The 114,566-nt window shown below is 68.6% G+C and carries 103 protein-coding genes, 2 tRNA genes and 3 pseudogenes (2 of these 108 running past the window's edge); 69 read left to right on the forward strand and 39 right to left on the reverse strand.

All coding sequences use genetic code 11. The features are described 5' to 3' along the window. The 5 genes from ACSNOA_RS04350 to ACSNOA_RS04370 form a co-directional block, all read left to right on the forward strand. Positions 1 to 2,060 carry the 3' portion of a GH92 family glycosyl hydrolase gene (locus ACSNOA_RS04350; protein WP_436656510.1) on the forward strand. Its footprint begins 1,291 nt before the window's first position, so 2,060 of the gene's 3,351 nt are visible here — the last part of the coding sequence; its start codon lies beyond the left edge, outside the window; it ends in the stop codon at positions 2,058 to 2,060. 204 nt (positions 2,061 to 2,264) lie between these two features. Next, a complete protein-coding gene (locus tag ACSNOA_RS04355) occupies positions 2,265 to 2,696 on the forward strand; it encodes a YbaB/EbfC family nucleoid-associated protein (RefSeq protein WP_436656512.1) in 432 nt (143 codons plus the stop codon). After that, entirely contained in the window at positions 2,686 to 3,009 is a 324-nt protein-coding gene (locus ACSNOA_RS04360) for a type VII secretion target (RefSeq protein ID WP_436656514.1), read from the forward strand. The genes ACSNOA_RS04355 and ACSNOA_RS04360 overlap by 11 nt, the downstream gene beginning before the upstream one ends. Continuing rightward, positions 3,006 to 4,736, forward strand: a complete 1,731-nt coding sequence (locus tag ACSNOA_RS04365; protein WP_436656516.1) for a hypothetical protein — start codon at positions 3,006 to 3,008, stop codon at positions 4,734 to 4,736. Before ACSNOA_RS04360 ends, ACSNOA_RS04365 begins: the two co-directional genes overlap by 4 nt. A 32-nt stretch (positions 4,737 to 4,768) precedes the next feature. Beyond that, positions 4,769 to 5,038 carry a hypothetical protein gene (locus ACSNOA_RS04370; protein WP_436656518.1) on the forward strand — a complete coding sequence of 90 codons (270 nt, stop codon included), beginning with the start codon at positions 4,769 to 4,771 and terminating at the stop codon, positions 5,036 to 5,038. Positions 5,039 to 5,338: 300 nt separating this feature from the next. Here ACSNOA_RS04370 and ACSNOA_RS04375 read toward each other — a convergent pair whose 3' ends face one another. Then, a complete protein-coding gene (locus ACSNOA_RS04375; protein ID WP_436656520.1) occupies positions 5,339 to 6,520 on the reverse strand; it encodes a low temperature requirement protein A in 1,182 nt (393 codons plus the stop codon). A 389-nt stretch (positions 6,521 to 6,909) separates the two neighbouring features. Here ACSNOA_RS04375 and ACSNOA_RS04380 point away from each other — a divergent pair, with 389 nt between their 5' ends. From ACSNOA_RS04380 to ACSNOA_RS04415, 8 genes are all read left to right on the forward strand, one after another. Continuing rightward, positions 6,910 to 7,083 (forward strand): hypothetical protein, encoded by a 174-nt coding sequence (locus ACSNOA_RS04380; RefSeq protein WP_436656522.1) that lies wholly within the window; start codon positions 6,910 to 6,912, stop codon positions 7,081 to 7,083. A gap of 362 nt (positions 7,084 to 7,445) precedes the next feature. After that, positions 7,446 to 8,513: a fatty acid desaturase family protein gene (locus ACSNOA_RS04385; RefSeq protein ID WP_436658309.1), complete on the forward strand. Its 1,068-nt coding sequence runs from the start codon at positions 7,446 to 7,448 to the stop codon at positions 8,511 to 8,513. An 84-nt stretch (positions 8,514 to 8,597) separates the two neighbouring features. Next, a complete protein-coding gene (locus ACSNOA_RS04390) occupies positions 8,598 to 9,338 on the forward strand; it encodes an ANTAR domain-containing protein (RefSeq protein WP_436656524.1) in 741 nt (246 codons plus the stop codon). Positions 9,339 to 9,549: 211 nt separating this feature from the next. Next, complete coding sequence (locus ACSNOA_RS04395) at positions 9,550 to 9,672, forward strand: sigma factor-like helix-turn-helix DNA-binding protein (protein ID WP_436656526.1); 123 nt, start codon at positions 9,550 to 9,552, stop codon at positions 9,670 to 9,672. A gap of 181 nt (positions 9,673 to 9,853) precedes the next feature. After that, positions 9,854 to 10,249 carry a LapA family protein gene (locus ACSNOA_RS04400; protein WP_436656528.1) on the forward strand — a complete coding sequence of 132 codons (396 nt, stop codon included), beginning with the start codon at positions 9,854 to 9,856 and terminating at the stop codon, positions 10,247 to 10,249. A 20-nt stretch (positions 10,250 to 10,269) separates the two neighbouring features. Beyond that, positions 10,270 to 10,803: a DUF5994 family protein gene (locus ACSNOA_RS04405; protein ID WP_436658310.1), complete on the forward strand. Its 534-nt coding sequence runs from the start codon at positions 10,270 to 10,272 to the stop codon at positions 10,801 to 10,803. Positions 10,804 to 11,879: 1,076 nt separating this feature from the next. Then, positions 11,880 to 13,256: an SWIM zinc finger family protein gene (locus tag ACSNOA_RS04410; protein WP_436656530.1), complete on the forward strand. Its 1,377-nt coding sequence runs from the start codon at positions 11,880 to 11,882 to the stop codon at positions 13,254 to 13,256. Continuing rightward, positions 13,253 to 15,910 carry a DUF7824 domain-containing protein gene (locus ACSNOA_RS04415; RefSeq protein WP_436656532.1) on the forward strand — a complete coding sequence of 886 codons (2,658 nt, stop codon included), beginning with the start codon at positions 13,253 to 13,255 and terminating at the stop codon, positions 15,908 to 15,910. The genes ACSNOA_RS04410 and ACSNOA_RS04415 overlap by 4 nt, the downstream gene beginning before the upstream one ends. A 58-nt stretch (positions 15,911 to 15,968) precedes the next feature. On the opposite strand, the gene ACSNOA_RS04420 is transcribed toward ACSNOA_RS04415, so the two are convergent. After that, on the reverse strand, positions 15,969 to 16,886 hold the full coding sequence (locus ACSNOA_RS04420) for a helix-turn-helix transcriptional regulator (RefSeq protein WP_350787987.1): 918 nt from the start codon (positions 16,884 to 16,886) through the stop codon (positions 15,969 to 15,971). Between the two features lie 125 nt (positions 16,887 to 17,011). On the opposite strand from ACSNOA_RS04420, the gene ACSNOA_RS04425 reads away from it, so the two are divergent. Next, positions 17,012 to 17,965 carry an aldo/keto reductase gene (locus ACSNOA_RS04425; protein WP_436656534.1) on the forward strand — a complete coding sequence of 318 codons (954 nt, stop codon included), beginning with the start codon at positions 17,012 to 17,014 and terminating at the stop codon, positions 17,963 to 17,965. A gap of 62 nt (positions 17,966 to 18,027) precedes the next feature. Here the strand turns inward: ACSNOA_RS04425 and ACSNOA_RS04430 are convergent, their stop codons facing one another. Next, complete coding sequence (locus ACSNOA_RS04430) at positions 18,028 to 18,756, reverse strand: hypothetical protein (RefSeq protein WP_436656536.1); 729 nt, start codon at positions 18,754 to 18,756, stop codon at positions 18,028 to 18,030. A 1,358-nt stretch (positions 18,757 to 20,114) separates the two neighbouring features. Here ACSNOA_RS04430 and ACSNOA_RS04435 point away from each other — a divergent pair. Both ACSNOA_RS04435 and ACSNOA_RS04440 read left to right on the forward strand, forming a co-directional pair. Further along, entirely contained in the window at positions 20,115 to 20,768 is a 654-nt protein-coding gene (locus ACSNOA_RS04435; RefSeq protein ID WP_436656538.1) for a hypothetical protein, read from the forward strand. After that, positions 20,702 to 21,232 (forward strand): annotated as a pseudogene (locus ACSNOA_RS04440) (transposase); the annotation flags it as partial. The gene ACSNOA_RS04435 and the pseudogene ACSNOA_RS04440, both read left to right, overlap by 67 nt. A gap of 232 nt (positions 21,233 to 21,464) precedes the next feature. On the opposite strand, the gene ACSNOA_RS04445 reads toward ACSNOA_RS04440, so the two are convergent. From ACSNOA_RS04445 to ACSNOA_RS04470, 6 genes are all read right to left on the reverse strand, one after another. Further along, positions 21,465 to 21,587: a hypothetical protein gene (locus tag ACSNOA_RS04445; protein ID WP_436656540.1), complete on the reverse strand. Its 123-nt coding sequence runs from the start codon at positions 21,585 to 21,587 to the stop codon at positions 21,465 to 21,467. 213 nt (positions 21,588 to 21,800) lie between these two features. Next, a complete protein-coding gene (locus tag ACSNOA_RS04450; RefSeq protein WP_436656542.1) occupies positions 21,801 to 23,129 on the reverse strand; it encodes an ATP-grasp domain-containing protein in 1,329 nt (442 codons plus the stop codon). Beyond that, positions 23,119 to 24,399 carry an MFS transporter gene (locus ACSNOA_RS04455; RefSeq protein WP_436656544.1) on the reverse strand — a complete coding sequence of 427 codons (1,281 nt, stop codon included), beginning with the start codon at positions 24,397 to 24,399 and terminating at the stop codon, positions 23,119 to 23,121. The genes ACSNOA_RS04450 and ACSNOA_RS04455 overlap by 11 nt, the downstream gene beginning before the upstream one ends. Positions 24,400 to 24,458: 59 nt before the next feature. After that, entirely contained in the window at positions 24,459 to 24,701 is a 243-nt protein-coding gene (locus ACSNOA_RS04460) for a hypothetical protein (protein WP_436656546.1), read from the reverse strand. A gap of 477 nt (positions 24,702 to 25,178) precedes the next feature. Beyond that, a complete protein-coding gene (locus ACSNOA_RS04465) occupies positions 25,179 to 26,150 on the reverse strand; it encodes a helix-turn-helix transcriptional regulator (RefSeq protein WP_436656548.1) in 972 nt (323 codons plus the stop codon). A gap of 322 nt (positions 26,151 to 26,472) precedes the next feature. Then, complete coding sequence (locus tag ACSNOA_RS04470; RefSeq protein WP_436656550.1) at positions 26,473 to 26,790, reverse strand: hypothetical protein; 318 nt, start codon at positions 26,788 to 26,790, stop codon at positions 26,473 to 26,475. Between the two features lie 946 nt (positions 26,791 to 27,736). Here ACSNOA_RS04470 and ACSNOA_RS04475 point away from each other — a divergent pair. The 8 genes from ACSNOA_RS04475 (at position 27,737) to ACSNOA_RS04510 (ending at position 38,769) form a co-directional block, all read left to right on the forward strand. Then, positions 27,737 to 28,816: a methyltransferase gene (locus ACSNOA_RS04475; RefSeq protein ID WP_436656552.1), complete on the forward strand. Its 1,080-nt coding sequence runs from the start codon at positions 27,737 to 27,739 to the stop codon at positions 28,814 to 28,816. A 72-nt stretch (positions 28,817 to 28,888) separates the two neighbouring features. Continuing rightward, on the forward strand, positions 28,889 to 29,974 hold the full coding sequence (hppD, locus tag ACSNOA_RS04480; RefSeq protein WP_436656554.1) for a 4-hydroxyphenylpyruvate dioxygenase: 1,086 nt from the start codon (positions 28,889 to 28,891) through the stop codon (positions 29,972 to 29,974). Next, entirely contained in the window at positions 29,968 to 31,095 is a 1,128-nt protein-coding gene (locus tag ACSNOA_RS04485) for an alpha-hydroxy acid oxidase (protein ID WP_436656556.1), read from the forward strand. The genes hppD and ACSNOA_RS04485 overlap by 7 nt, the downstream gene beginning before the upstream one ends. A gap of 32 nt (positions 31,096 to 31,127) precedes the next feature. Next, on the forward strand, positions 31,128 to 32,426 hold the full coding sequence (locus ACSNOA_RS04490; RefSeq protein WP_436658311.1) for a PLP-dependent aminotransferase family protein: 1,299 nt from the start codon (positions 31,128 to 31,130) through the stop codon (positions 32,424 to 32,426). 187 nt (positions 32,427 to 32,613) lie between these two features. Further along, the gene (locus ACSNOA_RS04495; RefSeq protein WP_436656558.1) at positions 32,614 to 33,810 is read left to right on the forward strand and encodes a cytochrome P450; all 1,197 of its coding nucleotides are present in this window, start codon (positions 32,614 to 32,616) and stop codon (positions 33,808 to 33,810) included. Positions 33,811 to 33,844: 34 nt separating this feature from the next. After that, positions 33,845 to 34,882: a S66 peptidase family protein gene (locus ACSNOA_RS04500; RefSeq protein ID WP_436656560.1), complete on the forward strand. Its 1,038-nt coding sequence runs from the start codon at positions 33,845 to 33,847 to the stop codon at positions 34,880 to 34,882. Positions 34,883 to 34,935: 53 nt separating this feature from the next. Further along, positions 34,936 to 36,723, forward strand: a complete 1,788-nt coding sequence (locus ACSNOA_RS04505; RefSeq protein WP_436656562.1) for a carbamoyltransferase family protein — start codon at positions 34,936 to 34,938, stop codon at positions 36,721 to 36,723. A 390-nt stretch (positions 36,724 to 37,113) separates the two neighbouring features. Next, entirely contained in the window at positions 37,114 to 38,769 is a 1,656-nt protein-coding gene (locus ACSNOA_RS04510) for a glutamate--tRNA ligase (RefSeq protein WP_436656564.1), read from the forward strand. Between the two features lie 45 nt (positions 38,770 to 38,814). Here ACSNOA_RS04510 and gltX read toward each other — a convergent pair whose 3' ends face one another. Continuing rightward, a complete protein-coding gene (gltX, locus tag ACSNOA_RS04515) occupies positions 38,815 to 40,233 on the reverse strand; it encodes a glutamate--tRNA ligase (protein WP_436656566.1) in 1,419 nt (472 codons plus the stop codon). Between the two features lie 149 nt (positions 40,234 to 40,382). Here gltX and ACSNOA_RS04520 point away from each other — a divergent pair, with 149 nt between their 5' ends. The 9 genes from ACSNOA_RS04520 (at position 40,383) to ACSNOA_RS04560 (ending at position 50,994) form a co-directional block, all read left to right on the forward strand. Continuing rightward, positions 40,383 to 41,663, forward strand: coding sequence for a cytochrome P450 (locus tag ACSNOA_RS04520; protein WP_436656568.1), 1,281 nt, complete (start codon positions 40,383 to 40,385; stop codon positions 41,661 to 41,663). A gap of 255 nt (positions 41,664 to 41,918) precedes the next feature. Next, a complete protein-coding gene (locus ACSNOA_RS04525; RefSeq protein WP_436656570.1) occupies positions 41,919 to 43,052 on the forward strand; it encodes a hypothetical protein in 1,134 nt (377 codons plus the stop codon). Next, positions 43,042 to 43,920, forward strand: a complete 879-nt coding sequence (locus tag ACSNOA_RS04530; RefSeq protein ID WP_436656572.1) for a class I SAM-dependent methyltransferase — start codon at positions 43,042 to 43,044, stop codon at positions 43,918 to 43,920. Before ACSNOA_RS04525 ends, ACSNOA_RS04530 begins: the two co-directional genes overlap by 11 nt. Beyond that, a complete protein-coding gene (locus tag ACSNOA_RS04535; RefSeq protein WP_436656574.1) occupies positions 43,917 to 45,167 on the forward strand; it encodes a pyridoxal phosphate-dependent aminotransferase in 1,251 nt (416 codons plus the stop codon). Before ACSNOA_RS04530 ends, ACSNOA_RS04535 begins: the two co-directional genes overlap by 4 nt. Further along, a complete protein-coding gene (locus tag ACSNOA_RS04540) occupies positions 45,164 to 47,143 on the forward strand; it encodes a radical SAM protein (protein WP_436656576.1) in 1,980 nt (659 codons plus the stop codon). The genes ACSNOA_RS04535 and ACSNOA_RS04540 overlap by 4 nt, the downstream gene beginning before the upstream one ends. A 70-nt stretch (positions 47,144 to 47,213) precedes the next feature. Then, a complete protein-coding gene (locus tag ACSNOA_RS04545) occupies positions 47,214 to 48,230 on the forward strand; it encodes an asparagine synthetase A (RefSeq protein WP_436656578.1) in 1,017 nt (338 codons plus the stop codon). 68 nt (positions 48,231 to 48,298) lie between these two features. Further along, positions 48,299 to 48,985 (forward strand): MOSC domain-containing protein, encoded by a 687-nt coding sequence (locus ACSNOA_RS04550; protein ID WP_436656580.1) that lies wholly within the window; start codon positions 48,299 to 48,301, stop codon positions 48,983 to 48,985. A gap of 130 nt (positions 48,986 to 49,115) precedes the next feature. Next, positions 49,116 to 50,414, forward strand: coding sequence for an ATP-grasp domain-containing protein (locus ACSNOA_RS04555; RefSeq protein ID WP_436656582.1), 1,299 nt, complete (start codon positions 49,116 to 49,118; stop codon positions 50,412 to 50,414). Between the two features lie 277 nt (positions 50,415 to 50,691). Then, positions 50,692 to 50,994 (forward strand): G5 domain-containing protein, encoded by a 303-nt coding sequence (locus ACSNOA_RS04560; protein WP_436658312.1) that lies wholly within the window; start codon positions 50,692 to 50,694, stop codon positions 50,992 to 50,994. Positions 50,995 to 51,080: 86 nt separating this feature from the next. Here the strand turns inward: ACSNOA_RS04560 and ACSNOA_RS04565 are convergent, their stop codons facing one another. Then, positions 51,081 to 51,314, reverse strand: a complete 234-nt coding sequence (locus ACSNOA_RS04565) for a hypothetical protein (protein ID WP_436656584.1) — start codon at positions 51,312 to 51,314, stop codon at positions 51,081 to 51,083. A gap of 280 nt (positions 51,315 to 51,594) precedes the next feature. On the opposite strand from ACSNOA_RS04565, the gene ACSNOA_RS04570 reads away from it, so the two are divergent. After that, entirely contained in the window at positions 51,595 to 52,269 is a 675-nt protein-coding gene (locus ACSNOA_RS04570; RefSeq protein WP_436656586.1) for an HNH endonuclease family protein, read from the forward strand. A 333-nt stretch (positions 52,270 to 52,602) separates the two neighbouring features. Here ACSNOA_RS04570 and ACSNOA_RS04575 read toward each other — a convergent pair whose 3' ends face one another. Continuing rightward, positions 52,603 to 52,857 carry a hypothetical protein gene (locus tag ACSNOA_RS04575; protein ID WP_436656588.1) on the reverse strand — a complete coding sequence of 85 codons (255 nt, stop codon included), beginning with the start codon at positions 52,855 to 52,857 and terminating at the stop codon, positions 52,603 to 52,605. Between the two features lie 492 nt (positions 52,858 to 53,349). Here ACSNOA_RS04575 and ACSNOA_RS04580 point away from each other — a divergent pair, with 492 nt between their 5' ends. After that, entirely contained in the window at positions 53,350 to 54,702 is a 1,353-nt protein-coding gene (locus tag ACSNOA_RS04580; protein WP_436656590.1) for a helix-turn-helix domain-containing protein, read from the forward strand. After that, positions 54,699 to 55,367: a 2'-5' RNA ligase family protein gene (locus ACSNOA_RS04585; RefSeq protein WP_436656592.1), complete on the forward strand. Its 669-nt coding sequence runs from the start codon at positions 54,699 to 54,701 to the stop codon at positions 55,365 to 55,367. The genes ACSNOA_RS04580 and ACSNOA_RS04585 overlap by 4 nt, the downstream gene beginning before the upstream one ends. A 158-nt stretch (positions 55,368 to 55,525) precedes the next feature. Here ACSNOA_RS04585 and ACSNOA_RS04590 read toward each other — a convergent pair whose 3' ends face one another. Further along, positions 55,526 to 56,503: a phosphotransferase gene (locus ACSNOA_RS04590; RefSeq protein ID WP_436656594.1), complete on the reverse strand. Its 978-nt coding sequence runs from the start codon at positions 56,501 to 56,503 to the stop codon at positions 55,526 to 55,528. Then, on the reverse strand, positions 56,500 to 56,964 hold the full coding sequence (locus ACSNOA_RS04595) for an HD domain-containing protein (RefSeq protein WP_436656596.1): 465 nt from the start codon (positions 56,962 to 56,964) through the stop codon (positions 56,500 to 56,502). The genes ACSNOA_RS04590 and ACSNOA_RS04595 overlap by 4 nt, the downstream gene beginning before the upstream one ends. A gap of 159 nt (positions 56,965 to 57,123) precedes the next feature. On the opposite strand from ACSNOA_RS04595, the gene ACSNOA_RS04600 reads away from it, so the two are divergent. Continuing rightward, on the forward strand, positions 57,124 to 57,570 hold the full coding sequence (locus ACSNOA_RS04600; RefSeq protein ID WP_436656598.1) for a hypothetical protein: 447 nt from the start codon (positions 57,124 to 57,126) through the stop codon (positions 57,568 to 57,570). Here ACSNOA_RS04600 and ACSNOA_RS04605 read toward each other — a convergent pair. After that, positions 57,560 to 58,174 (reverse strand): hypothetical protein, encoded by a 615-nt coding sequence (locus tag ACSNOA_RS04605; RefSeq protein WP_436656600.1) that lies wholly within the window; start codon positions 58,172 to 58,174, stop codon positions 57,560 to 57,562. The genes ACSNOA_RS04600 and ACSNOA_RS04605 overlap by 11 nt on opposite strands. Positions 58,175 to 58,643: 469 nt before the next feature. Here ACSNOA_RS04605 and ACSNOA_RS04610 point away from each other — a divergent pair. From ACSNOA_RS04610 to ACSNOA_RS04635, 6 genes and pseudogenes are all read left to right on the forward strand, one after another. Beyond that, positions 58,644 to 60,052, forward strand: a pseudogene (locus ACSNOA_RS04610) (APC family permease). Next, positions 60,049 to 61,074 carry an acetamidase/formamidase family protein gene (locus tag ACSNOA_RS04615; protein ID WP_436656602.1) on the forward strand — a complete coding sequence of 342 codons (1,026 nt, stop codon included), beginning with the start codon at positions 60,049 to 60,051 and terminating at the stop codon, positions 61,072 to 61,074. Before ACSNOA_RS04610 ends, ACSNOA_RS04615 begins: the two are co-directional and overlap by 4 nt. Then, on the forward strand, positions 61,074 to 61,748 hold the full coding sequence (locus ACSNOA_RS04620) for a GOLPH3/VPS74 family protein (RefSeq protein ID WP_436656604.1): 675 nt from the start codon (positions 61,074 to 61,076) through the stop codon (positions 61,746 to 61,748). The genes ACSNOA_RS04615 and ACSNOA_RS04620 overlap by 1 nt, the downstream gene beginning before the upstream one ends. A 26-nt stretch (positions 61,749 to 61,774) precedes the next feature. Next, complete coding sequence (locus ACSNOA_RS04625; RefSeq protein WP_436656606.1) at positions 61,775 to 62,428, forward strand: N-acetyltransferase; 654 nt, start codon at positions 61,775 to 61,777, stop codon at positions 62,426 to 62,428. Positions 62,429 to 62,468: 40 nt separating this feature from the next. After that, entirely contained in the window at positions 62,469 to 62,747 is a 279-nt protein-coding gene (locus ACSNOA_RS04630) for a hypothetical protein (RefSeq protein WP_436658313.1), read from the forward strand. Then, on the forward strand, positions 62,704 to 62,841 hold the full coding sequence (locus ACSNOA_RS04635; RefSeq protein WP_436656608.1) for a hypothetical protein: 138 nt from the start codon (positions 62,704 to 62,706) through the stop codon (positions 62,839 to 62,841). The genes ACSNOA_RS04630 and ACSNOA_RS04635 overlap by 44 nt, the downstream gene beginning before the upstream one ends. A 1,020-nt stretch (positions 62,842 to 63,861) precedes the next feature. Here the strand turns inward: ACSNOA_RS04635 and ACSNOA_RS04640 are convergent. Continuing rightward, on the reverse strand, positions 63,862 to 64,284 hold the full coding sequence (locus ACSNOA_RS04640) for a DUF4259 domain-containing protein (protein WP_436656610.1): 423 nt from the start codon (positions 64,282 to 64,284) through the stop codon (positions 63,862 to 63,864). Positions 64,285 to 64,465: 181 nt separating this feature from the next. Between ACSNOA_RS04640 and ACSNOA_RS04645 the strand changes: the two genes are divergently transcribed. Together ACSNOA_RS04645 and ACSNOA_RS04650 are read left to right on the forward strand one after the other, a co-directional pair. Beyond that, on the forward strand, positions 64,466 to 65,770 hold the full coding sequence (locus tag ACSNOA_RS04645; RefSeq protein ID WP_436656612.1) for a DNA cytosine methyltransferase: 1,305 nt from the start codon (positions 64,466 to 64,468) through the stop codon (positions 65,768 to 65,770). 395 nt (positions 65,771 to 66,165) lie between these two features. After that, positions 66,166 to 66,609 carry a very short patch repair endonuclease gene (locus ACSNOA_RS04650; RefSeq protein WP_436658314.1) on the forward strand — a complete coding sequence of 148 codons (444 nt, stop codon included), beginning with the start codon at positions 66,166 to 66,168 and terminating at the stop codon, positions 66,607 to 66,609. 140 nt (positions 66,610 to 66,749) lie between these two features. On the opposite strand, the gene ACSNOA_RS04655 is transcribed toward ACSNOA_RS04650, so the two are convergent. Continuing rightward, complete coding sequence (locus tag ACSNOA_RS04655) at positions 66,750 to 67,799, reverse strand: HNH endonuclease (RefSeq protein WP_436656614.1); 1,050 nt, start codon at positions 67,797 to 67,799, stop codon at positions 66,750 to 66,752. A 36-nt stretch (positions 67,800 to 67,835) separates the two neighbouring features. Continuing rightward, on the reverse strand, positions 67,836 to 68,702 hold the full coding sequence (locus ACSNOA_RS04660; protein WP_436656616.1) for a GIY-YIG nuclease family protein: 867 nt from the start codon (positions 68,700 to 68,702) through the stop codon (positions 67,836 to 67,838). Between the two features lie 693 nt (positions 68,703 to 69,395). On the opposite strand from ACSNOA_RS04660, the gene ACSNOA_RS04665 reads away from it, so the two are divergent. From ACSNOA_RS04665 to ACSNOA_RS04710, 10 genes and pseudogenes are all read left to right on the forward strand, one after another. After that, positions 69,396 to 70,526 carry a sigma-70 family RNA polymerase sigma factor gene (locus ACSNOA_RS04665; protein ID WP_436656618.1) on the forward strand — a complete coding sequence of 377 codons (1,131 nt, stop codon included), beginning with the start codon at positions 69,396 to 69,398 and terminating at the stop codon, positions 70,524 to 70,526. Beyond that, positions 70,523 to 73,585: a helicase-related protein gene (locus ACSNOA_RS04670; protein WP_436656620.1), complete on the forward strand. Its 3,063-nt coding sequence runs from the start codon at positions 70,523 to 70,525 to the stop codon at positions 73,583 to 73,585. The genes ACSNOA_RS04665 and ACSNOA_RS04670 overlap by 4 nt, the downstream gene beginning before the upstream one ends. A gap of 17 nt (positions 73,586 to 73,602) precedes the next feature. After that, positions 73,603 to 75,345: a hypothetical protein gene (locus ACSNOA_RS04675; protein WP_436656622.1), complete on the forward strand. Its 1,743-nt coding sequence runs from the start codon at positions 73,603 to 73,605 to the stop codon at positions 75,343 to 75,345. Positions 75,346 to 75,376: 31 nt separating this feature from the next. After that, positions 75,377 to 76,318 (forward strand): restriction endonuclease, encoded by a 942-nt coding sequence (locus ACSNOA_RS04680; protein ID WP_436656624.1) that lies wholly within the window; start codon positions 75,377 to 75,379, stop codon positions 76,316 to 76,318. 368 nt (positions 76,319 to 76,686) lie between these two features. After that, the gene (locus ACSNOA_RS04685) at positions 76,687 to 77,058 is read left to right on the forward strand and encodes an effector-associated constant component EACC1 (RefSeq protein WP_436658315.1); all 372 of its coding nucleotides are present in this window, start codon (positions 76,687 to 76,689) and stop codon (positions 77,056 to 77,058) included. Further along, a complete protein-coding gene (locus ACSNOA_RS04690; RefSeq protein ID WP_436656626.1) occupies positions 77,039 to 78,646 on the forward strand; it encodes a caspase, EACC1-associated type in 1,608 nt (535 codons plus the stop codon). Before ACSNOA_RS04685 ends, ACSNOA_RS04690 begins: the two co-directional genes overlap by 20 nt. A 458-nt stretch (positions 78,647 to 79,104) precedes the next feature. Further along, positions 79,105 to 79,180: transfer RNA gene (locus ACSNOA_RS04695), tRNA-Arg, on the forward strand. Positions 79,181 to 79,481: 301 nt separating this feature from the next. Next, positions 79,482 to 79,583, forward strand: a pseudogene (locus tag ACSNOA_RS04700) (IS481 family transposase); the annotation flags it as partial. A gap of 95 nt (positions 79,584 to 79,678) precedes the next feature. Continuing rightward, positions 79,679 to 80,920 (forward strand): MFS transporter, encoded by a 1,242-nt coding sequence (locus ACSNOA_RS04705; protein WP_436656628.1) that lies wholly within the window; start codon positions 79,679 to 79,681, stop codon positions 80,918 to 80,920. A 124-nt stretch (positions 80,921 to 81,044) separates the two neighbouring features. Further along, positions 81,045 to 81,120 (forward strand) — tRNA-OTHER (locus tag ACSNOA_RS04710). Between the two features lie 654 nt (positions 81,121 to 81,774). Here the strand turns inward: ACSNOA_RS04710 and ACSNOA_RS04715 are convergent. Both ACSNOA_RS04715 and ACSNOA_RS04720 read right to left on the reverse strand, forming a co-directional pair. Next, positions 81,775 to 82,974: a hypothetical protein gene (locus ACSNOA_RS04715; RefSeq protein WP_436656630.1), complete on the reverse strand. Its 1,200-nt coding sequence runs from the start codon at positions 82,972 to 82,974 to the stop codon at positions 81,775 to 81,777. A 513-nt stretch (positions 82,975 to 83,487) separates the two neighbouring features. Further along, positions 83,488 to 83,718 carry a bicyclomycin resistance protein gene (locus ACSNOA_RS04720; protein WP_436656632.1) on the reverse strand — a complete coding sequence of 77 codons (231 nt, stop codon included), beginning with the start codon at positions 83,716 to 83,718 and terminating at the stop codon, positions 83,488 to 83,490. Positions 83,719 to 84,400: 682 nt separating this feature from the next. Between ACSNOA_RS04720 and ACSNOA_RS04725 the strand changes: the two genes are divergently transcribed. The 3 genes from ACSNOA_RS04725 (at position 84,401) to ACSNOA_RS04735 (ending at position 87,126) form a co-directional block, all read left to right on the forward strand. Beyond that, the gene (locus tag ACSNOA_RS04725) at positions 84,401 to 85,762 is read left to right on the forward strand and encodes an MFS transporter (RefSeq protein ID WP_436656634.1); all 1,362 of its coding nucleotides are present in this window, start codon (positions 84,401 to 84,403) and stop codon (positions 85,760 to 85,762) included. Positions 85,763 to 85,993: 231 nt separating this feature from the next. Further along, the gene (locus ACSNOA_RS04730) at positions 85,994 to 86,599 is read left to right on the forward strand and encodes a hypothetical protein (protein ID WP_436656636.1); all 606 of its coding nucleotides are present in this window, start codon (positions 85,994 to 85,996) and stop codon (positions 86,597 to 86,599) included. 125 nt (positions 86,600 to 86,724) lie between these two features. After that, positions 86,725 to 87,126 (forward strand): hypothetical protein, encoded by a 402-nt coding sequence (locus ACSNOA_RS04735; protein WP_436656638.1) that lies wholly within the window; start codon positions 86,725 to 86,727, stop codon positions 87,124 to 87,126. 120 nt (positions 87,127 to 87,246) lie between these two features. Here ACSNOA_RS04735 and ACSNOA_RS04740 read toward each other — a convergent pair whose 3' ends face one another. From ACSNOA_RS04740 to ACSNOA_RS04755, 4 genes are all read right to left on the reverse strand, one after another. Beyond that, positions 87,247 to 88,080, reverse strand: coding sequence for an ABC transporter permease (locus ACSNOA_RS04740; protein ID WP_436656640.1), 834 nt, complete (start codon positions 88,078 to 88,080; stop codon positions 87,247 to 87,249). After that, positions 88,077 to 89,036, reverse strand: coding sequence for an ATP-binding cassette domain-containing protein (locus ACSNOA_RS04745; RefSeq protein WP_436656642.1), 960 nt, complete (start codon positions 89,034 to 89,036; stop codon positions 88,077 to 88,079). The genes ACSNOA_RS04740 and ACSNOA_RS04745 overlap by 4 nt, the downstream gene beginning before the upstream one ends. A 27-nt stretch (positions 89,037 to 89,063) precedes the next feature. Continuing rightward, positions 89,064 to 89,909: a DUF4097 family beta strand repeat-containing protein gene (locus ACSNOA_RS04750; protein WP_436656644.1), complete on the reverse strand. Its 846-nt coding sequence runs from the start codon at positions 89,907 to 89,909 to the stop codon at positions 89,064 to 89,066. A gap of 76 nt (positions 89,910 to 89,985) precedes the next feature. After that, positions 89,986 to 90,516 (reverse strand): YlcI/YnfO family protein, encoded by a 531-nt coding sequence (locus tag ACSNOA_RS04755; protein ID WP_436656646.1) that lies wholly within the window; start codon positions 90,514 to 90,516, stop codon positions 89,986 to 89,988. A 170-nt stretch (positions 90,517 to 90,686) separates the two neighbouring features. Between ACSNOA_RS04755 and ACSNOA_RS04760 the strand changes: the two genes are divergently transcribed. Then, complete coding sequence (locus tag ACSNOA_RS04760; RefSeq protein WP_436656648.1) at positions 90,687 to 91,262, forward strand: TetR/AcrR family transcriptional regulator C-terminal domain-containing protein; 576 nt, start codon at positions 90,687 to 90,689, stop codon at positions 91,260 to 91,262. Here the strand turns inward: ACSNOA_RS04760 and ACSNOA_RS04765 are convergent. The 3 genes from ACSNOA_RS04765 to ACSNOA_RS04775 all read right to left on the reverse strand — a co-directional run bounded on the left by ACSNOA_RS04765 (position 91,259) and on the right by ACSNOA_RS04775 (position 94,981). Continuing rightward, positions 91,259 to 91,921 carry a TMEM175 family protein gene (locus ACSNOA_RS04765; protein WP_436656650.1) on the reverse strand — a complete coding sequence of 221 codons (663 nt, stop codon included), beginning with the start codon at positions 91,919 to 91,921 and terminating at the stop codon, positions 91,259 to 91,261. The genes ACSNOA_RS04760 and ACSNOA_RS04765 overlap by 4 nt on opposite strands. Positions 91,922 to 92,100: 179 nt before the next feature. After that, on the reverse strand, positions 92,101 to 94,176 hold the full coding sequence (locus ACSNOA_RS04770; protein ID WP_436656652.1) for a phosphocholine-specific phospholipase C: 2,076 nt from the start codon (positions 94,174 to 94,176) through the stop codon (positions 92,101 to 92,103). Positions 94,177 to 94,318: 142 nt separating this feature from the next. After that, positions 94,319 to 94,981 carry a class I SAM-dependent DNA methyltransferase gene (locus tag ACSNOA_RS04775; protein ID WP_436656654.1) on the reverse strand — a complete coding sequence of 221 codons (663 nt, stop codon included), beginning with the start codon at positions 94,979 to 94,981 and terminating at the stop codon, positions 94,319 to 94,321. A 264-nt stretch (positions 94,982 to 95,245) separates the two neighbouring features. Between ACSNOA_RS04775 and ACSNOA_RS04780 the strand changes: the two genes are divergently transcribed. Further along, positions 95,246 to 96,127, forward strand: a complete 882-nt coding sequence (locus tag ACSNOA_RS04780; RefSeq protein WP_436656656.1) for a trypsin-like serine protease — start codon at positions 95,246 to 95,248, stop codon at positions 96,125 to 96,127. Between the two features lie 52 nt (positions 96,128 to 96,179). Here the strand turns inward: ACSNOA_RS04780 and ACSNOA_RS04785 are convergent, their stop codons facing one another. The 4 genes from ACSNOA_RS04785 to ACSNOA_RS04800 form a co-directional block, all read right to left on the reverse strand. Beyond that, positions 96,180 to 96,779: a ClpP family protease gene (locus ACSNOA_RS04785; RefSeq protein ID WP_436656658.1), complete on the reverse strand. Its 600-nt coding sequence runs from the start codon at positions 96,777 to 96,779 to the stop codon at positions 96,180 to 96,182. Positions 96,780 to 96,914: 135 nt separating this feature from the next. Beyond that, a complete protein-coding gene (locus ACSNOA_RS04790; protein WP_436656660.1) occupies positions 96,915 to 97,403 on the reverse strand; it encodes a helix-turn-helix domain-containing protein in 489 nt (162 codons plus the stop codon). A 119-nt stretch (positions 97,404 to 97,522) separates the two neighbouring features. Further along, the gene (locus ACSNOA_RS04795; RefSeq protein ID WP_436656662.1) at positions 97,523 to 98,632 is read right to left on the reverse strand and encodes a hypothetical protein; all 1,110 of its coding nucleotides are present in this window, start codon (positions 98,630 to 98,632) and stop codon (positions 97,523 to 97,525) included. Between the two features lie 11 nt (positions 98,633 to 98,643). Then, positions 98,644 to 99,156 (reverse strand): SigE family RNA polymerase sigma factor, encoded by a 513-nt coding sequence (locus ACSNOA_RS04800; RefSeq protein WP_436656664.1) that lies wholly within the window; start codon positions 99,154 to 99,156, stop codon positions 98,644 to 98,646. A gap of 157 nt (positions 99,157 to 99,313) precedes the next feature. On the opposite strand from ACSNOA_RS04800, the gene ACSNOA_RS04805 reads away from it, so the two are divergent. Then, positions 99,314 to 100,327: a potassium channel family protein gene (locus ACSNOA_RS04805; protein WP_436656666.1), complete on the forward strand. Its 1,014-nt coding sequence runs from the start codon at positions 99,314 to 99,316 to the stop codon at positions 100,325 to 100,327. 60 nt (positions 100,328 to 100,387) lie between these two features. Here the strand turns inward: ACSNOA_RS04805 and ACSNOA_RS04810 are convergent, their stop codons facing one another. Beyond that, positions 100,388 to 100,870: a MarR family winged helix-turn-helix transcriptional regulator gene (locus ACSNOA_RS04810; RefSeq protein ID WP_436656668.1), complete on the reverse strand. Its 483-nt coding sequence runs from the start codon at positions 100,868 to 100,870 to the stop codon at positions 100,388 to 100,390. 90 nt (positions 100,871 to 100,960) lie between these two features. Here ACSNOA_RS04810 and ACSNOA_RS04815 point away from each other — a divergent pair, with 90 nt between their 5' ends. Further along, the gene (locus ACSNOA_RS04815; protein WP_436656670.1) at positions 100,961 to 101,608 is read left to right on the forward strand and encodes an FMN-dependent NADH-azoreductase; all 648 of its coding nucleotides are present in this window, start codon (positions 100,961 to 100,963) and stop codon (positions 101,606 to 101,608) included. Between the two features lie 76 nt (positions 101,609 to 101,684). Here the strand turns inward: ACSNOA_RS04815 and ACSNOA_RS04820 are convergent, their stop codons facing one another. From ACSNOA_RS04820 to ACSNOA_RS04830, 3 genes are all read right to left on the reverse strand, one after another. After that, positions 101,685 to 102,719: a 2-oxoacid:ferredoxin oxidoreductase subunit beta gene (locus ACSNOA_RS04820; RefSeq protein ID WP_436656672.1), complete on the reverse strand. Its 1,035-nt coding sequence runs from the start codon at positions 102,717 to 102,719 to the stop codon at positions 101,685 to 101,687. After that, entirely contained in the window at positions 102,712 to 104,559 is a 1,848-nt protein-coding gene (locus ACSNOA_RS04825) for a 2-oxoacid:acceptor oxidoreductase subunit alpha (RefSeq protein ID WP_436656674.1), read from the reverse strand. Before ACSNOA_RS04825 ends, ACSNOA_RS04820 begins: the two co-directional genes overlap by 8 nt. Before the next feature lie 296 nt (positions 104,560 to 104,855). Further along, positions 104,856 to 106,268: a hypothetical protein gene (locus tag ACSNOA_RS04830; RefSeq protein WP_436656676.1), complete on the reverse strand. Its 1,413-nt coding sequence runs from the start codon at positions 106,266 to 106,268 to the stop codon at positions 104,856 to 104,858. A gap of 130 nt (positions 106,269 to 106,398) precedes the next feature. On the opposite strand from ACSNOA_RS04830, the gene ndhC reads away from it, so the two are divergent. Further along, positions 106,399 to 106,776, forward strand: coding sequence for an NADH-quinone oxidoreductase subunit A (gene ndhC, locus ACSNOA_RS04835; protein WP_436656678.1), 378 nt, complete (start codon positions 106,399 to 106,401; stop codon positions 106,774 to 106,776). 22 nt (positions 106,777 to 106,798) lie between these two features. Here ndhC and folP read toward each other — a convergent pair whose 3' ends face one another. Continuing rightward, positions 106,799 to 107,668, reverse strand: coding sequence for a dihydropteroate synthase (folP, locus tag ACSNOA_RS04840; RefSeq protein ID WP_436656680.1), 870 nt, complete (start codon positions 107,666 to 107,668; stop codon positions 106,799 to 106,801). A 151-nt stretch (positions 107,669 to 107,819) separates the two neighbouring features. On the opposite strand from folP, the gene ACSNOA_RS04845 reads away from it, so the two are divergent. Further along, positions 107,820 to 108,488: a DivIVA domain-containing protein gene (locus tag ACSNOA_RS04845; RefSeq protein WP_436656682.1), complete on the forward strand. Its 669-nt coding sequence runs from the start codon at positions 107,820 to 107,822 to the stop codon at positions 108,486 to 108,488. Beyond that, positions 108,485 to 108,976, forward strand: coding sequence for an SRPBCC family protein (locus ACSNOA_RS04850; RefSeq protein ID WP_436656684.1), 492 nt, complete (start codon positions 108,485 to 108,487; stop codon positions 108,974 to 108,976). Before ACSNOA_RS04845 ends, ACSNOA_RS04850 begins: the two co-directional genes overlap by 4 nt. An 85-nt stretch (positions 108,977 to 109,061) precedes the next feature. Here ACSNOA_RS04850 and ACSNOA_RS04855 read toward each other — a convergent pair whose 3' ends face one another. Then, the gene (locus ACSNOA_RS04855) at positions 109,062 to 109,961 is read right to left on the reverse strand and encodes a sterol desaturase family protein (protein ID WP_436656686.1); all 900 of its coding nucleotides are present in this window, start codon (positions 109,959 to 109,961) and stop codon (positions 109,062 to 109,064) included. Positions 109,962 to 110,099: 138 nt separating this feature from the next. Here ACSNOA_RS04855 and ACSNOA_RS04860 point away from each other — a divergent pair, with 138 nt between their 5' ends. Both ACSNOA_RS04860 and ACSNOA_RS04865 read left to right on the forward strand, forming a co-directional pair. Continuing rightward, the gene (locus ACSNOA_RS04860; RefSeq protein ID WP_436656688.1) at positions 110,100 to 110,681 is read left to right on the forward strand and encodes a DNA-3-methyladenine glycosylase I; all 582 of its coding nucleotides are present in this window, start codon (positions 110,100 to 110,102) and stop codon (positions 110,679 to 110,681) included. Positions 110,682 to 110,694: 13 nt separating this feature from the next. Next, a complete protein-coding gene (locus ACSNOA_RS04865; protein ID WP_436656690.1) occupies positions 110,695 to 111,315 on the forward strand; it encodes a hypothetical protein in 621 nt (206 codons plus the stop codon). Positions 111,316 to 111,625: 310 nt separating this feature from the next. Here the strand turns inward: ACSNOA_RS04865 and ACSNOA_RS04870 are convergent, their stop codons facing one another. Further along, positions 111,626 to 112,417, reverse strand: coding sequence for an enoyl-CoA hydratase/isomerase family protein (locus ACSNOA_RS04870; protein ID WP_436656692.1), 792 nt, complete (start codon positions 112,415 to 112,417; stop codon positions 111,626 to 111,628). A 4-nt stretch (positions 112,418 to 112,421) separates the two neighbouring features. After that, positions 112,422 to 113,240, reverse strand: coding sequence for a PaaX family transcriptional regulator (locus tag ACSNOA_RS04875; protein ID WP_436656694.1), 819 nt, complete (start codon positions 113,238 to 113,240; stop codon positions 112,422 to 112,424). A gap of 190 nt (positions 113,241 to 113,430) precedes the next feature. Here ACSNOA_RS04875 and ACSNOA_RS04880 point away from each other — a divergent pair, with 190 nt between their 5' ends. Both ACSNOA_RS04880 and ACSNOA_RS04885 read left to right on the forward strand, forming a co-directional pair. Beyond that, entirely contained in the window at positions 113,431 to 113,598 is a 168-nt protein-coding gene (locus tag ACSNOA_RS04880; RefSeq protein WP_007455245.1) for a DUF3117 domain-containing protein, read from the forward strand. Between the two features lie 135 nt (positions 113,599 to 113,733). Further along, a protein-coding gene (locus ACSNOA_RS04885; protein ID WP_436656699.1) for a leucyl aminopeptidase family protein crosses the window boundary here: on the forward strand, positions 113,734 to 114,566 show its 5' portion. 643 nt of this gene lie beyond the right edge of the window; the window shows 833 of its 1,476 coding nt (coding positions 1-833); its start codon is at positions 113,734 to 113,736; its stop codon lies beyond the right edge, outside the window.

Genomic DNA, 114,566 nt, shown 5'->3' on the forward strand with positions numbered 1-114,566 from the left:
TCTACAACTACGCCGGACAGCGCGACGGGGAATGGGACCGCTGGCTCCTCCTCAACGGCAAGACGAGCGTCATGTCCGGAGACCCGTCGGCCCCGGCGGTCGCCGGGATCTACGCCTTCGGCGGCCGGGACTTCGACGTCCGGGGCGCGCTGCGCTCCCTCGTCACGGCGGCGACCGTGCCGACCGCCAACGACTCCGACAGCGCGGGCTGCAACGTGGAGTGCGTGGGCCAGCGTCCCGCCCTCGACAAGTACCTGAAGCTGGGGTACGTCCCGGCGGACGGCTGCCACTGCTGGGGCGGCGCGGCCGAGACGCTGGAGGACGCGGCCGCCGACTTCGCGCTGGCCGAACTGGCCGGGCAGCTCGGTGACCACGCGAACGAGGCGACCTTCCGTGCCCGTGCCGGGAACTGGAGCAACGTCTTCGACCTGACGGCCACCCCCGCGGGCGGCTACATGCGCGACCGCAAGTCCGACGGCACGTGGGCGGAGCGGTCGTTCAGCCCGGCCACCGGAAGCGGTTTCGTCGAGGGCAGCAGCGCCCGCTACACCTGGATGGTGTACTCCGACGTGGCGGGCCTGGCCCGGGCGATGGGCGGCAACGCGGCGGCGGAGAAGCGCCTCGACGCCTTCTTCCGCACCCCGGACGGCAGCTTCGACTTCACCGCCCGGGACGACACGCGGTACGACCCCACCAACGAGCCCGACATCAACGCGCCCTACCTCTACAACTACCTCGGCGTCCCGTACAAGACGCAGGAGACCGTCCGCGCGGAGATGGACCAGCTCTGGACCAACACCCCCGGCGGCATCCCGGGCAACGACGACGCCGGGACCATGTCGTCGTGGTACGTCTTCTCGGCGCTCGGCATGTACCCGCAGGTCCCCAGCCGCGCCGACCTCGTGCTGTCCGCGCCGCTGTTCCCGCACGCGGTGATCCACGCGGGCAAGGGCCGGACCATCACGGTCGACGCCCCGGCCGCCTCGGGCAGCAACACGTACGTCCGGTCGCTCAAGGTAGACGGCAAGAGCTCCACCAAGCCGTGGGTCCCCGCCTCGTTCGTGACCAAGGGCGGCAGGCTGGACTTCGTGCTCGGCAGCACCCCGAACAAGGCGTGGGGCAGTTCGCCGGCCGACGCCCCGCCGTCGTTCCGCGAGGGGGAGCAGCCGTTCCTGACCGGCGCGACCCCGCAGTCGGTGAAGGTCGAGCCGGGCAGCGGCGCGAGCACGACGTTCACCGTGCAGGGACTGACCCGTACCCCGGGTGACATCCGCTGGAAGGCCACCGCGCCCGCCGGTGTGACGGTGTCCCCGGCCGAGGGGACGCTGAGGCTGCCGGCGGACGGCCGCGGCACCGTGGCGCTCACCGTCGCGGCCGCCGGTGACACCACCCCCGGCCCCTACACGGTGACCCTCACCGCGACCACGGCCTCGGGGACACCGCTGCCCGCCGTGACGCTTCCGGTGACCGTCGCGGTACGGGACAGCGTGTTGTGGAACCTGAACAACAACGGCATCTCGGCCGACGACACCAACCCGCAGGCCAACTTCGACGGCGGCGGTTGGAGCTACTCGGCGAAGGCGCTCGCGGCGGTCGGTGTGACACCCGGCGCCACGGTGTCGGCCAACGGGTTCGACTTCACCTGGCCGAACGTGAAGCCCGGCGACCCGGACAACATCGTCGTCGAGGGTGGCGGCCAGGTCCTCAGCGTCCAGGCCGCCGAGGGCGCCACCCGGCTGAGCGTGCTCGGCAGCGCCGCCTTCGGCGACGCCAGCGGGACGGTCACGCTCACCTACACCGACGGCACCACCCAGCAGGCGGAGATCGGCTTCAGCGACTGGACGCTGGGCGGCGGCGGGCAGCAGCCCGCGTTCGGCAACACGACGGCCGTCCACACGGAATACCGCGACGTGCTGGGCGGCGGCGTCGACCCGGTGGGTACGGACGTGTTCGCGACAGTGCCCATTCCCCTGCAGCCCGGCAAGCGGCTCGCCAGCCTCACGTTGCCGAGCACCACCAACGGCGGGGTCATCCACGTGTTCGCCGTGGCCACGGCCTGACGCACCACGGCGACTCCGCCACCCGCAGCGGCTGACCGCCGCGGGGATCGATTCAAGCGGGGACCCGTTCCGTCCGGAACGGGTCCCCGCGCTTTCGCCGGTCACGGGACTCCACGTCGGAGGGTGATGGCGTACGGTGACTCGACCGCGCCGCACCCCGTGCTCGCCGGGTGCGGCCGGTGGCCGTCACACGGGGGAGGTCTGATGGCACAGGTTCCGATGGGTGAGTTCGGCGCGTCGACCGAGCGGTTCGTGGCGTCCTGGGCGGCGGGCATCTCCGAACGGGCCGCCAAGGCGCAGGCGCTGTCGGACCGGGTGGCGTCGATGTCGGCGACCGCCGAGGGCGCCCAGGGTGCGGTGCGGGTGACCGTCGCCTCGTCCGGTGTCATGACCGACCTGCGGCTCGACGACCGGGTGCGGCACTGGCGGGCGGACGAGATCGCCGCCGAGGTGCTGGCGGTGATGCGACGGGCGCAGGGCCGGTTGGCCGGGCAGGTGGCGGAGGCCGCGGCGGAGACCGTCGGCGCCGACTCCGAGACCGCCCGCGCCGTCGTCGGCAGCTACGAGACGCGCTTCCCGGAGGTGCCCGAGGAGGACGACTCCGGGTACGACGCATGGGGTGGCCGTGGGCGCTGAGGCACGCGGCTTCGAGGTCACCACGACGGCGTTGACCGGGCACGCCCGGTCCGTCGACCGGATCGCCGAGGCGATCGGCGTCGCGCACGACGCGGCGGCCCAGGTGCGGGCGGGCGCCGACGCGTACGGGCAGTTGCCCGCCTGCCGGGCCATCCCCTTCCTGCTGGACTTCCTGCAAGGGCCGGCCGTGGACGCGCTGGCGGCGGCGCAGGAGGCGTTGCGCAGCGCCGCGGGGGCGCTCGACGACACGGCGAACAACTACCACCACACGGAGTCGGAGGCCTCCGCTTCCTTCCAGCGGATGCAGCGATGAGCACGGGGGTGACGAACCCGCTGATCGCGGCCCGGCAGGACACCACCACCGGCTACAGCGGCATCGGCATCGTCGAGAGTCTCGTCGACCTGCGCAACGGCATCGAAAGCGGATCGTGGATCGACACGGCCATCGGCGGCTTCGGCACGTCGATGGAGGTGCTGGTGACCTGCGTCGACCCGATCGGGTCGGTCGTCTCCTGGGGGGTCGCCTGGCTCATCGAGCACGTCAAGCCCCTCTCCGACGCGCTCGACTGGCTGGCCGGCGATCCGGACCAGATCACCGCGTACGCGCAGACCTGGCACAACGTCAGCCGGCACGTCGCCGGCCAGGTCACGGCCCTGTCCGAGGCGGTGCGCACCGAGCTCGCCACCTGGACGGGCCCCGCGTCCGAGGCGTACCGCCGCTACAGCGAGCAGCACGTGCGTCACCTCACCGGTCTGGCGGACTCCGCCGGTCTGATCGGCACCGTCGTCGAGGGCGCCGGCCTGGTGGTCGCCCTGGTCCGGGAGCTGGTGCGGGACCTGATCGCCGATTTCGTCTCGGTCCTCGCCGTCCGGCTGTGGGAGTGGCTCGCCGAGGCCGGCCTCACCCTGGGCGCGGCGACCCCGTGGGTCGCGGCACAGGTGTCCTCCCTGGTCGCCAAGTGGGCGGCGAAGATCGCCGGGCTGCTCACCGCCCTCGCCCGCAGCGTCGAACGGCTCCGGCCGATCCTGTCCAAGCTCGGCGAGCTGCTCGACACCCTCGGTACGGCGCTGAAGGACCTCCGGCGTACCCCCGGCCGAACCGCCACCCCCGACGCGTCGACCTCCACCCCGGGGCCGCGCGGTTACCCGGACCTCGGTGGCGGCGGCGGGCAATTCCCACCGCGGGCCCTGCCGGACGGGTCCCCGCACGGCGGACCGTCGGGGGAGCCGGAGCCCGGCGGCCCGGGGCACGACGCCGGTGACCCGGCGGACCTCGACGGGTCCGATGCCCCAGGGGCCGAGCCCACCGGCGAGCCGGGCATGCCCGATCATGCGAGCGAGGCCGAGCTGCGGCTGCTCGGCAAGGAGGTGCACAGCATGGTCGAGCTCGACCCCGGTGGGCACGTCAACGACGCGTACGACGTCACGTTCACCGACGGCACGCACGGTGTCTACAAACCCAACGTGCCGGAGAACGAGTTCGTCCAGGTGCGCTCCACGATCCCCGAGAACGAGCTGGCCGCGCGGGAGGTGGCCGCCGCGCGCCTCGACGAGGACCTGGGCTTCGACCTGGTGCCGACGACCGCCCGCTGGGACGGCCCGCACGGGTCCGGCTCGATGCAGGAGTTCGTGGAGAACGCCGGTCCCGGCCGTCCCGTCGCCGCCTACACGCTTCCCGAGCGGGAGCAGATGGCGGTACTCGACTACGTCAGCGGCAACACCGACCGGCACATGGGTAACTACCTGACCGGCCCCGACGGTCGCCTGGTCGCCATCGACCACGGATACTCGTTCCCCGAGTCGAACGCCGAACCGCTGCGCTCGGACTTCGTCCAACAGCAGATGAACCAGCAGCTCAGCCCGGAGACGATGGCCCGGATCCAGGCCACCGACCCGGCCGCGCTGGCCGGCCGGCTGCGCGACACCGGGATGAGCGAGCAAGCGGTGGCCGGCGCCATGGACCGCTTCAACGAGATACGCAGTCGCGGCATGATCACCGGCGAGGCGTGGCAGGCGTTCCGTCCGCCCAGCCCGCGGTGACCGACGAAGCCCTGGTAACCGAGGAGGCAGGCATGACCGAGCAGGCACCGACCCGGGTCGCGCTGTACACGTTCGCCCAGCACACCAGCCGCCGGGTGGCGGAGTTCCGCTGGCAACCGGGCCAGGCGGTGTCGCTGGACGTCCTCGACCCGGAGTGGGGGGCGCTGGCGCGGGACTTCTACGACAACGGCGTTCCGGCCGGGCCGGGCCGGGTGCCGCCGCAGGCCGGCCCGGACTTCATGCGTGCCCTGCTGCAACGCTTTCGGATGAGTTACTACAAGTTCGTGGACGAGAGCGACTGAGCCGGGCGATCCACCGGGACGGCACCCGCTGCCCGGTCGTCCGCTCCGGTGGGTGTCATTGTTCGCTGAGCATTGCGGCGGCCGGGAAAGCCGTCAGGCGGCGTCGCGACCAGCGCGTGGCCGAGCAGGTCGGGCGGATCCTCTCGGACGGCCGGGACGTGGTCGTCGACGCCCCGTCCCGAAGCGCTCTACGAGGTCGTGGTCCCGGAACAGGAGTACCACCTCAGGGAGCTATGAGCCCGACATCCACGGCCGTCGGTGACACCACCCCCGGCCGCGCCGCCTCCGGCGACGCCAGGGCTACAGCGAGGGCGCCGGTTGCTCGGGCGGCGCGCCGCGGGCACGGATGCTGTCCGCGACGGCAACCCCGGCCAGGACGAGGGTGGCGGTGAGGCCGGCCACCAGTGCGGGGGCGAGCAGCAGAGCAGGTCCGACGATGATCAGCACCAGCAGTGCGATCAGCCGGGACGGTGACACCCGGCTGAATACCTCGTACTCGAAGCGGGCCCGTCCAGCCAGGAACAATGCCGGGCCGCCGAGAACGACGCCGGCAAGCCAGGGCGTGGTGCGGTCGGTGGGGTGGGCGATGACGACTTCGAAACCAGCGGCGGCGGCGACGACGCCGGCCACCATGAGCAGATGGGTGTTGGGTGCGGACCGTACGAATCCGCCGGGATCCCGGGAGGATTCGATGGTGGCTTGGAGCAGGGCGCCGGCGCGGTGGACGTAGATCTGCCACAGCAGCACGGTGGTGGCGAAGGCCACGAGCAGTGCGGCCGTGCTGCCGATCGTCATGCCGCTGTCGGCGTACGTCAGGGCGGTGACGAGAATGAGATCGCCGAGGGTGAGGGTGAAGAACTGCTGGTAGCGCTCGGCGAGATGGTCGGCCGCCACCCTGTACTGGGACTTGGGCACCCGACCGAGCCCGGGCGTGGGGTAGCGGAGCCAGGCTGACCCGTAGTCGATGGCGAGGGCCGCGGCCCACAGCAGACCCCGCGTTGGCCCTGCCACGAGGCCGCCGGCGAGCCACGGCACTGCGGACACGAGGAACCAGAACACGAACCGGCTGGTAGGCCGTCGCCCCATTCGCTTCCGCAGCGTGGCGAGGAGAAAGAAGCTGCGCCCCAGGTGGATCGCCACGTATGCGCCGGCAAAGCTCAGGGCGAGGTCGGAGAAGGCGTCGGGCAGCGTGCCAGCCATCAGGAGGGTCCCGAGCATGACCCAGAGCGTCATGAGGAAGATGGGGGGCCGCAGCGGATGGTAGAGGTCGGTCGCCAGCGCGGTGACGGACCAGACCCACCAGATCGCCAGCAGGAGCACCACGGCCTGGAAGGCCCCGATCCAGTCGAGGCGCTGGGCCAGGGTTCGTGACGTCAGCGCGAGCGCGGCAACGAAGACCAGATCGAGAAACAGTTCCAGCAGGGTTGCCCGCTGAGGGCCCTCGCCCGCCCGGGAGAGCCCTACCGCGTGGTCGGTCGTCATCAGGTCCCCGTCTACTGACACTCCGGTCCGTCAGCGGCTGGAGGGGGCTGCGGTAGGGAACCGGCCGACTCGGTGGCAGGAAGCCGTGATCTATTTTAGGGCGTATCGCGCGAGGTGTCCCAAAGATGTGTCCTGCCCCTTTCGACTGACGGGCGGATGCTGACGCGGTGCGGACACAGGCTGTGCGGCGTACGGTGAGCCTGTTACCCATCGACAGCCTGCTCGTCGTGCTGGCGCTGGTCTGCAATCACATTCCGGTCGCCGGGTCCGCCGGCGCAGCACATCCAGGGCAGCTGGGGCGCCCCGACAATGGGCGGGATCTGACCACCGCGCCCTCACCGCCTTCCTGAGCACGACTTTTCGGGACGGCCTCAGAGAGAGATCAGCCGATGAGGATCGCCAGGCAGAGGATCGTCAACATTCTTCGCGAACGCGGCCAGCTGATGAGGGCGGAGTGGGTCGAGCGCGAACTACCCGAACGGGTGGATTCCGAGGAGCACGCCGGGCTGCTCGCCCTCCTGCGTCTCGATCCGGCCGATCTCGCCGACGTCCCGTCCCCGTGAGGGTCGGACTGCTCGGACCGTCTGCCAGACCCGCACCCGCGCCCCAGTTCCACGCTCCGGCGCGATAGCGCCCAATTCGCTGCACAGGGTCGGCCGATCGCGCAAAATCCGAGGTGAAGAGGCCGAGAGTCAGTCGGCGCACGACCGACCCGGAAGGTGTGCAATGCCGCGTCGGATCGTTGAGCCAACGGATCAAGGTTCTGTTCAGGGCCCGGAGGGCGTGACCATCTGATGCGGTGTGGCCGTCGCCAGCCGGCCAAGGCCGGCACGCGGCAGAGGCTTCGACAGCTCGTGGCCCGCCTGATCGGGGTCGGTCCGCCGCCGCTGTGACAGACCGATGGATAAGACCGGCGAGGGCAGCCATCGTGAGCGACACCAGCATCGGCACGGACCGTCAGCGGGGCAGCGACTACGCCGACCTGTCCCGGCAGGTCCGTGCGGCAGGTCTACTCGTGCGCCGGCCAGGCTACTACGCAGTACGCATCTGCCTCGTCGTCGGTTCCCTCGCCGTACTGTGCCTCCTGTTCGTCTGGCTGGGGGAATCGTGGTGGCAGCTCGGCGTCGCCGCGGCTCTCGCCGTCGTCTTCGCGCAGGCCGCATTCCTCGGCCACGACGCCGGGCACCGGCAGATAGCTCGCTCGCGTCGGGTGAACGACCTGATCGGCATCATGCACGGCAACCTCCTGACCGGGATCAGCTACGGCTGGTGGGTGGACAAGCACAACCGGCACCACGCCCACCCCAACACCGAAGGCAAGGACCCCGACATCGGTCTCGAGCCCTTGTCCTTCAGCACCGACCAGGCCCGGCGGCAACGCGGCCTCGGCGCACTGGTCGTGCGCTACCAGGCATATCTGTTCTTCCCGCTGCTCCTACTGGAAGGCCTGCATCTGCACGCCAACAGCGTGCGGGCCATTCTCCGCCCGCGCCGCATCGATCGCCGACCCGCCGAAGCGGTGCTGCTCGCCCTGCACCTGGGTGGCTACCTCGCCGCCGTGTGCCTGGTCCTGAGCCCCGCGCAGGCGGTCGCGTTCATCCTCGTCAACCAGGGCGTGCTCGGCCTCTACCTCGGCTCCTCCTTCGCCCCGAACCACAAGGGCATGCCGATCCTGGGCGCCGACGACACTCTCGACTACCTACGGCGGCAGGTTCTCACCTCGCGCAACGTGCGCGGCGGGCGATTCCTCGACACCGTGCTCGGCGGCCTGAACTATCAGATCGAGCACCACCTGTTCCCGAGCATGCCGTGCGTCAACCTCCGCCGCGCCCAACCACTGATCCGGCGTTTCTGCGACGAGCGCGGCATCGACTACCACGAGACCACCCTGGGCCGCTCCTGGGCGGAGGCGCTGCATCACCTGCACGACGTCGGATCCGGGAGCCAGGGCCGGACGACGCGAGGGGCTGACATGCCACGCCGTTCGGATTGATGCCGAAATGCCCCTGCTCGGCCTGAGGGGCAAGCCCTATCCGCTGGGCGCACGCACGGGAAGTGGGGCTATCGTTTACCGCGGGTGAGTGACGTGGCCGGAATCCAGTTGTCCGACGTGTTCGTGGAAATGGCGGACACGCTCGTCGACGACTTCGACGTGATCGAGTTCCTGCATGTGCTCGCCGACCGGTGTGTTCAACTGCTGGGCGTCTCGGCGGCCGGGCTGCTGATAACCGACCAGCAGGACAACCTTCAGGTGATGGCGGCCTCTTCCGAACGTACGCGACTGCTGGAGTTGTTCCAGCTGCAGACCGACGAGGGATCCTGCGTGGACTGCTTCCGCACCGGTCAACCCGTGTCGGCCATCGACCTGCGGTCCGCCGGACACCGCTGGCCCCGGTTCACCGCCGCCGCGGCCGAGGTGGGCTTCACCGCGGTACACGCCTTGCCCATGCGACTACGTTCGGATGTCATCGGCGCTCTGGACCTCTTCGACACCCGTCCGGGTGCCCTCGACGAGGGCAAGATCCGGATCGGACAAGCCCTGGCGGACGTGGCAACCATAGGGCTGCTCCAACAACGTGCCATCCACGACCGCGACATCCTCGCCGAGCAACTGCAGACCGCACTCGACAGCCGAATCCTCATCGAGCAGGCCAAGGGCGTCCTCGCCGAGCGCCTCCACGTCGACGTGGGTGAGGCTTTCGCGCTGTTACGCAGCAGCGCGCGCAGTCGCAGCCGGCGGCTGTCCGACCTGGCTCAAGCGATCGTCGACGGCTCCGAGCGGCTCGCGCCAGGAACGGCAGCCGACATGCACTCCTGACCGCCGGCCAGCCGACACGGCATGGGCGATGCGGGTCCCGCGCCGCCCCAGGAGCTGAACAGCATGGTGCGAGCCGTCACGTCCGATCTCACGCAGCGACAGGGTCGCCACCCGACCGCGGAACTCGCCGATCACCTGGGCGTGGGCGTCAACGAACTCCTGGCCGCCGTCGCCGCGTCGCAGGCATATCGCCTGGGGTCGGATCCTCACGATGTGGTTCTACGGTCGTATGACTCAGGCGCGGATCGCCACCGAGGTCGGACTATCGCAGATGCACGTGTTCCGGCTGCTGAAGCGTTCCTTGGCCCAGCTCAGGGCCGGAATGCCGAGCTGACGGGACCGCCGTCCAGCCACGCCCGGTCTCGCCCGCAGGAGGGCGACAACGATCATGAGGAGCCCGCCACGACCTGGGCCACGGAACAGTCAGGGACGACGAGTATGCTGAGGGTGTCGTCCTGGACCCCGGCGGCTCGGTTTGCGTAGTTCGCGCACCGCCGTCGAAATGAGGGCCACACATGGCCAGGTTCGGCTCCGTCCGCTTCACCAATGTGCAATCCGGCCCCGAAATCAACGACCGGCCCCGCCTTGCGCCGCGTGTCCGCACCGGCGGGTCGCTGGTCCCGTTCGGGGCGTCCGCCCTGCTGCTGCTCCTGCTACTGATCTTCATTCTGCAGAACGGTCAGCGTACGGACGTGCATCTCTTCGGCATGCGGGGGCAGGTGCCGGTGGGAGTCGCGCTGCTGCTCGCCGCGGTATCCGGCGTGCTGCTGGTGACCCTGCACGCTGCCACCCGGCGTATCATCCAGCTGCGGCTCCCGGCCCGCAGGCACCGTGCCCCAACCACCGTCGGCCGTCCAGATAGCGCCGACTACGACCAGGGCACCGCCGTGCCGAAGGGGCGGAACTCGTGATCCGCTCTGCTGAGGACCGCATGACATGGGTCTGCACTGGTGAGCCGCCCACGGCACGCCTACGACTGGCCGACCCACCGTCCAGCCGCGCAATGCTCGACGGTGGTTGGTGGCCGACCTCGCGCGACCCCGTCATCGAACTGTGCAGCCTGGTCACCGCGCTTACCGCCCGGCGCGGCGCCCTGGTCGAACGAATCATGCTGCAGCCAGCGGCCTGGGACAGACATCCAACCCGGATCGGCGTCAGCGGCGCCGTGGTGCGGGTGGGCTGGTTTACCACCCTCGGAGCCGCGCTTGTCATCATCACCGGCCCGCGGGATCTGCGGATCGACCTGGTCGTGATCGCGCCCGAGACCGCGTACGCCGTCGCGACGGCGGCCATGCTCGCGGCCTCTCGCCCCGCCAACACCACACGCGCCGCCGATATCCTGCCCACGCCGCCCGGCCCACGCGCACCACGGTCGGTACGACACGGCGACCACCAATCCGCATGGAAGACCGAAGGTGGCCTCGTTCAGCCCGATCGGCATCCCACGGCGCCGGCCCGGACGTAACGCTTAACGGCCCGGGCCGGGAGGCTTCGGAGTCCGGGACGTCGGTTCGACGTCTCGGACTCCGAGGTCAGTACCGGCGATCACCGGCTGACGACCTAAGGCCTCAACGAGGTCACTCCCTGCTGCTGTCACTCAACGCGCCGGTCGCTAGACTGGGCCCTCGCGCCCTCATAGCTCAGGGGATAGAGCATCAATTTCCTAACCCGCAGACGCCAGGTTACCCGCAGCACCCTCGACCTGCTGTTTCTTTGCGCTCAAGCAACTTCCGTTCGTCGCTGAACAGGATTGTGTGCTCGGCGGATATGCCATCGACGGCCGGATAGGATCGCCGCGCAAGGCAGGGGTTAGCCCGAGAAATCTTTCGCCGTCAAGAACGACGTCCTCACCAGTTGCATGAACATAGTGCTTGAAGAGCCCGCAGGCGAGGCCACGATCAACCAAGAGCATTGAGCCGGTACCTGAGCAGTTGTAGGCGCCCTCGCAGGCGACCTGTCCGCTGGGATTCCGACGGCGTCGTACGTGGATGTGGTGACGCCCTTGTCGGGGTCTTCGGACTCGAGGAAGACGTCGTCCGTCACTACCAGGCTCACCTGCACCAACGCCGCCAGGAACGCCCTGACGACGAGTACCAGCCGGTCAGCAGCGAGGAGTGGGCGGAGTTCGAGGAGCACTTCGACAAACGCAAGGTCGAGCTCGGCTCATGTGCTCGTCCGTACGGAACTGGCTGCCAGCATGAGCACGCTTGCATTCGCTGTCCGATGCTCAACGTGAACCCGAAATTGATCGGCCGCCTCGACGAGCTGGAGCGTGGCCTCCTCGCACGGCGACAACGAGCGAAACTGAGCGATGGCTGGGTGAGATCGAAGGTATCGACCTCACCCTCACCTTCTTGCGTGCGTGCAAAGCGAGAACAGGCTCAGCGGCTGTCTCATCGCCCCTTGCTACAGATCCAATCAAGAGCTCGACCGAGGTCAACTCCGTAGATGTGGCCCACCCGTCCTTACAGATCTTGAACGGTTAGGTTGAGTCGGGTTCGAGGGTCAGGCCGTGTGGGTCAGGGAAGCTACCCTTCCCGCGTGGCCTCACTCATGCAGACCTACACCTACCTGCACGCCTCCGCTGTGCACGAATCCTCGGCCGGCCGTACCCTCGCGCTGGAGACCTCCGGCGGCAACACACCCGCTGGTGAGGTAACCAACCCGCGGTTCTTCAACGGGTTTCTGACCGCGCCGGCCGCCGCGGCGGCGGCGTTGCTGGCGGTCGCCGATGTCGCTGCCGCCCGCTACTACCGGCCGCAGCTGTCGGCCTGGTTGGACCCCGTCGTCACGGCCAACGGAGACCGGCTGCGAATGGAGTCTTTCTCCGGATGCTGCGGCGTCTACGCGCGCCTCGACGTTCTCCCGCCCGGTCTCGATGGTGACGACGTCGGCCACGGCACCACCAACGTTGACGTCAACATGCCACTGCGGCGGGCCCTCGCCAAGCTCGGTGGCCTGGACCCCCTGCATCTCACGGTCGGCCCGGACGGGATCGAGGCCACGACCTTTGACGGCCGGTTCGTGGAGAAGAAGGTCCCGCTGCCGGATCGGTGGCTGCGCGGCTTCGCCGAGGCCCAGGTGCTCGCGGCGGGCTTCACCCTGCGCGCCGAGGTCCCGGCTGCGCAGGCCGCCGCCGTCCTGCGGTCGCTGCCGCGGCCGACTGCCCAGTCCAACGCTCGTACGACGAGATGGCTGGTGCCCGCAGGACGCGCTCTGCGTCCCGCGAGCAGGCCGGGGCCGGGCGCCGTGTGCCTGCCCGGCCCTGAGCGGCTCGTGGTCCTGCAGCAGGTGATGCGGCACGCGACAGGCCTGCGGGTGTACGCCCCCGACGTCGCCGACGGTGCGGCCACCGCCGCCGCGTGGGAGGTCGAACTGCCGGGCATGCGGCTGACGCTGATGCTTTCGCAGGACGCCTCGCGCGGGTTCTCCGGTGAGGGTGGCGTGCTCGACGACCTCGCGACGGGATCGGCGGCGCAGGACGCGGACCAGGTGGCGGAGTTGCTGGCCTGGGAGCCGAAGATCGACGTGGCCGACCTGTCCCGCCAGGCCGGCCTGCCGGCGGAGCGGGTACGCGCTGCGCTGACGATGCTGGGGACCTCCGGCCAGATCGGCTACGACCTGGCGGAGCAGGCGTACTTCCACCGGCATCTGCCGTACTCAACGGGTGCTGCGGAGGCGCGCAACCCCCGGCTGCGCGGTGCGCGGAAACTGGTCGCCGAGGGCGCGGTCCAAATCGACGGCGCGCTGACCCGGGTGGGCAAGGACGACAACGCCCACCTGGTTCGCACCGACGACACGGGACAGATGAGCTGCACCTGCTTCTGGTGGGCGAAGTACCGGGGCGGACGCGGACCGTGTAAGCACGTGCTCGCCACGCGGATGGTCCGCGACACGATGAAGGAGTCAGCACAGTGAGTTTGATCGAGCTGGCAAAGGCCGGTGACGTGACCGGAGTGCTCCGGGAACTGGCCGCCCTCACCCCAGAACAGCGCGCCGCCCATGCTCCGGACGTGGAAGCCCTCTTCGCCGCAGAGGACTGGGACGACTGGCGGAAGCACTCCAAAGAGCAGAGAGTGGCCATGTACACCGCCCAACTGGGGTGCTGGGTCACCCCGGAGGCTGCGGCGGCCGGTCTCCGGAAGTTCAGGTTCAAAGTCGGGCACGACCCTCTCGTCCCGATGGCGGACGTCCTGAACCTATATCCCGCCGCGTGGCAGGCCGAACTGGTCGCGCGGATCAGTGAACAGGAGGCCCCGGCCTGGCACGGCGACCACGCCTTGTTCGTCCTCGTCGACCACATCATCCAGACCACCGGCTGCCCGGCGCCGACCTGCGACACCTACATCAACGCCTGGCTCTCCGGCCGGCACAACTACTCGCGAAGCGATGAGCCGTGGCGATCCTTGGACGCCGTGCGGGGTGCTGACTTTCTGGAGCTGCTGCGCAACGACCCGTGCACCCCCACGCTCCTCCCACTGGTCGTGGCACGGCCTGGCGTTCCCCTTCGCGGTGTGTGGGCGTTGTCCCAGCTGGCCGCCGACGGCGTGATAGACCGGGCCGCGCTCGTCCATCGGGTCTTCGCGGAGGTCGCCGAGGCCCATCCAGGGTACGCCGCGAGGCTGCTGGAGGAACTCGCTCTCACCCCCGCCGAACACGCCCAGAAGGCAGCCGAACGGAACGCTCTCGCCGAACCCGCTCTCGCCCAGCTGCTGCAGAACGGCTCCCAGAAGCAGACCGCGCCGCACCTGGCGTTGCTGCGCGCCCTCGGACTGACCCCGGCCGAGAAGGTGCCGTTTCTCCGCGACCACGTGGCCATGCTCGACCTGTCGCCGCCGGTGGCCGGCTACGGCCAGGAGGTCCTGATCGAACTGGACACCGCAGGGCTGCTGGAGGACGACGTCCGCACCGAGGCGAGCGAACGCGTCCTGCTGCGCCCCGAGAAGAAACTGGTCCGCGCCCAGCTCACCTGGCTCGACCGGGTCGCCCGACGCGACCCCACCCGCACCGGACAGATCCTGCTCGACGTGGCGATCGCCTTCCAACACGCCGACCTGGCGTTGCAGGAACAGGCGCTCAAAATCGTCGCCCGTCACCTCCCGACCGTGAAACGCGCCGCGGACGGCTCCGTGCCACCGGAACTGCGCAAGGCCGCCGAATCGCTCAGCCCCGGCTTGGCGGCACGAGCCGCCGAACTGTTCGGCCCGCCGCAGGACAGCACCGCCGAGCCGTCCGCCGAGGTCGAGCCGTACGTCGAGGTGCTGCCGGCCGTACCCGAACCGCGACCCATACCTGGCCCCATCCAGACCGCCGCCGAGGTCGCCCAGGAACTCGCGGTGGTCCTCGCGAACCGCGACGACGTGGTGGCGTTCGAACGCGCCCTGGACGGCCTGGTCCGCCACTCTCACCTCGACCGTGCCGCGCTCGCTACCGCACTCACACCCGTCATGCGCAAGGCGCCGGAGCCGGTATTCCATATCAATCAGACACTCTTTACCACGCAGACCGACCTGTACGACGTGGCGGCGGCGCTACGGGGCGACGAGCCAAGGCCATGGCACATGTCGGAACGCGAAGGGAGCGGCTCGCCCGGAGAGCTGCTCAAGGCGCGTCTCAATGAGGCCATCGAGCTGATCGAGTCCGGCACGCAACCGTTCCTGCTGGCCCTGCCGACCCACTCCACCGGCGCACTGGACGCCCACGTGCTGGTGGAACGGATCGCCGAGCTGGAGCGCCTGGGCGTCACACCCGCCCCGATCGACCTGGCCCAGGCTTTGCTCCGGGTCACCCCCACCACGGACGAACACGTACACCGCGCGGCCGGGGAACTCCGCTCAGACGCCGGACAGCAACTGGCGCAATGGCTGCGCGACGGCGGCCTGCCACACCAGGACTCAACGCCGCAAGGATGGCCGGTCTCCGATCCGACCAGCGCCGAGCCGGGATGGTGGAAGTCCGCAACACCCGGGCTGGACCACGAACCGCCCCTCCCGCCGGTCGCCGCAGCCCTCGTCAACGGCACGCACGAACGCGCCAGATACCCGGCGCCCTTCTGCGCGGCGCAGTTGCCGCATCACCGCGACGAGGTGGCGGCACGCGTTTCACTGAGTGGCGATGTGCTCCGGCGCTTGACGGAAAGCGGCGGCCCAGCCGGATTTGCGATGCACCGGAAGATCTTGTATCTCCTGGACACCGAACGCGACACGGCGGTGGACGCCCTGCTGATCCTCGCCGCGCAGGGCCAACTGGACAGCGCACTGATGGCCGGAGAACTCCAGCTGAAGCTGCGACGGCCGGGGGCGCGGAACGCGAAGCGCATCGCCGATGGGCTACGGGCGGCCGCCGAGACCGGCGCCTACGCCACCATCTGGTCGATACTCCAAGCCGCCCTGCCCGCACTGCTGCGCGACAAACCGATCCGCGAGGCCGGAGCGTTCCTCGCCGTCGCCGCCGAATGCGCCTCACGCTGCGGAGCCAAGGGCCACATCCCCGAAGTCGACGCGGTGGCCGCCCGCACCGGATCAACCCAGACCGTGAAGAACGCCCGACTACTACGCGACATACTGCGCTGAAACCAGCGGTACGCCAGACCGCGTGCAGATCCACGCGGGAGTTGACGATTGGCCACGCTCACGCGGTCGGGGCGCCGCTCTGATGGAGAGGGTCTGCCACCCGAGATGGAGTGGCTGACCAGCTGGCGAGGAGTCTGAGTCGGTCTTCGGAGGCAGTGCCGGGTTCCGCGGTGTAGCTGATCAGGTTGTGTACGACTCGGCTGGACAGCGGCAGGTCGAGGTGCTGGAAGGTCAGCTCCAGGTGGCCGACCTCGGGGTGCCGGAGTCGCTTGATGCCGTCGTGGCGGATCAGGACGTCGTGCGCGGCCCATTGGTCGCGGAACTCGGGGCTGAGGGTGGACAGCTCGCCGATGAGGTCGCGCAGTGCCCGGTCGCGGGGCTCGCGAGCGGCCTCGGCGCGCAACAGGGCGGCGGTGGCGTTGCCGGCGGCGTCCCAGTCGACGAAGAAGTCGTGTGCGCCGGGGTCGAGGAAGATGTAGCGGGCGATGTTGGGGCGGCCGCGCTTGTCGATGGTGGCACTGTCGAACATCGGCGCGTACAGGGCTCGGGCGAGGAGGTTGCTGGCGATGACGTCCGTGCGGCCGTTGCGTACGAACGCCGAGGACATCGTCATGGAGTCGAGCAGCCATTGGACTCGCGGCGGGACCTCGACGTCCCGGCGACGCGATGGCGTGCGCCTGGCGGCCCGCGATGACTGGGCCAGGTCGAACAGGTAGGTGCGTTCGTCGTCGTCGAGTCGCAGGGCGCGGGCTACCGCGTCGAGGACGTCTTCGGACACGCCGCCGATGTGACCCTGTTCCAGCCGCGTGTACCACTCTGTGCTCACGCCGGCGAGGACAGCGACCTCCTCGCGCCGAAGCCCGGCGACCCGGCGACGGGCACTGGTCGGCAGTCCGGCCTGCGCCGGGGTGATTTTGGCGCGTCGGCCGGCGAGGAAGTCTCGGATCTCGCCGCGGTTTCCGGGCTGCTGGTCCATGTTCTCCACGCTAGCCGCCGGTCGCGGCGCGAGAGGGGTGGAGGTTGTACCCCCATAAACGCGACCTTCCCCGGCCATGGCGATCGCGGTCTTCTGGGATCGAACGCGTAACGGAGGTAGGAGACATGACGAGCAAGACACTGGCCGTGCCAGCGGTGGCGCTGGGCACATGGGCCTGGGGAGACAGCGGTGAGGCGGGCGACGGCTATTTCGGCAGTCAGCTGACGGCGTCCGGCCTGCGCGAGGTCGTCGAGAAGGCGCAAGCGAACGGGTTCACCTTGTGGGACACCGCGGTGGTGTACGGCATGGGTCACTCGGAAACGGTCCTCGCTCAGGCGCTGAAGGGCTACGCCCGCAGCGAGTACCAGCTGTCGACGAAGTTCACCCCGCAGGCGGCGGCTGACGGCGACGATCCGGTCGCGGAGATGCTGGAGCAGAGCCTTGGCCGATTGGGTACGGAATACGTAGATCTGTACTGGATCCACAACCCCGCCGATGTGGCTCGCTGGACGCCGCTTCTGATTCCGCTGTTGCAGAGCGGCAAGATCAAGCATGTCGGAGTCTCGAACCACAACCTGAAGCAGATTGCTCTGGCCGACCAGATCCTCGGCGAGGCCGGCTTTCGCGTGGAGGCGGTCCAGAACCACTACAGTCTCCTGTACCGCGGCTCCGAGCGTGCGGGCATTCTCGACTACTGCCGCGAGCACGACGTGCGGTTCTTTTCCTACATGGTTCTCGAGCAGGGGGCGCTGACCGGCAGGTACGGCCCGGCCCATCCGTTGCCGGCGGGCAGCAACCGAGCGGCCGCGTACAACGGCATCTTGCCCAAGCTCCAGGCGCTGACCGACAGGATGCGCGCGATCGGCGGGAACCGAGGCGCCTCCGCCGCCGACGTCGCCACCGCCTGGGCCATCGCCAAGGGGACCACCCCGATCATCGGCGTCACGAGGACGAGTTACATCGACGGGTTGATCCGCGCGGGCGGCATCGAGCTCTCCGACGAGGAGATCGCGGAGTTGGAGGCGCTGGGGGACGCCGCGGACGTCGACACGCGCGGGTGGTGGGAGCAGGAGATGTAGCAACAGCGGTTGAAGGGCCAGGGTCTGTCGCAGTCAATACGGTTCCGGTTCCGTAGCTAGCCTCAATCTAGCCACCTAATAAAAAGCAGTAGCAGCAGGCCGACAGAAAAACGAAGAGCGAGATCCACGAGTGTGCGGGCGATGCCTGGCATCCGCGCCACATGAGGTGATTCCGGCAGGTAGATAACAGGGACCTGCTCGCCGACTGCGGGAAGCCTGCGGGGCTCTAAACCCATGTGGGCCCATTGGTAAACGAATGTGACTGTTCCGCCCCGCTGATCCTTGAACTGGATCCTTGGATAGTAAGCGATCGGAAATCTTTCAGAGTTGTCAGATTTCCTAGGGATCGAGGGGTTCCTTATCACGACCGTGCCCGCTGTGTGTAGACCGCGATCGCGGAGTTCCAGACGAAGCCGATCTTCCTTACGCCTCGTATGACCTTGTAGTCGCGCTGCCTTGAAGTAGACATAGCGCCACGCGCGGTCATCAAGTGCTTTGTTGGCATTGATCGGCAAGGTATCGATGAGCAGTCGCACCTTTTCCGGATCTTCCGGAAGGTAGACGATCTCCACCTGGGTGCCTGCGGGTGCGCCGGAGGCACGTTTCCAGGAGGAGGTGAGATCGGGGGTAAAATATTGTGGATTGCCTTGCTGGTCCTGGAACAGGATCCAGGGACCTTGGGCTGGAACATGCTCAACGACCGTTCCCGTGGTGCGGATCCCACGGCGTCGCAACCGCAAGATGCGCCACAGTCTCACGAACCCCGACAGCAACAGCACCACGCCAGTCATCTGGATTACAGAAAAGATGGATACCATATTCTCCCCTAGGCGTATCCACAGCTTGGCTCTCCGAGCCTCCCCAAGGGACAGATTCACATTGAAGGTTACCTGTCTATTGCCCCGCCGCTCTTGCCTCCAATCTCGTAGTACCACACTATATGGACGCACATCACGCGGAGGAAGGTGACCTATATGTCTTCGCCCGGAGGGCTCGGTTTCTTGGGGTTGCTGTGGACGGCGTGCGGAGCCTGGCTGCTCACCAAAGCTTGTAGCCGGCGCTGAGATCGCGAAAGTGGCGACGGACGGGTAGCGGCACGAGACTACGGATCGTCACGGTCGCCCAGAGTATCGAGGAACAGGCATCTCGGCGACCTGTCACGACGTGAGTCAACGGCGCTAGACCGAGGGTCTCACTCGCGTCACCAGGAATCGTGCGACCTGGCTACGGACCGGTGATCTTCGATGATGTGCGCGGTGTGTGCTCTCCAGCGGATGCCAACCGGGGCGAACCGGTGCCAACGCGGGGCATCGCGGCCGACCGCCGGTCGCAGACCGGGGTTCGTGTGCTCGGGGTGTGGACCTGGGCTGGGAGAACGGCGGTCCGGGGACCGTGGGTGAACGTGGGCCGCTCCCTGCCACCCCAGGTGAACCCCCAGGTCGCTAGACTAGGCCCTCGCGCCCTCGTAGCTCAGGGGATAGAGCATCGGTTTCCTAACACGCTGCTCCGCCCGTTTCAGCAGGCTGATGACCTGCGGCTTTCCGTTTCCTGCCGCCGTATGTCGGTCGCGGCGGGGCCTTGCTGTGATCGCTTGCTAAAGATCAGGCAGGCGGCATTCGTCATGGTCCAACCGTGGGGAAGTACCGCGGCGCACAGTGCCTCGTTGCCTCTGGCCATGCGATAGAGCCCCGACTCAAGCCTTTTGACCTTGGTCCGAACCCATCAAGATGCTCTCCGCTGCGCAGCAGCAGCTTTGCGCGGCTTGCCTGGCGCTGGTCCGTGTCGAAATTGGCGGCCGAGTGTCTGCTGGTCAGTGCGGCCCTGCGCATGTGGCGCCAGTTCCACCGGTGAAGCGATCGCATATGCGTGAAAAATCTTCCTGATTCTGATCCGATTGTGCTGGTTGACCGCCGGACATCCGAGCACCAACGGAGAACCACCACGATCGGTAACAGGCAGCACGAATGCTTGTCCGCCACCTCGCCGCCCCCTCCACGGGCCCAACAACTCGGCCGTCGCTGGGCTACGGGGGTTATCCCCGGCCCGAATGTGGGTGAAAGCTGCCTTCTGCCGAACTATGTGGCGCTCATAGCGTGAGGCCGATAAAGGGCAGCCGCAGGCGCAGCCCTGGTTTCCTCAGGAGTCGCTCATGGTGCGGAGATTCCGCACAGCCCTGCTCGCTTCATTGATTGCCGGCTATGTCGCGGTCGCATCCTCGGCACCCTCGTCCGCCTCCCGCAACGTCGCACCGCACGCCCAGCCGCGAGCTGACGGGCCGGCCCGGCTGAGACTGCCGGCGCCGACGGGGCCTCATCCGGTGGGTGCGGTCGACCTGCACCTGATCGACTGCTCCCGTACCGACCCGTGGACGGCTACCCCGGCCCACCGCGAGCTGATGGTGAGCCTCTCGTACCCGGCCACGGAAGTGGGCCGCTTCCCGCGGGCGCCCCACATGCTGCCCGGCGCGGCGGCCCATTTCGGCAGCGCCGCAGGCGTCGGTGTCAGCCTGTACGGCATACCGGCGGGCTCGGTGGACTTCGCCGCGACCCGGACCAGCGGCCACCGGGGCGCGCCGGTGGCCCGGCAAGAGCGGCCGTACCCGGTGGTGTTGTACTCACCCGGTGCCGGCGACCCGCGGGCCTGGGGCACCAGTCTGGTGCAGGACCTGGCCAGCCGCGGGTACGTGGTGGTGACCATCGACCACACCTACGACATCATCATCTTCGCTGACTTGCTGTGCGTGCTCCTGTTGAGCTGCTGTGCGAGCAGATCGCGGGCGCGCCGGACGTGTTGCAGGCGATGATCAAGACGTTCGCGCAGGCGGTGATGTCCGCCGAGGCGGACGCGGTCTGCAGCGCCGCATACGGGCAGCGCAGCGACGAGCGGGTGAAACCCGCAACGGCTATCGGAAAGGGGAGTGGGACACCCGGGCCGGGACGATCTACTTGTCGATCCCGAAGCTGCGGCAGGGCTCCTACTTCCCGGACTGCATCGGCGGCGGGCGGAGCAGGCCCTGGTGTCGGTGGTGGCGACCTCCTGTCTGCTGGGGGTGTCGACGCGGCGGGTGGAGAAGCTGGTCGAGCAGCTTGGGATTCGGCAGCTGTCGAAGTCGCGGTCTCGGAGATTGCCTCCCATCTGGGCGCGCAGGTGGAGGCGTTCCGCAACCAGCCTCTGGACTCAGGGCATTACACGTTTGTGTGGATGGACGCGCTGACGATGAAGGTCCGCGAGCATGGCCGTACTGTCTACGTCCACGCCCTGATCGCCGACCCGCCTCCACGCATCGTTCCGTGGCCCCGGCCGCTGGTCGGGCGTCGGACTGCCGACAGCCACGCTACAAGACCTACCCCAACAGGAGTGGCCATGTCCCTATTGGCGGTTCGCCGACGCCACCCGACCCGGCGACCACACTCCCGGATCATCCGATCGACAGGGGCAGGAGGCCATTGCGAGCCGGGTGACCGAGGGTCCCGGCTGGGACGATCAGAAAGGTTACGGGCTACGCGTCACGGGGCGGGTCGTCCCGACGAAGCGCGAGGCGGATGGCCTGGTCCAGCACGGCGGTCACCTGCTCCCGCGGCCAGGCCACTATCGCCTCCTCCTCGACCCGACGAAGCAACATGCCGACGCGCAAAGGATGGGCCGCGCGAAGCACAGCTTCGAGATGAGACTCCAGGTCCCGAAGGCTGGCTCCGGCCGATCTCGGTTCGGGACAGGCGGCGTGCCGGTCCCGCCGAGACATGTCGACATGGTCGGGCATGTGCACCGCCTCCTCGCCATCGGTATGCGACCGGGTCCGGCAGCCCCGGGCACCTCCTGCGGGGGCGACCGCACCTCACCCCGGATGAGCAGCGTGATCTGCCGGCCCCGGGGACGGCGGTTTCGGCGACTGCCAACCGCCGTCGTCACGTAGGCCGGGTGCCTTCGATTCCGCCTCCTCGATCACTGTGGTCGACAACGCTGAGCGGACCCGGTTGGCCAGGGCCCGCAGGGCCGGGGTGTCCGGCGCGGCGAGCAGCACGTGTGCGAAGTAGTTCTCGCGCTCCAACGAGGTCACCTCCAACCAGTCGAGCACGATCGCGTCGAGGACCCCGTCGATTCGGGCGATCTCGGCGGCTGAGACCTGCGGGATGACCAGCCCGAGCCGGCCCGCTCCCACCGGCAACTGCGCGACGCGCTGGTGGTGTGCCCAGGCGTCACCCCCCAGCAGCCCGTGCGGCGGCGGCCAGCCCTCGGGGAGTGCCATCCTGGTGAGCACCTCCCCCACGTCCAGGCCATGCACGTGTTTAATTCCCAAGGCGGTCGCACCGCCGCCGCAACGCGGATTGATCTCGATGAGCTCGACCCTGCCGTCGGACGTCCGGCGTCCTTCGACATGCAGCCAGACAGGACCGATATCGAGCGAGGCGCACAGCGTGGAAACCTGCTCGACCAGCGGCTGAACGCCTGCGCGCACCCGCTCGTCGTCCGGCGGTGACACCAGGACCCCGCCCTCCTGTTGCCGGTCGTAGTCGTAGTCCGGTTTGTCGCAGACAAAGAGCGGCCGGAGCCGGCCGTCCACCACCGGCCCGTCGATGCTGAACTCCAGGCCCTCCACGTAAGACTCGATCACCACCTCGGCGAGCGGCCCGTCGACTGTCGCGATTCTGTGCAGCTGTGCGGCCAGCGCCTCTGGATCCCTTACCAGCTTCACAAGGCGGGACGCACCGCTCTGCCGGGACGGCTTCACGATCGCCGGGTAGAAGTCGACCGACGAGACGAGGCTCGCGTCCCCTGCCCGACCACCGACGTGGCGAACGGTGCCCAGCCCCAGCTTGGACATGACCTGCCGGACCCTCACCTTGCTCAGCAGCACGTCACGACCGGCTTCGCCGCCCGGGAGCCCGAAGTACCGGCTGATCCGGACCTGCCACTCTCCGAGGGCCTCCACCCGGTTCAGTACGGCGAGTGGCCTGACCTCGATCCGCGCCAGCAGGGCCGCGAGATCGTCGACGGAACCGTCCTCCCAATCGAACACGACGTGCCGGTGGCAGGAGTCGCGGTTCAGGTCCTCGGGATCAGCCGACACCAGGATCGGCCGGTACCCGAGGCGACGTGCGGCCTCGGCGCTGCGGCGGACGCCGCCTGAGTTCCACTTCGAGAGAACGAGCAGGTCACCTTTCATGGGACAACTCCGATACGTCGCGGTTCTGAGGAGATCGACCCATCCGGGCCAGGGGTAGGCAGGTGGCGGTTCCGATGGCGATGATCAGCCAGTACAGCCACCCGTCGACGTGATCGACGGCCCACAGGCCCAACGCCGGAGCCACGATGATGCCGACACTGAAGCTCAGGGACATGGCCGACGAGTAGGCGGCCAGCCGATCCGCCGGCGCTCGCTGGACCACCAGCGGCTGAAGGCTCGGCGCGAGAAGCGTCTCGCCGACGCCGAATACCGCTGCACAGGCCGCCACCCCCACCACCTGCCAGATCCATTGGTCGAAGACCATCACGGTGAGGGCGAACAGGAAGGCGACCAGCCAGCAGGCGAGAGCACCGACAATCCCCTCCTGGTAGCCGCGCCGCGCGACCCAGCGGTTCGCCGAGCCCTGAGTAACGACGACCACGAGGCAGTTCGCCACGATGAAGACCGTCACCATCCACACCGGCAGGCCTGCGCTCGCCTGGAAGACCACCGGTGCGACGGTGTCCATCTGCGCGGCTCCGAAGACGACCAGTCCCAGTTGGAGGACCACCAGCGGCAGGAAGGCGCGGTCGCGCAGCGGTGCGAGCAGTCCCCGACGAGCAGGCGTTCGGGAGGGCGGATCGGAGCGGTCGGGGTCCGCGGTGGGTATCGGAGCGCGAGGCAGGATGAGGGCCACGTTGCAGACGTGCAGCACGGTGCTGGCCGCGTTGGCCGCGATGATCAGCAGGTAGCCCGGGTAGTCCAAGAGATGTACGACGGCACCGCCGAGGAGTGCACCCACCACACCGCCGACGTTCATCAACTGGTACTGGCGACCGAAGGTGGCCGAGAGGTGCTCGGGTCCGACCAACCGCATCAGGACCGGAGTCTGCACGGCAAAGAACATCCCGTTGCCGAGGCCGCTGAGGCAACCCGCGACGAGCAGTGGCCAGATCCCGCGATCCACCGCCACCAGCAGCATGCCGACACCCTGCAGCACCCCGGCGGTCACGAAGAAGGCAAGCGGCCCGTGCCGATCCGCGACCGGGCCGATCGGCAGGTTGATCGCTACGGCGGCCAGCGCCATGACGGCGAAGTAACCGCCCAGCTGACCGACCGGCACATGACGGTACTCGTGCAGGAAGATCCCCTGGAGGGGTATCCACATGCCGGTTCCGACGGCCGACAGGAGATAGGCGCCGAAGTATCGCCTCCAGACCTCAGGTGGCCGGGTTCTCGGCACGTCAGCGATATCGAGCGGCGCGTTCACCTCATACCCCGTCCGGAACTGAAAGAATGGTCCTGCCTTCGATTCCCGCCGACTGGGCGTCACACCGTCGGGCTCCATTCGAAGCCGCCGTCGGACCTTACGGAAACACGCCACTCGAAGCCGCCGTCGGCCATGAGCTGGACGCCCGGGCCATCGACGGCGCCGTCCAGTACGGCCGTTCCGGTCGACGGCTGGCCGACAAGCGACCGGACGGGTCCGTGGTTCGGCGCAGAGTGGGTCGATTCGGTCGCCGCGAACGCCAGCATGCCGATGGCCGTCGCCGAGACAACACGCAGGAACATCCGATTTGCTCCGTTCACTCGGGGATCGAAATGGGAGTCCGACCCACTGACGTGAACATTCTTGGATCCCGTCCGGCGCGGTGTCACGACTCCCGGCCGGGCCACAGGTTGCTGTGCAGCTTCCTGCCCGGCCAGTCCGTGGCGAGCGCGAGATGCCCTGGAAAGGTACGGAGCTGAACGCCGCTTCCGGATCGGAGTCGATCAGCAGCGGGGCCGTGGAGGCGTCCCGCCACCGGACGCAGGATCCGCGTGGTGGCCGGCGGGCGCGCCCGCTGGTGGTCGGGCGGAGCATCCGCCAGATCCTCGCGCAGGGCGCAGGGGAGGTACCAGACCCCGCCGCAGCGGGTCTCGGATGTCGAAGCTGACCGCAGGTTCTTGTGGATCAAAGATCCACTAGGCACAGTGTGTCGACCAGAACACGAGCCGGCATGAGCTCCATCCATAACTGACCACGTCGACCGGCCGGGTGCACCTCGGTCAGATCCACCCCTTCCGCGCCGCGGCCACCCCGGCCTGGAACCGGCTTGACGCACCGAGTCGGCTGGTGACGTGGGCGACGACGCGCCGCACGGAGCGAACGGAGAGGCCAAGCTTGCGCGCCATCGCCTCGTCAGTCTGCCCGTCCGCCAGCAGCCTCAGCACGTCCAGTTCCATCGGCGTCGGGGTGTCCGCTTCGGTCCGGGACGGGGATTGGAGAGGCTCGCCGGCCGCCCAGACCTGCTGGAACAGCGCGCAGATGGCGAGCAGGACGCTCGGACTGGTCACCTCCACCGCGCCGACCCTGGGGTCGCTCGGACTGATCGGCAGCAGGGCGACTGCACGATCGACCACGATCATCTTCATCGGCACGGACGGCACCGTTCGGATCTGTCCACCCAGGCCGGAAAGCCACTTCGCGTAGGCGACCGTATCTGGGTCGTTGCGGTAGGCGTCCTGGTAGACGCAGCGCATCTCGACACCGCGCTCCACGGCCAATCGGTTGGGATCCCGGCTCGCCGCCATCGCATCCGGTTCGTGGGCGCCACCCGGGCTCAGGGACCAGCACTCGCGTCTGGCCATGTCCGCCAGCTCGACGAGCCGGGCGCGAACGGCGTCCACGCCCTCCAGGCGCGTGACGTCGTTGAGCCCCTGAGTTCGCGACTCGTAGGCCGCGGTGATCGTCGAAATCGCCTGACGGGTGGCCTCGATCTCTTGCTGCTGTCGACGAATCTCATCCTCCGCCCGATTCAACAGCGGAGCAAGCCCAAGGACTGGATTCACCGGATGCAGATCCTGTGATGCCGAAGGCGTCAGCAGTGACAGATCCGCGAGCACGTCGAGAGCCTTGCGTACCGACCTCTCGCTGATCCCGAGATAACTGGAAAGATCAGCAACACCCCACGAAGGCTCGGCGAGCATTGCTCGATAGACTGCTTCCGCATCCCTAGAAATCCCCAGGTTGGTGAGCACCTGAAACTCCTCCCCGTTAGATCGAAATACTGCCACGCTCCTTCCCCGCCTACAACGCCGCGATAGTGGGATAAATAGGGCACCTGCGACAAGCCGACGGCGACGGCTGGGGACAGCACGCTGACACCTACCGACTCCGCTCCGCACATGATCTGCGGCCGAGTTCGGGCGGGTCCGGGGTCAAATCGTGCGCACGGGCCGCGGAGTAGTGGTACCGGCCAGCGCACTCCCGGGCAGAGGGACGGGCCGGATCAGCGCACCACCCGGCCTGACTCGATGCACGTGGGTCACGGGCACGCTGATCGCGATGCCCGCGCCGTCGTCACGGGTCGCTCCTCGGGTCGCCCAGCGCGGGCTCGCCGGGAATCTCCGGATAACAGCCGACTTCCCAGACAGCGGATCCAGGCATTGATTCCAGCGCACGGATGCAGATGCCCTTGACAGCGGCGGCAAAACTGCCGCGGTCGACGCTGGCGCTGAACAAGACGACCCTGACGGCACTCTCGCCGGCCTGGACCCGGATGTGTTCGATGCCGTCGTCGGACCGGGTGTGCAGCCAGAAGTGCTCTCTCCAGTCCTCGCTGGTCAGCCGCGGCACCTCCCGCTCATCGGCACGCACTACCAGCATGGTCATCAACATGAGTCCGGTCCTTGTCGAGGGCCAGGGCGCACTTGCTCGGTCCCCGGCACGTCACGTTTCGCGAGCACCGTGGCGGTGAGTGGCTGCCGCCCAGGGTGTGCGGTGCCGTCGGTCGAGTCGTTGTCGAGCCGTCGGCACGCGGCGAGGCCGCTGCCTATCCCGCGAATCGCTCGGGTGTCATCTGGAGCGACGTCGGCGCCCTCCTTGCTGCTGTCCGAGCAGTGTCGAGCCACAGGTGAGGCGACCTCCACGCCGGCCGGCTTGACCGGACCGGTGTCCGTCTGCGGATCCAACTGGCCGACTTCGATGAGCTACTCGTTAACGTGCGGACGCGCAAGCGGCGGCGGCAGGGGCAGCGCCGCGACGGCCGTTGCACTGGTGCGGCGACAGCCGGCGACGCTTACCTGGCCCGGGGTCGGCTGCTGTCGGGTGCAGCTACCACGGGGTCAGGCTCCACCGCGCGTCCGGCGCCTGAGCCATCTCGATCGGGATACCGGCGCCAGGCTGCCGAATGCGCGAAGTGAATCCCATTCTGGGGCACGACAGGCACCTACGTCCTCACGGTCGGGGTAACAGGATGAGGCCTGGCAGGATGTTGCCGACAGGATCGGGGGATCTAACCTTCATCCGCCCGGCAGTTTGTTGCCAGGCACAATGCGGAAAGTCCTGAATCGCCAGTCTCCCCCGGCTTCTGGCTTACCTTTCCCTTGTTCGGTGAAACGGCGGGCGAGGGAGAAATATGACCAGGAGCGCCGCCGTCGGGAAACACCTCGACCCCCGATCACGGCTGCCGAAATCGGCCGGAGCGCACCAGAGCACCTTCGAGCGGTGCAGAGTAACTTCGGTTGGACGGTCGTGTGGCGGTTGTGCCCGACGGCCCGCGCCGCCGCCAACTTCCACCTCCTGGCGACCAAGAGCACGCGCAACCAAAGATAGGCAGGTAGAGATGTCAGTCAAGACCAGTCGGAATTCGTTCCTCACCACCACCTCGACGCCGCCTCGTCTGGACATGTCGGGCCTCAGCGCGATCCTCTTCGGACACGCGGCATTCGAGTACCTAAATGCTGCCTGCGAGCTCGGTCTTTTCGAGCTGCTCCACGACACCGGCGAACTCACCAAGCGCGAGATCGCGGCCAAGCTGGGCTTGGAGGAGCGCGCCGGCGACATCTTGATGCTGGGCTGCACCGCCCTTGGACTCACTGTCAAAACGGCCGAGAAGTACACCAACGCCGAGCCGATCACCGCGCTCATCGACGACGGCGACTGGCAGCGCTTTAAGGACACCGTGGCTTTCGAGCAGTACATCGTGTACGACGGCCAGCGCGAGCTGACGGAGTCTCTCAGGAGGAACACCAACGTTGGCCTCGCCCGCTTCCCCGGCACCGGACGCAACCTCTACCACCGACTGGGCGAGGACAGTCGCCTCGAGGGCGTCTTCTACCGATACATGCGTTCCTGGTCGGAGCTTGCCAACCAATGCCTTGTGGAGGCCCTGGATCTGACCAACGCCTCGCATTTGTTGGATTGCGGCGGCGGGGACGCGGTGAATGCCATTGCGCTGGCGTCGGCGAACCCGCACGTCAGAATCACCATCTTCGAAATGCCGCACGCCGCCGAGATCGCCAAGCGCAGAATTGCCGAGGGCGATCTTTCGGACCGGGTGCTGGTTACCACCGGCGACATGTTCGAGGATGCGTTCCCGGCGGGCAACGATGTGATCCTGTTCGCCCATCAGTTCGTCATCTGGACGCTCGAAGAGAACACCACCCTGCTTCGCAAGGCTTACGAAGCACTCCCGCCGGGCGGCCGAGTGGTCATCTTCAACTCGATGTCGAACGATTCCGGCGACGGCCCACTCGTGGCGGCGCTGGACAGCGTCTATTTCGCGACCCTGCCCGAAGAGGGCGGAATGATCTACTCCTGGTCGCAGCACGAGCAGTGCCTCGCCGATGCAGGATTCCGTAACGTTCAGCGGCATGCGTGGTCGGGCTGGACACCGCACGGGGTCATCGTCGCCACCAAGTAGGAATCCCGTCGGCGGGGACATTCGGCAGTCGCCGTCGTCGACCCGACCGAAGAACACCGAAAGGGAGACAACATGCCGCAGGCGGAGCTGCATCACTGTGAGATATTTGCCGACGACGCACCCAGCCTCGCCCATTACTTCGTCACCGCCTATGGATTCACGGTCGCCGGGGTGAGCGGCCCGGAGACGGGCAACGTCGACGCGTTCTCGATCTTGCTGATCAGCGGGAACATCCGCTTGGTGGTGACCTCGGCCCTCACCCCGTCGCACCCGGCCCGCTCGTTTGTCGACAAGCACGGCTACGGCGTACGGACGATCGCGCAGTCGGTGCCCGACGCAGCGCTTGCCCACGACACAGCGGTGAGTCGCGGTGCGCGTTCCGTTGCCACCGCCACCAGCTACGTCGACCAAGACGGCGTAAGGACGGTCATTGCCGAGGTCGGTGGAGCAGGCGACCTGGTGCACCGCTTCGTGGAGCAGTCGTCATCCGCGTGGCGGCTGCCCGGCTTCCGGCTTCATGAGCCGGTCGGCGCCGGCAGTGGCCTGCTGTCCATCGATCATTTCGCGCTTTGCGTCCCGGCTGGTGAACTCGCCGCAACCGCTGCGTTCTACCAGGAAGTCCTCGGCTACCAGAAGGTGTTCGAGGAGCGGGTGGTGCTCGGCGATCAGGCCATGGACTCGCAGGTCGTCCGTGACGCCACCGGCAGTCCGACAGTGGTCATCGCTGAGTCTGACCCGGAGCGGCCGGCGGCGCAGGTTGAGACGTTCGTGAGGCTTCACGGCGGCGCGGGTGTGCAGCACGTGGCGTTCAGCGTGGACGACCTGGCGAAGTCGGCACGTGCTCTGCGGGCTAGTGGAGTTGAGTTTCTCCAGGCACCCGCGCAGTACTACGAAACGCTCGAGACACGAATCGGTCAGATCGAGGATGACATCGAGGATCTGCGTGCCCTCAACATCCTCGTGGACCGCGACCACGACGGGCAACTCCTGCAGATCTTCAGCACCTCGCCGCACGTACGCAGGACGCTGTTCTTCGAGGTGATCGAACGGCGGGCGGCCACGACCTTTGGCAGCGGCAACATCCGTGCGCTCTACGAGGCAGTGCGGCACGAGCAGGAGCGCCTGGGCATGAGCGCCGTCGCGGGGCAGGAATGTTGACGTCGCAGCCGACAACGTCGACCCCGGTCTGGCCGGACGGGGCCAGCCTTCGGGAATGGGAAGCGCGCGCTCGCGCAGTCCTCGACCGCGGCGCATGGGACTTTCTCGCCGGTGGCGCCGGCGAGGAATGGACGCTCGACGCCAACCTGAGCGCGTTCCGCACCCTCGGTCTCGTTCCCCGGGTGCTCCGTGACGTCTCGGCACCGGACCCACGATGTGAGCTGCTCGGCAGCCACAGCAGCCTGCCGATCGCGGTGGCACCCATGGCGTATCAGCGGCTGTTCCACCCCGGTGGGGAGGTCGCCGTCGCCGCCGCAGCAGCACGGGCCGGCGTGCCGTACGTGGTCAGCATGCTCAGCAGCAGTTCCTTCTCCGACATCGCCGCCACCGGCGCCACGACGTGGCTCCAGCTCTACTGGTTGCGCGACCGCAGCCGTATGCAGGAACTACTCGACCAGGGCGAGGCTGTGGGCGTCAGAGGTCTGGTGCTGACGGTCGACGTCCCGGCGATCGGCGTTCGCCTACGCGATCTTGCCAACGGTTTCGCCCTCGCGAGCCACGTCTTCGCGGTCAACTCTGATTTCGGTGATCGTGGGCGGCAGCCCTCGACCCGCGAGTCGGTCATCGCCACGTCCAGCGCGAGCTTCCTGGACGCGTCGGTCACGTGGCGGGACATCGAGTGGATCCGAAGTCGAACCCGCCTGCCCATCGTCCTCAAGGGCATCATGGATCCCACGGACGCGGCCACAGCCGCTGACCTGGGCGTCGACGCGCTCGTCATTTCCAACCACGGCGGACGGCAACTGGACCGCGCGGCGCCTCCCCTGCTCGTCCTGCCGGAGATTGTCGATGGGGTTGCCGGCCGCTGCGAGATACTGCTGGACAGCGGGGTCCGTAGCGGTACGGATGTTCTCGTTGCCCTCGCCTCCGGAGCGACCGCCGTCCTGGTCGGTCGTCCTCTTCTCTGGGGGCTCAGTGTCGCCGGGCAGGAGGGCTGCTCGCGCGTTCTCGACATCCTCAAGACCGAGCTGACGTCCGGGATGCGCATAGCGGGATGCCCTGACCTCGCTGCGGTGGCGGAGTTGCGGACCGTCTCGTTTCGGCCGGAGGTGCGGGCGTGACAACTCCCCGCACCTCCGCGGTCCGGGAGGCCATGCCATCCGGAGCGAACACCGGCGACTTGACTTCGGTCGACATTCACGGCAGCGCCTGGGACCCGGCGGCGACCGCGATGACATTTCTCAACGAGATCGCCATGCGATACCCGGATGCGATCTCGTTCGCTGCCGGCCGGCCCACCGAGCGCTGGTTCGATCTGCACGACATCACTCGCCACGTCGAGACCTACTGCGCCTACCTGCGATCGGAGGTCGGATTGGACGAGGAGCAGGTCCGGCGTGTGGTCATGCAGTACGGCCGAACCAAGGGGATCATTCACGACCTGGTGGCCCGACAACTGAAGGTCGACGAGCAGATTGCCGTCGACCCGAGCGCACTGGTGATCACCGTTGGGTTCCAGGAGGGTGTGCTCCTCGTACTGCGAGCCCTGGCGTCAACTCCCCATGACGCCCTACTGGTGGTGTCGCCGTCGTACGTCGGCGTGACCGGCGCCGCACGTCTGGTGGACATGCCCGTCCTCGCCGTCAACAGCGGAACGGGTGGCATCGACCTCGCCGACCTGCGCAGGCAGCACGAGCTGGCCGTTGCTCAGGGGCTTTGCCCGCGAGCGCTCTACATCGTGCCGGACTTCGCCAACCCGACCGGAATCACGCTCGACGTCGCGCTGCGGCGGCAACTGCTCGCGCTAGCCACCGAACTAGGCATCCTCGTTATCGAGGACAATCCCTACGGGCTTCTGGGCCGACACCGTCTTCCCACCCTGAAGGCGCTCGACGAGGACAGGCGGGTCATCTACATCGGCTCCTACGCCAAGACGATCCACGCCGGTGCCCGAGTGGGATTCGTCGTCGCCGACCAACGCATCGCCACCGGAAACGGCACGGTCATTCTCGCTGACGTCCTGGCCTCCTTGAAGAGCGTGGTGACCGTCAACACCTCGCCCATCGCCCAAGCCGTGGTCGGGGGAAAGCTGATCGACTCTGGCTTCAGCCTGGTGCGGGCGAACCGACGCGAGACCGATCTCTACGAACGCAACCGGGACATCGTGCTGGCCGGACTCACCCGGCAGTTCGGTCGAAGCCCGACGGACATCGCGTGGACGACACCAGCAGGTGGCTTCTTCGTCGCCGTCTCTGTCCCCTTCCACGTCACTGACGAGCTACTGGAGCTCTCGGCTCGCGACTTCGGCGTGCTCTGGACGCCGATGCGCTACTTCTATACGGCCGGCGGAGGCGAGAAGGAGATCCGGCTGTCCTACAGCTCCCTGACACCGGAGACCGCCGCGGAGGGTATCCGGCGGCTGACCTCTTTCGTGGCGAGGCAGATGACATGAAGGCCCGTCCGGTCGGGCCGGCCAGCCGCCGGTCTCGCCTGCCAGCTTCGCAGTTCCTCCCGACCTTCAACGGGAAAGGGATTCAACAGGCCATCTTCATTCCTACACCACAGATGTCGACGAGGAGTCGAGCGTGACCGCACTCAGTGGCGTGAGCAGGATTCAGCGAGGCACGGGGGGTTGAACCATGACGAACAACGGCGGGACAAATCGATCGGGACTCGGCGACGCGGCGACAGCGTTGGATCCCTACCCCTTCTACGCGCGTCTGCGGTCGGACGATCCCGTGCATTGGAGCGAGGAGGCTCAGGCCTGGTTCGTCACCCGGTACGAAGACGTCTACGAACTCCTGATGGATCAACGGCTCGGGGCCCGGACCGCGAGCGGCTCCTTCGAGGGCCTGCCCCCTTCGGCCCGGACGGACGCCCGGCGGGTGGAACGGTTTCTGAGCCGGTGGCTGGTTTTCGCTGATCCGCCCTACCAGGCGAAAGCACGCCGGATGGTCGCGGGGGCGTTCAGCCCGTCCGCGGTGGCGGAGCTGGAGGGTTCGCTGCAGGAACACGCGAAGGCAGTCGTCGGGCGGTTCACCGATGGAGGTGACCTCATCGCCGAGCTGAGCCGCCCATACGCCCTCGCGGTCATCGGCGATGTCCTCGGCGCCATGCCGGAGGAGCTCGCCGACCTGTCCGCTCTGGCGAGAGTGGTGATGGACTACCTCGGCTCACGTGTCGACGCGGAGATCGCCGAACGTGCGTCGGCCGCGATCCGGGCGTTGACCAGCTATGTCGGCGACGTCGTCCTCCCCCGGGCGAAGGGCGCAGTGGCCGCAAACCTCGCGCGGTCCGTCCGCGAGGGATCGTTAACCGTGGAGGAGGCCGCCGGCGTCTTCACCCAGTTGCTCACCGGGGGCATCGAGCCGGTGAGTGTGACGACCGCCGTGTGTCTTGTGGCCGTGCACGGGCAGCCGGAGACGCTACGGCAGGTCAGGTCGGGGGCGCTCTCCTGGGAGAGCGTCATTGAGGAGGCGCTGCGCTACGACCCGCCGTTTCACTTCGCACCCAGGAGGGCCCGGGACGACTTCGAGTTCCGGGGGCGCCACATACGTGCTGGTCAACGTGTAGCGCTTGTCCTCGCGTCGGCGAACCGGGACGAAAACCGATTCGCCGCTCCGGAGCGCTTCGACGCGACCCGCGGCGCGCAGGGCCACCTCGCCTTCGGGAGGGGCGGCCACTTCTGCGTCGGCGCCGTCCTCGCCCGCACCGGGATCCGTGTCCTCCTGCGTTGTCTGGACGAGCAGCTGCCGACCTTCAGGCCACGGGTGCCCGCCACCAGGCTCCCCGCCCTAGGGGCCACGGTTCTGGACGCGGTGCCCGCGTATGTCTAGGCCAGGCACCGTTCTGGAAGACGGCCGAGGTCCCGTGGCCCAGGTGATCCCTCCCCGGCCGCTGAGGATGAACGCCGTGCTCGGGCTCTGGACACCCTCCAGCCCTGCGCCCGCGTTGTTCCCCCGGCGTTTCGCCCGATGCCTGGAGGCGCTCGCCGCGGCGGGACACGACGTCGTGTTGAGCCCCAGCTGTCGGAAAAACTCCGGCGTCGCGGCCGCCGATCCCCGCGCGTTGGCCGACGACCTGCACGCACTGCTCGAGGACGAACGAGTCGAGGGCATCCTCTGCACCACCGGGGGCTACACCACCATGCCCGTCCTCAAGTACGTGGACTGGGGCCTGGTACGCAGGGCGGCCAAGCCGATCGTCGGATACAGCGACGTCACGGCGCTGCTCTGGGCGGCACTGGCGCAGGCGGGGCTGACGACGTACCACGGCCCGATGGCAATTTCGGAATGGGGCGAGCAGGGGGGTCCCTGGCCCTACACCCTTCGCAACTTCCGGGACGTGGCGGGCGGTCGGGCCGCTCTCGTGGACATCGTTCTTGAGGCTCCGTCGGAGTGGACGGACGAACTTCTCTGGTGGGACAGGGAAGACGACCGGCCGCGGCGCACCCGACCTAACGCCCGCTGGCGAACCCTCATTCCGGGAAAGGCTTCGGGGTGGTTGCTGCCCGGCTGTGCCCCCACGGCAGGACGCCTGTTCGGTACCCGCTACATGCCGGACGTCACGGGCGCGATCCTCTGTCTGGAGACCCTCGAGATGGGTCCCGACCAGATGATCGGGCTTCTCGCCCAGTGGGAGGCGGCCGGGCTGTTCGACCGGATCGTCGGCCTGGTCGTTGGCCGGCACTATCGACCGGTGGCAGCGGCGGGGGGCAGCACCGACTTCGACGCGGCGATTATCCGGGCCCTGGACGGTCGCCAGGTACCGGTACTCGTCGACGTGGATTTCGGGCACACCGAACCCCGTCTGACGCTCCCTGTCGGGGGCCTCGCCACGATCGACGCGGACAACTGCCGCATCACCCTTCACCCGCATGAATCCCACCTGCGGAACGTCAGTCAATAAGCGGTAAGCGATTACTCAGCACACACTCTTCGGAAGCGATGTAAGGGGCAGGGATGAAAAACAACTGGATCCTCGGCATCAATCCCGGCGAGCCCGGCTACAACCATCATGACCCTGCGGCGGCCCTGTACCGCGACGGCCGCCTTCTGGTCGCCGCAGAGGAGGAGCGGTTCACTCGGATCAAGGGGGCTCCCGGGGTCTTCCCGACCGCGGCCGTCGACTTCTGCCTAGCGGAGGCTGGAATCTCCGTCGACGATCTGGACGCGGTGGCCGTCGGCTACGATCCCGGCTTCCGGGACGAACGTCTTGCCTCACAACTCTCGCGCATCCAGGAGAGGCTCGCCCTGCGAACCGGCCTCGCCGCGACACTGTCCGACGAGGAGGTGCGCCGAGCCGAGGATCTGGGCCGGGCCGTCGTGGATTGCGTCGCGAGCCACCGGATGTTCGGAGACAGCCCGGAGAAACTCATCGCCGACCGGCTCCGAATGAGCGATCCGACACGTGTCGTCTTCGTTGGTCATCATTTCGCCCACGCCGCCTCCGCCTATTACCCGTCGCCATTCGACGACGCGGTGGTCGTTGTGGTGGACGGCGTCGGTGAGGTCAGCAGCTCAACGTCGTGGGCGGTGAGAAGCGGTCAGTGGGAGCCGATCTCGGACGTCAGGTGCCCGAACTCGTTGGGCTATTTCTATGCGGCCATGACGGATTACCTCGGATTCGAGCCCTTCGAGGGCGAGGGTAAGCTGATGGCCTTGGCGCCCTATGGTTCCCCCGATCCACTGATTCGTGACCGGCTCGCAAAGGTCGCCACTCTGACCTCGACCGGCTACGACGTCTCGGATCTGGTGGCGGACGCCCTCAGGCCCCGCGGGATGGGTCTGGACCTCTCCGTCACGCGTACGCGGCTGACCGAGATCCTGGGCCGGCCGCCCGCCGCCCGTGGCGAAGCCCGGCAGACGTTCTACGAGAACGTGGCATGGGCGGCGCAGAACTTCTTGGAGCGCGCGATGCTGGACCTCGTGGCGCGCGCCGTAGAGGCCACCGGAATCCGCGATCTCGCGGTGGCCGGCGGGGTCTTTCTCAACTGCAGGCTGAACCAGGTCATCCGGGAATCCGGAGTGGTCGACCGAATGTTCGTGCAGCCTGCGGCAGGTGACGCCGGCCTCGCTCTCGGAAGCGCCCTCGCCGTGGCCGCCGAGCGGTCGGTGCTTGAGCGTGAACCCATGCGCACTCTGGCCCTCGGCCCGAAGATCCAGGCCGAGTCGGACGATTTCGGTGATCTGCCGGTCAGCGTTCCGGAGGATCTCATCGGGCGGGTCGCCGGGCTACTCGCCGAAGGAAAGACGGTCATGTGGTGCGAGGGCAGGGCCGAATTCGGGCCCAGGGGCCTGTGTCATCGTTCGATCCTCGCCGACCCGCGGGCCGCGGACATGGTGGAGCGCGTGAACTCCATCAAGAACAGGGAGACGTGGCGCCCGTTCGCTCCGGTGGTGTTGGCCGAGTACGCGTCGGACGTTCTGGGCCCGCTCGATCCGGCGGTGAACGGACGCTTCATGATCGAGTCTTTTGATGTCCAGCCGTCCTGGCGCGAGAAATTGGCGGCGGTCCTGCATCAGGCCGACGGCACCGCGCGCGTTCAGATCCTTTCTTCCGAGGACAACCCCACTGTGCACCGCCTGCTCACCCGGTTCCACCACCTCACCGGCGTTCCGGCTCTGATGAACACGTCCTGCAACGACCGCGGCGAACCACTCATGGACTCGGCTGCCAACGCCATCAGGCTCTGGCGCACGTCGGCTGCCGACGCCCTCGTCATCAACCAGTTTCTGTTGTTGAAGTAGCTTCGAGGTCAGCGCCGCGCGCAGCCGAAAGGCCGAGATGGCCGGCCGTGGCGCGGCGCACCGACCGATGGGACGTTGGCGAGCGCGGGCAGCCCTGGGCTGCGGTCGAGCGGGGCGCGCATAGGCGGCCTCGTACGCTGGCTGGCTCACCGGACGTGTAGCGCCGCCCTCGTCGCGGCGATGTGCGCAATGTTCGCGCACGTCTGGGCGTCGCCGGCCGATGTCCGATCGTCCGCGCCGCCGGCGGCGACGGCCATCGTGCCGGCCAGGTGCGTCGGTCGGGACGCGGTGACGTACGATTTCGGAGATCACGGCCCCAACTACATAGCAGCAGCCGACTCTACGCCGCTATAGGAGCAAATCGGCGCGGCTGGATCTGACGGAGCATAAATGTTGAGCAATCTTCTCATCGACTCTCTTTTCCCGGCCGACCTGCCGGAGCCGGCCGAATGGGATCGCCGCTTTCCGCCCCGGGAGTTGCCGGCGGGGGCGCGAACCGTCAGATTCTGCCCCAGCCCCACCGGCCCGTTGCACATCGGTGGCATCTATGTCGCGATGATCGACCGAAACCTGGCGGACACCTCGGGCGGGCGATACGTCGTGCGAATCGAAGACACCGACCAGTCGCGTGAGGTACCGGGGGTCAAGGAGCAGTTCCAGCGCGCGTTCGAATATTTCGGCTTGCTACCCGACGAGTCCGATTTCGCCGGTGGTGACTACGGTCCGTACCTGCAGTCAGCTCGGGAGACAATCTATCTCTCGCACATCCGGGACCTGATGCGCCGACGTCTCGCGTACCCGTGCTTCGCGACCCGGGAGGAGCTGGCCGAGATGACCGCCCAGCAGCAGGCCGCGAAGGTTCCGACTGGCTACTACGGCGAGTGGGCGATCTGGCGGGACGCCCCGCACAAACGCGTCGAGGCCGCGCTCGCGGAGGGACGGCCGTACGTCGTCCGGTTCCGCGCCGAGGCAGCAGCGGGCGAACGTGTTTCGTTCGTGGACGCGATCCGGGGTCGGATCGAGTTCGACGCCAACCGCAACGACGTGGTCGTACTGAAGAGCTCGGACCAGTCTCCGCGGCTGCCCACCTACCACTTTGCCCACGCCGTCGATGATCACCTGATGCGGGTCAACCTCGTCCTCCGGGCCGACGAATGGCTCTCCTCAGTGCCGGTGCACCACCAGTTGTTCGACGCGCTCGGCTTCGAGCGGATCGAGTACGCGCACGTCGCGCCCCTGCTGAAGCAGGTCGGCGGCGGCAAGCGCAAGCTGTCCAAGCGGAAGGACCCGGAGGCGTCGGTCGACTTCTACCTCCGGGAGGGCTACCCGGCGGAGCCGGTGCTGTACTTCCTCCGCGGCCTGATCAACGGCCGGCTGGCCGAAATGCCGCAGTCCGAGGCGCTCGCCGCGACCATTCGGTTGGACCAGTGCGGCGTTTCCGGTGCGCTCGTCGACATGGTCAAGCTGGGTGGCCTGTGCGCCGACCACATCGCCACCATGCCCGCCGCGTCGGTTCTCGCGGCGGTGACCGACTGGGCTGAGCGGTACGACGCCGAGTTGGCGAAGATCCTGGCTGCGGAGACGGATCTCGCGCTGCGCGCACTGACCGTTGAACGCGACGGTCACCCCAACCCCCGCAAGGACCTGCAGAAGTGGTCGGACTTCCGGCCGGTGTACGGGTTCTTCTTCCCGGAGCTGTTCCCGCTGGTGAACGACCTGGCGGACACCCCGCTCGCGAAGCTTCCCGCCGACGTCGTCCGGACGTTCGCTGCCGCGTTCGGCGACGCCTATCAGCCGCTGATCGACTCGCAGGAGTGGTTCAACCAGATCCGGTCCCTTGCGGCGACGCACGGCTTTGCCGGTTCCCCGCAGGAGTACAAGGCCAACCCCGGTGCCTACCACGGCTCGATTCGAGAGGCGTCGCAGATCGTACGCGTGGCCCTGACCGGGAGCACCCGCAGCCCGGACCTCTACGCCGTCGCCATGGCGCTGGGCGCCGACGAGGTGCTCCGTCGGGTCCGGGCCCTGGCTGACGGCCAGGGCTGACCGCCCACCAGACCCGACGCCGGCCCCGTGCGTCGGGTCTGGTGGTCAGTTGCCGACGCTGCTCCAACGGCGTACCGATTCGCCTGGTCCGAGGACCTCGATGCACTCGGCCAGTGACAGCGGTGTGTCGGCGCCGCCGAGCTGGGCGAGTAGTGTGCGAACGATCCGGCCGTACTCGCCGCGGTCACCCGCCGCCAGTGCCCGGATCGTCGCGGCCGGGCTCTGCCCCGCCGCGACGGCTTCGGCCGCCATCTTGGCCCACACCTGTGCCTCTGGGGAGGCCGAGCCGGGTACCCAGTCGGTGGTGGCGAAGCGGAGCAGGCCGGTGATCTCGTCGGCCGAGCTGATCCTGCGTCGTAGGACAGGCGTTGCCCGTGCGGCGATCGCCCGTGCGCTGCGGTCCTCCGTCCCGGCCGCACTCAGCCTGTCGCGGATCAGTTCCTCGACGAACGTGGCGGGCGCCGCCGAGCGTAGGTAGACCCGGTTCATCCAGGCGAGCTTCTCCAGTGATTGGTTGACGAACTCCTTGCGGCTCACGCGCGCGAAGTCGAATGACTCGATCATCTCGGCCAGAGTGCGTACGTCCTGGCCGTCGTCGCCGTACCCGAGCAGTCCGTAGTAATTGATCACCGCCTCCGGCGGGTACCCGGCGGCCTTGAGCTCGTCGAGATAGAGCAGGTGGCCGCGCGGCAGGAAACGCTCGCCGATGACGAAGCCGGGGATCCGGACCAGCGGGTGGTGCAGGTACAGCGGCGGCTCGAGGCCTAGGGCCCGGTACACGATCGCCTGCGGCGCCATGTTGGACAAGCCCTCAACGCCCCGGATGACGTGGCTGATACGCATCATCGTGTCGTCGACGACGACGGTCAGGTGATAGGTCGCCCAGCCGTCCGGCCGGCAGATCACGATGTCGCTGAGCGACTCGGCCGCCACGGTGATCGGACCGCGGATCAGATCGTGGGAGGTGATGACGCCCTCGTCCGGCACCCTCAGCCGGATCGCCGGCTCCCGCCCCTGCCGTGCGGCCTCCGCCTGATCACGTCGATTCGGGGTGCGGCAGCGACCGTCGTACGCGCGGCTGCTGCGCCCGGGGGTGCGAGCCTGGGCCGCGAGCGCGACCAGCCGTTCCGGCGGGCAGTAGCACCGATATGCCGCTCCGGAGGTCAGCAGCTCCTGGACAGCCTGCTGGTAGAGGGGCAGCCGCTCGGACTGCCGGTACGGACCGTAGGCGCCGCCGACCTCGGGACCCTCGTCCCAGTCCAGGCCCAGCCAGCGCATGCCGTCGGGATAGCTCTGCAGAGCTCCCGGCATCTGCCGGTCCACATCGGTGTCGTCCAGCCGCAGAATAAAGGTCCCTCCGTGACGCCGCGCGAAGAGCCAGGAATAGAGAATCGTACGGGTGATGAAGGAGGGGAACGGCATCTCGCCGTTCGGCGCGAAACGTACGCGAACCTCGTCGCTCATTGCCGTTTCTCCCTGCTAGCTGGAAGCGTCGGATTCGATCGTCTGGCACCACAAAGGCCCTGTCAGCTTCTGCGCTCGCGCAGCTATGGGCATGGCAGCTTGTTGCCGCCCTGCCGGGGCAGCTTGCTGCGCGGCAGTTTGCTGAATGCGTGCGACCAGCCGCCGGGCGCGATTACGCCATTAGATTCATGCACGTCGTCGCGATCGGAGCACCGAGGAGTCCGATGAGCACCGAGACAGCCGCCGGCTCAGCGTCCGGCCTGTGCCCAGCCGGGATCGACCCGTACCACCCAGGTGCGCTGGTGGACCCCTATCCCTTCTACCGGAGACTTCGCTCCCGAGGACCCGCGACGTACGTCCCGGGCCGCGGGATCTGGTTGGTGTCGCACTATGAGCACGCCGCCGCTGTGTTGCGCGACTATCGCGCGTTCGTTTCCGGCCAGGGCGCCGGCTACACCCGGGTCCCCGACCACGGCTACCGGTACCCGTTGATTGACAACGACCCACCCGAGCACACTCGAGCCCGTCGTTCGGTGCAGAACCTCTTCGGCCGCGCGGCCATCGACGAGCTTCGGCCCGGGGTCCGCGCCGCGGCGGTCGACCTGGTGGAGGCGGCAGCGGCGGCCGGCGAGATCGACGCGGTCACCGCACTTGCCCTGCCGCTGCCGGACCGGACGATCCGCCTGCTCACCGGCATCCAGCCGCCGGACGGCGCCACGATGGCGACCTGGGGTGACGCGGTGGGCCAGCTCGGGGCCGCAGATCTCGATCCGGAGATGGTTCGGATCGCCACCGAGTCGCTCGAGTGGTTGATCGCCGAGGGCGTGCCCGCCTTACCGCCACACTGCATGGGGCGCACGATCATGGAGCACGGCGGCGACAACGGCGGGCTCGAGGACGGCCGGGAGCGGCTGATGATGCTCGACTCGATCTGGTTGGCCGGCATCGATTCATCGAGCAGCTCATTGGGCAACGCGATCAGCGCCTTCGCGGACTTCCCGCAGCAGTGGGATCTGATCCGCGCCAATCCCGGGTTGATCCCGAACGCGGTCGAGGAAGTACTCCGCTTCGACGCCCCGTTCCGGTCGTTCTACCGTCGTACCGTGGCCGAAACGGACATCGGCGGTGTCCCCATTCCGGCCGACAGCGATGTCTGCGTTCTGCTGGGCGCCGCCAACCGGGATCCGGACCGGTTCGCCGATCCGGACCGCCTCGACGTCACCCGGGCGGACGCCAAGTCACATCTCAGTTTCGGCACGTCCATCCACCTCTGCATCGGTGCCCCCGTCGCACGGCTGGAGCTCACCGAGCTGATCACCGCCTTGGCCGCCCGGGTACGCCGATTCGAGCGGATCGGGGACGCGGTGCGGGCACCCAATCAGGCGATGCGGAAGTACGCCTCCCTCCCGGTCCGCCTGGTCACGGACTGAGGCAGACGACGGCGCGAGACCGTCGAGCCGGAACGTGCCAGGCAGCTTGCGGCCGGACGGCAGGCAGTGACTGAGACCAGTTCCAGCTCCACCATTTTCACATCGCTGATCGCTCGCACGAAGCGATCGTCTGGGGCCCAGGATGAACATGACGCTGATGAATCTGACAAAGCCACAGAACCACCTCGCGGGCTTCGGAGCCACGGTGTTCTTCACCGACGACGGGACCGAGTCCCGGCGATCCGCTGACCTGCGGTGCCGCCGCGCGATCTCTGCGGCATCGGCGCCGCCCGGCTGGAGCATCCGATGAGCCCGGCGCCGTCCGTCCGCCTCGAGGTGGTCGACAACGACCTGACGATCCACTACGACCAGCAGATCTGCTCCCGTTGCATCCTGCCCGCGACGTTTCCGGACATCACCTTTGACGACACCGGGCTGTGCAATTACTGCCGCGACGAGTCCGAACGAGTCGTCGTCGCCCAGTCGGCCGTCGACGAGGCCGTCGAGTCCGCGCTCGCCACGGCGGCACCTGATCGCGACTACGACTGCCTGGTTCTCTACAGCGGGGGTAAGGACAGCTCACTCGCCCTGTCGATCGCGCGCCGCCGACTCGGCCTGCGCGTGCTGGCGTTCACGCTGGACAACGGGTTCTTGTCCGCTGGCACCGGCGAGAACATGCGCCGGGTACTTGACGAATTGGGCGCGGACCATGTGCTGTTCCGCCCGCCCGGCACCGTGATGCGCCCTCTCTACCGGATCAGCATGGGCCTGAGCTTTGGCACGGACACCACGAAGTACTCGACCGCAGGTTGCGGCTCCTGCATCAGCATGGTCCTCGCCACCGGCCTGCGCTTCGCCACCGCGCACCGCATCCCACTGCTGGTCGGCGGTTGGACTCCGGGACAGTTCACCACCAACCCGCTGTGCTCGGTGTCCTTCCTGGACGACGTGGTGCGTCGGCATTTCGACCCGCTGACCGCGGCCTCCCCGAGCCTCGCCGACGAGCTCGCCGCATGGCGTCGGCCGTCGGACGCGGCCCGGCCGGCGGGTCTGCTCAACCCGCTGTACGCCAGCCAGTACAGCGAACGGGACACGGTGGCCGCGCTCGCCGAGCTGGGCTGGCGGACGCCACCGGACACCGACTCCTGCTCGACGAACTGCCGCCTCAACGGCCTGCTGATCGTCGACCATGTCCGCAAGCACGGATTCCACCCGTACGTGTATGAGCTCGCGCACCACGTCCGGCTCGGTGCACTCGCCCGCGACGAGGCGCTGGACAAGGTCAGGCGGGTGGGTGTGGATCCCGACCGCCTCAACCGTGTGGCTGCCGAACTCGGTGTCACGTCGTTGCTCACCCCCACCCGATCTGGAGCTGCCAATGTCCGTTGACACCCTCACCCCTGACCACCTGGCGCTCGACGCCTTCGCCGCGGTCACCGCGGATGACATGGCCACCATCGACTTCTCCAGCCTGGTGGGTCTGCTCAACGAACCCAACATGCCCTCGGGCGGCGGCGCGACCATCCGCCGGGTCGTCGACCTGGCCCGGCTGCGCCGCGGAAGCCGGGTACTGGAGGTCGGAAGCAACACCGGTTACACCAGCATCGAGTTCGCCAGCTGGATCGACGGGCAGGTCACCGGCCTGGACATCAATCCGGTCTCGACGGCCTTCGCCCGGGCCAAGGCGGCGCGCTGCGGGTTGCGCAACGTGCGCTTTGACGTCGGCGACGGGCAGAACCTTCCATACCCCGACGGCTCGTTCGACCTGGTCTACTGCAGCAACGTGACGTCGTTCATCGACAACCACCGCAAGGCGCGGGACGAGTACTACCGCGTGCTCGCCGACGGCGGCCTGCTCGTCGCGGTCCCGATCTACTACCACACCGCGCCGCCGGAGCACCTGCGCCGCCGGGTCGGCGAGGCGATCGGCGTCGACCTCGCGGTCACCTGCCAGCAGTACTGGAGCGATCTGTTCGCCGACCCACGGGCATGCCTACTGGAGCGAGAGACCTACGAGTACGAACGGCAGCCGGCCGATCGGATCGCCGCATACGTCGAGCGCGTCCTCGACCAGCCGCACCTGCTGGCCATCGATCCGTCGGTGCGCGACGCCGCCGCGGCACGGCTCTCGTACTTCTACAGGCTCTTCGACGAAAACCTGTCGTACGCGCGTTACGACATCCTCGTCTACCGGCGCGACCACCCGAATCCGGAGCCGGTGCTGCACACCACCCGACGTGTGGGCACCGACCGATGAGTGTCCCCGCCGAACTGCTCGAGCACGCAGTGCACCCGAACCGACTGCCCGACACGGAGTGGCTGTCGCAGTTCCGGGCTCGCAATGACGGCCGGGAACCAATCATGCTCGGCCTCGGCGAACGGTGGGAGGGCATCCCGGCCGCGCTGGTGGCCGCCCTGGCAGAAGCGCCGCCATCCGCCCACGGCTATCAGCTCTCCATGTACGGACTCCCCCGGCTGCGCACCGTGCTTCGCGACTACATCCGGGACACGCACCGCCTGGGCGGCCTGGACGACCGCTACGAGCTGGCCGTGAGCTGGACCGGCACCCGCAGCGTCATGCGCGACTTCGCCGAACTGGTCGCGGCCCAGCGCGGCGACGGCCCGCCGCCGCTCGCCCTCGCGGTCGCGCCGTCCTGGGACTACGCGGGCGTACTGGAGCAGGCCGGGTTCGCCATGGCATACCTGACCCCTGGAGAGGGAGACGGCTGGCTACCGACGCCCGACCTGATCGGCTCCTGGCGTCCGGATCCGGGACGTCGCCTCGGCCTCGTGGTGATCAACGCACAGCACAATCCGACCGGTCTGCAATGGTCCGCCGCCTCGGTGGACGCGTTCATCCGGCTGGCCGCCGAACAAGGGGCGGCCGTGCTGATCGACGACGCCTACTACGGGTTCATCGCTCCGGAGACCGAACCGACCTCGGCGTTGGCACAGATGGTCGCTGCCTCCGCCGCCACGGATGTGCCCTGGGTGGCCGTGCGGTCGCTGGGCAAGCAGTTCAACTGCAACGGCTGGGCGATCGGGGCGGTGACCGGTCCACCCGGTCTCCTCGACGACCTCGTCAACGACGTGCGCGCACGGCACACGTACAACCATGGCGCCCACCTGCAGAGCGCCATGGCCCACTGGCTGGCCGACCGGCCGGCCGTCGAGGAATATCTGGCGGCCGAACGGACGGCGTACGCGGTCCGGCGTACGACCGCCTTGGACGCCCTGACCCGCTGTGGGGTCGCCGACATCGTCGCGGGCCCGGCCAATCCGTACCTGCTGTTCCCGGTGGTCGGCGACCGCCGGACGTTCCTGCGACGCGCCGCTACCGAGGTTGGCGTCCTGCTGTCCGACGCCTGGCCCGCTGCCCGGCGACTCGGCCCACATCCCGGCCGGCACGTCCGGATGTATCTGGGCCGGGAGCCGGAGGATCTCGCCGAGGCGGTAGACCGCCTGGCCACCGCCGAGCTACTGCCCGTGGGGGTGCACAGATGACGACGAACCGGTGCCATCTCGTCGAGGTCACCCCGATGCCGGACGTGCGGTACAGCCTCAACCTCGGCTACCTGCACGCGACGGCCGCCGCCGACCCGCAGTGCGCTGACGCGTACACGATCACCAAGCATGTCATTTTTCAGGTGCCGGGCCTGGTCGACCGCATCGACGCGTGGCTCGACACCCTCGATCACGTCGACACGCTGGCCATCTCGGTGTACTTCTGGAACCGTGCGCCATCCTTCTACATTGTCGAGGCGGTAAAGAGGCGCTGGCCCGACTGCGTCGTAATCATGGGCGGCAACGATGTCTCGCACCAGACCGAAACGGTGTTCGCCGAGGCCCCCGGCGTCGACGTCCTCGCGCATGGTGAGGGCGAGATGGTCTTCCGGGACCTCCTGCGCACGCTGAGCGGCGGCGGCCAACTCGAAACTGTTCCCGGCATCAGCTTCCGCCGCGACGGCGAAATCGTCGTCAATCCGGTCGGTGAGCGAATCAAGGACCTCTCGGTCATCCCGTCCCCCCTGCTCAGTGGGGTCTACGACATCAAGGACATCAGCTCCTCGCGGATCATCATCATGGAGACGAACCGCGGCTGTCCCTACTCCTGCGCCTTCTGCTACTGGGGCGGCGCGACCCAGTCGAAGGTGCGTCCGTTCCCACTGGAACGGATCAAAGAGGAGATCACCTTCATCGTCACCCACGCCGCTCAGGACGCCACCCTGTTTCTCGCCGATGCCAACTTCGGAATCCTGCCGCAGGATGTCGAGATAGCCGAGTGGCTGGTCGCCGAGCTCAAACGCCTCGACAAGCGGATCTTTCTGTTCACCAACTGGGCGAAGAACACGAGCAAGCGGGTGCTGCGCATCGCCGACATCCTCTACTCGGGAAACCTCATCGCCGCGGTCACGCTCTCCGCCCAGTCGTTCAGCCCTGACGTGTTGCAGATCGCGAAGCGCTCCAACATCAAGCCGGACTACTACCGCAGCTTGCAGCAGGAGTTCCAGCAACGCGGTATCCCCACCTACACGGAGCTGATCTGGGGAATGCCGGGCGAGACCGTCGAGTCCTTCCTGTCCGGACTCGAGTACGTCATCGACAGCGGGGGCCATCCGGTCGTCTACCCGCTCTTGCTGCTGAACAACACGGAGTACACGAGCGAAGCGTTCCGCAGCGACCACTCCGTGCGGACCCGGCACCTGCCGTACCAGATCACCAACCCCGAGATGCGCGCGGAGTTCGTCGTCGCCCACGCCAAGATGAGTAAGGACGACTGGCTGCGCGGCATGGAACTGCGGCTGTCCATGGCGGTCTTCTACGGTGCTCTGCTGCGCGGCCTGCTCCGGGTCGTCAGCCGGCAGAGCGGACGACGCGTGGTTGACCTGTGCATGCTGCTTGTCGATTTCCTGCGCACCACCGATCCGGCGACGACCGTGGGCGCGATCGTCGCGAACCACCGTGACATCTGGATCGATCCCCAGGCGTTCGATGCCGATCTGATCATCGGGATCACCGGATCCGACGGGATCCCGGAGCACCTGCACTACCAGGCGCTCCTGCGACACCTGCTGGACACCGGCGCGTTCGCCGATTTCATCCGGCAAGCGGCCGCGCACCTGTGGGACCGACTGAACCCGGATGACGTCTCGCCGCACGAGTACGCCGAGCTCGTCGACTATCAGGTTTTCGCGGTCGGCGCCCTGGCCGCGAGCGTCCGCCGGGATCCGCCGAGCGGTCCGGTGACGATGCCGCTCAGCCGTCGGATTCACGAGCTGCTGGTAGAGACGGGCCAGCTGCCCGTACCACCAGTTGGCTTCCCACACTGGGCTGAAGTGACGCTCGACCCGGACCGGTTCACCACCTCACCGGTGGACTCCCTACTGCTGGCCATCTACCACGGCAGCGTGCAGGTGGCCAAGTCGTTCCACACCGCCGCCGTCCTGGACCAGGGCGTGGTAAGCCTCGATGCCGGCTGAGGCCGGGAGCGGTCATCAACAACCAGGTAGCGGTGCGGGAATGTACCGCCGCATTCATGAAGGAGGAATTGTGGCTGCGCCCACGATGAACAAGGTCCAGCCGTCCAGCCTCTGGCACGGCCGGCCGGGGTATCACCTCGACGTCCTGACCAACCCCTGGTACCAGGCGATCGCGGTGCTGCAGAACTCGATCAGCGAGCTTACCGCTGACTTCTGGCGAGGGCGCGGTGGACAGACCATCTTCCTGCCCGTCACGACCGGATCCATCTCCAGTCCGATGGGACTCGGCAGCGACTCTTCGCCGGTCGACGTCGAGCTCGCCGGAGTGAAGACCTACCTCGCCGACTCGATGCAGTTCATGTTGGAATTCGGCTGCCGCCTGACCGGCGGGGACTGTTACTACATCATGCCGTCGTTCCGCGGCGAGTCCTGCGATTCGACGCACCTGAGCCAGTTCTTCCACAGCGAGGCCGAGATCCAAGGCGGTCTGCCCGACGTGCTGGCCGCAGTCGAGGACTATCTGGTTGCGCTCTCGGCCGGGCTGCTCGCCCGGCACGGCGACCTGATCGAGCGGCTCGGCGGGCGCACGGATCACATCGAGGCTGTCGCCGGACGTCCGTTCACCAGGATTACCTTCGACGAGGCGGCCACGCTGGTCGAGCCCGATCAGATTGTTGACCACGGTGGCTGGCGCACCCTGACCCGGGCCGGTGAACGGCAGCTCATGCGAACCACGGGCGAATTCGTCTGGGTCACTCACTGGGATCACTTGGCCGTTCCGTTCTACCAGGCATTCGGTCAGGACGAACGGACGGCGCTGAACGGCGACCTGCTGTTCGGCCCCGGTGAGGTGGTCGGTTGCGGCGAACGGCACGAGACCTCGGCACAGGTGGAAGCGGCGTTGCGCCTGCACCGTGTCGACCGCGAGCCGTACCGGTGGTATCTCGAGATGCGCGACTCCTCGGCGATGCGCACCTCCGGATTCGGGCTGGGCATCGAACGCCTGCTGATGTGGCTGCTGTCGCACGACGACATCCGCGACCTTCAGTTGCTGCCCCGGGAGAACGGGAAGGACATCGTCCCGTGAACGTCGTGCGGATGTGTCAACACCCAACGCGTTCCGGGCGTAAGGCCCGAATCGGAAGGTAGATCATCATGCGAAGTCAGGGCACGGTGCTTTCCATCAATGCCGGCAAGAGCGTCGAGGTGCCCTGGGCGGGGCGCCGCGGAAAGTCCGCCATCGACAAGGTGTCCGTCGGGTCCGGCGCTTTCATAGGACCGCACGGCATTGAAGGCGACGAACAGGCCACCGACTTCCACGGGGGGCTGCTTCAGGCGGTTTACGCGTGTGCGCGAGAAGATCTCGACTGGTGGGCGGGGCAGCTGGGCCGGCCTCTCCGAAACGGCATGTTCGGAGAGAATCTCGACCTGCTGAGCTTCGATGTGAGTAACGCGGCGCTTGCGGAGCAATGGCAGCTTGGAGAGGCCGTCTTGGAGGTATCCGCGCCCCGGATAGCCTGCGGCACCTTCGGCGGCTGGATGGGCGAGAAGGGATGGGCCAAGCGCTTCAACGACGCCAAACGACCGGGCGCGTACCTGCGTGTCCTGAAGGCCGGTGTCGTGAGAGCGGGGGATCCCGTGCGAGTCACCTGGGAACCGGAGACCAGAATCCCGCTCAGCGAGGTGGTTGCCGGGATCCTCGGCGATCACGAGGTCCTCCAGCGCGTCATCGACTTCTCCGGAGAGAACCCCCAGTGGGACGTCTCTGCGGTGATGCCGCCGTGGCGGACGTACCCCAACTTTAAGCCGAGCCCGAAGACTGCGGACGGTCACTCGAATTAAGAAAGTGCAGGACCGATGGGTGCACACCAACGTTGCCGGCGCACCCCGCTCGGGACGACGGCCGAGGCCGGGTTGTGATGACATGCCTGTCGCTTGAGGCGGCTGTCCTTGTTCGGGAGGGATGGGAAGCATGAAACAGCCGGAGGTCACGCTCATTCTTGGCTGGCGTCAAGAGTTGGTCGAAGCGCTGCTGCGGAGAGGCGTCCCGGTCATAGTCGTTCTCAGCGACCCCGATATCAGGCTTCAGAAGCCGGCCGGCGAGGTGTTGACGGCCTGCCGAAAGGTGTATCGACTCGCGACCTTCAACTCTCTGGAAGAGGTCGGGGCGGTCGCGGTGGACATTGCGATCAGCGGCGTCAGAGTGGGTTGCGTCGTCGGCGTGACCGAGTTCGATCAGTATGCGGCCGGTTACATGGAAGCTCTCCTCCGGGGAGGGGTGGTAGATCCCCTCATGCGGGTCGCGCTGCGTGACAAGAGACTGATGAAAGCTCGCGTGCACGCAAACGGTGTGCGGGTGGCGCAATGGCGCTCGATCTCCGATCCCGGCGACATGGAACAGTTGCGGGCGGTGGCGGACGAACTCAAGTTTCCCATCATGGTCAAGCCGGCCGCCGGATTGGGGACGATGTCGACCGTTCGCCTGGAGAGCCAGGAGGAGTTCTTCGATACGCTCAGCTCCTTTCAGTTCGAGGATCTGATCATCGGTCGCCAGCTCATCGCCGAAGAATTCGTGTCCGGACGTGAGTACCACGTAGATTCCTTCTGGTTGGACGGCGAGCCCGTGTACATGTCAGTCGGCGCGTATCAGCAGAACAGATTTGCGTCGATCACCAACAGGGCCGTCGAAAACGGTCCGGCGGATGGCAGCCTGCTGCTTCCCGAATCGGAACACGCCGGCTTCTACCGCCGAGTGGAAGAGATGCACCGGCGTGCCAATGAAGTCCTCGGCGTGCGCACTTCGATCACCCATCTAGAGATGTTCGAAGACGATGAAGGTGAACTCTGGTTCTCGGAGGTCGGAGGCCGGATGATGGGCGGCTGGGGCGCGCTGATGCTTACCCACCGGTACGGCCGGGACATCTGGGACGTCATAGCCGGCGGGCTGGTGGGCGCCGCACCAAAACTCGAACCGAGCGGCCCCGCTTACATAGGGATAGCGCATCTCACACCGGCAACACCCGGGATCATCACCCATATGCCCTCGGACGGGGAGATCTCGAAGGTAGAGGGAGTGCTTGGCTGGCACCGCGTAAAGGAGATCGGACAGCACTTCAGCCTCGCCCACGCCGCCGACTGGTGCCTGGTCGTCGTCGTCGGAGCGGAGACTGAGGCGGAGTATCGGTCGCTGGCCGCCCACGTCGCTCGGCAGCTTACCGTCCAGACCGATTCCGAACTGCCCGCATTGGAGCACACCTCTTCCAAGCAGTGAGCCATTTTCATCATGGGTGGCGGGGATCTTCGGCGGCTTGGAGGACGAGGATGGCCTGAACGATCGGGACAGGTGTCCGGATGCCTCGCATGAACCCGTTCGTGGAACGGCGGATCCAAGCCTGCCGCCACGAGCTGCTCGACCGGACCTTGATCTGGAATCAGGCTCACCTGCTGCATGCCCTGCGCGAGTACGAACACCATGTTTGACTGGGGTCTATGCGATCGGGGGAGGCGCGGCTGGCGATCGACTGCGGCACTGCCACCACGACCGCGGTGTGCCCGGAGTGCGGACCCTCACCTACGAGGTCACCTACACCGACGGCGTCCAAACAGCCAAGAAGCTGATCCGCTCGGAAGTGACCAAGGCCCCCGTCACCCAGGTCGTCCGCGTCGGCACCAAGCAAACCCGAAGCTGCGACCCGAACTACAGCGGCGTCTGCGTACCCGTCGCCAGTGACGTGGACTGCGCCGGCGGCAGCGGTGACGGCCCCAAGTATGTCGACGGTCCTCTTTACGTCGTCGGTCGCGACATCTACGACCTCGACCGTGACGGTGACGGCATCGCCTGCGACAAGTGACCCGAGCATTCACCCGAGGGCGGCAGCGAACCTTGTCGCGACGGCATTGCCCGAGACGGTGGTCTGTGAGGATGCGTCAGACACCCTCACAGATCACCGTCGACGGGCCCGATGTAGCGGAATATCGGCGGGTCACCGTCGTCAGCATCGCGCTCATAGCGGAAGTGGGCCAGCGGACTTGGACGATCGCTGGCGCCGACGTACACGCCCAGCTGGGGCAGCACGATCTCCTCGGGCAGGAACCCGACCTCGTCGACCTCGACCGGGCAGATGCGGCCATCCACCGGGCCGCCAACAAACCATGCCTCCACCGCGGGCATCGCCGTCCATCCCTCCACCCACGCGCCGTTCTCGGCGCAGCCGCAACGGCGACACGAGGTAGCAGCTCTATCGGGTCCCACCGCCTCAGCCGCGATGGACGCCGTTACGAACGCCTACCCCTACCGTAGCTGTCATCGACGGTCATCGTGCCCTGCCTGTGTGCCACGTTGGTCATGACCGTTCGACCGCGCGTCGCCGGCCCGTTACAAACTGACCCAACGACAGCCATACTCATCGGCAACCATCAAAGCCTGACCCCCCGTGGCTGAGGAGGCCCCGATGCGTTTGACGCACCTGTTCCACCACACCCGACTGCGGCGCAGCCGCGCAGCGGCCACCGCGATCGCCGTCATCGCCGGTATAGGCATCGTCGGCGTCGCGGGCACGCCGGCGTCGGCCACCCCGCCTGGTATCCCGTCCAAGGCGACCGCCCAGTCGCAGCTCAACGCGCTCCGCGTCGCCGCCCAAGGCTCTCTCACCGGCTACTCGCGGGACCTGTTCCCGCACTGGATCACCATCAGCGGCTCCTGCAACACCCGCGAGCAGGTCCTCAAACGAGACGGCACCTCCGTCGTCGTCGACAGCTCCTGTGCTGCGGTGTCCGGCCGCTGGTACAGCCCGTATGACGGAGCCACCTGGACCGCCGCCTCCGACGTGGACATCGACCATGTCGTGCCCCTGGCCGAAGCCTGGCGTTCCGGCGCCAACTCCTGGACCACCAGCCGCCGGCAAAGCTTCGCCAACGACCTCACCCGACCACAGCTGATCGCCGTCACCGACAACGTGAACCAGGCCAAGGGCGACCAAGACCCGTCGACGTGGCAGCCGCCGCTGGCCTCGTACCGCTGCACCTACAGCAAGATGTGGATTACCGTGAAACACGCGTGGGGTCTCAGCCTGCAGTCATCGGAGAAGACCGCTCTCCAGAGCATGCTCAACACCTGCAGCTCCTGACCTCGACATCCACTCAGCGCCGCAACACAAGCTGGCCGCCCGCGCCGGCCGCCGGTTAGGTGATGCGGCGGCCGGCATGGCAGTACCAGCAGTCTGCGCGCTGGCGCGCACATGTCCACCAATGACGCACTCGGCAGTCCGCCGTGGCAGCTTCACCAGCGTCGCCGACCTGATCGGCGCGATCCGCGCGTTCATCGACGGCTACAACGAGCGCTGCTAGCCGTTCCGCTGGACCAGGACCGCTGACCAGGTTCTCGCCAAGGCAGAACGCAACCCTTCCGCCTGACGTTAGAGATCACGCCACAGGTGTGGCTCCTGGGGCTGTCGATGCACTCATTCGATCGGGTTGCTGCCACGGGGGTCGTCAAGCGCCACCATCGGCCCCAGTTCGTCCTCCACCTGCTGCCCGGCCGCGACGACCTGGTCGTAGTCGGCCATCTCCACCTCGACGGACAGCGCTCGGCTGCCAACCGCGCGTACCTCGGCGGCGGCGTCCCAGTCCGGTGCGTTTGTGGCCAGCGGCGCGATGGCGATGACCCGCTGGGCGAGCAGCCGGGCCGCGACCCGGCCAAGCGGGCGCCCGCGCACGCGCTCGTGCCGCTGCGCGGCCCCGCACGTCCGCGCATCGGTTCGGGGCTCGGATCTGGCTTGGGACACGGGTCTGCTCTCTGTGGGTGACCGGCAGATGACGTGAGCGTGATCCTCATGTTTGACTATGTGTATGCGGGCGGGGGAGGCGCGGCTATCGATCGATTGCGGCACGGCGACCACCAAGGCGGTCCTCGCTTGGCCCGATGGCAGCTCGACGTCGTTGTCGTTCGACGCCGCCCCGTACCTGCCCAGCGCGGTCTACGTGTCGCCACATGGTGAGATGTGGACGGGCCAGCCGGCGCGACAGGCCGCCGCAGGGGAGCCGAACCGGCTCATCCCGAGCCCCCGCCATCCCGCCGATGACGATGCCGTCGTGGACGGGACGGCGGTGGATGTGCTGGAGCTGGCGGCAGCGCCGCTGGCGCCGCGTCGGGGTGGAGGCGGAGCGCATCGTCACCGCGGCGTCCGCAGACGATGGGGGCAGGAGCGATGGACGACAGCGACGAGATTAAGGCCGCCCGGCGTCACCTCGGCCGTCGGCTTGCGCAGTTGCGCAAGGCCGCCGGTCACACGCAGCACAGCTTCGCCCGTCTTGTGCAATACGGCCGCAGCTCCGTGGCGAACACCGAGACCGGTCACCAGTACCCCGACCGTGGGTTCTGGACGCGCTGCGACGCGATTCTGCAGACTGGGGGCGTGCTCGCCGAGGAGTACGACCGCATCACCGAGCGTGCCCGGCAGCAACGCCGCCGATCGGCGATTCAGTCGATTGGGGCCGGTCCCTGGCCAGTCCCTCCCACTCACACCTGCCCGGACGCCCGCAGCAACGACGACGGATCTGTTCTCTGGGAATGCGAGGACAGGATCGACGCCCGTCGGCTAACGCTAAAGTCCTGCAACGATAATGACGCCCGGCTGGCGTACCTCGAAGACGAGGTTGGTCGGGCGATCGCCGACAACGAACGACTCACCCCGGCAGCTCTTGTGGCGCGCATGCGGCCGCTGCGCGTATACGTCGACCAGCTCATGGGAGGCCGTCAGCACCCGCCGCAGCGTGTCCGGCTCTACAACGTCGCGGCTTACATGTCCGGGCTCCTTGGCGCCCTTGCCCTGGATCTCGGTGCGTTCCGCGTCGCATACGCTTACGCCGCGGAAGCGTTCGACCTCGCAGACGCGGCGCACCAGCCCGATGTGCAGGCATGGGCGCGGGCCACGCAAAGCCTCATCGCCTTCTATGCTGGCGACTATCACGATGCGCTGGCCTACGCGCAAGATGGCCTGTGCCGCGCCGGCACTGGCCCGCACAGGATCCGCCTCACTATCAACGGCAAGGCGCGCGCTCTCGCACGTCTCGGCGACCGGTACGGTGTGGACCAGGCCGTGGACGATGCGTTTACCGCGCTATCCGACTGTCCGTCCAGCTCCCAGGTCAGCGCGAGCCTCGCCCTCGGCGCGTACTGCCAGGCGAGGACAGCTGCTAACGCGGCAACCGCCTACCTGGCCCTAGGCTGCGGGAAGGATGTCACCGCTCACCTGACCACGGCCATTGACGCGTTCGACGTGGCAGGTCTGCGCGGACCGCAAGCCCTGAGTCGCCTCGACCTGGCCACCGCCTATCTACGCGGCGATCCCGACCCCGAGCAGGCCGGTGCGCTTGCCCTGGAGGCGCTCACGCTTACCGCAGACCAGCGTTACGAGTCGGTCAACCAGCGGACGCGTCAGTTCCTGGCCACCGCGCGGCCGTTCGCCCAGCAGCCGCAACTGCGGCAAGTCGCGGAACTGCTTCACGATCGCACACAGATCGGCGCTCGGACGCCGCCGGCCCTACCATCTCCGTCATGAGTAGCCGGGAACTAACCAGTCTGAACCAGCGCTGGGCCGCCTACCAGGAACTGCATGAACTCACCGAGCACTGGTATTGGCGTCCCGGCTGGCGAGCCGACCGGCAGTTCTACACCTGGCACCTCACCTTTGAGGATCAACCTCAACTCCATCAGCTTGTCACATATCTGCAGAGCCAGTTGGCGCTACCCGGGCTCGACCTGGTGCCGCTCGATGGCCTGCACCTCACCATGCAGGGCCTCGGGTTCACCGACGAGGTCAGCGACAAAGATCTCGACGCCATCGTCGCCGAGGCACGTGAACGCTGCGCCAGCCTGCCACCCCTGGAACTGTCCCTTGGCCCTGTCGACCCCGATGCCGAAGGAATCGGCCTTCTGATCCAACCCTGGGACCAAGTCGAGCGACTCCGGGCGGACATCAGAGAAGCCATCGCCGCCGTGTGGAAGACCGTGCCGGAAGCCGCGCAGGGCTTCCGTCCGCACGTCACCATCGCCTACAGCGGCTCGACGGCACCGACCGGCCCGATCCGGGACCGGCTCGCCGAACTGCGCCACCAGCCCCCCGCGCGCGTAAGGATCAGCAAAGTCCCGCTGATCGCGCTACGACGCGAAGGCCGCAGCTACCGCTGGGCAACGGTTGCCACCGTGCCGCTGACAGGCCATTGATCCTGGCCGAGATGTTGAAGAGAGCAGCAGGGATCCCCGGCAGAAGTCGCAGGCCCACCGCCTGATTGATCAGCATCATGCCCGTGGGCAGCGCGCAGTGACACCGTACTCTCGATCCTCAGCATGGGCGGAGACCACTCTGGGGACGGTCACGCGCTTCACAAGGAGTTTTCCGCTTCCAGTGACCGGCGGCTGGTGCTGGCCGGCACGGCAATCCCGAACAGCTGCGCGACTTCCAACATCTGGCGCTGCACGATCTGGTGGTGGCGTTGGTCGGTGTCGGGCTGGTGGTGGCCGGCTGCGGTGGTGGTCAGGAACCACCACGCAGCCCATACCCGGTGCCAGCCGAGCGCCCACTGCGCTGCGGGTAGGCCGCCTCGGTCGGCTGCCGCGTCGGGGTGACCGCCGGCGCTGACGTAAGCGTGGGTGAGCTGGGCGAGCTTGGCGGGTTCGGCTGGCATGCGGGTGCCGAACCAGGTGGCCAGGTCGAGGAGTCCTGGGCCGGTGAATGCTTTTGCCCAGTCGACGAGGTGGCATCCGGTTCGGCTGACGTGCAGTGAGGTGGGATGGAACTCGCCGTGGCACAGCCCGAAGGGCGGCCGTTCGGCACCATCCGCTCTTCTTCGCGCGACCTCGGCCAGCCTCTCCAGCAGTTCCTCGACGGGGCCGGCGTTGAGGAAGCGTGCCTGCTGTCGAAGAGTGGCGAGCGCGTTGAGCGCCTGTTCTGGCAGGCGCTCCAGCGCTGCCTGGTCGAACGTCGGCAACAGGCTCATCGGCGGGACGGCGTGGACCTCGGCTGCGGTGGCTGCGGCTTCGGCCGTAGTCGGGGGTCGCAGCGAGTTACCGAGGTCATCCATCAGCATGCCCAGCGTCCCGCGGCGGAGCGCGCAGCCGTGCAGTACGGGTACGGCGGCTCCGTGCTCGCCGAGGGCTCGCAGCACGGCGGCTTCGCCGGTGAAGGGTGCTGCAGCGGCCTTGTACACGATGCTGTTGCCGTCTGCGAGGAACAGCCGTTCGACAGCGGAGAGCTCCCACGCCTGGATGACCTGCCGCCCGGTCTGGACGCGTCCGGCGCTGGTGAGCAGGTCACGCCGCAGCTCGTCGACGGTGTCATGGTCGAGTCCAGGCATGCTCATGACCGGCTCGCCGCCGGGATGCTGGCAATCGCCTGTTCGAGCAGGGTCAGCGTGACATCGAGACGCGCCGACATGCCGGCCGGGACCCGAGGGCCGGCCGCGTGCTGGTATGCCCGGAAGTGTGGCACCAGCGCGCGCAACGCCGGACGCCGAGCGAAGAAGCCGGGCACGTCGCGGCTGGCGCGCGCCCGACGCAGCAGCGACCCCAGCGCGACGATCTTGTCGGCGGTTGATGCGAGCAGCACGGGCAGGTCGTCAACAAAGATCGGTGGGTCCGGTTCGTCGAGAGCTTGGTGCTCGGCTTGCAGGGCGGCGATGATCCGCGGCACTTCCGGCCCGTAGTCGGCGGCGAGCACTTGGTAGATGTCCGGGGTCGCCGAGGCGAAGTCCGGGACGTCGTGTAGTAGTGCCGCTGCGACCAGGTCGGGCGGCGGTTGGCGTACGTGGTCGCCGATCGTCACCGCGACCCGCACGGCATGCGCGAGGGCGGGGCGGTCGTCGATGGTGTGCCCGTTGCACCACCGCCTGGCGTCTCGCAGCGCGTGGTCGATGATGGCGGGCCGGGGAGGGGATAAGACCGTCATAGTCTGATAGCTCCTGATTGCCGTAGCATCGGCGCCATGCCTGGGCCGCTACCGCAGTGGTGTGAGCAGACGTGTGTCGTGTGCCCGGCCCAGCAGCTCGGGCCGGGCCAGTTCGACGTGGTCGACCGGCCCGGACCCGAGTTCGCGTACAACCCGGACGTCGGTTGGCGGGTCACCGCAGACGGTGTCGCTGTCTGCGTGCACCCGTACCGGGTTGGGCTTCCGCCCGGTCGGTACGCCTCACAGGGTGAACCGGTCCCCGTCGAGGCGCCCCGACCGGCACCGACTCCGGCGGCCCTTCAACTTCCTGCCAACGTGGTGGATCTGGAAGGCTGGCTCGTCGCCGTCCTCCGGGACGCGCCGCCGGAAGGGATCTTCGCCGCGGTCGCCCGCGCGGAACGGCTGGCCGGTGAACGGTTCGACCCGAAGCAGGTGGTGGCGGCCATGCGGCGGGTGCTGTCGGTGGAACTGGCTAACCGCTGATCCCAACCGGCACGGCCGGGGCCGGGCCTGGTTGGTCGAAGTCGAAGTCGTGGCTGCGGCCGTCGCGTCCGAGACCCGCTGCCAGGTAGTGGGCGTTGAGCTGGTTCAGCCGCCGGGTCACTTCGGCGGAGTCCAGCCAGTACCGCAGCGGCTGCTCACCCCAGCCGGCGGCGGCGTAGTAGGCGTCGGTGAGGCACCCGCGGGTGTAGGTGAACTCCTCCAACTCTGTCGCGTGCGGGAACACCACCCCGAGGTCGGCTTGCATCCGAGACATCAGGGTGAACTGGGCCAGCACCGCGTGGACCATTTCGTCCACCGGCGCCGGCACCAGCAACTCGGCGGCCTCCTCGTCGCCGCCGGACAGCTCGAACACCGCCGCCTTCAGCGCCAGCACCCGCAGCGCCTCCACCAGCAGCGGCCCCGCGTCCCGCTCGAGGGACCAGCGGCTGATCGCCGGATAGCCGGTGAACGTCGCCCAACAGCTGGAGTACTTCATCGACGAGCTGTGCAACCGGTCGAACGCCGGGTGCTTCCGCATGTCGTCGAGGATCTCGGCGGCCCGGCGGCCGACCGCTGTGGCCTCGGGCATGGATGTGTTGGCCATGACACTTCCCTTCTACGGGACAGTGGACATTTGGAGGCATCGCGAGCCGAACTCGCCCTGCCCCTTACCGCGCGCTCCAAGTGCGGAACGAACGACGGCGCATCCATGACAGCCATCGATCTGAGTTGTCGATAAGTCCTATTAACGACCTCCGACAATTCGCCGACAACTCGTGCCGCCTACGCCTCCGGTTGATCAGTGCAGGCCGGACCGCATCGAGCCTGCAGTCGACGTCGCGCTGGCCCGCCGAACACGATCCTTCCTGCGGTCTGCCTCCCGCCCACCCTTTCCTGTGGGGCTGGCGGCTGGACTCATCACCCACCGCAGAGCCTGTCAACGGATTGTCGGACCAGCTGGCCAACCTAGCCGACATCAGTAGCCCTCGCCTTAGGTGGCAGAAGCAGAAATCAGCGGTCCACACGGCCTTTTAAGGGCAAACCACAGGACGCGAAATTGAAAGGCTCACGGGATGTTTGATCAGGATGAGCTGACCCGCTACGGATACCAGCAGGAGCTCAGCCGACAGCTGCGATTCCGGGACCTGATCGCGTACGGCCTGGTGTACATGGTGCCGATCGCGCCGATGGCGATCTTCGGCAGCGTGTACGCCGGCTCCGGCGGGATGGTCGCCTTGGCCTACGCCATCGGCGTCGTGGCCCTGGTTTTCACGGCGTTCTCGTACGCGCAGATGGTGAAGGCGTTCCCGATGTCGGGCAGCGTCTACAACTACGCCGGCCGCGGGATCAGCCCGCCGGTCGGGTTCCTGGCCGGCTGGGTGATCCTGCTCGACTACGTCCTGGTGCCGGGGCTGCTGTATCTGGTGGCGTCGGTGGCGATGCACGCGACCGTGCCCGCCGTGCCGGTGTGGCTGTGGCTGCTCGGGTTCGTGGCGGTCAACACCGTGGTCAACTCGGTGGGGATCCGGATGACCGCGGTGGTGACTCGGGTGATGCTGGTCGGCGAGTTGATCGTCCTGGCGGTCTTCATTGCCGTCGCTGGCTGGGCGGTCGCCTCGGGGAAGGGCCGGTTCGGTTGGGAGGCGTTCTACAACCCGGACACCTTCACCTGGTCGGTCGTCGCGGGGGCGGTGTCGATCGCCGTGCTGTCCTTCTTGGGCTTCGATGGGATCAGCATGCTGGCTGAGGAGGCCAAGGGCGGTTCCCGGCAGATCGGCCGAGCGATGGCCACGGGCTGGTTCTTGCGGGGGTGTTGTTCATCGGGCAGACGTGGTTGGCCGCGATGCTCGTCCCCAACCCCGGCGCCCTGCTCGCCGAGGGTGACCCGAGCGGCACCGCCTTCTACGACGCCGCCCAAGCCGCCGGGGGGCGCTGGCTGGCAACCCTGTGTGCGGTGGCCACGGCGGTCGCGTGGGGGTTGCCGAACTCGATGGTCGCGCAGGTCGCCACCTCCCGGTTGTTGTACGCGATGGCCCGTGACCGGCAGCTACCGGCGTTTCTGGCGAAGGTGTCGATCCGCCGTAGCGTGCCGATCAACGCGACCCTGCTCACCGGCGCCGTGTCCCTTGCCCTCGGCCTGTACATGGCGACCCCGGCGGATGGGATCACGCTGTTGTCGTCGCTGATCAACTTTGGGGCGATGGTCGCCTTCCTGGTCCTGCACGTCTCCGTGGTCGTGCACCACCTCATCCGAGCGCGCAGCGGGAACTGGTGGGCACATCTGGTGATGCCTGCGGTCGGGTTCGCGATCCTCGCCTACGTGGTGGTCAACGCGAACATCGCCGCCCAGCGCCTCGGCCTGGCCTGGCTCGCCCTCGGCGTGCTCGTGCTCGCCGGCCTGTACCTGTCGGGCCGTCGGCCAGTCCTCTCCGGCCTGGCGCCGGTGCAGCCGCAGCAGCAGCGTGACGCGGAGAGGGTGTGACCGGCATGGAGAAAATCACCTACCGTCCCGCGCGAGACGAGTTCGCCTACACCTTCGGCGGACGCATGCCCGTCGCCCACCTTCGCTCCGGTGATGTGCTCGAGGTCTTCACCGAGGACTGTTTCGGCGGCCTCGTGCGCGGGCCGGCGGATCTGCCGTCGCAGGTGTGCCGCATGCCCTACCTCAACCCCGTGTCCGGGCCGTTCTTCGTCGAGGACGCCGAACCCGGCGACACCCTCGCCATCCACCTCGCCTCGATCACACCCGCCCGCGACTGGGGTGTGTCCTCGACGTTCCCGCACTTCGGCGCCCTCACCTCCACCTCGCACACCGCGACGTTGCAGCCGCCCTTGGAGGAGCGGGTGTGGGTGTACGGCATCGACCGCCAGGCCGGAATCGTGCGATTCCGAGCCACCGAAACCGACCACACCGCAGAGCTGCCGCTGGAGCCGATGATCGGCACCATCGGGGTCGCCCCCGGCGGGATGGAGGCCCGCTCCACGATCGTCCCCGACGTCCATGGCGGGAACCTCGACACCCCGCAACTCCGCGCCGGAACCACCCTCTACCTCGGGGTAAGGGTGCATGGGACGATGCTCGCCCTCGGCGACGGCCACGCCCGCCAAGGCGACGGCGAAGCCTGCGGCGTCGGCGTGGAGATCGCCACCACCACAACCCTCGCCATCGAAGTGATCAAGGGTGTGCCGACGGTGTGGCCGCGACTGGAAACCGACACGGCGATCATGTCGATCGGCTGCGCCCGCCCCCTGGAGGACGCCTACCGCATCGCCCACCACGACCTCGTCGGCTGGGTCGCGTCCCTGACCGGCCTGGAAACCCTGGACGCCTACCAGCTCGTCTCCCAGGCGGGGCGGGCGCCGATCGGCAACGTCTGCGACCCCAACTACACGATCCTCGCCGCGGTCGACAAGGCCCTGCTGCCCTCTCCGGAAGCCGTGTACGGCGGTGTGCATGGCCGGCTGCGGCAGCTCGCTGCCGGGCTGGGTGGGGGAGTGGTGTGATGGGTGTTCCTCGACTGCCGCTGCGGGATGAGCTGTTCCTGTTCGGCCATGACGACGACACCGGCCACCCCCACATCCACCGGCACGCGTTGGCGCTCGGCCTCGCCGGGGCGGTCCTGATCGACCTGTTCCTCGCCGGCCGAATCACCCTCGACCCTGCCGACGACCGCCCGGCCGGCGAGCGGTGGCTACGCCTGCACACCGACCAACCGGTCGGCGACCTGATCGCCGACACCGCCCTCGCCGCCATCCGCCACAGCCGCACCGCACCACCAGTGAAGGCATTCCTCCGCACGTTCTCCGCGGACCTGTACGAGCGCACCCGCGCAGGCTTGGTCGCCGGCGGCATCCTCCGCCAACACACCCGCCGCCGCCTCGGCGGGCTCGCCCGCACCGACACCTACCTGCCCACCGACACCAAATGGCCGGTCGTCGCCCGCGCCCGCCTGCGCTATCTCGCGCACGGCCGCGAGCAACCCGACAACCACACCGCCGCACTCGCCGGACTCGTCGCCACCCTCGGCCTCACCGAACACCTCTACCTCGACGACGACACCACCACCCTCACCGAACGACTCACCACGATCGCCGGCCAGCACCACCGGACGGTGCGGCACATCACCGCCGCCGTCGACGCCGCCGTCGGTGACCTCGCCACCGCCACCTACCGATAACCCACCCGACACGGACGTCAACCGCCATGGAATCCACCGCTCGTATACGTGCCGCCCGCTGGGCGGACAAGAACCCTGTCGCCGCGCTGATCGCCGACGCTCTCCACCCGACCCCACTCGCCGCCTGGCTGATACCCGATCCACCACGGCGCCGCCAGGTCCTCACTGACGTCGTAGCGATCTGGGTGGAACACGCCATGTTCTTCGGCGACATCCACCTCACCGACGACCTCACCGCCGTCACCGTCGGCTTCCACCGCTACCGGCCCATCCCACCACCGGCCCAGTACCGCATCCGACTCACCGACGCCGCCGCAGGCCACGCCAGCCGATTCGACCTGCTAGACAGCCTGCTGACCCTGAAACAACCCACCGAACCGCACTACCACCTGGCGTTCCTCGCCGTCCAACCGCACGCGCAGAAGACCGGCCTCGGCACCGCGCTGCTGGCCCACCACCGCAGCCGCCTCGACCGCATCGACCTGCCGTCCTGGACCACCACACTCCCCGGCGGCGAGCCCCTGCTCGCCCGCCACGGCTACACACCCCGACCATCCATCACCCTGCCCGACGGTCCGACCCTGCACCCGATGGGCCGCAACGCGCACCACGGAAACGACGGCATCCCGATCAACCCGCCCCGACCAGGCGACAACCGCTGGCAGGACCTTCACGCGTAGCCCACAGCAGACCGCTCTCCGCCACGAATGGCTGGCCGACCTGCTCGGCGGCGGCCCGACCCTCGGCCCGAACGGCCTCGCCGTGACCGAGGCCAAGCTGGCCGTGCTCGACGGCCTCCCCGACATCGACACTGTCATGTGCGCCGTGGAGGCCGTCAGCGCCTACGTCACCGGCGCGATCAGGCGCGAGATCGCAAATCTGCGGGTCGAGCGCGCCACGGGTCCTGTCCAAGCGCGACTGGCAGCGCGCCTCCGGCCCGCGCGTGACGAGAGTGTTGGCCACAGGCCGCGTTCCGGCGCTGACCAAGGCCGTGCATGACGGCATGGACGTGGACGCCGAGACGTCCTTCGCGACCGGTCTGGACTGGATCCTCGACGCCGTGGCGGCCAAGCTGATCCGACCGCTGGCGTGACGCTCAGCTCTGCCGCATGTGAGCGAGGTCAGGATCGATGGACCGTCAGGCGCAGCACTGCCTGGCGGTCCTGTGTTACGCCGAGGAAGTCACGGGCAACGTCGCGCAGACGTGCCGGTGCTACGGCAAGCTGTGATGGCGGTTCAGCTCCTGGTGAGGTCATGTGTTGGAGCTGTCAGCCTGGCCGGACCCAATGTCGTCTCCCCGACTTGGGCCAGTCCCACCCTGGAACCGCTGTCCTGATGGAGGCCGAGGCGCGAGCGCTCATCGTCGTCGCTCAACGCCTCAACGGCAGCAGGTCTCGCACCGTTCGCTCCCAGAAGGGCTAATCTTCTGTCCCTCGCGCGCTGCATTGTCTCCGGCTGGCGAAACTGCCTGATCCGGATTCCGAGCACCCCTCACGTGTGTGGGGAGGGCGGGCGTCGAGGTGCCGTCCCGCCTCGCCTGATCGGAGCACCCCCACGTGCGTGGGGAGGACGCGCTGCAGCTGGCCGGCTACCGGTTCGTCGACGGAGCACCCCCACGTGCGTGGGGAGGACACGACCAGGTCGTGCTTGTCCGGGTCCACGATCGGAGCACCCCCACGAAGCTGATCGCCCGCGCCGGCGACAGCGAGACCGGGAAGGTGCTGCGGTGGGAGTTCGACACGGAGCCGGAAGCCCTACGCATGGTTGATCGTCTTCTACGCGCCGACCCCGGGGGCCAGTGGCGCGAACAGGACCCCGCGCCGCCTCCGGGGACGCCGCTGCGAGCAGCGCCCGAGGCAGCAGCTACGCGACGCGTCCACAGAATGACATTATTGGTACACGAACGACGACCATAGCCCCGCGTTCCCCAGCACCGTGTCCTCTGCCCTCGCCCCCGTCGGTCCATGCCACCGCGGCGTCCACCACAGCACTGGAGAGGCTGCGGTGGACGCGGGCCCGTCCTGACGGACCGGGCACAGCCGCAGCGCCAGGACGGAGGCCGTGACGTCGCCCCGCCCGTCCTCCGCTTGCCGACTCGGACTGTGCGCCGAGGCTATGGCGCCTCCGAGGCGAGGCTGATGCGGAGTTCCTCGATGACCCTCAACGCCTCGTCCTCTTCAATGTTGTCGGCCCACCGTAGGCGCCACCTCGATCCTTCGACGAGCACCGCGTCGAGTGCCCGCGTGGCCAAATCTCGCAGTGACGGGGTGACCTCAACGTCGTCGCGGCCGAGGAGGAAACGTGGGGCGTAGGCAGAGTCCGACGGCGGCGTGCCGGTGAGCGTTTGGAGCACCGTCGCGGCTGCGGCGATGGCTTGGGCGGCGCCTTCCGGGGAGAGGGAGGGCCCCGCTAACACGGCCGCTTCGAGCGTGTGGCGCACGAGGTCTACGCGTTGGTCGGGTGCGCTGTCTTCGAGTGCCCCGCACCACTCAACCGCGTCGTCGTTGTCGAACGGGCCGAGTTGCCACGTCGCCATGACTCCTCCTTAGGATCGCGTAACCAAATCACACCGTGCGCGCGTCCCGCGCTGAGGCTCGGATTCTGGGTTCCTCATCTCCCACTCCGCGTCCATTGCGTCGGTGAAGGCCGCTCCACCCGCCCGCAAAGGGCGGGCCGTGTCACTAGAAAGATCGACAACTCCGCGGTATGCTTCTGGCATGCTTGAGCCGCCAGAAAAGCCAGTCAGTGACCGAACCTCGGTGGAGTTGTTTGCTGGTGGTGGCGGTCTCGCGATGGCCGTGCACAGAGCGGGTTTCCGGCCCTTGCTAGTCAACGAGCTGGTGAAGTACGCCTGCGACACGCTCAAGGCCAACGCGGCCGTTTCAAGGGGTGACGAGGAGCGGATCCCCGACGCTGGCGAGCGGTGGCCCTTGGTCGAGGGGGACGTGAGCGGGGTCCGGTTCGAATACCTGTGGGATCGCGTGGACCTACTCGCGGGCGGACCGCCCTGCCAGCCGTTCAGCCTCGGCGGCGTTGCCAAGGGCGACGAGGACAAGCGCAACATGTTCCCGGAGATGTTTCGCGCCATCCGCGAGATCCAACCCAAAGCCGTCATCTGTGAGAACGTCCGCGGCTTGCTGCGTCCGTCCTTCAAGCCGTACTTCGAGTACATCGAGCGTGAGTTGCGGCTACCGTTCGTGAAACGTGACCCCAACACCACCTGGCGTGAGCACGACCAGGTGCTTCGGGAGCAGCTGGCCGAGGAGCCGGCAGATCCGAAGCAGCGATACGACGTCGTGACCACGAGCGTCAACGCCGCCGACTACGGCGTTCCGCAGATCCGCAACAGGATCATCATCGTGGCGTTCAGGTCAGACTGCGGGGTCGACATCGAGCGCTTTAAGCGAGCCGTTCGCCCCCGCTACTCCGAGGCGGCGCTGATCCGTTCGATGTTAGACGGCTCCTACTGGGGGCGGCATCCCGACGTCCCAGACCACGTCCGCGAGCGTGTCATGTCCCGACTGCCGGACACACCTCCGAATGACGACGGCAAGCTTCCGTGGCGCACCCTGCGGGACGCGCTTAAGGGGCTTGACGGTCAGTTTCCGCTACCTCCGGTGCCTTGGGACAAGCTGGACCGGCGAGAGTATCTACTCGGTGGGTTCACCGATCACATCGGGTGGCCGGACGCCCGCATCTACCCCGGTCACACTCCGAACGAGCTTGATCGGCCGGCGAAAACCGTGAAGGCCGGGGTGCATGGCGTTCCCGGCGGAGAGTCGGTGATGTTGACCGACGACCTGCTGCCCGAACCTGTCGAGGGCTCACCATACGCGTATAAGCACCGATACATGACGGTACGCGAGACAGCGCGGGTCATGACGTTCCCCGATAACTGGAAGCTCGCGGGCCCGCGGGGTGAGCAGATGCGCCAACTCGGCAACGCCGTGCCCGTCATGCTTGGCGAGTTCTTCGCCCGAGCCATCGCCACGGCCCTCGACGAGGCTGAGAGCAAGCGGTGACTTCGGCCGCGACCGGGTACGACAGCCGGTGGGCGGACAAGCCCCCGAACCCAAAGGCGTGGAAGGGTCGGCAGGGTCGCAGCAGGAGAGCGGCGTCGCTCGAACAGGACCGCGCCGCTGGCGGGCCCGACCGGCGGTGGGTCGACCTCGGCGACGGACGGCGGGCCCGCGCGTCCGTCGAACTCAAGTTGCTGCCCCGAACTCGCCGGATCCGGGCTTACCTACGCTGGTCCGACAGAGGGCGCTCACCCGCCCGGTATCTCGGTGAGGTCGAGTACGCCACGCGAGCCGAGAATCTGGCCCAGGGGTGGCGCCTGGCGTCGGCTAAGGGGCTTCTCGCCGCACCGGATGCGGCCGAGGCCTCTTGGGCTAAGAGCCCAGCCGTGCGGGCGGTCATGCGTGCCAACAAGGCCCGCGATACTAACCCTGAGCGGCGCCTACGCTCGCTCCTACACAAGAGAGGTCTGCGGTACCGGGTCAACGCTAGGCTCCTGCCGGGTCTGCGCCGCACCGCCGATGTGGTGTTTCCGGCCGCCCGCGTCGCGGTCTTCATCGACGGATGCTACTGGCATAAATGTCCTGAGCACTATCGTCCTGCCCACATCAACGACCGTTTCTGGCAGGAAAAGATTGACGGGAACCGCGCTCGTGATCGGGAGACCGACCAGTTGCTCGTTGATGCTGGTTGGACGGTGATCAGGATCTGGGAGCACGAGGATCCCGCAGAGGCCGCCAATCGCGTTGAAAGCGTTATTCGGGGAGCAACTTCTGCTCGGCCATCCCGTCCAAGTACTGTCCGAGCGGGAGACCCGGACCCGTCCGCCAGATCCGGGCGATGATCGGGATGCGGCATCGCCGAGCGGGCTAGCATCAAGGGTTGGGTCGAGCACCGGCCGGGGTCCGAGAGGGCTAGTTAGATCGCGATCTCCCGATCGTCGTGCCATTTAGGTCTCCCATGGCGTCGACCGGGCACGCCGTTTTAGCGAGCAGCCTGCTCAGGCCGTTCAACGCGCCGACCGCCGCTAGTCGACGATCCGTAGGGCGGGTGAGGGATCTCGCGGTAGACGTGCTGGTGGTGCCAAGTGAGGTATTTGGCGCGAGGGGGTAAGGCGCCGGCGGGTAGGAGCAGGCGGTCAGCTAATGGCGGTCGGCCAAACGCGGCTCGGGCGGCCGGGTCCACGTCCGCGGCGGCGATGAGAGAGGGCTTGAGGTGGATGCGCAGACCACCGTTGGCGGTTATGAGCCCGGTGTCGAACGCCACGTCATGCGTTGGGCATGCGGTGAGGCCGTTTCGCGCGTCTAACCGCTCGGAGTACGTACTCGCTCGCCACGCCTTGATGTGGCTTGCGACCAACATCCGCGCCGCGCTGCTTCCGTTGAAGCTGATAGAGAGGCCACAGAAGACACACCGGTGTCCGTGGTTGCGCAGCACCTGGTGAGCGAATCGGTGCTGGCCAACCCGTACCGCAGCCACGAGTAGGCGCTCTGTCGTCCGGTCGTCGAGGTCGGCTCGCGACTCGAGCCAGTCCGCCGAGATGGCCTGTACGGCTACCTCGATTTCCGTTCGGACGAGCTCGTCTTGACCAAGTAGGAGCAGTTCGGAGTCGCCGTCCGCGAGTCCGAGGAAGTCCGGCAACCTCTCAGGTCCGATGCCGACGTCCCGTGCGGCGGCGAGTATCACTCGGTAAACAGCACCGAGACGCCCGGGAACCGCGAGGAGATGACCGGCTACCTCAATTTCGTGCTTGGCGCCGTTGCGTCTGCTGCCGTCGAGGTTCGCCATCTTCGCCAGGATGCTGCTATTGGGCCGTTGGAAGAGCCGCGCGAGCGCCGGCACGGGCTCCTCGGCCTTGTGGGCGGTCGCGCCACCGTACTTCCGATGGTCGACCAGCAGACTCGCGGCGAGGCACGCCAGTGTCTCCACCGGGAGGAACGCCACCTGGCGCCCTGCCGTGACGGGAGTGCGGATACGAATGGAGCACCATTGCTCGCGCGCCGAGGCAGCGCCGATCTCCACGTAGTCCTTCACACTGGGCACCGGACCGGACCCTCCTGGCAGGACTGCCTACTCGTCGAGCTCGAAGAGCGAATCGGCGTCGCCCGTGCGTCGGTCGGTTACATCCGCGTCCACCGCCCCCGCGGCGAACTGGCGGGGGCCCTGGACGTACCTGACCTGACCGTCTGACTCACGTCGCCACCAGCCGAGCGCGCTGTCATATCGTCGATCTTCTTGATACATGATGAGGTAGCCGGGCAAGGCGGTCAGTTGCCATCCTGCGGGTAGGGAGGCGATGAGCTGGTGCGCGAGGTTCCTGGTCGTCATGGGTTGGTCAGGAATGGTCAGCGATGCGTCCCGGTAGATCTTCTTGGCGCCCGCGCTGGTGTCGAACCGTAGAAGGTAGGGAAGCTGGGCCTTGGCCTCCTCCAAGACCGCAGCGAGTGGCTGAGCGCCGGGCTGCAATCGACACTGGTAGTCCAGGTTGATGGGATAGGTGGCATCGAAGTGCGCCGCCTTGACCACGCTGGTGTCCCGATTGCGCCCTGGGTCCTTGTTGCCGAAGCCGTTGGTGTTCCACGGGATGCTGTCGTGTTTCCGATACTTCTTGATGAGCAGCTTCTCGGGCGCCGCGGCGTCGAGGTCCTCATCGACATAGACGCACACAAACCGCACAGCGTCGGAGGCGATCCCGGTTCGACCGGATAGCTTGCGGAGGTGCTGGGTCAAACGGTCCTGGAGGGACTTCGCGGCCTTGCCGACGTAGACGCGTTGGCCATCGAAGTACAGCGTGTACACGCCGGGACGCGCTGAAACCCGAGACAAGTGAGCCGGCGTCAGGAGTGCGGGCTTAAGCGGGCGGAGGGTGGTCTCCAGCTGGTCGGCGAGAGCCTTGGTAATGCTGAGGCGGAACTCCGCCGTCCATTGGTCAGTCATCCCGTCACCTCCGAAGGCAAGCCGAGTCTCGCAGTCTGGCATGACAGTCTTCGAGATCCAAACGCGCAGCGGGCAGGCGGTCTCGATCTCTAGATCGTGACGCGGGCGATCTCCAACCGAGCAACATCGCCTCCTGCGCCGACCCAGTCGTGTACGAGGACTGGACGCCAGTTATCAGAAGACCCGCAAGATCTATTGCTAAACCGCTGCTAGCCGAGGTCGCCGAGGCGAGGCGGCCGCTAGCTTTGGGCCGCTCCAAGCGGCGGCGCGGGCAAGCTACTGCGGGCCGGCGATACGGTGCGGTTGTGGCATCGCAAGATCACGGGCGCGCGCTGACATCCATGGAAGCGCGACGGGAACCCTTCGACCGTCGCCGCTGGTGATGGTTGTCGAAGCGACTGACCTGGGCCAGCCACGGCAGGAACTTATCTGAGCGGATCCGTCGTGTCAACGCTTCGGGCATATTCGTGCTTAAGGGTCATTCCGAACAATTGCTTCCGCACCTGATAAATGTCGATGACATGCCGGCTGGAATTGGTCGGGCACCCTCTTGCGCGCGGGGTTCGGTTCCTCCATTGTGTTTTGTCGAGTGGTTGGTTTGGCTGGCGACCAACGCCGACAGCGACGACGTCGTTTCATGTTCGCGGCGGTGGGCGGCCATTTCTCCGGAGCAAGATTGGGAGGCATCGAGAGGTGGACGCGGAGGACTTCACCCGGTGTGTCGAGGTCTTAGCTGATGACGCCGCCCGGGCGGGACGACTTGTCTGGTCGGACATCGTCCGCATCGCTACGGCGCGCGGTCTCGGCACCGAACTAGCCGGCATCCTCGCTGCGCTGCGTGATCTCAACATCGAGGTCACCGGCGCGCCCACCGGGCTGGCGCCGGATTCACACCGCACCGTTCGGGTAGCGGCGGGAACGCTTCCTGCGTTCATGCGTGCGCATCGAATCCTTACCGCCGAACAAGAGGTCACTCTCGGTCGGCGGATCCAGCTCGGCGTCGCCGCCGCCGAGAAGGCCACTGCCGAGGATCGTGAACTTGACTCGGATGAGAGCGCGCTGATAGCGGACGCTAACCACGCCCGCGACGAACTCATCGTCGCCAACGTCCGGCTCGTGGCGAGCGTCGTCCGCCGCTACGCGCACCGCGCCGGCGATCTCGACTTCGAGGACCTCATCCAAGAAGGCATCAGAGGCCTACACCGAGCGGCCATGAAGTTTGACCCGGAGAAGGGGTATAAGTTCTCCACGTACGCGATGTGGTGGATCCGGCAGCATGTCGAACGAGCCATCGACGACACCGGTTCCACCATCAGATTGCCTGTGCATCTGTGGGCCGAGATTCGCAAGGTCGAGGGCTACGCCCGCGAGTTCGAGGTCCGTAATGGTCGGAGAGCCACGCTGACCGAGCTAGCCGCCGGCGTGGAACAGGACCCTGCGCGCGTGCAAGCACTGCTCGACTGGGCAACACCCGTCGCACGCCTCGACAGTCCCCTGACCAGCGACGAGGGCAGTACGGCCACATTGGGAGACTACGTCCTCACGGCGACCGAACCCGGGCCGGAAGAGATCGTTGCCGACTCCCACATCGCAGCCGAGCTGCGGCGCAGACTCGCGTCCGTCCTAGACCCGCGGTCGCTGCGGATCGTGGAGGCCAGGTTCGGGCTCTACGGAGGCGAGGAGCTGACTCTGGAGACCCTCGGCATCGAGCTCGGCATCACTCGGGAACGGGTCCGCCAGATCGAGGGCAAGATTCTCAAGGTATTGCAAAAAGACGAGGGGGTTCGCGCGTTGGCGGAGACCGTGTTGGGACGGGTGGCGTGAGCCGCAGCGCCGCGCACGAGAAGTTCGTGCGCTGGCTCGACGAGCAGGTCACCAACGAGGGCCGGGGCGACCTTCTCGAGAGCCTAGACGCCGACCCCTCGGGCGTGTTCTGGCTCGGCAGACTAGCTCCAGAGAGCGCCGCCATCGCCCGCCCCGGCAGGGAACGGCGGATGGATCCCTGCGCCGTCGGTATCCGTCTACGTCCTGCGGCCGCCGGACCCTGGACCTTCTCCGTGCGGGTGCGCGCCTGCGGCTGGTACCGCGTCGAATCAGGCGAGGGCCGGGCTTCGGCAGAGAAGTGGGCCAAGACCGAGGTCGTCGAGGTCGACGTACCGGTCACCATGCCCCATGGGGTGGCGGAACGGACGTTCGGCGCCAAGGACATCACCAGCCGGTTGCGTGCCGTCGGCGTAGCCGCCTCGGCCGAGGTCCGCGTGACCGACGAGTCGTGGCGCGATGGCAGGCCCGAGCTCACGATCGAGTTGGTCAACACGACGGAGGAGAATGGCCGACCGCGCGGCGAGCGGTATCTCTTCCAGACGAAGTTGATGGTATTCGGCCTACCCACGACTCCCTACACCCTCGAGTCGCTGCCTGACAGCTTCCGATATGACCGCACCCTCGACGCGATCGGCATCAACTGCGGAGTCGAACTCCGTCGTGGGTCGCCGCCGGAGATCACCACCACAGACACCGTCGTCGTCGAGCGCCGCCGCCCTGAGTACGCGTTCGACGACACCGACCCCGACCGCCTCGACCTGAGTTTCGACACGCTCGCGCGTCACCCCGTCGAGCCGATCAGCGCGTTGGTCTCAGCATATGAGCGGTGGGGTGCCCACCACTGGTCCGACGATGTCCTCGCCGCTCGCGCCCGTGACCACGGGTGGAGTCCGGAGATGCTGCGCCAGGCGCGTCAAGAGGCCGAGAAGTACCGGGCGGAGGTGGCCCGGATCCGGCGGGGCGTCAATATCGTTGACTCGGACCCCGTCCTTCACCAGGCCTTCAAGTTCATGAACGAGGCTATGTCGCGTGCCGCCCGTGGACGCTACCGCGCCTGGCGGCCATTTCAGGTCGGGTTCATCCTGTCGGTGCTCCCCAGCTTCATCGATGGCGACGCCGAGTGGGACATCGTCGAGATCGTGTGGTTCGCCACGGGCGGCGGCAAGACCGAGACGTATCTCGGACTGCTCATTCTGGCCGCCTTCTACGACCGCCTCCGCGGCAAGCGGTCCGGGATCACCGCGTGGAGCCGTTTCCCGCTGCGAATGCTGTCCCTGCAGCAAACCCAGCGGTTCGCCGACGCGCTCGGTGCCGCGGAACTCGTTCGTCGCGATCATGACATCAAAGGCCACTCAATTGGGCTGGGTTACTTCATCGGAGGGTCGTCCACGCCCAACGAGATCCCGAAGCAGCCGACCGATTACAACCCCATCAACGTCGAAGACGACTCGATGCCCGAGCGTTACCAGGTGCTCAGCCGCTGTTCGTTCTGCGCCGAGCCGACCATCAAGACCAGGTTCAACCGGCGGGTCTGGCGCCTCGAGCACTACTGCGTGAACCCCACCTGTCCCTCGGCCGGGGAGGCGCTCCCCCTGTACGTGGTCGACGCCGAAATCTACCGCTTCCTGCCCACCGTCGTCATCGGCACCTTGGACAAGGCGTCACTGATCGGCATGCAAGCGAGCATGCGCGGGTTCGTGCACGGCCCGACCGCCTGGTGCACCCGAGACGGCCACGGCTTCACCTACGCCAAGCGCGGCTCCCGGAAGGGCGGCTGCCTTGTTCCCGACTGCGACGCGGTGACGAAGCCGATCAGTGAGCAGGAGCGCGAACGGTTCGCGCCCACCTTCCGCCTTCAAGACGAGCTGCACCTACTTCGCGACTCTCTCGGCGCGGTCGACTCGCACTACGAGGCCATCCTCGACGGACTGCAGCGTGACCTCGTCGGCCGCGCTCCAAAGATCATCGCCTCCTCGGCCACACTCGAAGGTTATGAACGTCAGGTCGACACCCTCTACTCCCGCCCGGGGCGGGTGTTCCCACAAGCCGGCCCAACAGCCGGCCAGAGCTTCTGGAGCCGGGCAACCGACAAGCTGCTACGCCGATTCGTGGCAGTCTGGCCACGAGGAGTCACCCTGGAATGGGTAAACGACCGCACCACCACCATCCTCCAGCGGAGCGTCCGCCTGCTGATCAGTGAGCCGGAGGCGACATGCGCGGAGATCGGCGTTGACCCCGCGCTCGCCCAGGAACTCGTCGATCTCTACGGCACCGACGTCATCTACGGAAACACGATCCGTGATGTCGAGGCGGCCCGCCGGTCGATGGGAACCCAAGTCAACGTCGACCCGCTGCGCGTCGAGGCCCTCACCGGTCAAACCAACTTCGCCCAGGTCCGCGACATCCTCGCCGACCTGGTCAGCCCTGAAGACGAGTTCGCCGAGCGGATCCACGTCGTCACCGCGTCCTCCATGCTGTCGCACGGCGTCGACGTCGACCGACTCAACATCATGACGATTCTCGGCGTGCCGCTGACCACCGCCGAGTTCATCCAAGCGACCGCCCGAGTAGGCCGAACCCACCCTGGCCTGGTCTACGTGATCCACAAGGTCGGGCGCGAGCGAGATTCCACCGTCTACAGCCACTTCCGCGCGTTCGTCGAGCAGGGCGACAGATTCGTCGAACCCATCCCCATCACCCGGTCCAGCCGCCGGGTCCTCGAACTGACGATCCCGGCGGCGGTCGAAGCCCGACGCCTGTTCGTCCACGAGCCTCGCTCACCCGGGCAACGCCTCACCACCATCGACCTTCTCCGCGCCTACGTGAACCTCACCGCCCTGTCACCCGAGGACGAAACCAACGAGGTCGCCGCCACCCTCGGCATACGCGACAAGGAACACCTACTACGCGAGGACCTCGAGCGAGAACTTATCGACGGCTACTTCGCTCGACTGCAGGAGCACGGCCTCGGGCTGAGGTGGCCCTCCGACCTGCTTCATCGCAGACCCATGTTGTCGCTACGCGACGTCGAGACCCAGATTCCCATCAGCGACGACTAGCCACCAAGGGACACTCGATGAAAGACACCCGCAGCGGATCACAGATCCTCTACGGTTTCCTGCCCCAACAGACCGGTGACCTACGCGGTGGCATCTATCGCACCGTCGAGTGGAAAGACCCACTCCCAGTCGACGTCGACGACGCCATCGTCCGCCGACGACTCACCGAGCAACTGACCGGCTGGGCCTTCCGCGGCGACGACGCCGGCATCGCCGGCAGCGTGCGCCGAGGCGGCCCCATCGAGGTCATACAGCTCAACCCCGACCGAGGCGTCCGCGTCGAACGGTTCCCCAACGTCTATGTATGCCGCATGTGCCGGACCGTCGAAGACCGCCGCGACCGGCCCTGCCCTAGCTGCGCCGCCACCCGCGCCTGGGATCAACTCCACTTCGTCGGCTACCACGAATGCGGCTTCCTCGAACCCCCGTCGATCCCGCGCTGCCCCACACACCACCTGTGCCGCATGCCGTACCAGAAAAGCATGGACGCCTCCCGTATCCGGTTCGAGTGTCCCGTCTGCGGCAGGCTGCTACGGCAAGGCATGGGCTTCCGTAAGTGTCCCTGCGGCCGAGCCTGGAACCCCCGCCGCAGCCCCACAACGCTGATCTATAACGTCCATCGTGCCTCAACCGTCTACACACCACAGACCTTCACCCTGATTAACCCACGCAACCGCAGCCGCATGGCCGAGGTCACCGACGCCGGAGGTCCCCGCCGAGCCCTCGCCTGGGCCATCGACGGATTCAGGGCACGCAAGCCCGGCATCGATCGGCAGACAACCACGTCAACGATCGACGGACTCCTCGCGATGGGATTCGACCGCGAGACCGCCGAGCGCACCGCCGCGTTCCTCGCCGCCTCCGGCAAGCTCGCCCCAGAGGAGGACATCGGCATGCTCGCGGACGCTCCCGCCAGCCGGATCGAGGTCGCGGAGCGCGAAGCCGTAGACATTGCCCTGGCCACCATCGAATCGCGCGTCCTGATCACCGACCTGATACGCCCGGAGACGCCTGACGACGCCCGGCGCGTCTACGAGACCGAGTACCCACCCGCCATCCGCCGCGCAGGGCTGGAGGCTATCGATCTCGTGGACAAATTCCCGGTGCTCCGCGCCGTCTACGGCTACACGCGGGGCGGCCAAGAACCAGGCAAGAGCAAACTCAACCTTTTCAGCGGTCGCCGCGGCACCCGTATCTACGCCGACCCCCAGGACTCTGAGGCGCTCATGTTCCGCCTCGACCCCCTACGCGTCCACAGCTGGCTAACCCGCCGCGGCCATTCCCTGCCCCCCGCTGCCGATTCCAGAGAGGCCCGCGCCGCGCTGGCCGCCAGCGTTATCGTTCCTGACCGATTCGCCGATGAGTCCGGCGCTACCCCAGCGGGCCGCGACCTCATCGAACTCGTCCACACTTACGCGCACCGCGCCATCCGTCAGCTGTCTGTGTTCGCCGGTGTCGACCGGGAAAGCCTCGGTGAGTACCTCGTCCCCAGCCATGGTGTCTTCTTTGTCTACGCGGCGACTCGCGGTGACTTCGTCCTCGGCGGCGTCCAAGCCGTGTTCGAGAACGACCTACACCATTTCCTCACCTCCTTCATGAGCGCCGAGACACGATGCGCGCTCGACCCCGCCTGCCGCCGGCACGGCGGCGCCTGCCACGCCTGCCTCCATCTAGGCGAACCCGTCTGCGAGCGGTTCAACCACTACCTCGACCGCGCCGCCCTCTTCGGGCACGACGGATATCTCGCGACGCACGAATAAGCGGGCGCTTACGGAAGGATTTGGAAGCCGAATGTCAGTTGACGCCCTCGCCGGCAAGCGCATAGCACCGCATGCGTATGAGGCACTCGCGGAAGCGCTCGCCGTCATCCACTGGAACGAGCAGCCCTTCGAACGCTACATCCGCAGCAGCCTCCGCGACTATCCGGAGATCATCGCACGGCTCGACTTCTCCCAGACCAAACGCCAGGTGGCAGGTGCCGTCGTGACTCTCCTGCAAGGTCAGGCCGCATACCAGACAGCAGCCCTCACTCTCATGACAGAGATAGCGGAGATGAGGACCTTCCCGAACCTGGCTCGCCAAGGCGACGCGGAGGAACGGATCGCCATCGCTCGCGACGCCGTGAAGGTTCTCGCCGTAATCACGGAAACCTACCGCCGAACGTTCCACACGACAGAACGGCTCCGCGCCCTACAAGAAGCCGCTGAACGTCAAGCCGAGGCGCTCCGCGTCCATACTCGCGCTCTCACCGAAATCAAGCGCGACTTCTTGGACCTCCACACGATGGCCGACAAGCACAGGCGCGGCAGACGACTCGAAGGACTGCTCCACCGCCTATTCGAGATTCACGATATGGAACCACGGCTCAGCTACTCGCTCGCGAGCGAGCAGATCGACGGGTCGGTCACCTTCGACACCGATGATTACCTGCTCGAGGCAAAGTGGTGGAAGCAGCCCGTCGACCGAGCCGAGGCCGACATCTTCGCTGCGAAGATCTCTCGGAAAGGCCGCAACACCCTCGGGATCTTCGTCTCAATCAACGGCTTCACCGAAGGCTTCCGATCGGTGCTCCATCCGGGAGGCACGCCCTTCGTCACGTTCGACGGCGACGACCTCTTCCATGTGCTCGATAGCAGAGTCGACCTCGGTGAACTCCTACGGCGCAAGCGCCGTCACCTGAACGACACCGGTAGCTGCTGGCTGCCCACCAGAGAGGCGATGATCATCAGTTAGATTGACACGCAGACAAAAACCGCCAGCTGGATGCGGTAGCTAGCGCTCACCGGCAACCCAGGCCGGGTCAAGCCGCTTGCTTCTTAGGCAGTTGACGCCGACATTGAGTAGGGAGCACTGAATCAATCGCCGACAGCTTGGCACCTGCCCAGCTACTCGAGAGCGGCGACTAGGTTCATTCGCAGTGGACGGGGGTATGCGCCGAGCCTTTGGCTGGTTGCTGGCCTCTTGCCGATGCCCGTCGCCGGCGTCGCCGGTTCCTCCGTACTGCGGCGCGATTCGTGCATCGTCCCGTGTGGAGTATTGCCGAGCCAGTACGGTATCTTGGTGAAGCCAGGCGCAGAAAATTTTCCGCCATCTTCCGACTTGTGGCGATCGGGGCAGATTTGGAAATAGAACTTAAACCGGACGGATCCGCAACGACGGATGACCTTATATCACTCGCCACCTGGCTTCGCCAGGAGCGTTCGCTTCACGGACGCGTTCGCCAGATCCGACGGATGCCAAGTGAAACTGAGCTCGGAGGCGCTTTCGAACTGATCTCAGTCGCGATCGGTTCAGGCGGCCTGGCCACAGTTCTTGCAGGAAGTCTGAGCGCATGGTTGCAGACGCGCTCCAAGATTCGCATCCGAATTACGAGAGGCGAACGAAGCGTCGAAATAGATGCGAGCAACCTTGGAAACGCACAGGAGTTGCTCCAGCGCCTTGTGGAACTCTCCGATGACTCTGCCAGTAAATGATTATTCGGATTCACGCGCGATACTGATCGCTGTCTCGCGATATGAGGACGACGCCTTTCGTGATGTTCCGGCGGCGGAAACCAGCTTGCAGAGAGTTCTTTCGGTGCTGACAGACTCATTGCTGTGCGGATGGCCGGAGGACCGAGTTGAAGTAATCCTGAACCCGCCCGAACCGACCAAGCTTGCACAGCGCCTGCGGAGATTGGCAGAAGAGACCTATGGAACACTTCTCGTTTACTTTGTGGGCCACGGGGTCTTGACGGAAATTGGAGAGCTCTGTCTCGTACTCGGAAGCACCGAAGCCAGCGATCCGGATTTGACCGGCCTGGAATTCGAACGCCTGAGGCGAGCCCTGATTGCCAGTCCAGCCCAGACAAAGATTGTGATTCTCGATTGCTGCTATTCAGGTCGGGTCATACAAGGGTTGTCAAGAGCGAGTGAGCAGGAACTAGCAGATGCTACTCAGATCGCAGGCGCGTATACCCTGACGGCTGCAGATCAGGCCGCTCATGTTCCGCCCCGAGAGGAGCAGGACCAAGGCTTATGCACATCGTTCACCGATAGCCTCGTTGGTGCCATCCGGGACGGAGTCCAGAATAGTTCTCCAGTACTAACACTAGGGGTACTGTATCCCGAGGTCAAGAAGCGTCTCCGTGCGCGCGGCCTTCCTATACCTAATCACCGGGGCACGGACACAGCCTACCTCTTTCCATTTGCATGGAATGCTTCGTATGACTTTGCGAAGTCAAGCAGCGCAAACGGAGTCATCACCAGCCTCGCCCTAACCATATCTGAGGATGGTGTTGTCGGCTTCGATGGCGTCGAGTTGGGGACGCAATTGGCGCGCCTGCTGGAGCAAAGCCCTCTGAATGGGCTGGATGGGCACGGGCTTGAAAGTGTCCGGAACTCCCCGGGCGTTTACCAACTCGTCCGTCAGAGTGGAACTGGCAAACCTGAGGTAGTGTATGTGGGCTCTGCAAGGGAGTCCTTGCGCGTACGCCTACAGCAGCATCAGCGAAAGCTCTCAGGTCGTCAGGGGATCGATCCGGACGCGATCTTATTCTCGTGCTTGCCTATGACCCAAGACCTGGTTTCTTTGGGCTTGCAGCTCGTCGCTACTCCCAATTTCCGGAGCCTCAACCCCGAGTGGAACCGGAATGGATTTGGAAACGCAGACCCAGGACGCCGCCGAGATGGCGCTCGGGTTCCGGAGAGCCATTTCGACGCCCTGTTTCCCATCGATTTAACATATCGTCTTGAGTGGCCTGCACCTGGTCCGATGTCCGTGCGTCATGCGCTCGATCACGTCAAGAGGCAGTTGCCATACGTCTTTCGCTACGACCGAGGTGATTCGAGGCTAGATGAGGCAGCTTTTGAGGCTCCGAGCCGTTGGTCGAGTGCCGATCAAGCCTTCAAGATGATCGCTACTGCGGTAGGCGAAGGCTGGCAGATTACGGCGATGCTGGGTTATGTAACGATGTATCAAGATTTGGTGTGCTACCCAAGCGCTTGGCGGTATTACCGTGGAACCTCGGTTGCCGACCAGACGCCTGATCTCGTTCGGCATGACGCCACCAGCGCCAGTTAGTCCTGCCCGGAAAGCCGCGCACGGCCTCGACGACCTGCTTGACGGGGTGCGGCGGCACAACCGGCCAGGGGCAGCCCGGAGATTACCCCGCAACGACTCGCCCGCCACCGCCCCGCCGAACGCTAACCCGGCGTCCGCGTTGTCCTGAGTCAGCGCTCGAAGCTCGCGAAGCCATGCCGCCGAGGTGCGCTCCTGCCTGCCTATGACTCCCCGGGCCGGCAGATCGGGTGGCGCACATGATCTTGCGTGATGTGTGCGGTGTGTGCTCTCCGGCGTGTGCCAACCTGGGTGAACCGATGCCGACGCGGGTCACCGCGTCGGCCGCCGGTCGCACATCGGGCTTCGTGTGCTCCGCGTGTGGTCCTGGGCTGGGAGAACGGGGTCCGGGTGACGTGGGTGAACGTGGGCCACTCCCTGCCACCTCCGGTGAACCCCAGGTCGCTAGACTGGGCGCTCGCGCCCTCGTAGCTCAGGGGATAGAGCAACGGTTTCCTAAACCGTGTGTCGCAGGTTCGAATCCTGCCGGGGGCACCAGGCGAAACGTAGATCACCTCTCTGATCTGAAACTTCGCGTGGCCTCACCGCTTCCGCAAGAAGCGACATCGTTAGCACTTCTCTGCCGGTCTCCGTGGGGCTGCTAGGTGCTCGGGTGTCCCGAGCCCGCCGGCAAAGTCAGCGGGCGACGAGTGAGCCAGCCTGATCCACCCAGCCCTCGCAAGCCGTCAGCCGCCTTGCCGCGAGCGCTGAGAAACGGCGGCTGAGGTTTACCGGTGTCGCGACGTAGGCGGCCGACCGACCGGCGATGACTTAGATCATGCCAAGGCTCGGTCCTACCAAGAACCGCAACGCCACCGCAGGCATGCACCACAACCCGAAGATCGGCGCCGCCTTCGTGCGCACCGCCATCGACGATCACAGCCGCGTCGCTTACGCCGAATTCATCACGACAAGACCACCGCCACCTCCTGGGCTTGCCAGGCGCTCATCGAACCGTGATGATCACGATCCCGCCTGGAGCACTAAGGTAAGGGGATGTCTGCGGATAAACCCCTTACCTCGTGGGCGGGACGCGTGGCCGCGTTGCTGGGCATCGTGCTTGTGGCGCTCACCCTGCGCCAGACGGTTGCGGTGATGTCACCGATCCTCGGCGACATCCGGGTGGACATCCCGATATCGAACATCGGCGTCGGGCTGCTCGGCACGTTGCCACCGATCCTGCTGGCGGTATCGGGGTTCGTCGCGCCGCGCGTCGCCCGCGGCATCGGCCTCGGCGGCGGCATCGTGCTGGCGCTGCTGTTCATGACCCTCGGCCATCTCGTGCGCGCAGTCGCCCCGGGCTACGCAGTGCTGCTCGTCGGCAGTGTCGTCGCACTCGCCGGCACGGGCATCGGAAATGTGCTGCTGCCGCCGATCGTGCGGCGCTACTTCCCCGACCGGATAGCGCTGCTGACCGCCGTCTACGTCTGCATCCTGGGCGTGAGCACGGCCCTGCCCGCCGCGGTCGCCGCCCCAGTCGCCGAGCAGGTCGGATGGCGGTTCTCGCTCGGCATATGGGCGGCGACCACGGTGGTCGCGCTCGTTCCGTGGCTCGTCATCATCACGCGGGAGCGCCGCGGACGACTCTCGGACGCCGACGCCGTCGAGTCTCCGCCCACCACCCTCGTCACGCGACTGTGGCGGTCACGCGTGGCCCTGTCGATCACCGTCTTGTTCTCGACCAGCACGATCCTTACCTACGCGTGTTTCGCGTGGCTGCCCGAGATCCTCGGCGACATCGCTGGCTCGACGCCGACCGAAGCCGGTGTGCTGCTCGCCGTCACCGGCATCATCAGCGCGCCCATCGCGCTCATCGCGCCCCTGCTCGTCGCGCGGCTGCGCGCTGTCAGCCGGCTGATCGCCGCCGGTACCGCCAGCTTCGTGCTCGGCTACCTCGGCCTGCTGCTTGCGCCCGCGACACTCACACTGCTCTGGGTGCTGCTCATCGGCTCGGGCTCGATCCTGTTCCCGGTCAGCCTCGTGCTCATCAACGTACGCACCCGAACCCAGGGCGGCACCGTCGCGCTGAGCGGCTTCGCGCAGGGGATCGCGTACGCGCTCGGCGCGCTCGGTCCTCTACTCGTCGGGCTGCTGCACGACGTGAGCGGCGGGTGGACTTTGCCGCTGCTGTTTCTGCTCGCCGTCGCCCTCGTGGCGGCCATCCCGGCGGCCACGCTGGCCAAGCCCGCGTTCGTCGAGGACGAGCTCGCCCGCTCCTACTCCAGCCGAGGGTCGTGATCACGGTTCGATGAGCGACGGCCACCCTCGGTGAGGCCATGGCCTCACGGGATGCGTCTTCGAGGCTCTTACGCGCTACTCCATGCCTCTGCATGAATCACCTGTGACCTGCTGTTCTGCTTGCGCCCCTGGTAGGCATAGTCTTGCGAGTTCGTTTCCTAAACCGTGTGTCGCAGGTTCGAATCCTGCCGGGGGCACCAGGTCACAGCCTTGAGCACCGATCACTGATCCGCCTTCCGGTGCTTCCGTGCCCGCTGCGTGCCCGATCGCCTTGCGACCTTCGACCGGCTCGCGTCCAGGTGCTCAGCAACCTTCGCGTCTCGCCCGTCCACCGCACGGGTGTAGTGACGAGTCGTGATGCTGGCATTGGCGCGCACGAGCCGACGAGCCGCCACCAGGACGCCATGGGAGTCCGCGACCCAGCTCGCGTGCGTGGCCAGCGAAGCACGTTGGGGACAACGAGCTGCGAGCCAACCTCGAATAGGTACGACGTCAGGCCGGATGTCAGCGTCGTGAGGTCCTTGGCCCGCTGAGACCCGGAGTATCGCGACGGGGACCCCCTGGGACTCGACGTGCTGACCGAAGGACACAACGCGGACCGGTGGCTGGTTCAGGGCCAGCCTGCCTTGCTTGGCGAGGTCCTTGAGGCACAGAAGGGCGACCTCGACCATCGACTCGTAGTAGCCGTACCGAACCAGTTCGAAGAACGGAATAATGAAGTCCGCTCCCGAAATTGGCACGCCATGTTCGATCTTGTCGGCGAACCGAAAGTCTTGATCTTCGAATTGTTGAGAGGTGGGGCGGCCTCAGCCACCCCACCCCTCAATGGGTGTCACGCAGACGATCGACGACCATCAGGCTTTGTCATCGGGGGCCATCAGGACGAGCCGGCGTCGGCGTGTGATGAGGAAGAGCACGGCGCCGAGCGCCACGATGCCGGCGCCGATACCACCGATTAGCCCGGCCTGGACGCCGGTCACCGGCAGGCCGCCGCCAGAGCCGGCCGAGCCGCCCCTGTCTGAGCCGCCGCCGTCCGAGCCGTTGCCGCTGGAGCCCGCGGCGCCGACGTGGACCCGAAACTCAGCGGTGTTGTCCGCCGGGTTGGCGTCCCTGACGTCTTCCGTGGACAGAGCCTTGAGGCCCTTGGGCAGTTTGCCGCTCGTGCTGCGAGCCAGCGAGGCGGGGCTGACCTCGGTCTGGGTGGCGAGGGCGACACCGGTGAGCTTTCCGCCGTTCAGCACCACCGGGCCGGGGGCGTCCTTGGCCACGGTCACCGGGAAGACGATGCCCACGACCGAGAGGATGTCGTCGTCCTTACCGCTGTCCTGGTCGATCGGCACCAGTGCGACGTCCTCGTAGTCACAGGTGACCGTGCGGTTGCCCGTGCCGTAGGTGCAGCCTGGCTCCACCTCGGCGAAGGTCACGTGCTCGGGCAGCGCGACGGAGACCTGGAGGCCTCTGGCGATGGTGTCCCCGACGTTGCCGACGGCGCCAAGGACGAAGCTGCTGTCGCCCGGCGCTACCGGCTTGTTGGTCAGCTCCCCGTCGTCGGTCACTTGGTACACGTCCTCGGCCACGGCCACCAGGTCGACGCCCTTGGCCGGTACGTCGACCGTGACAGTCGCTGAGTTGTTGGTCTGGTCAGGGTCGGAAGGCGACACCGCGGTGACGGTGAACGAGCCGGCCGCGCCCGTCTTGCCCGCTACAGGCGTCAGCCCGAACGGCATCTTCTGAAGGAGGCTGTGCCCGACAGCGAGCCCGGGCTCCTTCCGGCACAGCATCTTCTCGCCGCTGCGCTCGCAGCTGAGCTGGGTCGATGGCCCGACCGTGACCTTGCTGTCGTCGAGGCCGCTCAGGTCGTACTCAAGGGTCCAGTACACGCCGCTGGCAGGACCTTTGTTAACCACGGTGGTGGTGAGCTCCTTGGCCGAGTCGCCAGCGGTCACGGCGATGGCTGAGGTAGTCAGCTCCAGGTCGGCGTCATCAGCCTCCGCATACGCCGGGCTGCCGGTGGCGAGCAGGGTGGCGGATGCGAACAGCGCGAGTGTACTCACGCCAGCGCGCCTTAATGCACGCATTCTCATGTATCCCCCGGGAAGATCGAAAGGCGGAAGTGGAACGGCGTACGATACCGGAGACGGGCAGCCTCGCTTACCAAGGCGGCCGTCCGGGTTCATGATCTCGTCCCGAGCGCCCGCGGGCGAGAGCCGACTGGCCACCATCATCGACGGCGGCGACGAGGCGTAGCCGGCCGATCCCCGTCAGGCAGCACGTAGGTGACCAGGTGGTAGAGCTTCTCGTCATTCGCGATGACGTTCCGCCAGTCCTGCTTGACGCCCAAGCGAGCAGATCGGCGTATCTCGCGGTAAACAGCCACTCTGCCAGGCGCCGCTCGGCCAAGCGGCCAGTGGCGCGAGCAAACCGGCGACGCGGCTACACAGCCGCCGAGTTGAGGCCGGTGCCGCCGACGTCGGGTCTCAGGACCTGCGTGACGGATCAGTCTCGGGACGTGGGTGACACCTCCGGCTACCGCCTGCAACGAAGCCGGTGAGGTGGCTCCTCTCGGCCTACTCGGTGAACGCGGGGAATGAGCGCATCTTGTCGAAGCGACCGGCGGCCAGGTCGTCGAATTCGATCAGAAAGCGTCCAAAGTGAACGAAGTATTCGGTGGGGAACTGGGCGAGCGGCACCCATTCCCGAATCAGTCGGGATTCCTCTTCGCGGCGCCAGCGGATCCTCTCGGACCGCGGAAGGCCGGGTTCGGTCTCCAGTCGGGCCCGGAGGCTGCAACGCGCCATCTGCTCCTCCCGAGAGTACGAGCCTCCGATTCTTCTCGTGTATCCACCGATGTGAAGGGATGACAGGCCCGTCCCCGTCGGCCAGAGATCCTGGACCAGTGCGACATCGGCCTGCGCTCGCGGCGGCCCGCGGCGCGTTGCAACGGGCGAATGCCCTGTTGGCCATCACGACCCGCGTCGCGGGCCCGCCTCAGCTGGTCGCGACGCTGGACAAATTCGCGCGGAGCGGCGCTGGCACGAGGAACGACGCTTCGCGCCAGTGTGGATGCTTCCTGAGATCCGGCGGTGCCGGATCCGGGGCAACTTGCTCGGACCCGTTCGGCCCGAGCGGCCCGAGCGTGGCACCCGGCTCGGCGGTGCGTGCCACCCCGGCCGGGATCCGCACCCCGACCGCCTGTGAGCCGTCACAACCCCGGGTTGACGGACGTGTACGCGGCGCGACCCGTCCGGGTCGGTAGCTGCAAAGCGACCGGCATTCCTTATAGCGGCGATAAGTGCAGGTGATCGCTGTACTGGAATCAGCAGTTTCCGCGGCTGCTTGATGCTTCTGCGACCTGGTACGACCTCCACTCCTCCGGCGCTTCTCCGCCGGGCCGGACTGTAGCCGTAGAGCGTCGGCCAGGGAATTCAGTACCGCGTGAATCCGCTCGGGTACGAGCGTTTCCATACCTAAGAAGAGGTCATGTCGAGTCATAGCACATCCCACCGCTCACCCCAGCGGTCCAAGACCTGGTTGCTGGCAGTCGTGCTCCTGTCCGTGTTCGTGATGCCGATCAGCATTTCGGGCACGGCCATCGCGATTCCGGCAATCTCGCAGGATCTGGGCAGTTCGCCCACCGGGCTGCAATGGGTTGTGAACGGCTTCAACGCGGCGTTCGCCGTCTTCACCCTGCTCTGGGGGGTACTGTCCGACCGGATTGGTTACCGGGCGACCTTCCTCGCGGGCCTCGTGATCATCCTCGCGGCATCGATCGTCAGCGCCGTGTCCGGAAACCTGCTGACTCTCGATGTCGGTCGTATCCTCGCCGGCGCCGGTGGCGCCGCGGTCTTCACGGGCGCGGCGGCACTGCTGTCCAACGCCTTCGACGGCCCACAGCGAGCGCGGGCCTTCGCCTTGTTCGGAACCACCATCGGCCTCGGGCTGGCCCTCGGCCCCACGATCTCCGGAGGGCTCGTCGCCGGCGTCGGCTGGCGCGGGGTCTTCGGGCTCTTCGCCGTCGTCATGGTCGTCGCCCTTCTCGGGTCTCCGACGGTCCCGCACCTCCGGCACGAGCGTGAAGCGGGCCAGAAGGCCGTCGACTTCTCGCTGTTGGGCAACAAGAAGTTCCTATCGATGGTTCTGGTCCCCGTCGCGGCCGCCATCGGATACGTGACGGTGCTCAGCTACCTGCCGGTCGCGCTGAGCGCGGTCCATGGCATGTCGGCGGGAACCGCAGGCCTGTTCATGCTGCCGATGACCGTCCCGGTCCTCCTCGGCCCCATGATCGCGTCGTTCCTGATCTCGCGTTTCGAGCGCATCGGGCCCATGACGATGATCAACGCCGCGCTCGTCGCCCTGGTGCTGGGAGATCTCGGGCTGCTGCTGCTCGGTGCCGGCTCCTCGCTGCAGTTGCTCATCGTTCCCATGATCCTGCTCGGCTTCGGCTTCGGCTTCCCCATCGGCCTGGTCGACGGAGAAGCGCTGCTCGCCATCCCGGCGCGGAGCAGTGGTACGGCCGCAGGTGTCCTCAACTTCATGCGGCTGGGCAGCGAAGCCGTCGTGGTGGGTGCCTACGCGGCCGTCCTGGCGGCCCTCCTGCGGTCCCACATCGCCGACCCGGTCGTTGCTGAGACGACCGCAGCCGGCGCCCCGGGACACGGTGCGACGTACGCCTCGCAATTCCACCTCATCGTCATTGCGATGGCGATCCTCACGGCCGTCTTCACCGTGGTCATCAACCTGCTGCACATGGCCCACGGTCGGGCCGGCGCAGCCCAGGAAGAACTCGGCGGACCTGTGGTCCTCGAGGAGACCCGGGACCGGCAGGCCGAGCGGCTCGCCTGACCAGGACGCGGCTCGTGCCAGGTCATCCAGATCAACGCCGGACCTGGCACGAGCCGGCGCACATCGGCCCTGGACACTCGGCCGGCTACGCCCAGTCAGCTGGGCAGACGTCGTGAGCGGTAGGCGTCGTTGGTCGCTCGCGATCGCGTCACGCCTACCCCGAATTCGCGACAACGAGGCCGCCACCACCGCGGTCGACGTGCTCCGCAACGCCGTCACTAACATCTTCGGATGCCCGGTCGCTGGAGCCTCCCACGTGCCGTGAACCGCCTTCATCGCGATGTCCTGGCGCCGATCGGCTTCGAGCGCCACGGCAACAGCTGCACGCGAACGGACAACGGGCTCCTTCGAGAGATGCGGTTCTACACCCCTCGGTGGGGCGACCCCGCCACGAAGGGAATCCAGGTGTTCCTCGGCGTTCGGATCGTGGGCCTGCCGGAACCACTGGTCGAGCTCCGCCGCGAGGCGCTGTGGACGCATCTTGAGCCGGTCCGCCAGCTCAACGAGTACCCACGTCCCGCGTCTGAGGAGCCGTTGCCGGCAGAGTTGGTAGACGACGTTGTCGGGCCCGGCGTCGCCTTCCTGTGTCACGCCGTGGACCTCCACACCTTCGGCAGGTGGGCGGCCGAGGTCCATGCCCGACAGGGGTCCTGGGGACCGTTCCGGCAGGTGTATCCGGGCGGCACAGCCCCATTGCAGGCAGCAGCGTTCGCGGCGGCGGTGGCCGGAGACAAGGCTCTGGCTCACCGCATCGCAGGAGCGGTGATTGCTCAAGAAGAGAACCCGCGGGAGGTACGGGACTTCCGCTCGGAGCTGGAAAGAGTGGCCCGACAGTAAGCGACCTGGCGGCCGGCAGACCAGGCAAGCCCTCGGTGGAGGGTCACGCAGGTCCGGCCGGCGATGTCGGGCAAGCCGTCGGGCTACGACTCGCTACGCCCCGTGAGCGGGTGTACAGAGGAAGGGTGCAGACCGTCGTCGTCCTCATGGCTCTGTCGTTGGGGCGTACGTTCCTGGAGCGCGAACTCCCGGCCGGATCGGTGCGCGTCGTCCCCGATCCGGCCGTCAGGCGGCACCGCGACCAGCACCTGGCCGAGCAGGTCGGGCGGATCCTCTCGGACGGCCGGGACGTGGTCGTCGACGCCCCGTCCCGAAGCGCTCGGCGTGCTGTCATGGCTGCCGCGACCGGTCACGGCGCGCGGGTGATCGGATACTGGGCGCGGCCTCCGAAGCTGGGGATGCCCTGGATTCTCGAGTACGAGCCGGAGCGCAGCCAACTGAGCCGGCGCCCGCGCAGGACGGACGGGTTCGACGCGCTCTACGAGGTCGTGGACCCGGAGCAGGAGTACCACCTCCGAGAACTGTGAAGGCCGACCTCCGTGGGGCATCGGGCACGTCCCGGAAGGGTTGTGCCCCGGCTCGCGCCGGGGCACAACCGTGTCCGAGGACCAGCCGCCCACGATTTCCGGCGGCAGTTTTGGTCCAGGTCAGGCCTCGCGGTTGAACAGGCGCTTCGCCCAGAGGTATCCGCCCAGCGCGATGACGCCACACCAGACGAGCGAGATCCACGCGTTGTTACCGATTGGCTCGTCCATGAGCAGGCCGCGCAGGGTTTCGATGATCGGCGTGAACGGCTGGTAGTCGGCGAACCAGCGCAGCCCGGCCGGCATGGAATCGGTGGGGACGAACCCACTGCCGAGGAAGGGCAGCAGGATGAGCGGCATGGGCGCGTTGCTCGCGGTCTCGACGGTCTTGCTGACCAGGCCCAGCGCGACGGAGAGCCAGACGAGCGCGAAGGTCACCGCCATGAGGAAACCGGCCGCGGCCAGCCACTCGACCGGCCCGGCGGTGGGCCGGAAACCGACAAGCAGCGCCACGCCGGTCACGACCGCCAGGCTGAACGCCGCCTGGATCATGCTGCCCAGGACGTGCCCGGTCAGCACCGAGACGCGGGCGATGTGCATGGTGCGGAACCGGGTGATGATGCCCTCGGTCATGTCCATGGCGATCGAGATGGCGGTGCCCTGGACGGTGGCCGCGACGGTCATCAGGATGATCGCGGGGGCCACGTAGTTGGCGTACGCGGCACGCCCGCCGGCCGCCCCGCTGACCGCCGCGCCGTCGAGCCCGGCGCCGAGCGTGCCACCGAGCACGTAGACGAACAGCAGCAGGAAGACGACGGGCATCCCGACGAGCATCAGGGTCATCGACGGATATCGCAGCATGCGTTTGACGTTGCGGCGCAGCATCGTCGCCGAGTCGCGCAGCGGGTGGAACCGGAGGCTCGCCGGTGCGGGGACGGTGAGGGCGGTGGTGCTCATCGGGCGGTCACCTTCTCGTCGGTGGGGTTGCCGGTGAGGGCGAGGAAGACGTCGTCGAGATCGGGGGTGTGCACGGACAGCTCGTCGACCTCGATGGCCTGGTCGTCGAGCCGGCCGATGAGGGTCTTGAGCGAGCGCAGGCTGCCGTCGCTGGGCACCCGCAGGGCGAGCGCGTCGTTGTCGCGGGACGCCTGGCCCAGCACGCGCATGGCCGCGTCGAGGTTCCGCGGGTCGGCGAACCGCAGGCGTACGTGTCCGCCGGGGATGCGGCGCTTCAGGTCCTCGGCGGTTCCCTCGGCGACCACCCGGCCCTGGTCGAGGACGGCGATCCGGTCGGCCAGCTCGTCGGCTTCCTCCAGGTACTGCGTGGTCAGGAAGATGGTGACCCCGCCGGCCACGAGGTCCCGCACGATCTGCCACATGTTGCGGCGGCTGCGCGGGTCCAGGCCGGTGGTCGGCTCGTCGAGGAAGATCACCTGGGGGCTGCCGACCAGGGTCATCGCCAGGTCCAGCCGCCGCCGCATGCCGCCGGAGTAGGCCGACGCGGGCTTGCGGGCCGCCTCGGTCAGGTCGAACTGGTCGAGCAGGTGGGCGACGCGCCGCCGGCCGTCGCGCCGGCCGAGGTGGTGCAGATCCGCCATCAGCAGGAGGTTCTCCTCGCCGGTGAGCAGGTTGTCCACCGCGGAGAACTGGCCGGTGACGCCGATCGCGGCGCGTACCGCGTCCGGCTCGCGGGCGAGGTCGTGGCCCGCCACCCGGACGTCACCGGCGTCGGCGCCGAGCAGAGTGGACAGGATCTTCACGGTGGTGGTCTTCCCGGCGCCGTTCGCGCCGAGCAGCGAGAAGACCGTTCCCCGTTGCACGTACAGGTCGAGACCGTCGAGCACGACCTGGTCGCCGAACGCCTTGCGTAGCCCGGTGGCGGTGATCGCCGGCCGGGACTGCTGGATGGTCATGGGTTCCCTTCCCGGGGCCAGGAGTGGTCAGGAGCGGTGGATGGTGATGTCGCCGTACGCGGTGCGGCCGCGTACCTCGACCGTCTCGTCGGTCTCGCCGGGCCGGGTGGCGTTCTCCAGCAGGTTGCGGACCTGCCCGAAGGTGGTGTTCACCTCCAGCCAGGCGGCGGTGCCCTCGGCGATGCCGATGTCCAGGTCACCCATGGCGGTCCCGAGGACGACCGAACCGCGGGCCACCTCGCCGAGGCGGATGGCGCCGTTGGACGTCTTCGCGTCGACGCCGGCGCCGGCCCGCCCGACGGAGATGTCGCCGTTGGCCGCGCGTACGCGCACGTCGCCGCTGACCGCGTCGACTGTGGTGTCGCCGTTGGAGTTCTTGATCGTGGCGGTGCCCTCGACGACGCCGACCTGGACCTTGCCGGAGCCCGTGGAGATGTCGGCGTTGCCCGTGACGGCGTCGACGGTGACGTGACCGGCCGCCGTGTGCAGGCGCAGCGCGCCGGTTCGTTCGAGCGACACGTTTCCGGCGGAGGTCTTGAGCCGGCACTCCCCGAGCCGGCCGGCGAAGCGGAGGTCGCCCACCTGGAGGTCGGCGGACACCCGGGAGTCGCTGGGCAGTTCGATGGACACGTCGACCGACCTGGTCTTGCGGGAGAAGTCGAAGGCGCGCGCCCTCGGGCCGGTGACCCGGAGGACACCGTTGGCGTAGTCGACGCGGATCTGCTGTGCGGCCCTGACGTCGGACTCGTCGGATCCGTTGCTCGGGCGTACCTCGACGGTCGTGTCGGTCCGGTCGCTCGCGGCGATCCGTACGTGGCCGACGCCGAGTTCGAGCGTGACGGAGATCGATTCGGGCGTCTCGAAACTGGGCATGGTTGTCCCCCTGTCGTGGGTGGGTGAGCCGTCCCCGCAGGTCGGGGACGTGGTGGTCGGAGGCGGGGCGGTGCGGTCAGCGCACCCAGCCGGTGAAGCCCTGGCGGGCTCGTTTCCCGCCGCCGGGCGGCTCGGGACGCGTGTCGCGGTCGGGCCGCTGGAGGCCGGCGGCGGCCGCCCGGACCAGCCAGGCGTTGACCGAGCGGCCCTCCTTGGCGGCGGCCTCCTCGATCGCGGCCTTGAGTTGCTCGGGCAGGCGTACGTTGATCCGCGCGGCGGGGCCGTCCTCGGCGTACCGCAGGTCGGTGTCGGACGCGTCGGTGACCGCCGTCGTGGCGTCGGGCGCCGGCGGGAGCGGCTCGGCGGGAGGCAGGGTCACCACGAAGTTCGGCTCGCGTCCGCGCAGCCGCAGTTCCACCGAACCCGGGGCCAGGTCCCGGGTGATCTCGTCGGCGGCGGCCGACAGCGCGTCTAGCAGCGTGATCCGGATCGCCGACTCGAGCGACCCGGTCAGGCGCTCGACCAGCGCACGCGCCTCGTCGCCGCCGGCTTCGGCGAGCGTGGCGAACTCGCGTCCGAGGTTGCTTACATACGAGGTCAAGTCCATGGTGCCATCATGGCACACGAATGGCGCCACACACAAGCCATGTTGGCTCAGGTGTGGCATCACGGGTGGCGCGGTCTGGCACGCGGACCGGAAGGCGCGGCCGACAGAGCTCGGCCGTCCCCGCTGGCGAGGGCGGGGACGGCCGGTTCCGTGGCGCGATGCCTCAGTCGGTGAGCGATCGCCAGAACGCGATCTGGTGGTCGCGGGTGAAGTCGGTGCGACCGATGCTCGCCGCGGCCTTCGCCGCGCATCCCCTGCCCGCCCGCCCGACCGGGGACTGGCGCGCCAAGCTGGAACTGCTCTGCCGGACGCAGTGGGCCATGTACCGGCGGCACCCCTGGCTCGCGCACGTCGTGTCACTCACGAGGCCACTCCTCGCGCCGCACGCCATCGCGCACACCGAGTGGACGATGGGCGCCGTCGCCGGCCAGGGACTCGACCCCACCACGCTGATCCACGTGGCCGCCACCGTCGCGAACTTCGTCCGTGGCACCGCCGTGAACCTGCAACGTGAGGCGGAGGCCGAACAGGACACGGGCCTCACGGACGACGAGTGGCTGCACAGCCAGAGCGACGCGCTCGCCGCCGCGCTGCGCGGCGGGTCCTTCCCGATCCTGGCCGGCATCTCGGGCCGCGACGACGTCGAACTCACCCTCGACACCCTGTTCGAGTTCGGGCTGTCACGCCTGCTCGACGGCATCGCGCCGCTCTGCCGTGCCCCGGGCGGCGCCCAGGGCATGCCCTAGCTGGCCGCCCGCCGCGCCCGGGCCGTCTCGCCCCGGATCGGCAGCCAGTAGAAGGGGATGAACGCCGCGATCACGGCCACGCCCAGAGCGGGGACCACGGCGCCCAGCAGGGTGCCGGCGGCTATCCAGGTGAGCGCGAGCCGGAACCGCCGGGCGATGGCCCGCGCGCCGGCGGCGTCGAGGGTGGAGACGCGCAGCCGCTCGTGACGCCGGACGTACTCCCAGATGATGTTGAACAGGACGGCGGCCACCTCGAACACGATGCCGTGGAGCACGACGGCGGTGCGCTCGCCGTGGCCGTCGCGAAGAGCCGTCGCGAGGACGGAGGCGGCGAACGGCAGGAACGCGATGTCCATCAGCAGCACCGTGTTGAGGAACAGCACGGCGCGGTCGGCGACCCGGATCTGGTCGAACATGATGTGGTGGTTCGCCCAGATCTGCCCGATGAGCATGAAGGTCACGATGTAGGCCAGGTAGGACGGCCAGAGGGTGACCAGACCGTGGAACAGGTGCCGGCTGTCCTCCGGCGGACGGATCTCCAGGACGAGCAGGGTGACGGCGATGGCGATGACCGCGTCGCTGAACGCGACCACCCGTGCGGGATCGCGTTCCATGCCGAACGGCGTGGCCGCCCCTGATCCCCGCGCACGTTCCGTCACCGTCCCAGAGTCGGGCACCGGATGCCGCGACACGAGGAGCCGGGCGGTGTGTCATCCGACCTCCCCCCGGTCCCACCCGGTCGATCATGAAGTTATTGCGCCGACACGCCGGTACGACGGGCAATAACTTCATGATCGACGCGGGCAGGTGGGTGGGCGGTGGGTGTGGGGGCGTACGGCTAGACGAGCCCGCCGAGCGCGGGGTCGCTGATGCTGTCCTTGCCGTTCTCGACGTGGCCGGCGTAGCGGTGCGCGAAGTGGGAGTCGCCCGCGACGGTGACCGTGAGGTCGTACCAGCCGTGGGTGCGCGACAGCTCCCACCGGGCGCGGTCGGTCTCGCCGGGGCGCAGGGACAGGGTCACCGGGCGCGAGCGGTACCAGTCCCGGACGGTCACCTCGACCCGCTTCGCGCCGCGGTTGCGGATCTCGAGGGCGAGCTTGTAGCCGTGCTCGTCGTACGACGGGGTGATGTCGAGCTGCCCGGCCGGCTCGCCACCCGTGAACTGCCGGAAGAAGCCGTTCGGCCCGTGGACCGTCAGGTCGTACGCCGACGCGACATCCCACCGGTCGGTCACGTGCTTCCCCGGCTCGACCGTGTAGCTGCGCGGGGCGTCCGCGCTGCCGGCCTGGCGTACCTGGAAGACCGCCCCGGCCTCGCCGGCGTTGCGGAAGTCGATGCGGAACCCGTCCTTCTCGGCGCGCCCGTCGGCGTGCAGCGTGTAGGGGATCGCGCGGGCGGGGCGCACGCCCCGTTCCTGGCGGGGGAGCCGCTGATCGGCCGGCGGGACCGGCACCTCGTCGGGGTGCCGGACGAGGTCCTCCGGCTTGAAGTCCTCGGTGTCCGGCAGCGTGACCTCGTGCGACCGGTTCGGCGTCCGGAAGTCGAAGGCGGTGGTGAGGTCACCGACGACCGCGCGTCGCCACGGGGTGATGTTCGACTCGGTAAGGTCCGGCCGGCGCTTTCCGAACCGCGCCTCGAGGAACCGGATCAGCGAGGTGTGGTCGAAGAGCTGGGAGTTGACCCAGCCGCCCCGGGTCCAGGGCGAGACGACGATCATCGGTACGCGGATGCCGAGGCCGTACGGACCGGCCTGGTTGTGGGCGTCGCCGGGGAAGATCTCGTTGGTGACCGGCACGGTCGAGAGCCCCTGCTCCCGCGTCATGGGGGGCGTCGGCGGCACCATGTGGTCGAAGAAGCCGCCCTCCTCGTCGTACGTGACGAAGAGCGCCATCTTGCTCCACACCTCGGGGTTCGAGGCGAGGATGTCGACGACCTGCGAGACGTACCACGAGCCGTAGGCGGGCTCCCAGTTCGGGTGCTCGGTGTACGCCTCGGGCGCCACGATCCACGACACCTGCGGCAGCCGGCCCTGCTCGACGTCGGCCCGGAAGTCGGCGAGCAGCGCCTCCGGGTCGCGGCCCTGCGTCCGGATCTCGGTGCCGGTCTTCGCCCGGTCGGCCAGCGGCGTGCCGGGCTGCGCGTTCTGGTACTGGTGGAAGTAGAGCAGCGAGTTGTCGCCGTAGTTGCCGATGTACGGGTCGCTGGTCCAGCCCCAGGAGCCGGCGGCGTTCAGGCCGGTGCCCACGTCCTGGTAGATCTTCCAGGAGATGCCGTTGCGCTCCAGCCGCTCCGGGTACGTCGACCAGTCGTAGCCGGCCTCCGCGTTGGTGACGACCGGGCCGCCGCCCTTGCCGTCGTTGCCCACCCAGCCGCTCCACATGTGGTAGCGGTTCGGGTCGGTCGGCCCGATCAGCGAGCAGTGGTAGTTGTCGCAGACGGTGAAGGCGTCGGCGAGCGCGTAGTGGTAGGGCAGGTCCTGGCGGGTGTGGTACGTCATCGACGTGACGCCCTTGTTGGGCACCCACCGGTCGAACCGTCCGCCGTTCCAGGCGTCGTGCCCGTCGTTCCAGCCGTGCGGCGGGTCGGGCAGGAAGGTCTGGCCGAGGTCCTTGACCTCGGGCCGGAACGGCAGCAGCTCGTCCGCGCCGTCGGGCTGGTGCCACACGCTCTTGCCGGAGGGCAGCGTCACGGGGTGCGGGTCGCCGAAGCCGCGCACTCCGCGCAACGTGCCGAAGTAGTGGTCGAAGGAACGGTTCTCCTGCATGAGGAAGATGACGTGCTCGACGTCCTCGATGGAGCCCGTTCGGTCGTTGGCCGGGATGGCGAGTGCCTTGCTGAGGTCCACGGGAAGCGCGGCGCCGACCGCGGGCGCTCCCACCATCTTCAGGAATGTACGGCGATCCACCGTGCCCATTGCTTCACCCCTCGTGAGGTGCTGTTCGAGAAACTGGCGACGGGACGCTACCGACGCTCGGTTGACGGGAGGTGGCCGTAGCTGGTTGCCTCCGCGACCTCCCGACGACGGGAGTCGGGCCTGGTGGACCCGGGTCGGCTGTTCAGCGGCCGGGCTTGCGGGCCAGCAGGTACGCCTGCGGCGTCGTCTCGATGCCGCCGTCGTACGGCTCGGGCTCACGCACCAGACGTGCCCGCAGCTCGAATCCGGCCGCGGTCAGCAGCGCCGCCACCTGCTCGGGCCGCCGCCGCCGGGAGGTCAGCGAGATCGCCCGGCCGAACGCCTCCGTGCGTACGAGCGGCTCGTCGCCGACCTGGAAGACCATGGCGGCGACGCCACCGGGGGCGAGCGCGCGGTGGAACCCGGCGAAGGTCGCCGGCAGCAGCTCGTCGGGCACGTGGATGATCGAGTACCAGGCCGTGATGCCGGCGAGGCCGTTCGCGGGCAGGTCGAGCGCGGTCATCGAGCCCTCCTCGAAGCGCAGCCCGGGATGGGCGCGCCGGGCCAGCGCCAGCATGCCCGGCGACAGGTCGACGCCGAACACGTCCAGGCCCAGGGCGGCGAGGTGGCCGGTCACCGTGCCCGTCCCGCAGCCGATGTCGGCGACGGGCCCGTTGCCGGCGCGCCGGACCAGCTCGGCGAACGCGGCGAGCACGGCGCGGTCCCAGGGCTTGCTGGCCAGCTCGTGTCGCCACTGCCGGTCGACGTCGGTGGCCACGGCGTCGTAGGACGCCCGGGTCTCGCGAAGGAAATCCGGCTCGGTCATGGCCCGACACGCTACGCCGACCCACTCCGCGACGCGGGCCGCCGTCCACCGGCGCCCGCGTCGGCGATGTAACGAGAATTGGTGGGAAGACGCTGCGGCCGTAGAGCCGAGCACGGTATTCCCTGCGGGCATAGGCTCCGGCGTAACGAGAATCGGCAGGTCGCGGGCTTCGCGCGACCATCGGTGCCGGACGCGAGTGAGGGGGCGCGTCCGCCGCCATCCGTCGATCCTCGTCCATGCCTGCCCGACGTGACGGAGGATTCATTGCGCCGTACCGCACTGCTCAGCACGCTGACGACCGCGGCGCTCGCCGCCACCATCGCTGCGGCGACCCCGGCGTCCGCGGTCAACACCTACAACGCCCAGCCCGCGCCCGAACGCACCGAGGTCGGCGCGCTGCTCGTCCAGTGGGACCAGGACGGTGACGCGGCGACGCCCGACGTCGTCGACTGGTACTGCTCCGGGACGATGATCGATCGGGACGTCTTCCTGACCGCGGCCCACTGCACCACCGACTGGGCGCCGGGCGCCCGGTTCTACGTCTCGCTCGCCGACGACGTCGACGGTGCGCTCGCCGCCGCCCGGAGCGCCGGGCTGGGCCCGGAGGAGGTGGCCGCCGCCGTCGGTGTCGAGGGCGTCGCCCACACGAACCCCGCCTACCCGGGCAACTCGGCCAACGCCCAGGACATCGCCGTGGTCACCTTCGACGGCGCACAGGCGGCCGAGCTGGACCGACGGTGGGACTTCACCCCGGCCACCCTGCCGACGGCGGGGCAGCTCGACGCGATCGGCAGCCGGGCGCTCGACACGTCCCGATGGGAGGTCGTCGGGTACGGCACCGAGGAGGCCACCCGGGGTCCGGGGGGTCAGGTGCACCTCGGCGGTGGGGTGCGGATGAAGGCCGAGCTGGGCTTCAACGCGCTCAACAAGACCTGGGTCCGCCTGGCCATGAACGAGAGCCGTGGCTACGGCGGGGCCTGCTACGGCGACTCCGGCGGCCCGAACTTCGTGACCATCGACGGGCAGCGGATCCTCGCGGCCACCACCATCACCGGTGACGCTCCCTGCTACGCCACCAACGTGGTCTACCGGATGGACACCCCGACCGCGCGCGACTTCCTCGCGGAGTTCGTCGACCTTCCCTGAGGCCAGGTCGAGCGGCGGCGGCCGGCGGGACCATCGCCGGCCGCCGCCGGGCTCATCCCGGGAGCTGATCGGCGCGCGCGATCACCTGGTCGATCAGCCCGTACTCGCGGGCCTGCTCGGCCGTGAACCAGCGGTCGCGGTCCCAGTCCCGCTGGATCTCGTCGAGTGTGCGGCCACTGTGGCGGGCGATCAGCTCCTGCATGGTCTGCTTCACGTGCAGCATGTTCTGCGCCTGGATCGTGATGTCCGCGGCCGTGCCGCCCATCCCGCCGGACGGCTGGTGCATCATGATCCGCGAGTGCGGCAGCGCGTAGCGCTTGCCGGCCGCGCCGGCGCAGAGCAGGAACTGCCCCATCGACCCGGCGAAACCCAGCGCCAGCGTGGCCACGTCGTTGCGGACGTACCGCATGGTGTCGTAGACCGCCATGCCGGCGCTCACCGAACCGCCCGGCGAGTTGATGTAGAGGTAGATGTCCCTCTCCGGATCCTCCGCGGCGAGCAGCAGGATCTGGGCGCAGATCTGGTTCGCCGAGTCGTCGGTCACCTCCGTGCCGAGGAAGACGATCCGCTCCTTGAGCAGCCGCTCGAACACCTGGTCACCGAAGGACGGCTGCCCGCTCTCCAGCATCCGTACCGGCTCGTACCCGATCATGACTTTCGCCCTCCACCGTGCCGGCGGGCGGCGGGACCGCCCGGGGGACCGGCCTCTCCAGCCTGCGCGGGGCGGTGGTGGTAATCCCAGCGATTCTGCCGGCGGCGAATTCGCCGCCGGCAGAATGGGACCGGATCAGATCGCGGTGAGCCGGCGTGCGCGGGCGTGCCGGCAGGCGAGCAACCCGGCGGTACGCGGGCCGCGACGCCCGGCCGGCGCGGGAGTGGCCCCGCCGACGCGCAGCGTGGGCGCACTCCCGCCGGGGCCGCCGTGCAGCATGCCCCGGGGGGTACGCGGACCGAGCCGGAGACTCGGCCCGGCCTGCGGCCGGGGCGCCGGGACCGGCGCCAGGGTGGTGGACCCGGAGCGGGGCGACGCCGGCACGGCGGGCTCGACGCGCCGCAGGTCGTCCCGGGCCTCCTCGAGCAGTTCGGAGAGGTGGATGCCGAGTGCCCGGCAGATCGCCGCGAGCACCTCGGAGGACGCCTCCTTGCGCCCGCGTTCCACCTCGGAGAGGTAGGGCACGGACACCCCGGCGGCCGCGGCCACCTCACGCAGGGTGCGGCCCTGGCGCAGCCGCAGCCGGCGCAGCACCCCACCGATCACCCGTCGCAGCAACGACATGCCGGCCTCACTTCCCTGCCTCGTCGTCCGGGGGACACCCCCATCATGCCCGCTGTCGCCGGCTCGGACGGCCCCGGACCGGCATCCGGGTCGGACCGGGCGCCCGACCCGGGACCGGTTCACCGGCCGAGGTGCGGCAGCCAGCGGGCAGCGTCCGGGCCGATGTCGAGCCGGCGGAACAGCGCCCGGCTGCCGCCCGGCAGCAGCCCGTCGTCGTTGATCGACACGTTGACGCCCGCGACGTCGTAGACCGTCAGCGACTCCATGCCACCTTCGCCGGTGAGCTGCGCCGCGTGCCCGTCGAGGGTGGTGTTGGGGTCGACGTACCCCTTCTCGTTCGGGTCCCTGATCTGCCGGTACGGCCAGAAGCCCACGCTCACGGTGCGGGCCCGCTGCCGGCCAGGGTCGGCGTCCGGCGGCTCGGGCGACCACGTCATGCCGGCGTACCAGGAGCGGGGTTCGTGCAGATCGAGCACGACCTCGCCCGTGATGGCGCGCAGCGTGTCGGGAACGCCCCGCACGGTCGCGGGCATGGGCAGCACCTCCTGCCCGAAGGTCAAGGTCCGGGCCGCCCGTGCGGCCGCGTCGCTCGGGTCGCCCGGGAGGCCGAGGACCCGCACCTGGGCCCAGCCGTCCGGGGCGTACCGCCAGCGCAGGATCGCCTCGGACCGCTGCGCGCCGGCGTACGACACGAAGGTGCTCGGCCCACCATGCAGGTTCGGTCCGGCGTGGGTGCCACGCAGCGTGGCGGCGCTCCCGTCGTCAAGCTGCGGCGCCGGCGGCTGCGCGCCCTTCGGGAACAGGCTCACGGCGACGCCGCGCCAGGGCTCGCCCGTCTCGTTGAAGGAAGCGCCGAGGTAGACACCGCGCCCGGAGAGCAGCAACCCCGACTGGTACTGGAGGTGCCGCACCCCGTCCGGCAGCCAGCCGAACCGGACGTACACGACGTCCGGTTCGACGACGGTCAGCGCCGCCGGCAGTCCGGTCGCGCGGTCCGGCGCGGCGGGCTCGACGGCCGACGGCGGCCGGTCGCCCGCCACCAGGCCGGGAATGGTCAGGCCGGCGGCGGCCAGTACGCCGACCACCATCGCGGCCCCCGCCGACCGGGCGAGGCGCCGCTGCCGACGACCGGTGGCCATGGCCCGGCCGACGTCGAGCACTGTGGAGGGTGGCTCCGAGGCGGCGACCTCGGCGCGCATCAGGTGGGTCAGTTTCGTTTCGTCCAGCATGGTCGCTCCTCTCAGCGTCCGGCCGGTGCGGGATCGAGCAGGGCGCGCAGGGTGTTCAGGCCCTTCGCCGTCTGGCTCTTGACGGTCCCCGTCGTGCATCCGAGCGCCTTCGCGGTCTCCTCGACGCTCAGATCCTGGAAGTAGCGGAGGACGAGCACCGCGCGCTGTCGGGGCGGGACCTGACGCAGCGCCCCGACCAGGGTGATCCGGTCCGTCGGGTCGACCTGGTCGGCGTGCCGCTCCGGCAGGGCGGCGCCGAGCACCACCCGGGTCCAGCGGAGGCGCCGTTCGTCCAGCAACCGGCGCAGCAGCATCGTGCGGACGAGGGCGTCCGGGTACTCCGCCCGCCGGGCCCGGCTCCAGTTGCGATACAGCTCGGTGAGCACCCGTTGCAGGATGTCGTCGCCGCGATCCCAGTCACCACACATCAGGTACGCGGTTCGCCGCCACTGCGCCATCCGGGCCGCGACGAAGTCGGTGAACTCCGCGTCGGCCCTGGCTCCGCGCCCGCCGCTCGTCTCCACGAAGATCCGCCCTCCGCCCGCCGGCCTCCGCCGTCCGTCATCGTCGACCGGTAGTCGAGTGCGGAACCCCGGCAGGTTGCCCGCCGGCCACCCGGAAGTGCGGATTCCGCCGTACCCGCTATGTTGTGCACGTGCAGCCGACGGAGCAGGGTCGACGGTGATCCACTTTCCCGCGCAGCGCCGAGGGCCGCTGAGCGCGCTCAGCCTGCGCCTGGCCGCCGCGCTCGCCCTGGTCTTCGCCACCGTAGCGGTGGTCTATGCCGACCGTGACGGATACCGCGACGTCAACGAGGACGGCCTGACCCTCCTCGACTGCTTCTACTACGCGGTGGTGACCCTCTCCACCACGGGCTACGGCGACGTCACCCCGATCAGCCAGACCGCCCGGCTCGTGAACGTCGTCTACATCACCCCCGCCCGGGTGCTCTTCCTGATCATCCTGGTCGGCACCACCCTGGAAGTCCTGACCGAGCAGTACCGGACCGGCCGTCGCCTGGCACGGTGGAGGAAGACCGTGAAGGACCACGTCATCATCTGCGGCTACGGCACCAAGGGCCGCAGCGCGGTGTCCGCCCTGCTCGAGAACGGGCTGGACAAGTCGCGAATCATCGTCGTCGAGCGCAGTGGCGCGGCGCTGCGGCAGGCCACGGCGGCCGGGCTCGTGGCGATCGAGGGCTCGGCGACCCGTTCGGCGACGCTCAACCAGGCCCACGTGAAGACCGCCAAGGCGGTGATCATCGCGACCGACAGCGACGACGCGTCGGTCCTCGTGGCGCTGACCGTACGGCAGCTCACCGCCGGGCAGGTGCGGATCATCGCGGCCGCCCGCGAGGCGGAGAACGCACCGCTGCTGAAGCAGAGCGGGGCGCACCACGTGATCGTCTCGTCCGCCACCGCGGGCCGCCTGCTCGGGCTGTCGACCTCCGCCCCGCCACTGATCGACGTCGTGGAGGACCTGCTCACCCCGGGTCAGGGCATGGCGCTCGCGATGCGGTCGGCCGAGCGCGACGAGGTGGGCCGTTCTCCCCGGGAACTGGATTCCCTGGTCATCGCGCTGGTTCGGCGGGGGAAGGTGGTCACCCTCGCGGACCGGGCCGGCGCGGTCATCGAAACCGGCGACATGCTGGTGCACGTCCGGGACGACCGGCCCCAGTCGACGCCGGCCGGCTGACGTCCCGACCGAGCGGTCGGCCGGAAGCGCGACTGAGCGCCCGGGAGCCGGAACCCGGGGTCAGCAGAGCGGGTCCGGGTCCTCCGTGGGCTCGGCGGCGCAGGTCATCGTCGTTCCGCTGGTGGCCCGGCGCAGCAGCTCGTAGAGCTGGTCACGCTCGGCCGGCCGCAGCCCGCCGAGCACCTCGTCCTCCGCGGTGGCGAGGGCGCATTCGGCCTCGCTGAGCCGTTCGGTGCCGGCCGGGGTGATCGTCACCACGTGACGCCGGCGGTCCTCGGGGGAGCGCCGGCGTTCCACCAGGCCGGCGGTCTCCAGCTCGTTGAGCAGTCCCACGACGTTCGTGCCGTCGATCTGCAGCGTGCTGGCAAGCCCCTGCTGGCTGATGTCGCCCCTGTCGCGCAGCACGGTGAGCGCCACGAGGTGGCGGGGGCGCAGCCCGAGCGGCGCCAACACCGACTCCGACCGCAGGCGCATCCGGCGGGCGAGGTGCTCGAGGAGCGCGCCCGAGCGGCGCTCTCCCTGGTCGAGCGGCCCGGAGGACATGTGAGCCAGTTTACCCGGGGCACGGAACATAGTGCTGCTATAAATAGTTGGCACTACACGAACGATCCGTGACCCATGGAGGATTGACCCATGCCGCACCTTCTGCACATCGATTCCAGCATCCGTGGCGAGCACTCGATCAGCCGCCGCCTCACCGCCCGGGCCGCCGCGGCCTGGCGTGCCGCCCACCCGGACGGCACCGTGACCTACCGGGACCTCGGCAAGCAGCCGCTGCCACACCTCGACGAGGCGGGCGGCCTCGCCCGGATGACGCCGCCCGACCAGCACACCCCGGCGCAGCGCGCCTCCTGGCAGCTGAGCGAGGAGCTGGTGGCGGAGGTGGCGCAGGCGTCGACGGTCCTGCTCGGCCTGCCGCTCTACAACTACGGCGCCCCGAGCAGCGTGAAGGCCTGGGTGGACCACCTGATCGCTCCCGGCCTCGCGTTCGACCCGGAGACCCGCGCCGGCCTGCTGGGCGACCGCGAGTTCATCGTGGTGGCCAGCCGCGGCGGCGGCTACGGCGCGGGCACCCCGCGCGAGGGCTGGGACCACGCCGAGCCCTGGCTGCCGCACGGCATCTCGCAGACCGGCCTGGAGCCGCGCTTCATCACCGCCGAGCTCACCCTCGCACCGGGGGTGCCGGCCATGGCCGAACTGGTCCCGCTGCACGAGGAGAGCCTCGCGGCGGCCGAGCGCAGCATCGACGAGCTGTGGGTGCCGGCCTCGGCGGGCGTCTGACCGTCGGGCGGTACGACGAGCGGGCGGGTCATTCCCGTGGGAATGACCCGCCCGCGTCGTGTCCGTCGGCCGCGCCTCAGAGGATCGTCCAGGTGTCCCCACTGTTGAGCAGACCCGCGAGCTGCTGCTCGGGCGTCTCGGTGACCGCCGCCCGGGCGGTGGCCAGCTGGTCCTGCACGACGCTGTCGTACGACGACCGGGACACCGAGCGGAAGACGCCGATCGGGGTGTTGCGCAGGTCGAGGCCCGGCAACCGGGACAGCGCGAAGGCGTACGCCGGATCGGTGACCGTCGCGTCGTGCACGACGATCTCCTCGGGGCGGGTCGTCGCGGTCTCCCGCACCTCCAGGCCGAACCCGCCGGGCGGGTGCACCACGCAGAACTGCCCGTCCCGGCCGAAGGTGATGGGCTGCCCGTGCTCCAGCCGGATGAGGAAATCGTCGCGGGTGGCCGGCTCCTTGAGCTGGTCGAACGCGCCGTCGTTGAAGATGTTGCAGTTCTGGTAGATCTCCACGAACGCCGAGCCCTGGTGCTCGGCGGCGGCCCGGAGCACCGACTGGAGGTGCTTGCGGTCGGAGTCGATGGTGCGGCCCACGAACGTGGCCTCCGCGCCGAGCGCCAGCGAGATCGGGTTGAACGGCGCGTCCGCCGAGCCCACGGGCGTCGACTTGGTGACCTTCCCGAGCTCGGAGGTGGGGGAGTACTGCCCCTTGGTCAGCCCGTAGATCCGGTTGTTGAAGAGCAGGATCTTGAGGTTGACGTTCCGCCGGAGCGCGTGGATCAGGTGGTTGCCGCCGATGGAGAGCGCGTCGCCGTCACCGGTCACCACCCAGACCGACAGGTCGGGGCGCGTGGCCGACAGGCCGGTGGCGATGGCCGGGGCGCGGCCGTGGATCGAGTGCATCCCGTACGTGTTCATGTAGTACGGGAAGCGGGACGAGCAGCCGATCCCGGAGACGAAGACGATCCGCTCGCGGGGGATGTTCAGCTCCGGCATGAACTGCTGGATGGCGGCGAGGATCGCGTAGTCGCCGCAACCGGGGCACCAGCGCACCTCCTGGTCGGACTTGAAGTCCTTGGCGGTGAGCTTGAGGGCGACGGGCTCAGACATTCTTCAGGACCTCTTCCAGCATCGTCTCCAGCTCCGCGGCCGTGAACGGCAGACCCCGGACCTGGTTGTAGCCGATCGCGTCGACCAGGTACTTCGCGCGGATCACGTGCGCCAACTGCCCGAGGTTCATCTCGGGGACGACCACCCGGTCGTACGCGCGCAGGACGGCGCCCAGGTTGGCCGGCATCGGCGCGAGGTGCCGCAGGTGCGCCTGGGCGATGGAGAGCCCCCGCTGGCGCAGGCCGCGGCAGGCGGCGCCGATCGGCCCGTACGTCGAGCCCCAGCCGAGCACCAGCACCCGGGCGTCGCCGTCCGGGTCGTCCACCTCGACGTCCGGCACCGGGATCGTCTCGATCCGGGCCGAGCGGGTGCGCACCATGAAGTCGTGGTTCGCCGGGTCGTACGAGATGTCGCCGGTCTTGTCGGCCTTCTCCAGCCCGCCGATCCGGTGCTCCAGACCGGGGGTGCCGGGGACGGCCCACGGCCGGGCCAGCGTCTCCGGGTCGCGCAGGTACGGCAGGAACGTGGCGCCGTCCTCGCCGTTGGGCGCCGTGGCGAACTCCACCCGCAGGTCGGGCAGGGACTCCACGTCGGGCAGCAGCCACGGCTCGGAGCCGTTGGCCACGTAGTTGTCGGACAGCAGGATCACCGGCGTGCGGTAGGTGAGCGCGATCCGGGCCGCCTCGATGGCCGCGTAGAAGCAGTCGGCCGGCGACTTCGGGGCGATGACGGCGACCGGCGCCTCGCCGTGGCGGCCGTAGAGCGCCAGGTTGAGGTCGGCCTGCTCGGTCTTGGTCGGCATGCCGGTGGACGGCCCGGCGCGCTGCACGTCGACGATGACCAGCGGCAGCTCCAGCGCCACCGCCAGGGAGATCGTCTCGCTCTTCAGGGCCACGCCCGGGCCGCTCGTGGTGGTGACGCCCAGCGAGCCGCCGTACGAGGCGCCGAGGGCGGCGCCGACCGCCGCGATCTCGTCCTCGGCCTGCATGGTGAGCACGCCGAACCTCTTGTGCTTACTCAGCTCGTGCAGGATGTCCGAGGCCGGCGTGATCGGGTACGCGCCGAGGAAGACCGGCAGCCCGGAGCGGACGCCGGCGGCCACCAGACCCAGCGAGAGCGCCGCGTTGCCGGTGATGTTGCGGTAGGTGCCCGGCGGCATCTTCGCCGGCTTGACCTCGTAGCGGACCGCGAAGTCCTCGGTGGTCTCGCCGAAGTTCCAGCCGGCCCGGAAGGCGGCCACGTTGGCGGCAACCAGCTCCGGGCGGGCGGCGAACTTGCGCTCGAGGAACCGCAGCGTCGACTCGTACGGGCGGGAGTACATCCAGGAGAGCAGGCCGAGGGCGAACATGTTCTTGGCTCGCTCGGCGTCCTTCTTGGACACGTCCTGGGCGGCGAGGGCCCCGATGGTCATCGAGGTCAGCGCCACGGGGTGCACCGCGTAGCCGGCGAGGGTGTCGTCCTCGAGAGGGCTCACCTGGTAGCCCACCTTGGCGAGGTTGCGCTTGGTGAACTCGTCGGTGTTGACGATGATGTCGGCGCCGCGGGGCAGGTCGGCCAGGTTGGCCTTGAGGGCCGCCGGGTTCATGGCGACGAGCACGTTCGGCGCGTCACCCGGGGTGAGGATGTCGTAGTCGGCGAAGTGCACCTGGAAACTGGACACGCCGGGCAGGGTGCCGGCGGGGGCCCGGATCTCCGCGGGGAAGTTGGGCAGCGTGGAGATGTCGTTGCCGAGCTGGGCGGTCTCCGAGGTGAACCGGTCCCCGGTCAGCTGCATGCCGTCGCCGGAATCGCCGGCGAACCGGATGACAACCCGATCGAGTTGACGGGTCTGCTTGCTCACGCCTGCACCTCGTTTCGCTGCGCCCGGTGGCGGCCCGACATCAGGGTGCGCTCGCCTCGCCCGGCCACGTGACCTCCTTGACGCACCGCGCACCGCGCCGGCCGTTTCCGGCCCGGCCGCATGTGGTTTTCTCACCTGAGAGCCTACGTCGGATCGACCCGCCACCCTCCCGGGAGGTTCGGCGACTGGGACCGAATCGGGGGGTGAAATTCACCACTTAGTGGCGTTTGGTGCCGCCCGCCGTAATCGAGATCACCGTCGGCCGATGTCCGGTCCGCCCGGTCCGCCCCGCCGGCTCACTCCTGCGGTACGCGGGCCGGCTCCGCCACGGGCTCCGTGAACCGCCGCCGCAGCGAGGTGGTGGCCAGCCAGAGCGCCAGCACGACCACCAGGGCCGAGGCCGCGATGAGGATGATCACCGTACGTCGCGCCGAGCCGGAACCCCCGCGGTCGGTGAGGGCGGCGTCGGCGGGCAGCACGCCCTGCGAGCCGGTCGGCGCGGGCGCGGCGGCCACCGGGCTCGCCAGCGCGGCGGCCGCGGTGATCCGGAAGCTCATCTGGACCTGCCGGGTGCGCCCGTTGCGCGGGTCGAGGCGACCGATCACGGCACCGGCCAGCGGGGCGTCCCGCTGGGCCTCCGGGGTGGCCTCGACGGGCAGGCGCAGGCCGGTGCGGCCGCCGGCCGGGATCGCACCGAGGTCGCAGCGGGTCCGCGTCGGGTCGACCGTGGCGCAGCCGGGAGGCGGGGCCGGGGCCGTGACCCCGGCGGGAAGCACGACCTCGACCCGGCCCGAGGCGTCCACCGTGCCCGTGTTGGCGAGCCGGACCGCGAGTTCGCTCGCGGATCCGCTGATGTCGAACGCCACCTCGTCGGCCTCGAGCGCGATCCCCGGCACCGGTGGACCCGGTGGGAAGAGCACCGCGAACCCCTCGTTGTCGCTCGCCGTCCCGTTCGCGTCCGCCGCGCTCGCGGTGACCGCCACCGAACCGCTCAGCGGCATCCGCCGCCAGGCGTCGCCCGCGACCCGTACGCGGACGAGGGTGCTGAACCGGGCCCCCGCCTTGGCCGTCCACCGGCCGCAGCGGTAGGCGCGGCCACCGGCCGCCGCGCAGCCCTTCGTGCCGGCGTCGGTCAACCCGGCGGGCAGCGTGTAGGACAGGCGGATCTCCTCGGCGGTGGTGCCGGTGTTGGTCACGGTGACCCGCAGGGTGGTGACCGTGCTCGGCGCGTTCCAGTAGGCGGGCGTGAGCCGTACGTCGCCGGTCGTGACCCGGACCCCGAGCGGCTTCGGCGCCGGAGCGCTGCCGGGCGCCGGGGGCCGCGGTGGCGGCGGGCCGGGCCGGGTGGGGGTGCTGGTCACGGGGGTCGGGGCGGCCGTGGTGGGCGCCGGGGTCTCCGGCGCGTCGGTGGTGGGCGCCGGGGTGGTGGCCGTCGGGGGTGGAGTCGTCTCCTCCGGCGGGTCGATCGTGGGCGGCGGGGTGGTCGGTTCCGGATCGGTTTCAGTCGGCTCGGCGCTCGGGGTGTCCCCACCGGGATCCGTGTCCGGCTCGGTGGTCATGGCGACCGGGCCCGTCGCCCCGGGAGCGGCCGTCGCCCATCCCGGCACGGCGGCGATCGCGGCCAGCACGCCGAGCGCGAGCGTCGCCCCGAGCAGGGGTACGCCGTACCGCCACGCCCGCGATCGGGGCGGTGCGTCCATGCTGGCCATCTGTCCTCCGGGGGCGACGGGTCGGTGTCCCATGGTCGGCATCGGTTGCCGTGCGGCACTAGTCCCGAGCGGAAACAAATCCGTAACGTGTTCGGTACGCCCCCTCGGCCCGGACGGTAGGCTGCCGACCGTGACCGGATACCTGGGCTCGTACGCGACGCTCGGGCTGCTGCTGCTCGTCAGCGTCCTCTTCTTCGTTACGGCGTTCTCGGCCAATCGGTTGTTACGTCCCAGCCGTCCGGCCGATCCGCCCGGCAAACGGACGAGCTACGAGTGCGGGCTCGACCCGGTCGGCGGCGACTGGGCGCAGATGCAGATCCGCTACTACGTGTACGCGTACCTCTACGTGCTCTTCGCGGTCGAGGCCGTGTTCCTCTTTCCCTGGGCGGTGGTCTTCGACCGGCCCGGGTTCGGCCTGGTCACGGTCGTCGAGATGGCGATCTTCGTGGCGGTGCTGGCGCTCGGCATCCTGTACGCCTGGCGCCGGAACATCCTGCGCTGGACCTGAGCCCGGCGCCGCCCGCGCCGGATCAGGCCAGGCCCCGCCGGGTCGCCGCCGGCGGGCGGTCACCGCGGATCGAGGCCACCATGTCGAGCACGCGACGGGTGGGGCGCACCTGGTGGGCCCGGAACACCCGGGCGCCCAGCCAGGCGGAGACCGCGGTCGCGGCGAGCGTGCCCTCGAGCCGCTCGGCGACCGGCAGGTCGAGCGTCTCGCCCACGAAGTCCTTGTTCGAGAGCGCCACCAGCAACGGCCAGCCGGTGGCCGTGAGCTCGTCCAACCGCCGGGTGATCTCCAGCGAGTGGCGGGTGTTCTTGCCGAAGTCGTGCGCCGGGTCGATGAGGATCCCGTCGGGGCGTACGCCCAGCGCCACCGCCCGCTCGGCGAGCCCGGTCACCGTGGCGACCACGTCGGCCACCACGTCGTCGAACGCGGCCCGGTGCGGGCGGGTACGCGGCGCGAGGCCACCGGCGTGCGAGCAGACCAGCCCCGCGCCGGTCTCGGCGGCGACCCGGGCCAGCGCGGGATCGGCGCCGGACCAGGTGTCGTTGAGCAGGTCGGCGCCGGCGGCCACGGCCTCCACGGCGACCTCCGCCCGCCAGGTGTCGATCGAGATCACGACCTCGGGGAAGGCCGCCCGGACGGCGGCGATCGTGTCGACGGTCCGCCGGATCTCCTCGGTGGCGTCCACCGCGGCGCCGGGGCCGGCCTTCACCCCACCGATGTCGATGATCTCGGCGCCCTCGACCACGGCCCGCTCGACGGCCCGCAGCGCGCTGTCCGCGGCGAAGGTGGCGCCCCGGTCGAAGAACGAGTCCGGCGTGCGGTTGACGATCGCCATCACCACCAGCTCGCCGGGAGCGAACGTCCGCCTCCCGAGCCGAAGCTCCCCGGCCATCGCGCCTCCCTGTCGAGTTCCCGCGGCCGGACCCCGCGCGGCCGGCCGGACCCGACGCTAACCGGTCGCCCGGCACCGCCGCCGTGCGGTCCGTCCGGCCGACGTCGGTGGCGGGCTCGCTCCGGCCCGGTCGGCATGCCACGATCTGTGCATGGGTCAGCTTCTGCTCATGCTGGTCGTGGCGTTGACCGTCGCGGCGGTGGTGTTCGGGGTGACGGTGCTGGTCACCGGGCGGGATCCGGGCCTCGTGCCCGCCGAACCCGACGGGCGGGCCGTGCCGCTGCCCGGCAACCGCCCGCTGCACGAGTCGGACGTGGAGCACGTCCGGTTCGACACCGCCCTGCGGGGATACCGGATGGCCGAGGTCGACCAGGCGATGCGCCGCGCCGCCTACGACATCGGGTACAAGTCCGAGCTGATCGGCGTGCTGGAAGCGGAGGTCGTCGCATTGCGGGAGGGGCGCACGGCGGACGCGGACGCGCTGCGGCGGGCCCGGGAGCAGGCGGCCGGTGGGGTGCCGGCGGCCAACGGCGTCGTGGCCGTGCCGGGCGCGCCGCGCGGCGACGCCGCCGCGCCGGGAGATGGTCCCGCGGACGCGACGACGGCGGCGCCCCCCGCGGCCGAGCGACCGTCGGCGGGTCCCGAGCGGAGCCCGGTCGACACGGACGCGGCCGGTGCGCCGGCGTCCGGCGGCCCCGGAGAGCCGGACGCCCCCGAGGTCGCCCCGTCGCCGGTCGACGCGGCCGGCGCCGCGGCCCGGGGCCGGCCGGCGGACGGCTCGGCCGAGCCGGGCCCGGTGGTGCGGTCGGAGTCGGTGTGACGCAGGGCGGGACCGGGCTGCCCGAGGAGGCCCAGCCGGGCGCCGCCGAGGTCACCGCCACGGTGATCGTCGACGCCCCGGCGGAACGGGTCTTCGCGGCCCTGCTCGCTTGGGAACGCCAGTCGGACTGGATCCCGTTCACGCGGGTGCGGGTGGTCGAGGGCGACGGGCGCGAGGGCAGCCTCGTGGAGGCCGTGACGGCGCTCGGCCCGGCCGAGCTGCGCGACGAGATGCGCGTGGTCCGGGTCGACGAGCCGTACGAGATCGGGGTCGTGCACTGCGGGCGCCTGCTGCGGGGGCCGGGGGTGCTGCGCTGCACGCCCCTCGCCCGCAACCGCACACAGGTGGTCTGGCACGAGTGGTTCCACCTGCCCGGCGGCGCGGCCGGCCGGGTGGCCTGGCCGGTGCTCTGGCCCGGCCCGAAGGTCGGGCTCACGCAGGCGCTGCGCCGGTTCGGCCGCCTGGTCGAGCAGGGCCGCCTGCCCTGAGGCGTGGCGCGGTGCGCCTGCCCTGAGGCGTGGCGCGGTGCCCCGGCCCTGAGGCGGCGAGCGGTGCCGTCTGCTCCAGCCGCCCTCAGCCCGCCGAGCCGGGCGCGGACGCGGTCGGCAGGGGCTCGCCGGGTGCGACCGGAAGCGGTCGCGCCGGAGCCGGCCGCCACCCGGGCGAGCGGAACAGGTGGCCGGCGCGCTGCCGCCAGCCGGTGGCGGCGCGCAGGTCGCGGGCGATCGAGGCGTACTCGTGGAAGGCCACGCGGACCGGGTTGTAGGTTTCGATGTTCTTGGTGAGGCCGTAGACGCAGCGCTCTCGTTCGGGCGCGAACGTGCCGAAGAGCCGGTCCCAGACGATGAGGATGCCGCCGAAGTTGCGGTCGAGGTAGCCGCCCTGCGAGGCGTGGTGCACGCGGTGGTGGGACGGGGTGTTGAACGCGGCCTCGTACCAGCGGGGCAGCCGGTCGATCCGCTCGGTGTGGATCCAGAACTGGTAGAGCAGGTTCATCGAGCCGGCGAACGCCACCACGGCCGGGTGCACCCCGAGGAGGATCATCGGGACGTAGAAGATCCAGCCGGTCACGCTGGTCCACGGCTGGCGCAGCGCGGTCGAGAGGTTGAACCGCTCCGACGAGTGGTGCACCACGTGCGCGGCCCAGAGGATCCGGATCACGTGGTGGCCCCGGTGGGACCAGTAGTAGCAGAGGTCCTGCGCCACGAGGATCAGCGGCCAGCTCCACCACACCTCGGCGACGCGCAGCGGGGTGAGCGCGTAGAGCAGCGCGTACGCGGCCGCGATGGGGACCTTCCAGAGCAGGTCGGTGAACACGCTGCCCAGCCCCATGGCGAGGCTCGTCGCGGTGTCGGCTCCGCCGTAACCCCGCTCGTCGTCGTCGCGGTGCAGCAGGTAGGAGATCCGTTCCAGGACGACAAGCAGCACGAAGGCCGGGATCGACCAGGCGATGACGTTCGGGAACTCCTTCATGGCCCGCCTCCCGCGGTCGGTGCCCACGGCGCGGCGCTCGGTGTCGGCCGCCGCATCCCTACCGGTCGGTAACCTGCACCATAGGCAGGCCGCGGCCGGGAGGCAATGGGTGTCGGAGGTTTCGCCTAGCGTGTACGCGTGACTGACCTGGTGATCGGCGCCGACGGGCTGCCGCGCTGTGCCTGGGGGGCGAGCACCCCGGACTACGCCGTCTACCACGACACCGAGTGGGGCCAGCCGCTGCACGGCGACGACGTGCTCTACGAGCGGATGACGCTGGAGGCGTTCCAGTCCGGGCTGTCCTGGCTGACCATCCTGCGCAAGCGCCCGGCGTTCCGGCTCGCCTTCGACGAGTTCCGCATCCCGACCGTGGCCGCCTACGGCGAGGCCGACGTGACCCGGCTGCTGGCCGACGCCGGCATCGTCCGCAACCGCGCCAAGATCGAGGCCGCGATCGCGAACGCCCGGGCCGCCGCCGAGCTGCCCGAGGGGCTCTCCGCGCTGCTCTGGTCGTACGCCCCGGCCCGCCGGCCGGCGCGTCCGGCCTCGTTCGCCGAGGTCCCCGCGATCACGCCCGAGTCGACGGCGATGGCGAAGGCGCTCAAGAAGCGCGGCTTCCGGTTCGTGGGCCCGACCACGGCGTACGCGCTCATGCAGGCCACCGGGATGGTCGACGATCACCTCGACGGCTGTCACGTGGAGCCGACGGGGACGGCGTGATGGGATGGGAGACATGACGACCGACACCGCGCACCGGGCCGCCGGGGCGAGCCGTGCGCCGGGCGCCGGCGCCTGGGCCGTGCTGCTGCCCGCTGGCCGCTTCGACGCCGAGCGGCTCGTGCACCACGACACGCTCGAGCTGACCGGCCTGGCCGGGGCCGTGCGCCCCCGCCCCGGCGACGAGGTGGCGGTGCTCGCCGACGAGCCGCTGCGCCTCGTGGCGCTGGGCCGGGTCAGCGCGCCCACCGTCGCCCGCCCGGAGGACCCGGACGACCCGCAGTCCGACCGGGAGGCGGTGCTCGTGGTGACGTACACCCGGCGGGCCTTCGACGAGCCGCTGTCGGCGGGCCAGCTCGCGCTCGACGGGCCGGTCACCGCGCTCGACCCGGCGGTCTACCGGGCGCTCGCCGAGCGGCTCGGCCCGCCACCGCCGCGGCGCACCTGGCTCGTGAGCCTCGACCTGCCGATCGAGGCCGACTCCCCGGCCGAGGCGGTGCGGCTCTTCTGGTCGTACGTGCAGGAGCTGGGCCCCCGTGAGCTGCCCGCCTTCGTGTCGCCGTCCGGCGACGAGCTGGCCATGCAGGCGTTCGTGCTCGGCGCCGAGGCCAACCAGGATCCGGAGGAGGACGACTAGGCCCTGGCCTGCCGTCCCTGGCCGGCCTGGAGCGCCGGGCGGGCAGGCCCAGGCAACGCCGGCGGCGTGGGAGCGCGCACTTGGCGGGTGTACGCAACTTCCTGGATGTACGCAACTTCCCGGATGTAGTGGCCTCCCCGCCCGTCGAGGCCACTACCTCCAGGAAGTTGTGCGGATCTTGGGGACGCGCGCACCCCGGCACCGCCCCATATCTGGGGCAGCTCGACAGCACGCGCGAGCACACCCACCGCCGCCCGAGGCCGGAGCGGCCGGAGCGGCCTGGCGGGCGGTGCGGGCGCGCTCGGGCGCCTCAGTGGCCTTCGAAGACCGGCCGCTCCTTGGCCACGAAGGCCATGGTGGCCGCCCGGTGGTCGGCCGTGGCGCCGCAGATCGTCTGCGCCTGGGCCTCGGCGGCCAGCGCGTCGGCGAGCGTGCCGGCGTCGGCGATGGAGAGCTGGCGCTTGATGGCCCCGTACGCGACGGTCGGCCCGGCGGCGAGGCGGGCGGCCAGCTCCTGCGCGGCCGGGAGCACCTGCTCGTCGTCGTCCACGAGGCGGTTCAGCAGTCCCAGCCGGCACGCCTCCTCGGCCCGCACCGGCTCGGCGAGCATCAGCAGCTCGACGGCCTTCGCGTGGCCCACGAGCCGCGGCAGCGTCCACGAGGCGCCGGTGTCGGCGGCGAGGCCGACCTTCGCGAACGCCATGAGGAAACTGGTGCCCGGGCCGCCGATCCGGATGTCGGCCAGGAAGGCGAGGGATGCGCCCGCGCCGGCGGCCATCCCGCGGACCGCGGCCACCACCGGCTTGGGCAGGTTGGCGAGCCGGGCGGCGATGGGGTTGTAGTGCGCCCCGACGGTCGACAGCGGGTCGCCGCCGCCGGCCTCGAGGGTCGCCACGTGCTCGCGGAGGTCCTGCCCGGCGCTGAACGACCCGCCGGCGCCGGCGAGCACGACGGCCCGGCAGGACCGGTCGGTCTCCAACTCGGCCAGGGTGTCCCGGAGTGCCTCCTTCAGCGCGACGTCGAGCGCGTTCATCGCCTTCGGGCGGTTCAGGGTGAGGGTGACGACGGCGTCGGTCCGGTCGACGAGCAGGGGCTCGGTCACGTGTCTAACGACCCTTCTGTCTGGCGAGACGGTTGCCGGCGTCGAGGCAGGTCTCGACGTACCGGTCGGCGGCCGGCCGCAGCCGCGCCGCGTGCCGGTCGAAGAAGCTGGCCGCGGCGGTGCCGGGCCAGCGTTCGGGAAGTAGAGCGGGGGGCAGCTGCGGGTCCCGGAACAGGAAGGTACGCCACGCGTGCACCAGCCGGAACCGGGCGGCGTACGCCTCCTCGTCCCCGCTGCGTACGGTCACCCGGCTCAGCAGCGGGCGCTGTTCGGCGACGAACCGCTCGTACGCCCGCCCGATCTCGCCCAGGTCCCAGGCGCGGCGCACCACGCCCATGGCGCCGGGGGTGCCGGCGGCGTGCGCCGCGGTGAAGCGTTCGTAGCGCACGCCCGCCTCGCTCAGCAGGACGTCCACGTCCTCACCCGGCCGGGTCGCCACCCAGGTGCACTCGTCGAGCGTGCCGTAGCCGAGGTAGGTCAGGTTGGCCGCCAGCCGCTGCCGTTCCCGCCGTGCGGCCGGTGCCTCGAGGACCAGCAGGTCGAACCGGCCGTCCCAGCCGACCCGGCCGGTCCGATAGATCCGGGCGGCCGCCTCGTCCAGCCGCCGGGCGGCTTTCGGGGTGATCGAATACCCCGGGCCGGAGGCCAGTTTGAGGGGGTCCAGCCAGCCCTGACGGACCATCCGGGAAACGGCGGTGCGCACGGCCGGCGGGGCGATGCCGAGCGGCGCCAACAGCTTGACCAGGGCGGCCACGGGTGCCCGGCCACCCCTCGACCGGAGGTGGTCGCCGTACAGGTCGAAGAGTGCCGACCGTGCCTGCATGACCGCACATTGTGACAGGCCTTCTCAAGATAAGCTAGATGCTGTTACATCAATGCTGCTTCGGTTTGGGTCCGGCGGTGTTCATCAGGGAAAATCGTTGGTCGACGCCCCCGCGACGGTTGCGGGTGGTCGTGACGAAGTGGCTGTGGGGCAACCCACCGACCCTGGTGTAGGTCTGAGGGGAGACAACATGGCGGCGATGAAGCCGCGGACGGGCGACGGTCCGCTGGAAGTCACCAAGGAGGGCCGGGGCATCGTCATGCGGGTCCCGCTGGAGGGCGGTGGCCGGCTCGTCGTCGAGATGACTCCCGACGAGGCCAACGCGCTCGGTGACGCGCTGAAGGCGGCCGCCGGCTGATCGAGGAGCGGTCTGGGCGGCGTCCGCCGTCCCGACGGTTCGTCATACCCTGAGCCACCGGCCTGGCCGGTGGCTCAGGGCTTCACCGGTGCGGGGCTCGCCGCACCGCGATCTTCCTTGGAGGTACGGTCCCGCGTGCTCGCCATCCGTCTGCTCGCCGAGCCCGACCGGCTCGACGCCCTCGTCCTGCCCGTCCGACCGACCGACACGGCGGGAGGCGGCGACGCCGCGGCCGTGCCCGTCCCGACCGCGGTGGCGCTGCCCGACGGCGTCGCCGACGAGGCCGCCGCACTGACCCCGGCCGCCCGGCTCACCGGCCGCGCGGGCGAGGTCCGGGTGCAGCTGCGTCCGGGGCGTACGCCCGGCGTGCTGCTCCTGGTCGGCGTGGGCGACGGCGACGAGGCGGGCTGGCGACGGGCGGGCGCCGCGGTCGCCCGGGCCGCCGCCGAGGAGACGCACGCCACGATCGTGCTGCCCGCGGACGCGTCCCCGGCCGCCGTCCGGGGGCTCTACGAGGGGCTGCTGCTGGCCTCGTACCGCTTCCGCCTGACCGACGCCGGCGCGGCCCCCGCGCTCGCCGCCGTCGACCTGGTGGTGGCCGACCCGGACGACCATCTCGCGGTGGTCGAGGCCGCCCGCACCACGGCCCGGATGACCCGGTTCGCCCGGGACCTCACCAACACGCCGTCCTCGGTCAAGAACCCGCAGTGGTTCGCCGACCGCGTGGCCGAGGTGAGCGCCGGGGTCCCCGACCTGCACCTGCGGGTACGAGGCCCCGCCGAGCTGGCCGCGGAGGGCTTCGGCGGCATCCTGGCCGTCGGCGGCGGCTCGGCCAGCGGACCGCGCCTCGTCGAGCTGGACTGGCACCCGGCCGGAGCGCGCACCCACGTGGTGCTCGTGGGCAAGGGCATCACCTTCGACACCGGCGGCATCTCGATCAAGCCGGTGCCGGCCATGAAGCTGATGCG

The organism is Micromonospora sp. URMC 103, assembly GCF_051386435.1.
GTDB lineage: Bacteria > Actinomycetota > Actinomycetes > Mycobacteriales > Micromonosporaceae > Micromonospora.

Coding starts and splice junctions, on each gene's coding strand:
- ACSNOA_RS04355 (WP_436656512.1), top strand. CDS start 2,265: ATGGCACAGGTTCCGATGGGTGAGTTCGGCGCGTCGACCGAGCGGTTC.
- ACSNOA_RS04365 (WP_436656516.1), top strand. CDS start 3,006: ATGAGCACGGGGGTGACGAACCCGCTGATCGCGGCCCGGCAGGACACC.
- ACSNOA_RS04370 (WP_436656518.1), top strand. CDS start 4,769: ATGACCGAGCAGGCACCGACCCGGGTCGCGCTGTACACGTTCGCCCAG.
- ACSNOA_RS04375 (WP_436656520.1), bottom strand. CDS start 6,520: ATGACGACCGACCACGCGGTAGGGCTCTCCCGGGCGGGCGAGGGCCCT.
- ACSNOA_RS04380 (WP_436656522.1), top strand. CDS start 6,910: ATGAGGATCGCCAGGCAGAGGATCGTCAACATTCTTCGCGAACGCGGC.
- ACSNOA_RS04395 (WP_436656526.1), top strand. CDS start 9,550: ATGTGGTTCTACGGTCGTATGACTCAGGCGCGGATCGCCACCGAGGTC.
- ACSNOA_RS04400 (WP_436656528.1), top strand. CDS start 9,854: ATGGCCAGGTTCGGCTCCGTCCGCTTCACCAATGTGCAATCCGGCCCC.
- ACSNOA_RS04405 (WP_436658310.1), top strand. CDS start 10,270: ATGACATGGGTCTGCACTGGTGAGCCGCCCACGGCACGCCTACGACTG.
- ACSNOA_RS04420 (WP_350787987.1), bottom strand. CDS start 16,886: ATGGACCAGCAGCCCGGAAACCGCGGCGAGATCCGAGACTTCCTCGCC.
- ACSNOA_RS04425 (WP_436656534.1), top strand. CDS start 17,012: ATGACGAGCAAGACACTGGCCGTGCCAGCGGTGGCGCTGGGCACATGG.
- ACSNOA_RS04430 (WP_436656536.1), bottom strand. CDS start 18,756: ATGACTGGCGTGGTGCTGTTGCTGTCGGGGTTCGTGAGACTGTGGCGC.
- ACSNOA_RS04435 (WP_436656538.1), top strand. CDS start 20,115: ATGGTGCGGAGATTCCGCACAGCCCTGCTCGCTTCATTGATTGCCGGC.
- ACSNOA_RS04445 (WP_436656540.1), bottom strand. CDS start 21,587: ATGTTGCTTCGTCGGGTCGAGGAGGAGGCGATAGTGGCCTGGCCGCGG.
- ACSNOA_RS04450 (WP_436656542.1), bottom strand. CDS start 23,129: ATGAAAGGTGACCTGCTCGTTCTCTCGAAGTGGAACTCAGGCGGCGTC.
- ACSNOA_RS04460 (WP_436656546.1), bottom strand. CDS start 24,701: ATGTTCCTGCGTGTTGTCTCGGCGACGGCCATCGGCATGCTGGCGTTC.
- ACSNOA_RS04470 (WP_436656550.1), bottom strand. CDS start 26,790: ATGTTGATGACCATGCTGGTAGTGCGTGCCGATGAGCGGGAGGTGCCG.
- ACSNOA_RS04475 (WP_436656552.1), top strand. CDS start 27,737: ATGTCAGTCAAGACCAGTCGGAATTCGTTCCTCACCACCACCTCGACG.
- hppD (WP_436656554.1), top strand. CDS start 28,889: ATGCCGCAGGCGGAGCTGCATCACTGTGAGATATTTGCCGACGACGCA.
- ACSNOA_RS04485 (WP_436656556.1), top strand. CDS start 29,968: ATGTTGACGTCGCAGCCGACAACGTCGACCCCGGTCTGGCCGGACGGG.
- ACSNOA_RS04490 (WP_436658311.1), top strand. CDS start 31,128: ATGCCATCCGGAGCGAACACCGGCGACTTGACTTCGGTCGACATTCAC.
- ACSNOA_RS04495 (WP_436656558.1), top strand. CDS start 32,614: ATGACGAACAACGGCGGGACAAATCGATCGGGACTCGGCGACGCGGCG.
- ACSNOA_RS04505 (WP_436656562.1), top strand. CDS start 34,936: ATGAAAAACAACTGGATCCTCGGCATCAATCCCGGCGAGCCCGGCTAC.
- ACSNOA_RS04510 (WP_436656564.1), top strand. CDS start 37,114: ATGTTGAGCAATCTTCTCATCGACTCTCTTTTCCCGGCCGACCTGCCG.
- gltX (WP_436656566.1), bottom strand. CDS start 40,233: ATGAGCGACGAGGTTCGCGTACGTTTCGCGCCGAACGGCGAGATGCCG.
- ACSNOA_RS04530 (WP_436656572.1), top strand. CDS start 43,042: ATGTCCGTTGACACCCTCACCCCTGACCACCTGGCGCTCGACGCCTTC.
- ACSNOA_RS04535 (WP_436656574.1), top strand. CDS start 43,917: ATGAGTGTCCCCGCCGAACTGCTCGAGCACGCAGTGCACCCGAACCGA.
- ACSNOA_RS04540 (WP_436656576.1), top strand. CDS start 45,164: ATGACGACGAACCGGTGCCATCTCGTCGAGGTCACCCCGATGCCGGAC.
- ACSNOA_RS04550 (WP_436656580.1), top strand. CDS start 48,299: ATGCGAAGTCAGGGCACGGTGCTTTCCATCAATGCCGGCAAGAGCGTC.
- ACSNOA_RS04555 (WP_436656582.1), top strand. CDS start 49,116: ATGAAACAGCCGGAGGTCACGCTCATTCTTGGCTGGCGTCAAGAGTTG.
- ACSNOA_RS04565 (WP_436656584.1), bottom strand. CDS start 51,314: ATGCCCGCGGTGGAGGCATGGTTTGTTGGCGGCCCGGTGGATGGCCGC.
- ACSNOA_RS04570 (WP_436656586.1), top strand. CDS start 51,595: ATGCGTTTGACGCACCTGTTCCACCACACCCGACTGCGGCGCAGCCGC.
- ACSNOA_RS04580 (WP_436656590.1), top strand. CDS start 53,350: ATGGACGACAGCGACGAGATTAAGGCCGCCCGGCGTCACCTCGGCCGT.
- ACSNOA_RS04585 (WP_436656592.1), top strand. CDS start 54,699: ATGAGTAGCCGGGAACTAACCAGTCTGAACCAGCGCTGGGCCGCCTAC.
- ACSNOA_RS04590 (WP_436656594.1), bottom strand. CDS start 56,503: ATGAGCATGCCTGGACTCGACCATGACACCGTCGACGAGCTGCGGCGT.
- ACSNOA_RS04600 (WP_436656598.1), top strand. CDS start 57,124: ATGCCTGGGCCGCTACCGCAGTGGTGTGAGCAGACGTGTGTCGTGTGC.
- ACSNOA_RS04605 (WP_436656600.1), bottom strand. CDS start 58,174: ATGGCCAACACATCCATGCCCGAGGCCACAGCGGTCGGCCGCCGGGCC.
- ACSNOA_RS04620 (WP_436656604.1), top strand. CDS start 61,074: ATGGGTGTTCCTCGACTGCCGCTGCGGGATGAGCTGTTCCTGTTCGGC.
- ACSNOA_RS04625 (WP_436656606.1), top strand. CDS start 61,775: ATGGAATCCACCGCTCGTATACGTGCCGCCCGCTGGGCGGACAAGAAC.
- ACSNOA_RS04640 (WP_436656610.1), bottom strand. CDS start 64,284: ATGGCGACGTGGCAACTCGGCCCGTTCGACAACGACGACGCGGTTGAG.
- ACSNOA_RS04645 (WP_436656612.1), top strand. CDS start 64,466: ATGCTTGAGCCGCCAGAAAAGCCAGTCAGTGACCGAACCTCGGTGGAG.
- ACSNOA_RS04650 (WP_436658314.1), top strand. CDS start 66,166: ATGCGTGCCAACAAGGCCCGCGATACTAACCCTGAGCGGCGCCTACGC.
- ACSNOA_RS04660 (WP_436656616.1), bottom strand. CDS start 68,702: ATGACTGACCAATGGACGGCGGAGTTCCGCCTCAGCATTACCAAGGCT.
- ACSNOA_RS04675 (WP_436656622.1), top strand. CDS start 73,603: ATGAAAGACACCCGCAGCGGATCACAGATCCTCTACGGTTTCCTGCCC.
- ACSNOA_RS04680 (WP_436656624.1), top strand. CDS start 75,377: ATGTCAGTTGACGCCCTCGCCGGCAAGCGCATAGCACCGCATGCGTAT.
- ACSNOA_RS04690 (WP_436656626.1), top strand. CDS start 77,039: ATGACTCTGCCAGTAAATGATTATTCGGATTCACGCGCGATACTGATC.
- ACSNOA_RS04705 (WP_436656628.1), top strand. CDS start 79,679: ATGTCTGCGGATAAACCCCTTACCTCGTGGGCGGGACGCGTGGCCGCG.
- ACSNOA_RS04720 (WP_436656632.1), bottom strand. CDS start 83,718: ATGGCGCGTTGCAGCCTCCGGGCCCGACTGGAGACCGAACCCGGCCTT.
- ACSNOA_RS04725 (WP_436656634.1), top strand. CDS start 84,401: ATGTCGAGTCATAGCACATCCCACCGCTCACCCCAGCGGTCCAAGACC.
- ACSNOA_RS04730 (WP_436656636.1), top strand. CDS start 85,994: ATGCCCGGTCGCTGGAGCCTCCCACGTGCCGTGAACCGCCTTCATCGC.
- ACSNOA_RS04740 (WP_436656640.1), bottom strand. CDS start 88,080: ATGAGCACCACCGCCCTCACCGTCCCCGCACCGGCGAGCCTCCGGTTC.
- ACSNOA_RS04745 (WP_436656642.1), bottom strand. CDS start 89,036: ATGACCATCCAGCAGTCCCGGCCGGCGATCACCGCCACCGGGCTACGC.
- ACSNOA_RS04750 (WP_436656644.1), bottom strand. CDS start 89,909: ATGCCCAGTTTCGAGACGCCCGAATCGATCTCCGTCACGCTCGAACTC.
- ACSNOA_RS04755 (WP_436656646.1), bottom strand. CDS start 90,516: ATGGACTTGACCTCGTATGTAAGCAACCTCGGACGCGAGTTCGCCACG.
- ACSNOA_RS04770 (WP_436656652.1), bottom strand. CDS start 94,176: ATGGGCACGGTGGATCGCCGTACATTCCTGAAGATGGTGGGAGCGCCC.
- ACSNOA_RS04775 (WP_436656654.1), bottom strand. CDS start 94,981: ATGACCGAGCCGGATTTCCTTCGCGAGACCCGGGCGTCCTACGACGCC.
- ACSNOA_RS04785 (WP_436656658.1), bottom strand. CDS start 96,779: ATGATCGGGTACGAGCCGGTACGGATGCTGGAGAGCGGGCAGCCGTCC.
- ACSNOA_RS04790 (WP_436656660.1), bottom strand. CDS start 97,403: ATGTCGTTGCTGCGACGGGTGATCGGTGGGGTGCTGCGCCGGCTGCGG.
- ACSNOA_RS04795 (WP_436656662.1), bottom strand. CDS start 98,632: ATGCTGGACGAAACGAAACTGACCCACCTGATGCGCGCCGAGGTCGCC.
- ACSNOA_RS04810 (WP_436656668.1), bottom strand. CDS start 100,870: ATGTCCTCCGGGCCGCTCGACCAGGGAGAGCGCCGCTCGGGCGCGCTC.
- ACSNOA_RS04815 (WP_436656670.1), top strand. CDS start 100,961: ATGCCGCACCTTCTGCACATCGATTCCAGCATCCGTGGCGAGCACTCG.
- ACSNOA_RS04820 (WP_436656672.1), bottom strand. CDS start 102,719: ATGTCTGAGCCCGTCGCCCTCAAGCTCACCGCCAAGGACTTCAAGTCC.
- ACSNOA_RS04830 (WP_436656676.1), bottom strand. CDS start 106,268: ATGGCCAGCATGGACGCACCGCCCCGATCGCGGGCGTGGCGGTACGGC.
- folP (WP_436656680.1), bottom strand. CDS start 107,668: ATGGCCGGGGAGCTTCGGCTCGGGAGGCGGACGTTCGCTCCCGGCGAG.
- ACSNOA_RS04845 (WP_436656682.1), top strand. CDS start 107,820: ATGGGTCAGCTTCTGCTCATGCTGGTCGTGGCGTTGACCGTCGCGGCG.
- ACSNOA_RS04855 (WP_436656686.1), bottom strand. CDS start 109,961: ATGAAGGAGTTCCCGAACGTCATCGCCTGGTCGATCCCGGCCTTCGTG.
- ACSNOA_RS04865 (WP_436656690.1), top strand. CDS start 110,695: ATGACGACCGACACCGCGCACCGGGCCGCCGGGGCGAGCCGTGCGCCG.
- ACSNOA_RS04875 (WP_436656694.1), bottom strand. CDS start 113,240: ATGCAGGCACGGTCGGCACTCTTCGACCTGTACGGCGACCACCTCCGG.
- ACSNOA_RS04880 (WP_007455245.1), top strand. CDS start 113,431: ATGGCGGCGATGAAGCCGCGGACGGGCGACGGTCCGCTGGAAGTCACC.